118 protein-coding genes and 3 pseudogenes (1 of these 121 only partly in view) are annotated in these 113,068 nt (G+C 31.3%); 14 read left to right on the top strand and 107 right to left on the bottom strand.

Annotated elements, in window-relative coordinates; genetic code table 11:
* From OCU47_RS21295 to OCU47_RS21245, 11 genes and pseudogenes are all read right to left on the bottom strand, one after another.
* Positions 1 to 531, bottom strand: a 531-nt coding sequence (locus OCU47_RS21295) for a hypothetical protein (RefSeq protein WP_261830561.1), incomplete at its 3' end; no start/stop codon positions are given.
* 390 nt (positions 532 to 921) lie between these two features.
* Positions 922 to 1,695 (bottom strand): CBM21 domain-containing protein, encoded by a 774-nt coding sequence (locus OCU47_RS21290; RefSeq protein ID WP_261830560.1) that lies wholly within the window; start codon positions 1,693 to 1,695, stop codon positions 922 to 924.
* Positions 1,696 to 2,191: 496 nt separating this feature from the next.
* Complete coding sequence (locus tag OCU47_RS21285) at positions 2,192 to 4,144, bottom strand: ABC transporter permease (RefSeq protein ID WP_261830559.1); 1,953 nt, start codon at positions 4,142 to 4,144, stop codon at positions 2,192 to 2,194.
* Positions 4,137 to 4,820 (bottom strand): annotated as a pseudogene (locus OCU47_RS21280) (ABC transporter ATP-binding protein). The gene OCU47_RS21285 and the pseudogene OCU47_RS21280 overlap by 8 nt, the downstream one beginning before the upstream one ends.
* A 260-nt stretch (positions 4,821 to 5,080) precedes the next feature.
* The gene (locus OCU47_RS21275) at positions 5,081 to 5,533 is read right to left on the bottom strand and encodes a hypothetical protein (RefSeq protein ID WP_261830558.1); all 453 of its coding nucleotides are present in this window, start codon (positions 5,531 to 5,533) and stop codon (positions 5,081 to 5,083) included.
* A 38-nt stretch (positions 5,534 to 5,571) separates the two neighbouring features.
* On the bottom strand, positions 5,572 to 6,021 hold the full coding sequence (locus tag OCU47_RS21270; RefSeq protein ID WP_261830557.1) for a hypothetical protein: 450 nt from the start codon (positions 6,019 to 6,021) through the stop codon (positions 5,572 to 5,574).
* Positions 6,018 to 6,701 carry an ABC transporter ATP-binding protein gene (locus OCU47_RS21265; protein WP_261830556.1) on the bottom strand — a complete coding sequence of 228 codons (684 nt, stop codon included), beginning with the start codon at positions 6,699 to 6,701 and terminating at the stop codon, positions 6,018 to 6,020. Before OCU47_RS21265 ends, OCU47_RS21270 begins: the two co-directional genes overlap by 4 nt.
* The gene (locus OCU47_RS21260) at positions 6,701 to 7,960 is read right to left on the bottom strand and encodes an ABC transporter permease (RefSeq protein ID WP_261830555.1); all 1,260 of its coding nucleotides are present in this window, start codon (positions 7,958 to 7,960) and stop codon (positions 6,701 to 6,703) included. The genes OCU47_RS21265 and OCU47_RS21260 overlap by 1 nt, the downstream gene beginning before the upstream one ends.
* 4 nt (positions 7,961 to 7,964) lie before the next feature.
* Positions 7,965 to 8,996, bottom strand: a complete 1,032-nt coding sequence (locus OCU47_RS21255; RefSeq protein ID WP_261830554.1) for an ABC transporter permease — start codon at positions 8,994 to 8,996, stop codon at positions 7,965 to 7,967.
* Between the two features lie 407 nt (positions 8,997 to 9,403).
* Entirely contained in the window at positions 9,404 to 10,093 is a 690-nt protein-coding gene (ric, locus tag OCU47_RS21250; RefSeq protein ID WP_261830553.1) for an iron-sulfur cluster repair di-iron protein, read from the bottom strand.
* Positions 10,094 to 10,310: 217 nt separating this feature from the next.
* Positions 10,311 to 11,033, bottom strand: a complete 723-nt coding sequence (locus tag OCU47_RS21245; RefSeq protein WP_261830552.1) for an HAD family hydrolase — start codon at positions 11,031 to 11,033, stop codon at positions 10,311 to 10,313.
* A gap of 308 nt (positions 11,034 to 11,341) precedes the next feature.
* Between OCU47_RS21245 and OCU47_RS21240 the strand changes: the two genes are divergently transcribed.
* Entirely contained in the window at positions 11,342 to 11,602 is a 261-nt protein-coding gene (locus OCU47_RS21240; RefSeq protein WP_261830551.1) for a GNAT family N-acetyltransferase, read from the top strand.
* A 188-nt stretch (positions 11,603 to 11,790) separates the two neighbouring features.
* Here the strand turns inward: OCU47_RS21240 and OCU47_RS21235 are convergent, their stop codons facing one another.
* The 17 genes and pseudogenes from OCU47_RS21235 to OCU47_RS21160 all read right to left on the bottom strand — a co-directional run bounded on the left by OCU47_RS21235 (position 11,791) and on the right by OCU47_RS21160 (position 27,981).
* Positions 11,791 to 12,603, bottom strand: a complete 813-nt coding sequence (locus OCU47_RS21235) for an alpha/beta fold hydrolase (RefSeq protein WP_261830550.1) — start codon at positions 12,601 to 12,603, stop codon at positions 11,791 to 11,793.
* A gap of 579 nt (positions 12,604 to 13,182) precedes the next feature.
* On the bottom strand, positions 13,183 to 13,698 hold the full coding sequence (locus OCU47_RS21230) for a hypothetical protein (protein ID WP_261830549.1): 516 nt from the start codon (positions 13,696 to 13,698) through the stop codon (positions 13,183 to 13,185).
* Positions 13,699 to 13,871: 173 nt separating this feature from the next.
* Positions 13,872 to 14,516: an ABC transporter ATP-binding protein gene (locus OCU47_RS21225; protein ID WP_261830548.1), complete on the bottom strand. Its 645-nt coding sequence runs from the start codon at positions 14,514 to 14,516 to the stop codon at positions 13,872 to 13,874.
* Between the two features lie 10 nt (positions 14,517 to 14,526).
* Positions 14,527 to 15,411, bottom strand: coding sequence for a hypothetical protein (locus OCU47_RS21220; protein ID WP_261830547.1), 885 nt, complete (start codon positions 15,409 to 15,411; stop codon positions 14,527 to 14,529).
* Positions 15,412 to 15,423: 12 nt separating this feature from the next.
* Entirely contained in the window at positions 15,424 to 16,251 is an 828-nt protein-coding gene (locus OCU47_RS21215) for a hypothetical protein (protein ID WP_261830546.1), read from the bottom strand.
* Positions 16,252 to 16,335: 84 nt separating this feature from the next.
* The gene (locus tag OCU47_RS21210) at positions 16,336 to 18,078 is read right to left on the bottom strand and encodes an ABC transporter ATP-binding protein (RefSeq protein WP_261830545.1); all 1,743 of its coding nucleotides are present in this window, start codon (positions 18,076 to 18,078) and stop codon (positions 16,336 to 16,338) included.
* Positions 18,079 to 18,426: 348 nt separating this feature from the next.
* Positions 18,427 to 19,431, bottom strand: a complete 1,005-nt coding sequence (locus tag OCU47_RS21205) for a L,D-transpeptidase family protein (RefSeq protein WP_261830544.1) — start codon at positions 19,429 to 19,431, stop codon at positions 18,427 to 18,429.
* 129 nt (positions 19,432 to 19,560) lie between these two features.
* Entirely contained in the window at positions 19,561 to 20,184 is a 624-nt protein-coding gene (locus tag OCU47_RS21200) for an HAD family hydrolase (RefSeq protein WP_261830543.1), read from the bottom strand.
* A gap of 166 nt (positions 20,185 to 20,350) precedes the next feature.
* Entirely contained in the window at positions 20,351 to 22,177 is a 1,827-nt protein-coding gene (gene glmS, locus OCU47_RS21195; RefSeq protein ID WP_261830542.1) for a glutamine--fructose-6-phosphate transaminase (isomerizing), read from the bottom strand.
* A gap of 539 nt (positions 22,178 to 22,716) precedes the next feature.
* Positions 22,717 to 22,807 (bottom strand): annotated as a pseudogene (locus OCU47_RS21845) (D-alanyl-D-alanine carboxypeptidase family protein); the annotation flags it as partial.
* Positions 22,781 to 23,062, bottom strand: a pseudogene (locus OCU47_RS21840) (M15 family metallopeptidase); the annotation flags it as partial. The pseudogenes OCU47_RS21845 and OCU47_RS21840, both read right to left, overlap by 27 nt.
* Before the next feature lie 467 nt (positions 23,063 to 23,529).
* Positions 23,530 to 24,879 carry a phosphoglucosamine mutase gene (gene glmM / locus OCU47_RS21185; RefSeq protein WP_261830540.1) on the bottom strand — a complete coding sequence of 450 codons (1,350 nt, stop codon included), beginning with the start codon at positions 24,877 to 24,879 and terminating at the stop codon, positions 23,530 to 23,532.
* Positions 24,880 to 25,202: 323 nt separating this feature from the next.
* The gene (locus OCU47_RS21180) at positions 25,203 to 25,484 is read right to left on the bottom strand and encodes a hypothetical protein (RefSeq protein WP_261830539.1); all 282 of its coding nucleotides are present in this window, start codon (positions 25,482 to 25,484) and stop codon (positions 25,203 to 25,205) included.
* 11 nt (positions 25,485 to 25,495) lie between these two features.
* On the bottom strand, positions 25,496 to 25,924 hold the full coding sequence (locus tag OCU47_RS21175; protein ID WP_261830538.1) for an SHOCT-like domain-containing protein: 429 nt from the start codon (positions 25,922 to 25,924) through the stop codon (positions 25,496 to 25,498).
* 123 nt (positions 25,925 to 26,047) lie between these two features.
* Positions 26,048 to 26,428: a DUF2089 domain-containing protein gene (locus OCU47_RS21170; protein ID WP_376778067.1), complete on the bottom strand. Its 381-nt coding sequence runs from the start codon at positions 26,426 to 26,428 to the stop codon at positions 26,048 to 26,050.
* Between the two features lie 117 nt (positions 26,429 to 26,545).
* A complete protein-coding gene (locus OCU47_RS21165) occupies positions 26,546 to 27,343 on the bottom strand; it encodes a polymer-forming cytoskeletal protein (protein ID WP_261830536.1) in 798 nt (265 codons plus the stop codon).
* 14 nt (positions 27,344 to 27,357) lie between these two features.
* Complete coding sequence (locus tag OCU47_RS21160) at positions 27,358 to 27,981, bottom strand: YhbD family protein (protein ID WP_261830535.1); 624 nt, start codon at positions 27,979 to 27,981, stop codon at positions 27,358 to 27,360.
* A 152-nt stretch (positions 27,982 to 28,133) separates the two neighbouring features.
* Here OCU47_RS21160 and OCU47_RS21155 point away from each other — a divergent pair, with 152 nt between their 5' ends.
* The gene (locus OCU47_RS21155; RefSeq protein WP_261830534.1) at positions 28,134 to 28,577 is read left to right on the top strand and encodes a PBECR3 domain-containing polyvalent protein; all 444 of its coding nucleotides are present in this window, start codon (positions 28,134 to 28,136) and stop codon (positions 28,575 to 28,577) included.
* 234 nt (positions 28,578 to 28,811) lie between these two features.
* Here OCU47_RS21155 and OCU47_RS21150 read toward each other — a convergent pair whose 3' ends face one another.
* Together OCU47_RS21150 and OCU47_RS21145 are read right to left on the bottom strand one after the other, a co-directional pair.
* Positions 28,812 to 29,126 (bottom strand): YerC/YecD family TrpR-related protein, encoded by a 315-nt coding sequence (locus tag OCU47_RS21150; protein ID WP_376778050.1) that lies wholly within the window; start codon positions 29,124 to 29,126, stop codon positions 28,812 to 28,814.
* A 52-nt stretch (positions 29,127 to 29,178) separates the two neighbouring features.
* The gene (locus OCU47_RS21145) at positions 29,179 to 30,015 is read right to left on the bottom strand and encodes an AIM24 family protein (protein WP_261830533.1); all 837 of its coding nucleotides are present in this window, start codon (positions 30,013 to 30,015) and stop codon (positions 29,179 to 29,181) included.
* Positions 30,016 to 30,324: 309 nt separating this feature from the next.
* On the opposite strand from OCU47_RS21145, the gene OCU47_RS21140 reads away from it, so the two are divergent.
* Positions 30,325 to 30,645 (top strand): hypothetical protein, encoded by a 321-nt coding sequence (locus OCU47_RS21140; protein WP_261830532.1) that lies wholly within the window; start codon positions 30,325 to 30,327, stop codon positions 30,643 to 30,645.
* 172 nt (positions 30,646 to 30,817) lie between these two features.
* On the opposite strand, the gene buk is transcribed toward OCU47_RS21140, so the two are convergent.
* The 5 genes from buk to cdaA form a co-directional block, all read right to left on the bottom strand.
* Entirely contained in the window at positions 30,818 to 31,888 is a 1,071-nt protein-coding gene (buk, locus tag OCU47_RS21135) for a butyrate kinase (RefSeq protein WP_261830531.1), read from the bottom strand.
* Positions 31,889 to 31,939: 51 nt separating this feature from the next.
* Positions 31,940 to 32,851 (bottom strand): phosphate butyryltransferase, encoded by a 912-nt coding sequence (gene ptb, locus OCU47_RS21130; protein ID WP_261830530.1) that lies wholly within the window; start codon positions 32,849 to 32,851, stop codon positions 31,940 to 31,942.
* 159 nt (positions 32,852 to 33,010) lie between these two features.
* Complete coding sequence (locus OCU47_RS21125; protein WP_261830529.1) at positions 33,011 to 34,615, bottom strand: NAD(P)/FAD-dependent oxidoreductase; 1,605 nt, start codon at positions 34,613 to 34,615, stop codon at positions 33,011 to 33,013.
* A gap of 29 nt (positions 34,616 to 34,644) precedes the next feature.
* Positions 34,645 to 35,871 (bottom strand): CdaR family protein, encoded by a 1,227-nt coding sequence (locus tag OCU47_RS21120; protein WP_261830528.1) that lies wholly within the window; start codon positions 35,869 to 35,871, stop codon positions 34,645 to 34,647.
* Positions 35,841 to 36,698: a diadenylate cyclase CdaA gene (gene cdaA / locus OCU47_RS21115; protein ID WP_261830527.1), complete on the bottom strand. Its 858-nt coding sequence runs from the start codon at positions 36,696 to 36,698 to the stop codon at positions 35,841 to 35,843. The genes OCU47_RS21120 and cdaA overlap by 31 nt, the downstream gene beginning before the upstream one ends.
* A 146-nt stretch (positions 36,699 to 36,844) precedes the next feature.
* Here cdaA and OCU47_RS21110 point away from each other — a divergent pair, with 146 nt between their 5' ends.
* Positions 36,845 to 37,801 (top strand): hypothetical protein, encoded by a 957-nt coding sequence (locus tag OCU47_RS21110; RefSeq protein WP_261830526.1) that lies wholly within the window; start codon positions 36,845 to 36,847, stop codon positions 37,799 to 37,801.
* Between the two features lie 67 nt (positions 37,802 to 37,868).
* Complete coding sequence (locus OCU47_RS21105; protein WP_261830525.1) at positions 37,869 to 38,429, top strand: cell wall hydrolase; 561 nt, start codon at positions 37,869 to 37,871, stop codon at positions 38,427 to 38,429.
* A 25-nt stretch (positions 38,430 to 38,454) separates the two neighbouring features.
* Here OCU47_RS21105 and trxA read toward each other — a convergent pair whose 3' ends face one another.
* From trxA to OCU47_RS21090, 3 genes are all read right to left on the bottom strand, one after another.
* Positions 38,455 to 38,769, bottom strand: a complete 315-nt coding sequence (trxA, locus tag OCU47_RS21100) for a thioredoxin (RefSeq protein ID WP_261830524.1) — start codon at positions 38,767 to 38,769, stop codon at positions 38,455 to 38,457.
* A gap of 71 nt (positions 38,770 to 38,840) precedes the next feature.
* A complete protein-coding gene (gene iadA / locus OCU47_RS21095; protein ID WP_261830664.1) occupies positions 38,841 to 40,025 on the bottom strand; it encodes a beta-aspartyl-peptidase in 1,185 nt (394 codons plus the stop codon).
* Positions 40,026 to 40,097: 72 nt separating this feature from the next.
* Positions 40,098 to 41,372 carry a tetratricopeptide repeat protein gene (locus OCU47_RS21090; RefSeq protein WP_261830523.1) on the bottom strand — a complete coding sequence of 425 codons (1,275 nt, stop codon included), beginning with the start codon at positions 41,370 to 41,372 and terminating at the stop codon, positions 40,098 to 40,100.
* A 207-nt stretch (positions 41,373 to 41,579) separates the two neighbouring features.
* Here OCU47_RS21090 and OCU47_RS21085 point away from each other — a divergent pair, with 207 nt between their 5' ends.
* Entirely contained in the window at positions 41,580 to 43,643 is a 2,064-nt protein-coding gene (locus OCU47_RS21085; protein WP_261830522.1) for a methyl-accepting chemotaxis protein, read from the top strand.
* A 130-nt stretch (positions 43,644 to 43,773) separates the two neighbouring features.
* Here OCU47_RS21085 and OCU47_RS21080 read toward each other — a convergent pair whose 3' ends face one another.
* From OCU47_RS21080 to OCU47_RS21065, 4 genes are all read right to left on the bottom strand, one after another.
* The gene (locus tag OCU47_RS21080; protein WP_261830521.1) at positions 43,774 to 44,871 is read right to left on the bottom strand and encodes a DUF4652 domain-containing protein; all 1,098 of its coding nucleotides are present in this window, start codon (positions 44,869 to 44,871) and stop codon (positions 43,774 to 43,776) included.
* Positions 44,872 to 44,873: 2 nt separating this feature from the next.
* Complete coding sequence (locus OCU47_RS21075) at positions 44,874 to 45,425, bottom strand: RNA polymerase sigma factor (protein ID WP_261830520.1); 552 nt, start codon at positions 45,423 to 45,425, stop codon at positions 44,874 to 44,876.
* Positions 45,426 to 45,648: 223 nt separating this feature from the next.
* The gene (locus OCU47_RS21070) at positions 45,649 to 46,347 is read right to left on the bottom strand and encodes an ABC transporter ATP-binding protein (protein WP_261830519.1); all 699 of its coding nucleotides are present in this window, start codon (positions 46,345 to 46,347) and stop codon (positions 45,649 to 45,651) included.
* Positions 46,348 to 46,359: 12 nt separating this feature from the next.
* Positions 46,360 to 48,855, bottom strand: a complete 2,496-nt coding sequence (locus OCU47_RS21065; RefSeq protein WP_261830518.1) for an ABC transporter permease — start codon at positions 48,853 to 48,855, stop codon at positions 46,360 to 46,362.
* A gap of 262 nt (positions 48,856 to 49,117) precedes the next feature.
* Here OCU47_RS21065 and OCU47_RS21060 point away from each other — a divergent pair, with 262 nt between their 5' ends.
* From OCU47_RS21060 to OCU47_RS21050, 3 genes are all read left to right on the top strand, one after another.
* Positions 49,118 to 49,504, top strand: coding sequence for a hypothetical protein (locus tag OCU47_RS21060; protein ID WP_261830517.1), 387 nt, complete (start codon positions 49,118 to 49,120; stop codon positions 49,502 to 49,504).
* A gap of 142 nt (positions 49,505 to 49,646) precedes the next feature.
* Positions 49,647 to 49,901 carry an FmdB family zinc ribbon protein gene (locus OCU47_RS21055; RefSeq protein ID WP_261830516.1) on the top strand — a complete coding sequence of 85 codons (255 nt, stop codon included), beginning with the start codon at positions 49,647 to 49,649 and terminating at the stop codon, positions 49,899 to 49,901.
* A gap of 2 nt (positions 49,902 to 49,903) precedes the next feature.
* Entirely contained in the window at positions 49,904 to 50,449 is a 546-nt protein-coding gene (locus OCU47_RS21050) for a hypothetical protein (protein ID WP_261830515.1), read from the top strand.
* 185 nt (positions 50,450 to 50,634) lie between these two features.
* Here OCU47_RS21050 and OCU47_RS21045 read toward each other — a convergent pair whose 3' ends face one another.
* A complete protein-coding gene (locus tag OCU47_RS21045) occupies positions 50,635 to 51,438 on the bottom strand; it encodes a Cof-type HAD-IIB family hydrolase (RefSeq protein WP_261830514.1) in 804 nt (267 codons plus the stop codon).
* 308 nt (positions 51,439 to 51,746) lie between these two features.
* On the opposite strand from OCU47_RS21045, the gene OCU47_RS21040 reads away from it, so the two are divergent.
* Positions 51,747 to 52,508: a DeoR/GlpR family DNA-binding transcription regulator gene (locus tag OCU47_RS21040; RefSeq protein WP_261830513.1), complete on the top strand. Its 762-nt coding sequence runs from the start codon at positions 51,747 to 51,749 to the stop codon at positions 52,506 to 52,508.
* A gap of 152 nt (positions 52,509 to 52,660) precedes the next feature.
* Here the strand turns inward: OCU47_RS21040 and ptsP are convergent, their stop codons facing one another.
* The gene (gene ptsP, locus OCU47_RS21035; protein WP_261830663.1) at positions 52,661 to 54,277 is read right to left on the bottom strand and encodes a phosphoenolpyruvate--protein phosphotransferase; all 1,617 of its coding nucleotides are present in this window, start codon (positions 54,275 to 54,277) and stop codon (positions 52,661 to 52,663) included.
* A 384-nt stretch (positions 54,278 to 54,661) separates the two neighbouring features.
* Between ptsP and OCU47_RS21030 the strand changes: the two genes are divergently transcribed.
* Positions 54,662 to 56,689 carry a sigma 54-interacting transcriptional regulator gene (locus OCU47_RS21030; protein WP_261830512.1) on the top strand — a complete coding sequence of 676 codons (2,028 nt, stop codon included), beginning with the start codon at positions 54,662 to 54,664 and terminating at the stop codon, positions 56,687 to 56,689.
* Positions 56,690 to 56,793: 104 nt separating this feature from the next.
* Here OCU47_RS21030 and OCU47_RS21025 read toward each other — a convergent pair whose 3' ends face one another.
* From OCU47_RS21025 to OCU47_RS20995, 7 genes are all read right to left on the bottom strand, one after another.
* On the bottom strand, positions 56,794 to 57,828 hold the full coding sequence (locus tag OCU47_RS21025) for a ribonucleotide-diphosphate reductase subunit beta (protein ID WP_261830511.1): 1,035 nt from the start codon (positions 57,826 to 57,828) through the stop codon (positions 56,794 to 56,796).
* A gap of 99 nt (positions 57,829 to 57,927) precedes the next feature.
* A complete protein-coding gene (locus OCU47_RS21020) occupies positions 57,928 to 58,788 on the bottom strand; it encodes a Cof-type HAD-IIB family hydrolase (protein ID WP_261830662.1) in 861 nt (286 codons plus the stop codon).
* Between the two features lie 316 nt (positions 58,789 to 59,104).
* The gene (locus OCU47_RS21015; RefSeq protein WP_261830510.1) at positions 59,105 to 60,871 is read right to left on the bottom strand and encodes a methyl-accepting chemotaxis protein; all 1,767 of its coding nucleotides are present in this window, start codon (positions 60,869 to 60,871) and stop codon (positions 59,105 to 59,107) included.
* A gap of 133 nt (positions 60,872 to 61,004) precedes the next feature.
* The gene (locus OCU47_RS21010) at positions 61,005 to 63,236 is read right to left on the bottom strand and encodes a ribonucleoside-diphosphate reductase subunit alpha (RefSeq protein ID WP_261830509.1); all 2,232 of its coding nucleotides are present in this window, start codon (positions 63,234 to 63,236) and stop codon (positions 61,005 to 61,007) included.
* 163 nt (positions 63,237 to 63,399) lie between these two features.
* Positions 63,400 to 65,361, bottom strand: coding sequence for a sensor histidine kinase (locus tag OCU47_RS21005; RefSeq protein WP_261830508.1), 1,962 nt, complete (start codon positions 65,359 to 65,361; stop codon positions 63,400 to 63,402).
* Positions 65,339 to 66,025 (bottom strand): response regulator transcription factor, encoded by a 687-nt coding sequence (locus OCU47_RS21000; RefSeq protein WP_261830507.1) that lies wholly within the window; start codon positions 66,023 to 66,025, stop codon positions 65,339 to 65,341. The genes OCU47_RS21005 and OCU47_RS21000 overlap by 23 nt, the downstream gene beginning before the upstream one ends.
* Before the next feature lie 161 nt (positions 66,026 to 66,186).
* The gene (locus OCU47_RS20995; RefSeq protein WP_309297462.1) at positions 66,187 to 66,885 is read right to left on the bottom strand and encodes a tetratricopeptide repeat protein; all 699 of its coding nucleotides are present in this window, start codon (positions 66,883 to 66,885) and stop codon (positions 66,187 to 66,189) included.
* 421 nt (positions 66,886 to 67,306) lie between these two features.
* Between OCU47_RS20995 and OCU47_RS20990 the strand changes: the two genes are divergently transcribed.
* Positions 67,307 to 68,164 (top strand): YitT family protein, encoded by an 858-nt coding sequence (locus tag OCU47_RS20990; protein ID WP_261830506.1) that lies wholly within the window; start codon positions 67,307 to 67,309, stop codon positions 68,162 to 68,164.
* A 429-nt stretch (positions 68,165 to 68,593) separates the two neighbouring features.
* Here OCU47_RS20990 and OCU47_RS20985 read toward each other — a convergent pair whose 3' ends face one another.
* Positions 68,594 to 69,157, bottom strand: a complete 564-nt coding sequence (locus OCU47_RS20985) for a Fe-S-containing hydro-lyase (RefSeq protein ID WP_261830505.1) — start codon at positions 69,155 to 69,157, stop codon at positions 68,594 to 68,596.
* 15 nt (positions 69,158 to 69,172) lie between these two features.
* Positions 69,173 to 70,015 carry a fumarate hydratase gene (locus OCU47_RS20980; protein WP_261830504.1) on the bottom strand — a complete coding sequence of 281 codons (843 nt, stop codon included), beginning with the start codon at positions 70,013 to 70,015 and terminating at the stop codon, positions 69,173 to 69,175.
* 139 nt (positions 70,016 to 70,154) lie between these two features.
* Here OCU47_RS20980 and OCU47_RS20975 point away from each other — a divergent pair, with 139 nt between their 5' ends.
* The gene (locus tag OCU47_RS20975) at positions 70,155 to 70,937 is read left to right on the top strand and encodes a DUF3048 C-terminal domain-containing protein (RefSeq protein ID WP_261830503.1); all 783 of its coding nucleotides are present in this window, start codon (positions 70,155 to 70,157) and stop codon (positions 70,935 to 70,937) included.
* A gap of 156 nt (positions 70,938 to 71,093) precedes the next feature.
* Here OCU47_RS20975 and cwlD read toward each other — a convergent pair whose 3' ends face one another.
* Positions 71,094 to 71,801, bottom strand: coding sequence for an N-acetylmuramoyl-L-alanine amidase CwlD (cwlD, locus tag OCU47_RS20970; RefSeq protein ID WP_261830502.1), 708 nt, complete (start codon positions 71,799 to 71,801; stop codon positions 71,094 to 71,096).
* Positions 71,802 to 72,353: 552 nt separating this feature from the next.
* Here cwlD and OCU47_RS20965 point away from each other — a divergent pair.
* The gene (locus OCU47_RS20965) at positions 72,354 to 72,560 is read left to right on the top strand and encodes a hypothetical protein (RefSeq protein ID WP_261830501.1); all 207 of its coding nucleotides are present in this window, start codon (positions 72,354 to 72,356) and stop codon (positions 72,558 to 72,560) included.
* 95 nt (positions 72,561 to 72,655) lie between these two features.
* Here the strand turns inward: OCU47_RS20965 and OCU47_RS20960 are convergent, their stop codons facing one another.
* The 53 genes from OCU47_RS20960 to rpoB all read right to left on the bottom strand — a co-directional run.
* A complete protein-coding gene (locus OCU47_RS20960; protein ID WP_261830500.1) occupies positions 72,656 to 74,002 on the bottom strand; it encodes a helix-turn-helix domain-containing protein in 1,347 nt (448 codons plus the stop codon).
* Between the two features lie 121 nt (positions 74,003 to 74,123).
* Entirely contained in the window at positions 74,124 to 74,585 is a 462-nt protein-coding gene (locus OCU47_RS20955; RefSeq protein ID WP_261830499.1) for a GNAT family N-acetyltransferase, read from the bottom strand.
* A 14-nt stretch (positions 74,586 to 74,599) separates the two neighbouring features.
* Positions 74,600 to 75,619: a phosphotransferase gene (locus tag OCU47_RS20950; RefSeq protein WP_261830498.1), complete on the bottom strand. Its 1,020-nt coding sequence runs from the start codon at positions 75,617 to 75,619 to the stop codon at positions 74,600 to 74,602.
* A gap of 283 nt (positions 75,620 to 75,902) precedes the next feature.
* Complete coding sequence (locus tag OCU47_RS20945) at positions 75,903 to 77,672, bottom strand: oleate hydratase (RefSeq protein WP_261830497.1); 1,770 nt, start codon at positions 77,670 to 77,672, stop codon at positions 75,903 to 75,905.
* Positions 77,673 to 77,818: 146 nt separating this feature from the next.
* Complete coding sequence (locus OCU47_RS20940; protein ID WP_261830496.1) at positions 77,819 to 78,376, bottom strand: TetR-like C-terminal domain-containing protein; 558 nt, start codon at positions 78,374 to 78,376, stop codon at positions 77,819 to 77,821.
* Between the two features lie 423 nt (positions 78,377 to 78,799).
* On the bottom strand, positions 78,800 to 80,410 hold the full coding sequence (locus OCU47_RS20935) for a DUF975 family protein (protein ID WP_261830495.1): 1,611 nt from the start codon (positions 80,408 to 80,410) through the stop codon (positions 78,800 to 78,802).
* A gap of 310 nt (positions 80,411 to 80,720) precedes the next feature.
* A complete protein-coding gene (locus OCU47_RS20930) occupies positions 80,721 to 81,971 on the bottom strand; it encodes a C40 family peptidase (protein ID WP_261830494.1) in 1,251 nt (416 codons plus the stop codon).
* Between the two features lie 271 nt (positions 81,972 to 82,242).
* Complete coding sequence (locus OCU47_RS21805; RefSeq protein ID WP_309297461.1) at positions 82,243 to 83,220, bottom strand: Ig-like domain-containing protein; 978 nt, start codon at positions 83,218 to 83,220, stop codon at positions 82,243 to 82,245.
* 194 nt (positions 83,221 to 83,414) lie between these two features.
* Positions 83,415 to 83,807 (bottom strand): 30S ribosomal protein S9, encoded by a 393-nt coding sequence (gene rpsI / locus OCU47_RS20920; RefSeq protein WP_261830493.1) that lies wholly within the window; start codon positions 83,805 to 83,807, stop codon positions 83,415 to 83,417.
* A gap of 28 nt (positions 83,808 to 83,835) precedes the next feature.
* A complete protein-coding gene (gene rplM, locus OCU47_RS20915) occupies positions 83,836 to 84,270 on the bottom strand; it encodes a 50S ribosomal protein L13 (RefSeq protein WP_261830492.1) in 435 nt (144 codons plus the stop codon).
* A gap of 158 nt (positions 84,271 to 84,428) precedes the next feature.
* Positions 84,429 to 85,166, bottom strand: coding sequence for a tRNA pseudouridine(38-40) synthase TruA (gene truA, locus OCU47_RS20910; protein ID WP_261830491.1), 738 nt, complete (start codon positions 85,164 to 85,166; stop codon positions 84,429 to 84,431).
* A gap of 20 nt (positions 85,167 to 85,186) precedes the next feature.
* Entirely contained in the window at positions 85,187 to 85,996 is an 810-nt protein-coding gene (locus OCU47_RS20905; RefSeq protein ID WP_261830490.1) for an energy-coupling factor transporter transmembrane component T family protein, read from the bottom strand.
* 15 nt (positions 85,997 to 86,011) lie between these two features.
* Positions 86,012 to 86,866, bottom strand: coding sequence for an energy-coupling factor transporter ATPase (locus OCU47_RS20900; protein ID WP_261830489.1), 855 nt, complete (start codon positions 86,864 to 86,866; stop codon positions 86,012 to 86,014).
* On the bottom strand, positions 86,851 to 87,693 hold the full coding sequence (locus tag OCU47_RS20895; protein WP_261830488.1) for an energy-coupling factor transporter ATPase: 843 nt from the start codon (positions 87,691 to 87,693) through the stop codon (positions 86,851 to 86,853). The genes OCU47_RS20900 and OCU47_RS20895 overlap by 16 nt, the downstream gene beginning before the upstream one ends.
* A 188-nt stretch (positions 87,694 to 87,881) precedes the next feature.
* Positions 87,882 to 88,223 (bottom strand): 50S ribosomal protein L17, encoded by a 342-nt coding sequence (gene rplQ, locus OCU47_RS20890; protein ID WP_261830487.1) that lies wholly within the window; start codon positions 88,221 to 88,223, stop codon positions 87,882 to 87,884.
* Between the two features lie 12 nt (positions 88,224 to 88,235).
* Positions 88,236 to 89,183: a DNA-directed RNA polymerase subunit alpha gene (locus OCU47_RS20885; RefSeq protein ID WP_261830486.1), complete on the bottom strand. Its 948-nt coding sequence runs from the start codon at positions 89,181 to 89,183 to the stop codon at positions 88,236 to 88,238.
* Positions 89,184 to 89,283: 100 nt separating this feature from the next.
* On the bottom strand, positions 89,284 to 89,904 hold the full coding sequence (gene rpsD / locus OCU47_RS20880) for a 30S ribosomal protein S4 (RefSeq protein WP_261830485.1): 621 nt from the start codon (positions 89,902 to 89,904) through the stop codon (positions 89,284 to 89,286).
* Between the two features lie 27 nt (positions 89,905 to 89,931).
* Positions 89,932 to 90,324: a 30S ribosomal protein S11 gene (gene rpsK / locus OCU47_RS20875; protein ID WP_261830484.1), complete on the bottom strand. Its 393-nt coding sequence runs from the start codon at positions 90,322 to 90,324 to the stop codon at positions 89,932 to 89,934.
* Between the two features lie 15 nt (positions 90,325 to 90,339).
* Positions 90,340 to 90,708 (bottom strand): 30S ribosomal protein S13, encoded by a 369-nt coding sequence (gene rpsM / locus OCU47_RS20870; RefSeq protein ID WP_261830483.1) that lies wholly within the window; start codon positions 90,706 to 90,708, stop codon positions 90,340 to 90,342.
* Between the two features lie 191 nt (positions 90,709 to 90,899).
* Complete coding sequence (gene rpmJ, locus OCU47_RS20865; protein ID WP_039312872.1) at positions 90,900 to 91,013, bottom strand: 50S ribosomal protein L36; 114 nt, start codon at positions 91,011 to 91,013, stop codon at positions 90,900 to 90,902.
* Between the two features lie 42 nt (positions 91,014 to 91,055).
* Positions 91,056 to 91,274, bottom strand: coding sequence for a translation initiation factor IF-1 (gene infA / locus OCU47_RS20860; protein ID WP_261830482.1), 219 nt, complete (start codon positions 91,272 to 91,274; stop codon positions 91,056 to 91,058).
* 7 nt (positions 91,275 to 91,281) lie between these two features.
* The gene (locus OCU47_RS20855; protein ID WP_376778049.1) at positions 91,282 to 91,590 is read right to left on the bottom strand and encodes a hypothetical protein; all 309 of its coding nucleotides are present in this window, start codon (positions 91,588 to 91,590) and stop codon (positions 91,282 to 91,284) included.
* 49 nt (positions 91,591 to 91,639) lie between these two features.
* A complete protein-coding gene (gene map, locus OCU47_RS20850; protein ID WP_261830480.1) occupies positions 91,640 to 92,389 on the bottom strand; it encodes a type I methionyl aminopeptidase in 750 nt (249 codons plus the stop codon).
* Positions 92,390 to 93,040 (bottom strand): adenylate kinase, encoded by a 651-nt coding sequence (locus OCU47_RS20845; RefSeq protein WP_261830479.1) that lies wholly within the window; start codon positions 93,038 to 93,040, stop codon positions 92,390 to 92,392.
* 39 nt (positions 93,041 to 93,079) lie between these two features.
* Positions 93,080 to 94,351 (bottom strand): preprotein translocase subunit SecY, encoded by a 1,272-nt coding sequence (gene secY / locus OCU47_RS20840; RefSeq protein WP_261830478.1) that lies wholly within the window; start codon positions 94,349 to 94,351, stop codon positions 93,080 to 93,082.
* Positions 94,352 to 94,353: 2 nt separating this feature from the next.
* Entirely contained in the window at positions 94,354 to 94,794 is a 441-nt protein-coding gene (rplO, locus tag OCU47_RS20835) for a 50S ribosomal protein L15 (RefSeq protein WP_261830477.1), read from the bottom strand.
* Positions 94,795 to 94,814: 20 nt separating this feature from the next.
* On the bottom strand, positions 94,815 to 94,994 hold the full coding sequence (rpmD, locus tag OCU47_RS20830) for a 50S ribosomal protein L30 (RefSeq protein ID WP_261830476.1): 180 nt from the start codon (positions 94,992 to 94,994) through the stop codon (positions 94,815 to 94,817).
* Positions 94,995 to 95,006: 12 nt separating this feature from the next.
* A complete protein-coding gene (gene rpsE, locus OCU47_RS20825) occupies positions 95,007 to 95,504 on the bottom strand; it encodes a 30S ribosomal protein S5 (protein WP_261830475.1) in 498 nt (165 codons plus the stop codon).
* 18 nt (positions 95,505 to 95,522) lie between these two features.
* On the bottom strand, positions 95,523 to 95,885 hold the full coding sequence (rplR, locus tag OCU47_RS20820; RefSeq protein WP_261830474.1) for a 50S ribosomal protein L18: 363 nt from the start codon (positions 95,883 to 95,885) through the stop codon (positions 95,523 to 95,525).
* Between the two features lie 32 nt (positions 95,886 to 95,917).
* Positions 95,918 to 96,460: a 50S ribosomal protein L6 gene (rplF, locus tag OCU47_RS20815; protein ID WP_261830473.1), complete on the bottom strand. Its 543-nt coding sequence runs from the start codon at positions 96,458 to 96,460 to the stop codon at positions 95,918 to 95,920.
* Positions 96,461 to 96,551: 91 nt separating this feature from the next.
* Positions 96,552 to 96,950 (bottom strand): 30S ribosomal protein S8, encoded by a 399-nt coding sequence (gene rpsH, locus OCU47_RS20810; RefSeq protein WP_261830472.1) that lies wholly within the window; start codon positions 96,948 to 96,950, stop codon positions 96,552 to 96,554.
* A gap of 33 nt (positions 96,951 to 96,983) precedes the next feature.
* Complete coding sequence (locus tag OCU47_RS20805; RefSeq protein ID WP_261830471.1) at positions 96,984 to 97,169, bottom strand: type Z 30S ribosomal protein S14; 186 nt, start codon at positions 97,167 to 97,169, stop codon at positions 96,984 to 96,986.
* A 12-nt stretch (positions 97,170 to 97,181) separates the two neighbouring features.
* Positions 97,182 to 97,727 (bottom strand): 50S ribosomal protein L5, encoded by a 546-nt coding sequence (rplE, locus tag OCU47_RS20800; protein WP_261830470.1) that lies wholly within the window; start codon positions 97,725 to 97,727, stop codon positions 97,182 to 97,184.
* A gap of 25 nt (positions 97,728 to 97,752) precedes the next feature.
* Complete coding sequence (gene rplX, locus OCU47_RS20795; RefSeq protein WP_261830469.1) at positions 97,753 to 98,070, bottom strand: 50S ribosomal protein L24; 318 nt, start codon at positions 98,068 to 98,070, stop codon at positions 97,753 to 97,755.
* Positions 98,071 to 98,093: 23 nt separating this feature from the next.
* Entirely contained in the window at positions 98,094 to 98,462 is a 369-nt protein-coding gene (gene rplN / locus OCU47_RS20790; RefSeq protein ID WP_261830468.1) for a 50S ribosomal protein L14, read from the bottom strand.
* A 32-nt stretch (positions 98,463 to 98,494) separates the two neighbouring features.
* On the bottom strand, positions 98,495 to 98,749 hold the full coding sequence (rpsQ, locus tag OCU47_RS20785) for a 30S ribosomal protein S17 (RefSeq protein WP_261830467.1): 255 nt from the start codon (positions 98,747 to 98,749) through the stop codon (positions 98,495 to 98,497).
* A 19-nt stretch (positions 98,750 to 98,768) separates the two neighbouring features.
* Positions 98,769 to 98,981, bottom strand: coding sequence for a 50S ribosomal protein L29 (gene rpmC, locus OCU47_RS20780; protein WP_261830466.1), 213 nt, complete (start codon positions 98,979 to 98,981; stop codon positions 98,769 to 98,771).
* Positions 98,981 to 99,415, bottom strand: a complete 435-nt coding sequence (rplP, locus tag OCU47_RS20775; RefSeq protein WP_261830465.1) for a 50S ribosomal protein L16 — start codon at positions 99,413 to 99,415, stop codon at positions 98,981 to 98,983. Before rplP ends, rpmC begins: the two co-directional genes overlap by 1 nt.
* A gap of 29 nt (positions 99,416 to 99,444) precedes the next feature.
* A complete protein-coding gene (rpsC, locus tag OCU47_RS20770) occupies positions 99,445 to 100,110 on the bottom strand; it encodes a 30S ribosomal protein S3 (protein ID WP_261830464.1) in 666 nt (221 codons plus the stop codon).
* A gap of 18 nt (positions 100,111 to 100,128) precedes the next feature.
* Positions 100,129 to 100,464: a 50S ribosomal protein L22 gene (rplV, locus tag OCU47_RS20765; RefSeq protein WP_261830463.1), complete on the bottom strand. Its 336-nt coding sequence runs from the start codon at positions 100,462 to 100,464 to the stop codon at positions 100,129 to 100,131.
* Between the two features lie 22 nt (positions 100,465 to 100,486).
* Positions 100,487 to 100,768 carry a 30S ribosomal protein S19 gene (rpsS, locus tag OCU47_RS20760; RefSeq protein ID WP_261830462.1) on the bottom strand — a complete coding sequence of 94 codons (282 nt, stop codon included), beginning with the start codon at positions 100,766 to 100,768 and terminating at the stop codon, positions 100,487 to 100,489.
* A gap of 70 nt (positions 100,769 to 100,838) precedes the next feature.
* Complete coding sequence (rplB, locus tag OCU47_RS20755; protein ID WP_261830461.1) at positions 100,839 to 101,672, bottom strand: 50S ribosomal protein L2; 834 nt, start codon at positions 101,670 to 101,672, stop codon at positions 100,839 to 100,841.
* 61 nt (positions 101,673 to 101,733) lie between these two features.
* Entirely contained in the window at positions 101,734 to 102,030 is a 297-nt protein-coding gene (gene rplW / locus OCU47_RS20750; RefSeq protein WP_261830460.1) for a 50S ribosomal protein L23, read from the bottom strand.
* The gene (gene rplD / locus OCU47_RS20745) at positions 102,030 to 102,650 is read right to left on the bottom strand and encodes a 50S ribosomal protein L4 (protein ID WP_261830459.1); all 621 of its coding nucleotides are present in this window, start codon (positions 102,648 to 102,650) and stop codon (positions 102,030 to 102,032) included. The genes rplW and rplD overlap by 1 nt, the downstream gene beginning before the upstream one ends.
* A gap of 24 nt (positions 102,651 to 102,674) precedes the next feature.
* The gene (gene rplC, locus OCU47_RS20740) at positions 102,675 to 103,304 is read right to left on the bottom strand and encodes a 50S ribosomal protein L3 (protein ID WP_261830458.1); all 630 of its coding nucleotides are present in this window, start codon (positions 103,302 to 103,304) and stop codon (positions 102,675 to 102,677) included.
* Positions 103,305 to 103,387: 83 nt separating this feature from the next.
* Positions 103,388 to 103,696 (bottom strand): 30S ribosomal protein S10, encoded by a 309-nt coding sequence (gene rpsJ, locus OCU47_RS20735; RefSeq protein WP_261830457.1) that lies wholly within the window; start codon positions 103,694 to 103,696, stop codon positions 103,388 to 103,390.
* A 529-nt stretch (positions 103,697 to 104,225) separates the two neighbouring features.
* Positions 104,226 to 105,419 carry an elongation factor Tu gene (gene tuf, locus OCU47_RS20730; protein ID WP_261830443.1) on the bottom strand — a complete coding sequence of 398 codons (1,194 nt, stop codon included), beginning with the start codon at positions 105,417 to 105,419 and terminating at the stop codon, positions 104,226 to 104,228.
* Between the two features lie 43 nt (positions 105,420 to 105,462).
* Positions 105,463 to 107,529, bottom strand: coding sequence for an elongation factor G (fusA, locus tag OCU47_RS20725; RefSeq protein ID WP_261830456.1), 2,067 nt, complete (start codon positions 107,527 to 107,529; stop codon positions 105,463 to 105,465).
* A gap of 74 nt (positions 107,530 to 107,603) precedes the next feature.
* Entirely contained in the window at positions 107,604 to 108,074 is a 471-nt protein-coding gene (rpsG, locus tag OCU47_RS20720) for a 30S ribosomal protein S7 (protein WP_261830455.1), read from the bottom strand.
* Between the two features lie 143 nt (positions 108,075 to 108,217).
* Positions 108,218 to 108,595: a 30S ribosomal protein S12 gene (gene rpsL, locus OCU47_RS20715; RefSeq protein WP_261830454.1), complete on the bottom strand. Its 378-nt coding sequence runs from the start codon at positions 108,593 to 108,595 to the stop codon at positions 108,218 to 108,220.
* 52 nt (positions 108,596 to 108,647) lie between these two features.
* Positions 108,648 to 108,890 (bottom strand): ribosomal L7Ae/L30e/S12e/Gadd45 family protein, encoded by a 243-nt coding sequence (locus tag OCU47_RS20710; RefSeq protein ID WP_261830453.1) that lies wholly within the window; start codon positions 108,888 to 108,890, stop codon positions 108,648 to 108,650.
* Positions 108,891 to 109,037: 147 nt separating this feature from the next.
* Entirely contained in the window at positions 109,038 to 112,574 is a 3,537-nt protein-coding gene (gene rpoC / locus OCU47_RS20705) for a DNA-directed RNA polymerase subunit beta' (protein ID WP_261830452.1), read from the bottom strand.
* Between the two features lie 20 nt (positions 112,575 to 112,594).
* Positions 112,595 to 113,068: the end of a DNA-directed RNA polymerase subunit beta gene (gene rpoB / locus OCU47_RS20700; RefSeq protein WP_261830451.1), read on the bottom strand. 3,240 nt of this gene lie beyond the right edge of the window; the window shows 474 of its 3,714 coding nt (coding positions 3,241–3,714); its start codon lies beyond the right edge, outside the window; it ends in the stop codon at positions 112,595 to 112,597.

Below are 113,068 nucleotides of genomic sequence, written 5' to 3'. Positions count from 1 at the left end.
TGTCCACTGCACTTCATTACCTTCTCCAAGAATTAATCTATAATGATGTTGATCCTTATGGTACTTAACTATTTTTGTATCTACCTTTAACAATCTTCTCATAGAATCCTCTGAACCGTTAGAGATTTCTTTCTTATCACTAACATTATAAAATTTTACTAAACGGTTAGGTAACTGATCATTTCCTTCTTTTTCTGCTGGCTTATATAACCATTCATTTTTATCTAATTTATTTACATCAAGCCCAGCTTTAATTAATGGATCAGCTAAAACTACCATTGCAAAATCTGCTTTATTGGCAGACATATCCTTGCTCCACTCAAACTTTTCCTCAGTTGGAAGTTTAAAACCCCAATGCTGCATTGCATTATGGAACCCTTTGTTTTGTGGATAAGCCTTAACTATATTATTAAAAGCATTAAGTGCATCATCTGCTTCTTTACTTCCTGTTACTGCTCTGCTACAACCTACTAAAGATATAACTAGAACCGAGGAAAAAAGCATAGTAATTAACTTTTTCGTCTTTTTCATTTATATACAACTCCTTATAACCATTAATTATTATCTGCAAATACATAATAATTAATTCTTATGAAGAAGGTATGAAGATTGTAAAGTTAATAAAGATTACCATATTGCAAAAGACCAAAATCTAGCTTGCTAAGTAAATTATTTACTTCAACAAATAAAAGCAATAAGTAAATAAATGAAAAGCACCAAGGATATGTGTAATCCTTGATGCTTTTCATTTTATAAATTCATGAGAAGAAAAGAATACTTCACTATAGATGCTTTTCTTGCTACCATGAAATCATTATTTATTTTTGCATTTATATGCCAATATAAAAGCGTTTAACTTAAATCCATAAGTTTATGAATGTTATATAGAATGTGTATTATGGACCTACTCTATATAACTTCTTAGAAACTAAAATAGTAGTTATCTCCTAGGTTATTATCCCAGTGTTGAACTCCATTTACAACATAATAGGCAGCAAACTTTACTGGCTTTCCAGATAAAATTGGAATGTCTATAATCCATGAATCTGAATCAGCGTTAAAGTATACATTAGTTGATTTAGTTAAATCTACCTCTTTATAAGTAGCCCAATCATCTTGAGTATAACGTATTCTAACAGCTTCAGGATTTACTGATTTTTTAGTTGCAACATAACAAGATAAATATTCTGAACCATCGTTTCTTGCATATCCTGAAATGCTAGTTACATAAGGTCTACTTGCACCAAAATCACTTGATTTATAGTTTTTACCATCATTGTTATCATAGAAAGCTTGTCCATTTACATCGTATTCAATATAATATTGAATATCTCCCAAACCACCATAATTAGTATATACAGATGGTGTCTCAAATTTCCAAACTTCATTACCATCTGAAGTATTATTCTTTACATAACTTGCATCTGCAGTGTACCATATATTGCTTGCTTGAGAAAGAGAAGTATAGTTGTAATGAACTATAACCTTTTTATCATAAGAAAGATTTTTTACAGCAATATATCCAGCATAATGTGCTACTGCTGGAGCATCATCATGAACTACCTTTGTGTAATATAACTCAACAGGCTTATCAGTTGTAGCTGCTTTAGCAGACACCCCATTTGCAAAGGTAGCTGCACTAGTTAAAACTAAAACTGAAGTAATGAAACTAAGAACTTTTTTTGAAAATTTCATAAGATCACTCCTTTAAAATTATTTATTTTGAATAACATGTTATTGACTTAAGTGTTACATTCTTGTATATTTATTGTCAATTATAGTTCTTTTTGTAAATTTTGATAAAATCGTATACATAACTATTTTTCTCCATTTTTTTAAATATCTCGTATATCGACATAATATTAATATAAAAATCCTAAAAGCGACTTTTGAGTACCTAAAATATAATTTAGGACCTTAAAATTCACTTTTAATATAATTTATCAATACTCCTTCGCTGTAAATTTTAATTTTTTAAGCCCTTATAAGATTTTTTATAACTGATAAATTCCTTCGTATTGCTAGTCCTTTAAATAAGGAAATATCTTTGTTGTGCTTTTAAACTTTCTGTCTTTACATAATATATAAATTCAGTACTCAAAAGTCGTCTTCAATCATAAATGCATGTTTCTTTAATGATTGATGTTATTTTACGTATAAAAACAAGTCATTTACGATATACATTGGTTTGCTATTCTATTGCTTTTATAGACTCAACTATTGAATTGTTAATTGCTCTATTTGCAGCTGGCAAAGAAATAAGAGTTGTTATTATTATATTTAAGGTTACAATAGACAAAATTATAAACCATGGTATTTTGAAAGGTTCATTCTCCAAAAAATCGGCTTTCATTGTATTATAGATTACATAACTGGCTGCTAGACTTAATATGTTGCCTAAGATTGCACTTAATATTCCATATAAACTCCCTTCTTTTATTATCATTGTTCTTACTTCTGCTTGGCTCATTCCAACTGCTCGTAAAACTCCAAATTCTCTTTTTCTCATTACAACACTTATACTCATGGTGTTTAAAATATTAATCACTCCCACTACTACTAATAGCATTGAAAATCCAAGTAATACAGCTCTAATAACCATATTGCCTTGATTCATTTTACTGATTTCATCATTAATTATTGTGATATTTCCATAATTCTTGCTCTTTGCTATGGAAGAAAGACTTCTGCTTATTTCATATATGGTAGCTTTACTATCTACATCCACATTAACCATTTCATATTCCTTTATCCCAAAGTATATTTCTAAAGTTTTATTGCTACATATTAATATTATTGAAGTTTGTCCATCTATTGGCCTAATAGGGGTAGATTCCAAGATAGCTGCTACATTAAAGTTTGCCTTTTTGAATGGCTGAAAATTACCATCTGCATTATCTCTATATGTTCCACTTACTACTAGGTTATACCCTATACTAAGATTTGTGTATTCTTTATAGTGAAGATTCTGTACTGCTATAACTGTTGGTTTATCTGAAAAATTATTAAGCTGCAAACTTCCTTCTTTTAAATATGGTTTAAAAGATTCAATTTCTGAATCATCTACTCCATATATAGTTACTGGCATTTGATTTTTATCTTCTTCCTTAGAAGAAGTACTTATGCTTTCTAAAAACTTCTTTCCTCGTTCTGTAAGAAAAGTTTTGCTTTCTGTAATAGTCATATCTATTTTTTTATGTTTTCTTGTATTTTTTATCCCATTAATAGCTTGGATTTTCTTAATATCCTCATCATTATAAGCATAATCTTTTATCAATCCTCTAGAATCTGTAATATTAAGCAATATATCTCCACCTGTGGATTTTTCCGCTTCTTTTTGTGGATTAAACATAGATAACAAATATAAGCTGCTGGTTGTAATAACTATGCTAATTGTGAGAGATAACACTGTAACTATTAATCTTTTCTTTGATTTTTTTGTGTTTAAACATGCCATGGAATCAGTAAAATTTAAGAATTTAAAAACATTTCTTTGCTTCATTAAATTGAATTTATGTTTTTTGCCTTTGAGACTATTTATATAATTTTCTTTTATACCTTCTATTGGACTTATTTTTCCCATAGCTCTAGATGGGCTAAAGGCAGAGACAAAAATACTTATAACCACCATAATGGCTGCTTGAATGATATCCTTCTTAGTAATCAATTCCTTTAACATATCACTGTCTTTACTTATACAAAAATAAAACAATGCCTTTATGCCAAAACACCCCATTAGCAAACCTAAAGGAATGCACACAATTGATATTAAAAATGCCTCGCCTAATATCAACTCATTTATTTTTCCTCTTGAAGAACCTATGACTATTAACATGCTGAATTCCTTTATTCGCTCCAAGGTAGTTATATAAAATATATTGTATACAACAGCTATTGCAGCTATAGATACAATTATCATTAAGAACATTCCTAATTTTTCTGTGGCAAATTGTAGCTTTAATGCATAATCTCTCCCACTACCTGAATTGAATGCATTGATTCTATACCTATAATTCAAAGAATTTACTGTAACCTTAACCCCCACCAAAAGAACAACTGAAATCACTATAGATAATGCTACAAAGAAGTTTCGCTTTCTATTCTTTATAAGATATCTAGGAATAAGAGCAATAAATCTATTCATTGTTAACTCCTTCTCTCAAAATTCCATCTTCTATAGTTACGATTCTATCTGCATAAGCTGCTACCTTTGGATCATGAGTTATCATTATCAAGGTCTGTCCATATTTCTTTATAGACTGAAAAAGAAGCTATAACACTTCCTTACTGTTCTTAGTATCCAAATTACCTGTTGGTTCATCCGCAAAGATAATCAGAGGTTTAGTTATCAATGCTCTCGCAATAGCTACTCTTTGCTGCTGTCCTCCTGAAAGCTGAGAAGGAAAATAATATCGTCTCTCTTTCAATCCTAAACTTTCAAGTATCTCTTCTAGATACTTCTCATCAACCTTTTTATTGTCCATTATAAGAGGCAGCCTTATGTTTTCCTCTAAATTTAAAACTGGCACCAAATTAAAAGCTTGAAATATAAATCCTATATTCCTTCTTCTAAATAGAGCCAATTCTTTTTCTTTAAATTTATAAATATCCTTGCCATCTATAATTACCTGCCCCCCAGTAGGTAGGTCTAGTCCTGCTAACAAATGCAAAAGTGTACTCTTTCCAGAACCACTAGGCCCTATTATAGCTACGAACTCACCTTTCTCAACCTTAAAGTTTGTTGTACAAAGTGCTTCCGTTAATAACCTATTCTCATAATAGTATCTTTTGTACAAATCATTAGTCTCCAATATTACCATGCTAAGTCCCCCAATTATTTTTTCTTATTTAAAAATTACCAATGCAAAATTAAATATTGCATTGGTAATTTTATAAAATTCGCCCCTATTTTCTATTTATATTCACGTTTTATTTTTATTCACTTACTGGTTTAATATTGTATTGATGTATTTTTTATCTATTTGTTATAAACAATTTTATCACTTTGGATTTTATAACTCAAGAGATAAAATTAAAGGAAGCTCCATTTGGAGCCTCCTAAATAATATTTCTATTTATGTTATATTAGCTTCCATGCATACACGTTAGGTTCTATTTTGCCTTGAAATCCATCCCTTAATCCAATTTCTAAACTATAATTTCCTTTGCCAAGAAGTACAATTTTTGAAAGGCTTTCTCCACCTTTAATTGTAAAACTTTTAACTACATTACTTTCATCATCCTTAATCCTTATTATTACTGAACCCTTGTTAGGAATCTTCTTCATATTTTGCCCATAGCTACCATTATCACTCTTGATAAATTCCCCACACTCTGTATCTATATTTAAACTCACACACTTTACATTATCCTCAAGTTCAATATTTCCACGTGAAGTATCACTGTCTCCAGCAACAAGGATATTACTTTGTCCACCAGTAACAGTAACTTTATTTTGATAATTTGAGTATTCAAAAAAACAAGCTAAGACTAAAACTAACCCAATCACAAAAATTATTATTTTCTTTCTCATAACTTAACTCTTCCCCCTAAATATACTTTCTAATCTCCTTATATTAACTTCCATGCATACACTTTAGATTCTATTTTACCTTCAAATCCATCTCTTGCGCTAATCTTCAAATCATAACTTCCTTTACCAAGGAACACAGTTTTTGAAAGTTTTTCTCCACCTTTAATTGTAAAACTTTTAACTACATTACTTTCATCGTCTCTAATCTCTATTGTTACAGAGCCCTTGTTGGGAATATTTTTCATATCATTGCTGTCTTTACCATTTTCAAGCTTAATGAACTTCCCGCATTCTGTACCTATATCCAAATTCACACATTTTACATTGTCCTCAAATGGAAAACTTGTACTTGAAAGCTCACCGCCACCACCCTCCATCCAAGTTTGTCCATCATCAACAAGAACTTTATTTTGATAATTTGAGTATTCAAAAAAACAAGCTAAGACTAAAATTAATCCAATTGCAAAAATTATTATTTTCTTTCTCATAGTTTAACCTCTTGGGGAACAAGATTTCCATCTTCAATATATATAATCTTCTTGCACATCTTGGCTACCTTTTCATCATGAGTTATTACAACGATGGTCTTTCCTTCCTCATTTAACTTTATAAAAGTATTCATTATTTCTTCTCCTGTTTTCTTATCTAAGGCTCCTGTTGGCTCATCAGCTAAAATCAAATCCGGATCATTTACTAAAGCTCTAGCAATAGCTACTCTTTGACATTGTCCTCCAGATAACTCTCTTGGTAACTTGTCTTTTTTATCTATAATACCCATACTGGTTAATAAATCATTTATTCTTTGTTTTTTTTCTTTCTTTGTCATTTTAGTATAGTCTAAGGGAATTCTAATATTTTGATATACAGTGTAATCCTCCACTAATGCAAAATTCTGTACTACAAACCCTATAAATTTATTTCTTCGCTTAGCTAAAGCCTTATCACTTAATTTTTCTACTACTTGTCCCTCTAAGGCATAGCTTCCTTCTGTAGCCTTATCAATATACCCTAAAATGTTTAACAAAGTTGATTTACCAGAACCTGAAGCTCCCATTATTGCAAGCATATCTCCTTTTTCTATGGATAAGTCTATTCCTTTTAAAGCTTCAACTTTTCCATCCCCTTTTCCATAGGTCTTTTTTATATTTTTCAACTCAACAAAAGCCATTATTCCTTCCTCCTCATTATAGTTGAAATATCCATCTTTCTTATCTCCATTAATGGCATAATGGATGTTACGATTATCAATACAACCGCTATAGGAATTGCTAAGTATATTATCCTCACATCAAACCGCTCGTACGAAGATGAACTATTTTTAATGCTTAAATAATTAAAATATTCTGCTATACCAATTCCAGCAATTATATATGCACTAATTGAATAAACCAATCGCTTTGATATATCCTTTTTACAACCTCCTGAAAGAAGATGTATTCCAAGTTCTGACAACCTATCTCGTATAGAATTTATTTGAATTGTTATTATAGCAATACAAATAAATAAGAAAATTATTACGCTTACTATAATGGATGATTTTAAATCTTCTTTAAGACCAGCCAAAAGTTCTTGTACCCGTTGGTCACAACTTATTAAACTGAAGTTATATAACTTCAACTTATCACACTTATCTCTTATGCTGTTTAATGTAGACGTTTTATTACTTGTGCTTACCATACAATTCATAAACCAAGTAATGTAGCTATCTTTTTTAGCAGTTTTTGAATTTAAATTTTGAAGTGGCATTATTATCATATCGTCTAGTGCAAATGGAGAATCGATGTCTACAGCATAATTACTGTCATCTAAAATTCCAACAACTTTCAAACTTATCTCTTTTCTCAAATAGTAATCATAGCATTTAAACACTTGACCTACATCATAATATTTCTTATACCCTGAACCCAAAATTACTGGTCTTTCAAACTCAGAATCAAAATCTGCACTTGAAAAACTTCTTCCCTTTGATATCTTTAAAGGAAATTGCTTTATATAATTTTCATCCACATTATAACTAGTTACTACACTATAAAACTTTCCCGAAATATCTGTATATTTGTTTTTTTTACTATAAAAAAACTTATCATTATCTACTATACCCCCTACTACTGCATTGGTACGATCTCCATGTAAAATAGAAAAATCTTTGTTTTCCTTAAAAAAAGTATAAAGCTCATACGCTCTATTAAACCCATCAGGTTTATCTAACGACTCATCAATATATTTCATATCAGAATTGTCTTGCATTTTATACAATTCTTTGCCTTTAAAGGTATCAACTACTCTCTTATTTGTGTCATAAATGTTAAGTACACTAACTAAAGTTTTATTTAAAAGCATTGTTCCAATAATAACTTGCAAAAGTATTATTAAAAATAGAAGCGGTCTTCTCACTAAACCTTCTATAGCATATTTTATATTATTCATATCATCACCTCATTATCTCAGAAGGTTCCATTTTATTCGCTTTATATATTGGAACTATTGATGTTATTAATGCACTAATCATTGATATTGCAAATGACAACATTACAGAAGTAGCATAGTAATGTATATATCCTTCCTTTATATACGTTACAATAATATAAATCAAATATCCTAAAATAAATGATCCTATACTAACCAATATAAGTTCTTTAATTATACTTAATGATATCTTAAGTTTTGTACTCCCCACAGCTCTTCTTATCCCAATTTCATTCTTTCTACTCTTAATCCAATATTCTGTTACACATACTGTATTTAAAATGAATATAATCATTATTTTTATCAATGTATCTGTCCTAAAACTTTGATCTGATAATAATTTTGATAAAGGAGTCTGCAATGGCTGTTTTTCCTGAACATCTACATTCTTGCTACTATATAGTTGTTTTAGAGACGTAAATAACTTATCAGTATTCTCCTTAGCATCTATATAATAGTCTCCCTTTAAATAAAAACTATCCTTTTGCAAAAGAGAATCTAAATTTATATACGCTGAAGTATCATCTGATATCTCTTTCTTATCATCATCAATTATTCCTATAACTTCATAGTTAATATTATTCGTATAATAATATTTTTTTCCGTCTTTCTCAATTAAACGGTCTGCAAATTGTTTCTGTACAACTGCAACTTTTTTACCAGCATTAAAATCACTTTCATTAAAGAAACGTCCACTTAGAAGCTTGGGTTTATTTTTCAAAGCCCCTTTGAAATATATTCCTTTGCCACTAAAATCCCCAATATCCTTCTTTAGTAATACATAATCACCTTGTAAACTTAGCAAACTATTATCTTTTTTTACTTCATCTTCTTTATAATCAATAAAAAACTCTTTTGAAGACTTGGACAATAAAATATTTTTTGCCACCTGCTGCTTTACTCCGTACTCAATCATATACGTTTCATATGAAGTAAAAAAAGATATGCTAACAAAAACTATTATTAAAAATACCGACTTTTTAATTAATCTTTTCATACTCTCCCCCTCACAAACAATACATACTAAACAGTTAAGCATTTAAATTTTATTGTATTATTAGATAAAATTTTAAATTAGCACTCCTAGTAAATGTTTTCACAAGCTTCTTTACAAGCTTTATCTATAATACAAAAAACTATGCTAAATAATTTACCTTACATTAATCACCCCCGTCTAGTTTGAAATAATCTAAATATTCTCACAACAATATTTTCTCACTTTTGTACACATTTGTAAAATTATTCTTTCGACACTTCTACCCAATTAAGATGTTGTTTTCCTAATACAACTAAAGGCTGCAGACTCCTCACGAACCTGCAACCTTTAATTAAATTTATTTATTGATTTTTTCTTTCCAAATCACACAAATTAACTATCTAAATTTAAACTCTCATAATTTACATCTATATATTCTTGAACAAAATATTATTCTCTAAATGTATATGTTGGAATGTATCTAGCTCCAATTCCATTAACCTTTTATAAGTTAATTCATATGTTCTGCACGCTCCCGCTGGTACAATATAATGGTCTGTTACTTCTCTTAACTCCTTGATTATATCCCCAGCCCCTGTATGTTCATCTTCTAATTCATTTATTAATCTTACAACTTCATCCTTGTTTATTTTGTTTAATTCGTATTGTTTTATTATAGGGAAGATAAACTTCTCTTCTTTTACTAAATGAGATTCAAGCTCTGTTCTTAAAGTGTTAAAAAGTTTGTGCACTTTAAAAAGCTCTTCATGGTTTTTACCATGTACATCTAGTATCTTAAGTACCAATTCACTGATATTAGGTAGCTCTTCTTTTAAATAGGCATGATGCGTACCTACAACATAATCTATTAATTTGCTTGGACTTTCTTTTGCCCAATCTGTAAACTCTTCATTCTTTTCTTGGAATTCTTTGTACTTTTCATTCAATAAGTTTATTATAATATTTTCATCTAGATTTTGTTCTTTTATTGCTTCTATTAGAGGTCTATTTCCTCCACAACAAAAGTCTATTCTGTATTCTAAAAATAAATTGCTTGCCCCTGGAAAAACAGTAACTATATCTCCGATTCTATCGTTTATACTAAAATTCTTTATCATCTAAAATCACTCCTATTAATTTAATTCATCTTAAAAATAAATAACAAGTTCAAATAGACTTATATATGAAACTTACTTATTTTTAAGACGCTTAATGTTTATACTTTAATTATAAAGATATTAAACTAAAGGTATGTGATTTGAAACACATATAAAAATGTTGCAGAATAAACTTACTCTACAACTTTTCTATACTAAGTTATAATCAACTATATATCTATATTAAATTAATCAATTCCTCTAAAGAACCTATCTCAAAATCAGGTGCAATGCCAACATCATTAGTTTTGTTGTTTGTATTCAACCATACAGTTTTCATTCCTAAATCTGATGCTGGCTTTATGTCACTTTCTAAGTTATCTCCAACCATAATTATTTCTTCTGGTAAAACCTTCATTTCTTCCATAGCTGCTTTAAAAATTCTTGTATCTGGCTTCCCAATCCTCAAAGAATAACTAAAGGTATATTTATCCACTAGATCGTAAATTCCTGCTTTTTTGAAACATTCCTTCATTACTTCATCATAATAACAGGTATTAGATACTACTCCTATCTTGTAGCCCTTCTCTTTGATCCCTTTCAAAAGATTGTATAGATTATTTTCAAAATGAACCTGCTCTCTATATTCTTTATAAAACAAATTAATTGCTTCTATACATTGCTCCATAGTAAATTCCAAATTATATTTTGACAAAAACTCATTAAAGAAGTCTTCTATTGGATACTCTATATTCTTTATCCCTCTATCCTCTATAGCTTCAAACCACTTATCCAAAAAGCCTGTCTGTACTTCTTCTAAAGTAATGTTAGAATTAAACTTATTCAAATATTGAGTCAAGTATAATAAGCCTTTTTCATCTTTCTCATCATCAGAATCACCATAATGAAAATGTAGCAAGGTGTTCCCCATATCAAAAAATATTACCTTTATTCTATTCATCCAAATATCCCCCTCTAAATGAAATAAAGCCTACTTATAAATTGTCAAAACCTACGAATAGTAAGCTTTAAGCATAAACTATTATAGCTTATATTTATTGATTTTAAAAATAAAACATATATGCCATAATTTACTACATTCATGTAATCTATAATCGGATGCAGACAAAAAGGGGGAGACATTTTACCTATGCGTATTGAAAGAAATACTAAAATTGATGTAAATGAACTAAATAACCTATTGAAAACTATAGGTTGGGGATTAAGTTCAGCAAAAAAGCTTGAGGAATCCTTGAATTTATCTTAGGGTTGGATGATTCAGGCAGACTTATCGGCTTTGTACAGGTACTTTCAGATGGAATAAAGCATGCTTATATTTTAAGATTGCTTGTACATAGAGACTTTCAAGGTAAGGGAATTGGCACAAAAATAATGGAAAATCTGATGGATCTATTGGAAGAAAATAATCTAAGTCCAGTTTTATTAACAAAACCTTCTGAAGAAGCTTTTTATTCCAAGTTTGGACTATCAATAAGTAATAAAGGCTTTATTTCTATGTTTAAATGGTAAGCTTATTCTTACTAAGATGATATAAAAACTACTCCATATAGTTAAATTTATATTTCAAACAAAAAATCAGTATCAATTCACTTAATAAACCCTGTGAATTGATACTGATTATTCTTTATTATGCTTTGTTGCATTTAAATTAAATATTGTTTTTAATATTTTTATTAATACCCTATATTTAATCACCTCTACCCTTCAATAAACTTAACCAATTCTTCGTTAAATTGCTCTCGCTGATCATAGAAAGCTCCATGACCACTATATTTAAATGGTACAAGTTTTGAATTTGCAATGTTTTGTTCTTGTACTTTTCCCAATTCAAAAGGTACAATTTTATCATGAATTCCATGTATAATTAAAGTTGGAACATTTATTGCTGCTAAATCAGAAAATAACTCTTCTTTTATCCAAGTGTTTGCAATAGCTGCAGTTGCCCACCCTGATGCCTGTAATCCCAATTGGAAGAACCAATTTAGAAAAGGTTCACTTGTATGCTGATAGAAAAAAGTTTCTCCAAAATCTTGAAGCATTTTAGGACGGTCACTATAGGTTCCTTTAATGATTTGTAAAACAGTTTCTTTTTCTAAACCATAAGGAAAATTAGTACGTTTGATAAGACTTGGTGCTGCTGCTGCAAAAAGAGCAAGCTTTGATACCCCACGACTTTTATGCCGAGCCATATATCTAATTGCTATTGCTCCTCCAGTTGAATGTCCTGCCAGCGTAATATCACTTAATTTTAATGTATCAATTACATATCTAACATCATCCGCTAACGTATCATAATCGTAGCCACTATAAGGTTTGTCCGACTCACCAAATCCTCTTGTGTCTATCCCTATACACCTGTATCCAAGTTTTGAAAACTGATCAAATTGATATTCAAACAACTTATGGCTTCCAGGCCAACCGTGTAAAAACAAGATTGTTCTATCCCCCTCAGGATTAAGATCCTCTACATAAATTTTCACATTAGGTTCTACTCTAACATAGTAGCCCATCTGTACCTCCAACAAAAAATAACTATGTTACTAGTTTATTTATTGAGGTATAAACTTATGAGCGACTTTATTAGTAAATGAATACTATTTGGATCATTAAAGAAACCAAGAAAGTGCTGAGTTTAAACCTCATAACCTTCTTGGCTTTAGAAAATTCTATTTGTATATTGGACTAAAAAGTAATTCCACTCCAAAACTATATATGCTTATCTCAATTCTTCTTCCATCAAGATATACCACCTGAGTTTTAGGCAAATTAGGTTTATCTAATATCATATAAAGAGTATTTCCTGACTTCGGAAGTATTAAATTAAATATTGTCTTATATTTTTTATCTATTTCTGCATTACTCTGCATTAATAGCATAGTTATATCATATTGTCCATTAGATGCAACAAAGTGAGCTATATCAAAATCACTAGCACCCTTTTTTCCATACCAATTCCACTTAGCACATCCTGCTAAGTCAAGTTTAGAAAAACCTAAAGGATATAACTTTGGAAGAATTGAAGCTCCTGTAAAATATTCGTTTTTGCTTATCTTTACTGTCTTAGGTGCATATGGTGATACATATATATCCTATTTGTTATCTATAAGAATTACAGTAAAGGTTCTTCCTCCCATGCTAAACTTTTGTTCTTTTTGTTTTGTGCTCATTACTTTTTGATATAGCTTCTCCCCACTGTTAGGCAATATTAAACCACATAATTGTTTAAACTTACCTTTTATAGAATTATCAGGATTAGGCATGTATAGTTGCATATCATATTCTACGCAACTAACATCTAAATGTAATGCTTTAGTTTGTCCATTATCAGGTATTTCTCTTATTTCAAGACCTTCTCCATTATAATATTTGAAAGCTGAATTCAGATACCTTTTGAAACCTGATTTAACTGCCTTTTCTGCTACATCAACACCAGTATATTCATATCTGGTATTCAATTGTCCTTTCTTTTCCACGGTGGTTGCACTTGCATTGGCTTTAAGCATATCATGATATCCCTTTAGTGGATCACTAGTACTGGCTGCAAAACATGTTGTACTAGAAAGCAGCATAAAACCTGCAAGTAAAGCGCTAAAAAACTTTTTCATCCTGTGTTCCCCCTATTTTGTTATCTTAGACATTAAATAAGAATCACTGAGCTTGCTGAATTATTTAAGCATAATATAAACGCAACAAAATTAGTAATTCTTACTTAACTAACTATTCGACAAAATTCGTTATATTCCTCCATGGATGATAATTTAATAGTGGAAGTAAAGTTTTAACTTTTTTCGCTGCACTGCATCTCCCCAATTATCTTTCCAGCCTTCATTTCAAAAATAACATCACATAATATAGACAGGTCATCTTTAAGATGCGAAGCTATTAATATCATCTTCCCTTTCCTTTTTTCTTCTAGAATTATACTTCTTATATTATTTACTGAAGCTTCATCTAAAGAATTAAGAGGTTCATCTAAAATAAGTACAGATGGGTCTTCCATTATGGCAAGTGCTATTCCTAACTTTTGCTTCATTCCGAGAGAATAGTTTTTAACTTTTTTCTTTGCATATGCATCTAGTCCAACTTTTGTTATTGTTTCTCTTATTTGCTCATCATTGATTTTGTTATTATAGGAAGCAATCACTTTTAAATTTTGAAACCCATCGTAATATGGTATAAAATTAGGTCCTTCTATAATCACTCCACAATCTTGCAAAAAGCCATCTTTTATTTTATTATCAACATAAATTTCTCCTCCAGTTTGTTTCATCAATCCAACAATAACCTTAAATAGAACTGTCTTGCCACAACCATTGGCCCCCATAAAACCATAGGCATTTCCTGATTTTAATGTAATGTTAATATCCTTTAATAAATCAATATCATTAATTGTCTTTTTTATATCTTTTAATAAAATTTCCATATAACATACCTCAACATAAATCTCTTTTATTTATTTCTTTCTTAATTAATATAAGCAAAATAACAATTACAATGGTTCCAAGAATATATGAATGTATAATCCTTGGCATAAAATCTACTCCAACATTTTCGAATGTAAAAAATGTGCACATGGAATACTTATATGCCACCGTTCCAAGAGAGAACATTTTCTGTGGATCGTTAAATATATCCCAACGAGTATTTCCACAGCGAAATAACAAATCACTAATAACATAAAGTATTACAGCCAATCCAACTCCATAGCTTACATTTTTCTTTTTAAAAGATATATAAAATGATGCAAGAGCAATAATAAAAAAACCTAGAAATACTCTAAATAAGATTAGTAGAAAACTAATCATAAATGGATACTTTGTTGCACTATATGGCACACTTATTAATGCCATTGATTTACTCTCTACACTACTAAACACTGAATCCATTAATTCATTTGGCCATGTAAAATCAAAGATTTTTAATCTAAATAAAGAAAAGATAATTGTTAATACTATGAACCAGACTATGAAAAACAATAAGTATGTTACAATCAAAAATATTGTGTTCTTAAATAACTTACCTCTATCCTCATTCTTTAAGTAAATATGAGTAGTTAGATAAGGTTCGTCCAATATATCAGGAATCAATATAATTATTCCTATTAGAAAATATTTTGAATACAGTTCAAAATAAGAAAATATATGCATAATAAATAAGGTAACATTCACTTGATTCTCTCCAGTCAGTGAAATACTATAACCTTTTACTACACCCATTTCTATATTTATGGCAAGTAAAAACAAAACAGAAATTAAACCTAACTTTATCATAAAGGAAGGTGCCTTAATTTTACTCAATACAATGTTCCTATAATTCAATTTCAGTCCCTCCTAACTATTTAATAAGTTTCTTTCTATTTTTTTAATCTTTGAAGACATAACAGAAAGAATTATAATAAATAAAATTAAATTAATAATAATAACTTTTTCTGAATTATACCCACCTGAACCTGAAAAAATAGAAAATGTGTTACAAAAAGAATTTGCTCTACTCCCCATTAACTGAGATATCAAATATACTATTTCATCATACATACTTAAACTCAAGACTGAAATTGAATATACAAGCATTTTATTATCTGTATATAACCCAATAAAGAAACCTATTGCTGCATATATTGAACCAAGTATAAATAAAATAAAACTTATAAATATTAAATATATTATGGAATTTCCAAACACGATTTCATTTCCAAATAATGAAAAAGTATAGTGTCCACCATATAATATTGACTCTTTTCCTCCATAAATAATGCAAGACAAACCAAAACACAAAATTGAAGTAATAAAATATATACTTCCTCCTAGTATCATACAAACTAATAATTTCGTTTTATAATATACCTTAAAACTCACCTTAAGAAGGATATTGTTTATATATTTGTATTGCAAATCATCTACAATTGAATGTGAATATACTAATATAGGAAATAAGACTATAAAAGTAGTCATCAATCTGCTACGTCCTATAAAATCCATCCATACATCAACTGGATTTATTCCTAATTGTATATTTTTCGTATCATGCCAATATGCTATCTGCTTTTGCATAAAGCTTGGCATTGGTGATAATACTGACATAATCACTAAAAATATTATCAAGTACAAAATTCTCTTTTCTTTTAGTGCCCTTTTTAACTCCACTTTAAAGTAATTCATATAGAAACCGCTCCAATCATTATTTTAAAACTAATAATTTCATTACTAAGAATATCTCCGCTATAAATTTATCTTTAAGTTATCTTACTGAATTTCTTCCACTTCTACGTTTTCTATTTTATCAACATAGCCTTCCACAATCTCATTAGCCTTATCTTTTAATATCTCATCTATTCCTCCATTCTCAACCATGTAAATCTTATTACAAATTTCAATTGTACTCTTTTCATGGGTAGCTATAATGCATATTCTTTGATTTGAAATTTCTCTAATAGTTTCATGCAATAAATCAATTGACTCTTGACCAAGATTAGAAGTTGGTTCATCAAAAACAATAATAAGCGAATCATGATATAAGGCTCTGGCTATTGCAATCCTCTGTGCTTGTCCACTGGATAATAGGTTTCCACCCTCTCCAATTAGCTCATTGTACTTATTTTCAAATTTATCTATAAACTCATTGGCATTAGTTTTTCGAGCACACTCTATTACTCTATCCATATCAACCTTATCAGCCATACAAATATTCTCTATAACGCTTCCTGAAAAAATATAATTACTGCTTGGAACATAAGATATTATTTTTTGAGATTTTAATCTTGTTTCTATATCATCACTACAGAATCTAATATCTCCAGAAGTAGGACTATATAACCCTAACAATATCTTAAGAAATGTACTCTTTCCGCTGCCATTACGCCCAACAAAGGCCACTATTTCATTTTTTTCTAGATTAATATTCACATTATCTAGAACATTTTTATCCTCTTCATAAGCAAAACATACTTGTTTAACTTCAACGCTTTGATGATTTTTCTCACATACTTCATATAATGTATGCCTTGACTCAATTTTAGGTAAATTTTGAAGTTCCATTATTCTATCAGCAGATACTATTGCTTGATTAAACTCAGATATTGAACTTGCTATATTTGAAAATGGCCAAACTATATAGTTAAGCAAATTAATTATGGCTATCATACTACCCACAGTGAACTCACCTTTTGAAGTATAGTATGCTCCAACTCCCATTGTTACTAAAAACATAGTACTACCCATTAGATTATTAAAAAATGAAAAGATTCCTTCTATACTTCCTAATTTCACTGCACTTTTATATTTGTTGTTGTATGCAGCTTTTACTTTGTTAATAACAAGACTTCCAGAAGAAAAAACCTGCATTAATGATAGCGTATTTATAGCCTCATTCATCAAAATTCTGTTAACGTCTTCATTTTCCTTATCAAGCTTACTTCTTTTTTGAACTATTGGATTAAATAAGCTAATCATTGCAGCCATTACAGGTATTGTTATCAAAATAATAAGTGACATTTTCCAACTTAAGAAGAACATATACACCAATGCTACTATCGCCATCAAAGTTCCACCAAATAAATTTATGATTATTGTAGGTAAACAATTGGCAACTTGTTCAGTATCTTTAGTAAGACGCATAATTAATTCTCCTGAATGGAATTCACTATGTTTTAAAACATTACTTTTTTGAAAATGCTCAAGAGTGTTTACACGTATTTTTTTCTCCATTCTAGAATAAATGGATTTCTTACTTATTGATTCAACAACATATATTGCGCCTTCAATAACAAACAAGATAAGTGCAAATAAAGTTATCTGTATCAATGTATACTTGTGATTTCCAGTTGCATAATCTGTAAAGGCACTTAACACCATTGTCATTGCTAGATTTACTCCTGAAAAAATTATTCTCATAAAGAAGATCAACAATATTAAAATTCTTGCACCCTTGCTCTGCTCTATGATCCACTTCCGGGCACTATGTTTACTTTCTTTTATATTTTTACCCATTAATATCCCCTCACTTATACACAGTTACTATAAATCTTGTTTCATTTTTTTACTTAAATGTTTAAAAAGTTTTTTATATAATACAACTCCCTTCTAATCCATTTAATACCTAATAATTTTATGATACTCCAATTTTTTCTTAAAATAAATATCAAAATACATTTTTTTATTTTTAAACCATATAATTCAAAATCATTTCTATAAGAAAAAGTCACCAAATTGACTGAATTTGAATCCAACCAATTTGGTGACTTAATAAAAATATTATTTATATTATATTAAAATAGAATTTTAATCAATCTTAGATTTATACAATATTGTTTTAACATTCACACCTAACTTACTTCATTAATAGTAATATTGACTAAAATCTCCCCTAGGACATATTAAGACCTTAGGATTTTTACTTGGATCTACCCACCTCATAACCGATACAAGGTTTGATTCATCAAGTCCAACACAACCACCTGTATAATAATTAGGATTTAAATGCATAAATATGGCACCACCCTTTTTTGGTGTTTGTGACCAATTATAATCCAATACAATGGCATATTTATATAATCTTTCAGTTTTCAGTTTTTCATTATCCCCACCTGGATTTCCTTCAACCCATCTATTATAAGTTGCAGAACCATTATTAAGATTCCAATAAGAATTATCAGTTGGGGTTCTAAAGCTATATTTCGTGCCAGGATTCCCTCCCCATCCAAAAGTATAAACTATATTATATATCCCTGCTGGTGTTGTATTTGTATCCTGCTTTCTGTAAGCATCATACTGCATTCCATTCTCTCCAATTATAGAGGACATATCAGAATATACTAACTTCCACTCATTATTGCTTTTCTCATAACAATTAACTGTTGCATATTTACTATCTTTACTGCTATTAGTTACAGTTATAACTTGACTGCAATCAGAAAACGCTTGTCCTTTAAATCCCGGTTTTTCAGCCTTTTTTACAGCCGGATTTTGGACTTGATTAGAATATGTATTAGAATTTTCATATGAATCATTATTTTTTGCTGCTTGCTCTGTTGCTGCCTTTATGTCCTTTTGTTTCTGCTCTTCATCCTTTGCATCTTGCCTTTCTTTTTCCTCTTTCTTAGCTTGCTCTTCTTTCTTTTCTTTATCTACCTTTTTTATAGCAGTATCTATAGACTTTACAGTATCTTTTAATTTATCTAGATTTTTTTGTGAATATAAGTTTACAGATTCTTTTGGCATATCCACTTTTATATTTTCATCTGATTTACTACTACTATATGTACTAACTGTACCTATACTTATTACTAAAACTAGTAATATTATACCTATTGTCATTCGTTTTTTATTGAATTTTTCTATCATAATTCACCCCATTCTTATAATGTCGCTAATTAAAATGCATGGCTAGGAAAAAATCAGGCAGATTTACTCATATAAATAATATACCACAAAATGGCACACTTATGTAACCATCTTGTGGTAATAATTCCTTTAAAGTTTCAATAAATCTTCTATTTTCTCAAGTTTATAATCATAGCTGTCAACCTTACCAAAACCATAACTTGCAAAGAAGAATGGTATGTTTGCTAGCTTTGCTGCATTACAGTCTCCTTGGGTATCCCCTACATATATTGCATTTTCCATATGATTTCTTTCCATTATTCTTTTGATGTTTTCTCCCTTTGACAATCCTGTGTTACCAGCAGATTCAAAGTCAAGGAAATATGGCTTCAATTCATTATGATATTCTAAGAAAGATTCTATATAACCACATTCACAGTTGCTTACAATAAACAATCTATACTTCTGAGAAAGTGTTTTTAAAGTTTGCTCTAGATTATCAAATAGATGTCCACCTTCTCTTTTTATCCAAGCTTGTTCTTCAACGCAACATCTCTTCACAAGAGCAGTTGAAGCCTCTTCATCTAATTGAGGGAACAACACTCTGCCAATCTCTTTTACTTGCAATCCCATTATCCCTTGCATATCTTCTTTTGTAATTGAATTTTCCACTTCTTTAACATCCGATAAAGTATCATTCCAGCCTTTTAACACTACATCTGTTGAATCCCATAGTGTTCCATCTAAATCAAAAATTATTTCTTTTATATCCATTTTCTAATCTCCTCTAAATGCATATTTTCATTAGAATTGCTAATAATAGAAGTAAAGAGTATTAAACAATATTCTTTTACTAAAATTACTTATCCTTTATTTGAATACTTATCTTACAATTAAGGCTGTGCACTCAATAAGAATGCACAGCCTATTACTTTAATTTTTATTCTACTGTAACTGATTTTGCTAAATTTCTTGGCTTATCTACATCGCAGCCCTTTTGTTTTGCAACATAGTAAGAAATTAATTGATGAGGAATTACTGATAAGATTGGTGCAAGTAATTCCATTGTTCTTGGAATATAGATTGCATAATCACAAGTCTTTTCTATTTCTGTACTTCCTTCAAATGCTATTCCAAGTACCTTAGCTCCTCTTGTTACAACTTCTCTAATGTTACTTACCATTTTATCTAATAAAGTTTCTTGAGTTAAAGTTGCAATAACCACTGTGCCTGGTTCTATTAACGCTATTGGACCATGCTTTAATTCTCCACCAGCATAAGCTTCTGCGTGGATATAAGATATTTCCTTTAACTTTAATGAACCTTCTAGAGAAACTGCATAGTCTAAGCCTCTTCCTAAGAAGAATATATCCTTTTCCATATAAGACTTAGAAGCAAACTTTTGCATAGTTTCAAGGTTGTTTAATAGAGTTTCAGCCTTTTCTGGTAAAGTTAACATTTCTGTCTTTATTTTTTCTATCTCTTCCTTGCTTAAAGTTCCCTTTAAATCTGCAAGATATAAAGTTAAGATATAAAGTGCAACTAATTGAGTTACATAAGCTTTTGTAGATGCAACTGCTATTTCAGGACCAGCCCAAGTATAGAATACATCATCAGCTTCTCTTGAAACTGAACTTCCAACTACATTAGTTATAGCTACTACTCTAGCACCCTTCTTCTTTCCATCTCTAAGAACTGCAAGAGTATCTGCTGTTTCTCCTGATTGAGAAATAACTATAATTAAAGTTCTATCTGTTATTAGTGGATCTCTATATCTAAATTCTGAAGCTATATCAACTTCTACTGGTATTCTTGCTAACTTTTCTATAATATTCTTTCCTACTAAACCTGCATGATATGCTGTTCCACAACCAATTATATAAATCTTATCTACATTATCTAATTGCTCTTTAGTTAAGTGAATCTTATCTAAAACAATATCTTGACCTGCTACTAATCTTGAAGTCATTGTATCCTTTATTGCCTTTGGTTGTTCATGAATTTCTTTTATCATGAAGTCTTCGTATCCACCTTTTTCTGCTGCATGAGCATCCCAAGTTACATGATAAACATCCTTATTAACCATTTCTCCATCTTCATCATATAAAGTTACACCGTCTTTAGTCATTACAACGAATTCTTTATCTTCTAGAAGATAAACATCTCTTGTATAGTTTAAAACAGCTGGAATATCTGATGCTATAAAGAATTCATCTTTTCCAAGACCAACTATTAATGGGCTGTCCTTTCTAACTGCAACTAACTTACCTGGTTCGTTCTTGCTGATTACACCAATTGCATAGCTTCCTTCCATCTTAGTTGTTGCTTTCTTAACAGCTTCTAATAAATCGCCTTTGTAGTAGTAATCTATAAGGTTTGGAATTACTTCTGTATCTGTTTGAGAAAAGAATTTATATCCCTTTGCTTCTAGTTTTTCTCTAAGCTTAAGATAATTTTCAATAATACCATTGTGAACAACACTTATTGTTTCACTTGTATTTGAATGTGGGTGAGAATTTACATCTGATGGTTCTCCATGAGTTGCCCATCTTGTATGCCCAATACCCATTGTTCCATGAACTGGTTCATCTTTTAACTTAGATGACAAGTTTGCAAGTCTTCCTTTGCATTTTCTTATTTCTATTTCTCCATCTTCTATTACTGCAACTCCTGCTGAGTCATATCCTCTATATTCTAACTTTGATAATCCTTCTACTAATACATCTGCTGCTTGTCTCTGGCCTACAAAACCAACTATTCCGCACATAAAAAAATTCTCCTTTTTAATTAAACTTATTTAAATAAAACACCTGATTGATTTTGTTCTCAAAATTGCTTTTAAGGTTTGCCAATCTTTAACGATAGTGTTTTCATACCGTGAGGTATCCGCCGAAACTTTCGATACTCCTCATCCTCGTCAACTTAAGACTTTCATATTTCTTAAGCTCTGGCGCTAACATTTTTTTCATTCCTATACGTTGACAAAATAAAATCTTATAAATTTTCTTTAGCTATAGCACCGCCTCCTAAAAAAATAATAGTGAAACAATACTAAAGTTATCCTTTAATATTAATTCCACTATTATTCTATACCTATACTTTTAATTTGTCCACACTTATATCCGAAATTCACAGTTTTTTCACTATTTTTATCGATTATCTTTAATTATCTGTATATACCTCTATATATCTCGATATTTCATGTATATTGGTCTATACCACTAGATATTTATTTCTTTGTTAACTTAATTTGATTATAAACCTCGTCAAGAGTGAGCTTATTATCATTAAGATATTTAGCCAATTCAGTACCAACATACCTATAATGCCACGCTTCATAATTATAACCGGTAATTGATTCTTTATCCTTAGGGTATCTTAAAATGAATCCATATTTATAAGCATTGGCTAAGAGCCATTTTCCTTCTTTTGTATTACCAAAATTCTCATCCAACTTATAATTCGCACTTTTACTGCATATATCCACAGCTAACCCTGTTTGATGTTCACTTTCTCCTGGTCTTGCTATATAATCTCCAGTGGTTGTACTGTTCTGTTCTCCAGCTTGGTAAACTGCTTTTTGTGTCAAGTATGCTCTAAAAGCACTATTTAAATATAATTGTACATTATCTTTTTTAGCTGCATTAAACATTTCTTCTAAAGCAGAAGCGGCAGTTCTTCTCATTAGATTTCTATTATCCTTTCCTGATATTACACAGTTTACTTTAGGATATACCAAATCACTTGGAATATAGCTTGATTCAAGTATATTATCCTTATTCACCAGTTCAAATAATCTATTATCATCATTATTTATTAGACTACTTAATTTAGTCATTTGTTCATTTACCTTGCTTTTGGCTATTGTAGCTTTACTTTCCTCTTGAACCAATACAGCATTATTTATCTTTTTCAGATTATATTCTATACCTAATTTAAACCCTGCAAGTGCACCTACTAATATTCCTAATACAAATATTAAAACTACCTTTTTCTTGCTCATATGCTTCAACTCCCTTTATCTAAAATCTATATTAAAATTTTAGACAAGGATTTTACAATTTATTCAAATACACAAAAAATGACTGTAATTAAATTACAGTCATTTTCAATATATTTCTATGCATTAGCTTTTTGTTCTATAAGTTTTGCTAAATCATGAGCCATCTTATCTATTTCTTCTTGATTTTCTCCTTCTAGCATAACTCTAACTAGGGGTTCTGTACCTGAAGGTCTTATAAGAACTCTGCCCACTCCATGAAGAGACTCTTCTATTTTCTTAATTTCTGCAATTATTTCTTCGTCTTTTTCATGAATATTCTTTTTATCATTTGGTATCTTTGCATTTGCTAAAACTTGAGGTAATTCCTTCATTATTGAAGCTAATTCACTTAACTTTTCTCCGCTCTTTTTAACAGTGTAAGCTACTTGTAATGCAGTAACTAAACCATCACCAGTAGAATTGTAATCAAGGAAGATTACGTGTCCTGATTGTTCTCCACCAAGAACATATCCATTCTTCACCATTTCCTCTAAAACATATCTATCTCCAACAGTTGTGATTTTAAGATTAATTCCTTCTTTTTCACAAGCAAGCTTTAAACCTAAGTTACTCATTACTGTAACAACTAAAGTATTATCCTTAAGTCTTCCCATGTCCTTTAGATGCTTTGCACATAAAGTAAGTATATAATCTCCATTTATTAACTTTCCTTTATCATCTACAGCTAAACATCTATCAGCATCACCATCAAAGGCAAAACCCATATCGCACTTCTTCTTAACTACATATTCCATTAGCTCTTCTGGATGTGTTGATCCACAATTTTCATTTATGTTAGTTCCATCTGGATTATCATTTATAACGAAAACATCTGCACCTAAATCTCTGAATGCCTTTACTGCTGCTTCATAACAAGCACCATTTGCACAATCTAATGCAACTTTTAATCCTTTTAAATTTACTGGTATGGTTGATTTAGCAAAAGTTATATAATCATCCAATGCACCAATTTCTTTTCTCTTTCTTCCTAAGTTTTCTCCAACTGGACTTGGAACTCCTAGGAATCCACTATCTATTACACTTTGAATTTCATCTTCTAAATCATCTGGAAGCTTATATCCTTTTTCATCAAAAAACTTTATTCCGTTGTACTCAACTGGATTATGAGAAGCTGAAATCATTATTCCTGCATCTGCTCCATATTCTCTATTTAGATATGCGATAGCTGGTGTAGGCACTACCCCAACACATACTGCTTCTGCTCCTACTGAAAGTATTCCAGAAACCAAAGCTGATTCTAACATATCTCCAGATATTCTAGTGTCCTTACCAACTAAGATTTTAGGTTTGTGAGTACCTTCCGTTAAAACAAAGGCTCCTGCTCTTCCTAAATTATATGCTGTTTCTGCTGTTAACTCTGCATTAGCTATTCCTCTAACACCATCTGTACCAAACATTCTACTCATAGTCTTACTTACTCCTCTTTTAAATAATATAATAAAGTATATAATTTACGCTTTTATTACTATTATAGTTATTACTTCAATTAAAGTAACTCATCTTTACTCATTATATATAATTTTATCCATTATAACAACTGAAACCTTTGTTATTATAGAATTCATTCACTTTAAGCTATATATTATTAACTAAAGGAGTAAGTTTTATCCGATAGCTAGCATCCGTAACACTCCAACTTCTTTAAGTTGGAGATAACGGCTGCACGCTCCTGGATAAGTTCAACTAAGATTCAGATGGGGATCAAACCCCACCTGAATCAAGTTTCACTTTATATCACTATACTAACTTTTTCATCCTTTGATTCTACATTAACAATTTCTAACCCTTTGTATTTCTTTAACTCCTTAAGAGCTTGTTTAAAAATCTTTTTGTCTAGCCCTTGAAATTGATTAAGTCCAAAATATACTTTTTCTTTGCTTCTATTAGTGTTAGCTTCATTGATTTCAACCTTCATACATCTCATAGCAATTCTTAAGCCTACATTTATAATGAAATTAGGAAAAACTATCTTAATAGCCCGTTTATCTTTTTCTTTGATTAATATTCTCATAATCTTAACCCCTATATTATCTCTATGATTACATTATCCCCATCATTAGAATCAATATCTACAATTCTGCCTTTTAAATCATTATCTATGGCTGATTGAAGAACTTCCCTGTCTATATTCACTCCGTTAAGATTTATATTTTCCTTTCCAGCTGCCTTTATCATAAGCTTGACAAAACTCATTGGAAATTTAATTCTAACATTTTCTCCCTCTTTAGATGAAACAAAGATTAATAACATATTTGAATGTTTTTTCATAACTTCATCTCTAAATATGCTGTATTTTTCTTCAAAACCACCTTTAACGTTGCTTACTTCTATAGCTTGTGTATCATTTTCATCTCTCCCATTACTAAGTGCATCCAATAACTTTTCAGCTTGTTCTTCATCAATCTTTCCTTCAGCTAACATCTTTAATATTCTTTGTCTTTCTTCTTTCATAAATATTACACTCCCCTTAATCTTATATACTTATTGCTTTTTAATTTATTTTTTCATTCTTTGCTTAGATATCTAAAAGCAATTAGGTTGATATGCTAGGCTATTTTCATACACCTTCTTGCTTTATTTCCTCAACAATTCTAGTGCTTCATCTGGAGTTATTTCTCCTTTTTCAAGCTTATCTAGAATCTCATTATTATCATTCTTAATTGTTTCTTTTTCAGTTTTAATCTTTTCCCTTTGCAATCCTAGTTCACTTATAAGCTCATCTAATTTAGCTCTCACTGTTGGATATGAAATTTTCAATTCCTTTTCCACATCCTTGATATTTCCTCTACACATTAAAAATACTTCTAGAAAATTTAATTGTTCTTTAGATAGCTCAGTGAATTTATTGAAAGAAAATTCATTTTCTATAACTGTGTTACATTTACTACATTTTAATCTCATAACCTTAAGGCTACCATTACATACAGGACATCTCGAAATTACTTGCATATTAATTCCTCCTTTACCTATATATTATCACTATTTTTATATTTGTAAAGTAAAAATTGAATATATTAATTAAAATTATAATTTTAATTAATATATTCAACATTGAATTTAATATATTTATTTTTAATCAACTTTTATTGCTTCTACAACTTTTGCATTGCCTTCTGTTCTGTAGTTTCCACTATACTCTACTTTTTGTATATTGCAACCTTCTCTTATTACAATGTTATTGCCTCTTACTAAATCCGCTTCTACAAATGCTATATCTACCTCATCAGCTTCAATAGTATTACAAGTTAACTTTCCAGTATTAAATTTAAGTCCTAAAAAACCAAGAAGATTAAGTCCTGGATTTCTACTGTATATATTTACTTTATTGCCACCTATTTCTTGAACCTTACAATGAGATCCTAGATTAATGTCCATAGTTTCCGCATTTAGAAGTCCTTTTATATGAAAATGTCCTGAACTTTGAAATTCTTCTGCTTCACAATTTCCACCAAACTCAAATGAACCTGAAAATTTCATTCTATCTCCACTTACATTGTTTCCAACCTTTATGCTGCCTGAAGCACTTAACTCCTTTGCTTGCAAGTTTCCATCTATGTTAGATGAACCATTACATTGAAATTCCTCTGTTGTTACATCACCATGAACATTAGCAGAGCCACTTGTTCTTACTTCATTTGCTATTATATCTCCTTCAATTCTTGAAGAGCCACTAGTTTTAAATGTCTCAGTTTCTAGACTTCCATCAACTCTAGAAGATCCAGAAGTACTAAAGTCCACACATCTTATATTACCTGTTACTTTGCCTGAACCACTTATCCTTACGCAATTAAAATCTCCACCACCTGAACTTCCTGACCCTGAAATCTTTAAATCTCCCTTACTATTTAACTCATTTCTCAATTCAACCATTATTAATTCCTCCATTATCCCCTTAATTTTTTCTTTATCTGATCTGCTAAATCATGAAAATTTATATCTAAAATAACCTTATATTCCTTTAACGGAATCCAACTATCCTTTGCTACAAAAAAACTAAAAATAGTCTCTTTCTCTTTTACCATCACTAAATTATAATCTTTCTCTTCTGTTTTTTCATAATAGAAATCAATACTTTCAATAGTTTCTTCTATTTGCTCAAAAGAAAGTATATTATCCTTCAGCAGTTTATTAAAAATATATATGCACAATACATCTTTAAAAACAAACTCTTCTTTTTCCCCAAAACTTTTTGAATACAACTTCAAACAAGCTTCTGAACTTATTTCATTTTCAATAATATCTTCCCAAGTATAGCTTTTTGATTTTGGATTTATTGAAAACATATCTGCCAATTCATCCAAAGAAACTGTATCTTTCAGTTCAATTATTTTGTTTACTCTGTTTAAAATCTTTTCTTTAGGTAAATAGGTCTCTTGCCCAGTAAATGATGATTTCTTTATAAACCATTCATCTGGAATCAGAGCTTTTCTCTTCCATCTATACAGCTGTCCATAGGATATGCCAGTTAAGTCTAAAAGATCTTTTTTCGTAATTAATTCTTCTTCCATAACTCCACCTCATGTATAGCGTAACATAACAATGTTTCATTGTAAAGTCTTTTTATTAATTTATTCTATAGTTATCAATTTTATAGTATAATTATAATAATATATAATATAAATATTATTATTTTTATCCTCTGCTAAAGGTGGTATGTTTAATGAGCATGAAAGGTTATATTCGAGTTGGGAAAATACCATCAAAAGTTGCAAGATTAGCTGGTTTTACTTGTAATGGTGATGTATTTGCCTGTCCTGGAGTCTACAAGCATATTGTAAAAAAGCATGCAAAACAACTTGGTAGAAATATTATAGAAAATCTAACTCCTACTATTAAATCTATAATATCGTCACCAGACTTCATTGGGCAGGATCCTAAAAAAGGCTGCAATTCAATTGAACTTGTAAAATACGTGGGGGTGTTTATGCTTTTAGGCCTAGAGGTTGATCCTGATGAAGGATATATCTATGTTGCTTCCTTATATCCAATAACAGAAGGGAAAATTTGCAGTAGACTTTATAATGGTCGATTTATTGCCATTACATCTATAAGTAAATTTAAACAAGTAGAAAAGAAACTTGTTACTAAAGAATGTTTTCAATAAAATATTTTTTAGGAATATTGAACAAAATAAATATAAAGTGTATACTATATAAGTATCGGTATATAATTTGAGATTTCTAAGGTGAGAAATGGCTCCTCACGCGCTATGCTTTTAGTAGTAAACAGAGATGCAGGATACGCCGCCCTGCTAGAAAATCTTTTTTTGATAGTATACTTATGACTAGATTTTTAGCGTAAACAAAAAAGCTTGCAAACAGGCAAGCTTTTTTTATATCTATTTTTCATTATCTTCATTGTCTTCTTTTAATCTATCTAACACTATATTGTATCCTTCACTGCCATAATTTAGGCATTTATTTACTCTGCTTATAGTCGCTGTGGAGGCATGAGTTATCTCTACTATATCTGTATAAGTCTTCTTTTCTTCAAGCATTTTTGCTACATGCATTCTCTGAGCTAAAGCTTTGATTTCATTTATTGTTGCTACATCTTCAAAAAATCTATAACATTCTTCTATATTTTGTAGGCTCAATATGGCTTTAAAAAAATAGTCCATATCGTCACTCTGTAACCTTGATTTATACTCCATAATCTTCACCTCTTAGTGATTTTATCACAATTCATCACTTTGTTCTACTAAATTATTCTTCATCTTTTCCATAGCTTCCACTAGGATTGCTTATTTCTGACAACCCCTTTCTAAGTAGTTCATTATAAACGCTAACTGTTGGTACTAACCACACTTCACCTGTTCCTCTATATACATTTAAGAAGCCTTCTCCACTGGTAGCAGTTCCAACTATTGATTTTGAAGCCTTTTCCACAGTAAATTCTATATCTCCCGTTCTTAATATAGCAAAATTACCATCAACCTTTAAAACATCTTTATTCAATTTGCATTTGAATATCTCTGTTTCTGGAACTGGAAGTTCTAAAACTACAATTCCACTTCCAGTAAGTCTAGTTTGAAAAACACCCTCATTTCCTAAAAGCATGGATGATATACTTTTTTGCATTGCAGCTCCAACTTCAACACTTTCTTCACAGGCATAAAACAAACCATCATCTACTACTATCTCATCATCTTCTAATTCTATCAAAGCATAATGTCCAAATGATGGTTCTAAAAAGATTTCACCTGTACCACTATAAGTTGGCTTGAACATAGTCTCGCCAGTAACCTTACTTGTTAAAAACTTCTTACCAAGACCCAAAGGTCCTCCAATCTTATTGTGAATTTCTATATCACCTTTTAGATAACTTAAGGCTCCTGATTCTAATCTTACTGAGCTGTCATCTAATATTATTCTTACTTGCTTTAATTTAACTCCAGACTCTCTCATAAAATTTAACTGAACAGCTAAATCTACATTCTTACTTCCATTAAGTTGATCATACTCAAGAATTTGAAAAGCAGAATCCCCCTGCATCTGTGAAATCAAATTTAATTTGTTTGTTATATTCAGTGATGTTCTCATAATATTCCCCCATATTTTAGGCATGCTCAAAAATAAACAAGTTCATCTACTAGTCTATTTTAGCTTGTTATTCATTTTCAGATACCTCAATTCTCTATTTCATTCTAACCATCATTTTAATTATTAACATATTACTATGAATTATATACCATTTTATTATTCTAATACAGTATGCGTTGTTGATGAAAAACTATATATTTTATAATTGAAACATATAACTCTATTCTGGCACATTGCCGAAACTTTGTAAATTAATTATAATATACATATACAAATTCTGTATACAATTGAAATATTGGAGGAAACGCAATGAATTTTACAGCTACTATTCTTGGCATACTTTTTATTGGTATAGGATTAAGTGCTATCTTCTTTAAAAAGTACCCAAACCAAAATGTTTCTCTAGAAGCACTACAACGAAAAAATAACAATACTACCATCAATGTTAAGAAAATGTGCATAATTGACGGAACTTTCTACTCAATCTGTGGATTATTATTTTTATCCTTTGGCCTATTTTTTAAAGCAATAAAACAATCAACTCCTTTATTTGCTGGAAGTATTGTTTTGCTTGTAGTTCTTTTAGCTGCTTACTATCCAATCAAAAATAAATTTTCTATTGAAAAATAGCCTATAAGTTATAAAAATAATATTTCATAATTAATAACCATCACATTAAATCCAATTTTAGTTTATTTATTGGAACATATATAATAACAAGTGTATAATTTAAAATTATTAAAAAAATGCTGAATAAACCTTTGAGTTTATTCAGCATTTTTACAGTTATAATCAACTTATATTATTTATATACCTTAGCTGTTTCTTCCCCACTAAGCACTCTTATTGCTCCTTGAGTTAAAGCTAAAAGTTCATCTTCTCCTGGATATACTGTAACTGGTGCTATCCACTCGATGTTTGCCTTTAAGTCTGGTACTAGAGTTGGTGAATATGCAATTCCACCTGTAAGGATAATTTGATCAACCTTGCCATTTAATGCTGCTGACATTTCTCCAATTGTCTTTGTGATTTGATATACAAATGCTTTATATATCTTTTCACATTCCTTGTCTCCAGCTTCCATCTTATCTATAGTACCTTTTACATCGTTAGTATTTAGGTATCCAACAAATCCACCTTTACCTACTACCTTTGTATATACTTCTTGTTCATTATATTTTCCACTGAAGCACATTTTAATTAAATCTCCAACTGGAACTGAACCTGCTCTTTCTGGTGAGAATGGACCATCACCATCTAAAGCATTATTTACATCTATAACTCTACCTTGCTTATGAGCTCCAACAGAAACTCCTCCACCCATGTGAACAACAACAAGATTTAAGTTTTCATATCCTTTTCCTGTTTCTTTTCCATATCTCTTAGCAACAGCTTTTTGATTTAATGCATGGAACTTACTCTTTCTTGGAAGTTCTGGAACTCCAGATAATCTAGCTACATCATCTAATTCATCAGTAACAACTGGATCTACTATAAATGATGGAACTCCTAATTCATCTCCAATGGACTTAGCTATTATGCCACCAAGATTTGAAGCATGTGGACCTTGAACACCAATCTTTAAGTCTTCAACCATAGCATCATTAACAGCGTATGTTCCACCTTCTACTGGCTTTAACATTCCGCCTCTTCCAACTATAGCACTTAAAGTTTTGATATCAAAGTTCTTCTCCTTAAGCACATTTAAAATAACATCTTTTCTAAATTGAAATTGATCAAATATTGTATCATATCTCTTTATTTCTTCATTTGTGTGTCTTAATGTTTCTTCAAATAATTGTTTTTCGTCTTCATAAACCCCTATTTTAGTTGATGTCGAACCTGGATTGATTATTAATAACTTGTATGACATATTCCATCCTCCATTGATAACACATTAAAATAAAATTATTTACACTAATAATTATCTTTTATTTTTTTCTGCAACTAATGCTGCAAGAGCAATTGAGTTAACTTTTGTTTCGAAAGAGTCAGCTCTTGAAGTTAATATAACTGGTGCTGAAGTTCCTACTAGAAGACAACCATTCTTTGAGTTTGAGAAATATGTTAATGTCTTATACATAACGTTAGCAACTTCTATATCTGGTAATAATAATATATCTGCTTTACCAGCTACTGGTCCCTTTACTCCCTTATGATGTGCTGCTTCTTCTGATATTGCATTATCTAAAGCAAAAGGTCCATCAACTACACATCCCTTGAATTGTCCTCTGTCACTCATCTTTGCTAATAATGCTGCATCAACTGTTGATTGCATTGCTGGATTTACAACTTCTACTGGTCCTATAACTGCAACTTTTGGTGTTTCTATACCACAGCTATGAGCAACTGCAACTGCATTATTTATCATTCCAGCCTTATCCTTTAATTCTGGATATGTATTAAAAGCAGCGTCAGTTAAAAATAATAATCTGTCCCATCCTTCTGATTCAAAAACAGCTACATGTGACATTAAATTACCTGTTCTTAATCCAACTTCTTTGTTTAATACACTTCTTAAGAATGTAGCAGTATCTACTAATCCTTTCATTAGCATATCTGCATGTCCGCTTGATACTAATTTAACAGCTTCTAAAGCAGCTTTTTTAGGATCCTTAACGTCCATTATTTCGTAATCAGATAAATCTAAGTTTATCTTATCTGCTATTTCATGTATTTTTTGTTTGTCTCCAACTAATATAGCTTCAGCTACTCCTAGATTTGTAGCTTCTTTTATTGCTTCTAGTACTGGTTCATCTTGAGCCACCGCTACTGCAACCTTCTTTTTAGGAATTTCTTTTAATCTTGAAAATAGGTCATCAAAATTCTTACTCATTTACTGCACCTCTTCTATATTTTTTGCTTTATATTGTTAATTTTATCACAAATATCTGATAAAAAAAACTACTAATAGTTCTACAATCTATTTTATACCTTTAAAGAAGTTTTGGCAAAAAAAATCTGAAAACAATAGTTCTCAGATTTTAATTTTCTATTATATTATTGGAGAATATTCTTTAATTATGTTTTCTGCAACCTTAAGTCCATCTACTGCTGCTGATACTATGCCACCTGCAAAGCCTGCTCCTTCTCCTGTTGGGTATACCCCTCCTATTGAAATACTTTCTAAGTTTTCATTTCTAGTTATTCTCACTGGTGCTGAGGTTCTGGTTTCTATTCCTATCATAATTCCTTCTCCAGAAGCTCCAAAACCTTTTATTTTCCTATCAAAATTATCTAGTCCTTCTTTCAAACTTTGAACTACATAGCTTGGTAAGCACTCTCTTAAATCTTTGAATTCATATCCTGGCGTTACTGTTGGAATCACACTGTCTAATTTTTTAGTTATCCTATCTTCCATGAAATCACTTATTTTTTGTACTGGAGCCTTATAGTTTCCTCCACCTACTTTATAAGCAAGTTCCTCATAATGCCTTTGGAAATTCATTGCACTTAATGGAGAATTACCTTCAAAATCCTCCGGCCCTACTCCTACAACAAGTGCAGAATTTGCATTTTTATTATCTCTTGCATGATAACTCATTCCATTAACTACAAGTCTATTTTCTTCTGAAGCTGCACCTACTACAACTCCACCTGGACACATACAAAAAGAGTACACTGGTCTCTTAGTACTTTCTGCGGTGTGAGTTAATCTATATTCTGCCGCCTTAAGTCTAGGATGATTTGCATATTCACCATATTGATTTCTATTTATTAAATCCTGTGGATGCTCAACTCTTACTCCTATAGCAAAAGGTTTAGGTTCCATAAACATGCCTATTCCATTTAACATTTCATAGGTATCTCTTGAACTATGTCCTATAGCCAATATAAGTTGAGAACAAGGTATTTCATTACTATTAACTATGATAGAATTAACTTTCCCATTCTTCGCAATAACTTTTTCAAGTTTTGAAGAAAAATGTATTTCTCCACCTAAAGCCTTTATTTCTTCTCTTATATTCTTAACAACAGTTTTTAAAATATCTGTTCCTACATGCGGTTTTCCCATGTAGATTATTTCTTCAGGCGCGCCTGCTTTTACTAGAGCTTCAAGTACTAAATCACATCTTGTATCCTTAATTCTAGTTGTTAACTTACCGTCAGAGAAAGCTCCTGCTCCTCCTTCTCCAAATTGAACATTGGATTCTGTATTTAATTCACCGGTAGTCCAAAACTTTTCCACAGTTTTTGTTCTGTTATCAACATCTTCTCCTCTTTCAAACACTATAGGTCTATATCCATTTTTCGCTAACAATAATGCAGAGAATAGACCAGCAGGTCCAAGTCCAATAACAACTGGTCTGTGGGCAAGCTTTTTGCTACCAAACTGAATTTCCTCTTTATATCCTTCTTCTTCAAATCGTATATCTTTGTCTTTTAGTTTATACACAAGGTTCTTTTCATTTTCACAGCATATATCTATACAATAGTTAAATTTTATTGAGTTTTTCTTTCTAGCATCTATAGACTCTTTTATTATTTTTAAATCACTTATTGAAGCTTCTTTTATTCTTAATTTTTTTGCAGCCTTAGCCTTTAATAGTGAAATATCTTCATTTATATCTAATTGTACGTTGTTTATTCTAATAGCCATTCTTCGTCTCCGTTTATATTTATTTTTGTTTATTGAGCAGCTTTTTTAGCTGTAACCGTTAATTTATCAGGATTTTTAGCTTGTACAGTAATCTTAGAAGGTAAATTGGATATAGTATAATCTACCGTATTGCTTCCTTCTTTTATGTTAGTGAAATCTGCTTCCGCCGTGATATTGCCTAAATCCTCATCCTTTAGTGCTGAAATATCTTCTTGTAGCCCTCTCAATGTAATCTTAATACCTTTATCAAAGCTTGCAGTCAATCCTGTTGGAGTATTCTTCTCTTTTACCTGTACAGTAATATCTTTAGTAACATACTGAGTCGTTAATACATTTACTTTGACATACCTTTCATTATTTACTGCCCTCACTCCTAGTGGTATTTTTAATGCTACACTAACATCCTTAGTTCCGTCTATATTAGTTAAGTTTATTGGATCAGTACTTATTTCGTTAATTGAATTTAATACACTTTCATCTCCAATTATCTCAATACTTTTATTGACTGGAGTAACACTCTTCAATACCATGTTGTTAGATATACTTCCAGTTGTAGGAACCTTAACTGATACTAGCTTTCCTTTTCTAATTGGAACCTTAACCCTTGCAACATTAGGGAAAATCTTCACCTGAGTAACTTGATTATTGTCTGCATTAAATGCTTCTATTTTTAGTTCTGTACTTACATCTGAACTTAAATCAGTTAAATCAGTACTTACTCTAACTGTTTTAACTGAGTCAACATATTGAGCTGCTCCTGATATAGTAGCTGTACTAGGACTAACTTCTATATCACCTTTATAATACCCACTTTTAGTTTTTATATTTATATCATTTTGTATAGGTAAATTCTTTTCAGCATAAGTATCTAAATTAACTGCCACTCTTAAGAAGTCATTATTTTTTATACTTATTCCTGCTGGATAGCTTTGAATCTCTACAGGAATTTTATTTTCACCTTTTTTCAATGCATAACCACTTAAATTAACTGCAACTTTTATTTGATCACTGCTAACCTTATATACTTCTGTAGCTGGACCTTCAATTGTAACATTAATTTTAAGCGTTTGATTTGGCATAAGTGTTAAATTTGAATCCTTTAAAACATCTTCATTAATGATTTCTACAGGTACATTATTTATCTTATACTCTTTAATAGGATTTTCTATATTAGTTATATAAAGCCATAAACCCAAAGAGAAAAGTACACAGATAACCTTAATGGCTATATTTTTCTTCTTTTCTTCATTATCCATGCTTTCACCCTCTCCTCAATTGATTTTACTCTTTTCTTTCTTCTCTTTTTCATTATTTTTATTAAAATACTTTTTAATTTTTCCTTGTCAAAGTTTCTTGTAAGTCTTCCATTTACAGCTAAGGATATCACACCAGTCTCCTCTGAAACTACTATTACAAGTGCATCTGAATTCTCAGATAATCCCAAAGCAGCTCTATGTCTTGTTCCCAGCTTCTTATTTATAGTATTGTTTCCTGTTAGGGGTAGCACACAGCCAGAAGCTAAAATTCTATCATTTCTAATTATTGTGGCACCATCATGTAAAGGGGTGTTAACTACAAATATATTTTCTAATAATGCCGCACTAACTTTTGCATCTAATACAGTACCATTATTACCTATAACTTCACTAAGACCTGTTCCCTGTTCAATGGCAATTAATGCGCCAGTCTTACTTTCAGCTAAATTTTCTACCGCTGCAACTATCTCTGTTACAACACTGTTTAGAACTGCATCATCTTCAATTAAGTGCATGTCTTCAAAAGCACTTCTTCCTAAATGCTCCAAAGCTCTTCTTATTTCTGGTTGAAAAATAATTATAACAGCCAATACTCCTATTGTTATTGTCTTAGTCAAAATAAAATTTAACATATCTAGTTTCAAAACATAGCTTATTGGTATAAGTGCCAAAACCAATAATATTCCTTTAAACAATTGCTCTGCTCTAGTTTCCTTCATAAGCAGATATCCTCTATATAAAATGTATGAAACTACTATTATATCAACTATTGACCATACAGATATGTTTCTTAATGAATTTATTATCATATTAATTATATCTTGCACTAACCCGCACCTCCCTGACTATATAAAATTATACACCATTCACCCCTATCTTAATACGCTATTATGATTATTTATAATTTTTTTTACATTTACGAATATATCCGTAAATATTAAATATACATTTATACAAAAGGGGGAGATGTATTTTGAATTTAGACTTTGTAAAAACAATTAAAAAAAAATGGTTAATGATTCTATTCTTGCTTGCTATAATATGTATTTCATTTTCTCTATTTCTATACTTTAATAATCCATATAAAAGAGAGCTGAATAAGCTCTGTAGCAATGTTATAGCAATTAATAGCTCCTGTGCTAAAGGCATAAAAGACAGCATAATTGATTCAAAAATATCTTTATCAACTCTGTCTGATAATCAAAATAAATTATTAAGTGAAAAAAATAAATTAGATAAATTAACACTACCAGATAAATATAAAAATATTCAAAATAGCTTAAAACTTGCCTTATCAAATAATTTAAAACTTTATGAACAATTGATATGCATTTTAAAAAATACTTCATCAAAAGACTTAAGTAAGACTTTAAATAACCTTAATGCTTTATATGCTGAATGCAATAAGAGTTATGATAAATGCAATTCCCTTGGATATAAAGTTTCTCTCTCAAATAACTTTGTAATATTTTATAAAAACTTTGTTGTTTATACAAATGAAGTAATAAAGTTAAATAGAGATATTGATATGGAAGCCTCTCAAAAAAGAGATTTCTTAAATAATTTCGAACAATATGTTCAAACATTTAACGAATTAAAGGAAGATTTAAAACCTGCAATTGACAGAGCCAAGGCTGAAAAACGATCATTAAATTCTATAGTAAATGATGTATATATTAAAATGGAAAATTTCAATAAACTTAAGCAGGATATTTCCACAATTTCTATTCCTGCTAGCGCTTTGGATATATTCAACTCATTCTCCAATACTTTAAATAAATATAATGATTATATTTCGTGTTTATCGGATACACTAAATAGTGATGTTTCTGGAAAATCAGCTAAATATGATAATGTCTATGAGAAATATAATGACATGGTAGTAGAATTTAACCAATTTCAGCAACTCATAAATAATTATGGGCAATAATGTATTAAATTAATCAATTTGGTTATAATACCTTCAAGAAAGGGTTGGGGCCCTAAGGAGGTTTTTTATGCGAAAAATTAAACTTACTACATTCTTATTATTAACCTTTTTTATTCTTAATAACATTACGGTTTTAGCACATACAGCAGACAGTAATGAGGTTGTAATAAGAAATATTTCTTCTTCAACAACGGATTTATACCATGAGAAGGACTCAGTAGTAGAAGTATTCAATTATTCAAATAAAACAATTTATCTCACGGAATCTGACATCTACTTAATGTCACAGATAGTTTATGCAGAAAGTAAAGGGGAACCTTATGAAGGTAAAGTTGCTGTGGCGTCAGTTATATTAAATAGGCTAATTGATCCTACTTTTCCTGATACAATCGAAGGCGTTGTAAAACAGGCTAATGCCTTTTCTTGTGTATGTAATGGTTCTATTAATGTAGTACCAGATGAAATCTCAAGAAAAGCTGTCATAGATGCAATAAAGGGATCAGATCCAACTGCAAGGGCTGTATTTTTCTATAACCCTGAAATTTCAACTTGCACTTGGATGAAAAACGTTGAAAAGAAGAATGTAAAAACTATAGGACATCATGTGTTTTTTCAAATAAAAAGATAGAACCCTTTCGGGTTCTATCTTTTTTCTATTTATGTGCATCGATTACTTGTTTTATTCCATCCTTCGGTCTAAAACCAACTAATCTATCTACAACTTCACCATTCTTAAAGAATAATAATGTAGGGATTGAAGCAACTTGATATTTTTCTGCTATGTCTCCATTGTTATCTACATCTAATTTAAAAAACTTAACATCTGTCATTTCTTTAGAAAGTTCATCTATTATAGGCGCAACCATTTTACATGGTCCACACCAAGTTGCAAAAAGATCTAACACCACTAAATTATTTGCATCTAAAACTTGACTCTTAAAATCCTTTGATTCGATAATTGTTGCCATATTAACTCCTCCTTCATACCCTTGTAGGGTATATTTGTTTAATTATATATCTAACTAACTATATAGTCAATTTATTCTTTTTGTTTTTCAAAAGTGCCATATTTCAATATTTTATTATTTTGCATAAACATCTTACCTTTGCATAACAAACTTTTTATTTCTAGGTTATCCTTAGTTACTAACACTATATCTGCGTCCTTACCTTCTTCTATACTTCCCTTATTATTAAGTTTTAGAAGTTTTGAAACATTTGATGTTATAACTGCAACGGCTTCTTCTATTGGAACTTTTTGCTCTAATATAGCCTTTCTAACTTCTTTATAAAGAGATTGTACTGAACCGATTCCAAGACCTACATACTCACCTGATTCATTAAATATTGGCAAGCTCCCATTGCCATCTGATGTAAAAGTTATATGTTCCATATTAACTCCCATTTTATATGCCTTACCTAAGGCTTGAGAGGCTGTAAGTTCACTACTTTCTAGGTGTTTCTCATCACTACTAGTTGTAAAATCCACATATCCGTTACGCTTTACATATTCCATGCCCATGTTAAAAAGTTCTTCAGTTCTGTTTATATGAGTAGGCAGTAATTGGGTTGCTGGAATCTCTGTTTCATTTATTATCTTAAATAAAAACTCCATTTTTCTAATTCCATTACCTAAATGAACATTTACTATTCCTGGTTTTCCAGAAAGCAAGCCACCAACCCTTGCAGATGCCACTAACTTAACAAAATCATCATAGGAAGGCTGAGAACTTCTATGGTCTGACAAAGCCACTTCACCAACTCCTATTATTTTGTCTATAAGAATGATGTCACTTTTAGGTGTTTCAGTAACAGTTTTAATTGGAATCTCATAAGAACCTGTATAACAATAAGTACTTATACCCTCCTCTTCTAAGCCTCTAGCTTTTGCCAAAAGACTGTTCATATCTCTGCAAACTCCATCTGTTCCTATGCATCCAACTACAGTACTAATACCTGCCTTTATAAATTCACTTAACAAGATTTCAGGTGTTCTTGTACTAAATCCGCCTTCTCCACCTCCACCAATTATGTGAACATGAGAATCAATAAACCCTGGGAAAGCATACAAACCTTCTCCATCTAAATATTCTATCTGCATGGACTCCGAATCTATACTGCACTTATCAAAAATCCCGCCAATTTTTGAATCTACAATTAAAATATCCTTTTTGCCCAAACATTTAGGTGCAAAAATTTCTACATTTTTTATAACCTTTAACATACTATCCACTTATCATTCACTTCCTCATAATATAAAACTTTAGAATATCTCTAAAACTATCAATTGCTTCAGCTATTTTAAAATTTCTTTTATGGCACTGTTATTGTATATAGAATTAGGATATTGTTTTACAAGTTCTTTAGCATATTTAATTGACTTTTCTTTTTCAGTAGACTTAAGTAATATTGCTAACTTATATAGAGATTCCTCCATATAATCTTTTTGAGCATTTTCCCTATTTTCATTTACATACTCTTCATAGTATTTACATCCATTTTCTATATCATTAAGTTTTTCAAAACTATTTGCCAGCATATATTGTACATGTTGCCTTAAGTAAGTTTGACTACTGTACTTATATGCTTTAAGAAATTCACTGTTAGCCTTCTCAAAATCCTTAGATTTGTAGTAAGTTGTGCCTTGCTTGTAAAAACTCTCCACCCCATCATTTTGCATTAAGCTATAAGCTTTATCATATGCATTTCTATGGTTAATATCTAGACTATCCTTATTAATATTTTCTATAGTATTGTTTATCTGATTATAGTCTTTACTATCTATGAACGAAAGTAACTTTTTAGTATCAAAAACATTAGAATTTAATGGATTTTCTTCACTCTTATTTTCATTGTTCTTTGATTTGGCATCATCTTGCTTGATTTTATTATTAGGTTCTTCTTTTTTATCTTTTTTACTTACAGCTTCTTGTTTATTATTTATTTTTACTGTTTCATTTATGTATTTCATTATCGGTTCATATGACCTCCAAATAACGGTAACCAATAATAATGTTGCCACCAATATAACTAAAATCTTTTTTGCTTTCCCACTACTTTTTTCAACGTTAAATTCTGAAAGTAATTTTTTATTATCCATAGCAGCTTGATTATCTTTGCTTACTGATAAAACTTTATTTATGCACTGTTCAGCCTTAACAAAATCCCCTGTTTTAATATAACAGTATGCCAAAGCGTTATATACATTTATTAAATTAAAATCACTTTCTGTACAGAAATATAGCTTATCTAAAGCTTCCCTAATCTTTAATTCTTTAATTAACTCTAATGCTTGCTTATAGGCAATTAATCTATTTTCATCCTGCTTACTATCTCTTAAGTATCCTTTAGAGATACTATTATCATTAAAATCTCTATTAACTTTCCAAGTATCTGTTGCAGCCTTAAGTTCACCCTTCATATACAGTAATAATCCTTTTAAATTAATAGCTGCACTATTTTTCATATTATAAGAAATTGCTTTTTCACATATCTGTAATGCCTTATCTATATTACCATCTCCATAAAGCTTCATAGCCCTTTCATACAATTTTTTATCTTCATTTTTCATTTTAGTGCTCCTTATGTATGTATTATTTATTAATTATAACATTAAACTCTTTAGCTAAGCCTCATATTTTTATCAATATTAATTAAAATTCCACTCAATTTTATATTAAGTTTACAAAAAACGATTAGTTACTACAAAAAACGCTTTTTCCGTGTATAATATTATATGGTACGATTACAAAATATTTTCTATACAGGGGAGTAACATATGAAAAAGAGATTTAAATCCAAAAAAGAATCTAAAACTAAACAAACTAAGAGTTTTAAATTCAAATCAATTAACTTACATAGCTTAAAGTTTAAAATGTGCTTAGTATTCAGTATATTGAGCATATTAACAACTGTTTCTTTATCAGCAATATCTTATAACAAAGCTAAAACAGTATCCATAAATACTACAAAGTCCATGCTTGAAGGTTTAGTTGAACAATGCTCCAACATGATAAGAGCAAAACTTGATGCTAATATCAATATGGGACAAGGTCTGCAACAAAACAAAATGCTTATAAACTTCAAAAAAGATCCTAAAATGACGGAAACGCTTCTTAAAGAAAATTTGATTACTTATGGGCATGTAGATATTGGTATCACAGATACTAGTGGCAATATTCAATACTTATCTGGAAAGAAAGAAAGTCTAGGGGATAAAGACTTTTTTACAAAAGCCTTAGATGGAACTATAGACATATCTGACCCAGTTAAAAGCGATTTATTTGGTATGAATGTAATCTACTATGCTATCCCATTAAAAGATAATAATAAAGTTATAGGTTCTGTAATTTATGTAAGAACTGCTTCTGAAATAAGTGATATGGTAAAATATATTTCTGCTTTAAATACAGGAGTTGGTTTTGTTACAGATAAAAATGGTACTGTAATAGCAGATAAAATTCAATCTACCGTTAATAGCAACTTTATTGAGAAGGCAAAAAATGATTCAGATTATGCTGAAATATCTAATGTATTTAAGAAAATGGTTAACAGAGAATCTGGCTCTGGTGAATACACTTATAAGGGAGAAAAAAAAGCTGTAGCTTACACTCCTATTCAACTTACAACTTGGTCCTTAGGTATATCCGTAGAATATTCTGATGTTCTTAAACCAGTTGATACCCTAAGAACTGCTGGGATAGTTGTAACGCTAATTGCTATGATTATAAACTTTATTATCACTATACTAATCTCAAGCTTCATCACAAAAAAAATAACTATAGTTTCAAACAATATAGAAACAATTGCTTCAGGGGATTTTAGTAATGAAATTGATAAATCATTAATTAAAGATAAGAGTGAATTAGGAATTATAGCGAAAAACCTAGACTTGTTAAAAAGATCAATTAGCACTATGCTATCTGAAATACATACAATTGGATCAAGAATTGAAACTAAATCTAACCATTTATCTAGTTTTTCAGAAGAATTATCATCTTCTACAACTGAAATAACAGCTTCAATTAGTGAAGTAGCCAACGGAAATACTCATCAATCTATGGAAATAAACTCAATCACTTCACAAGTGGATGATTTTTCAGAAAAGATTGCTGTAGTTTCTAAATACATTAATAATGTACATGCTAACACTCTAGAAATTGAGAAGAAAGCAAGTGAATCAAAGCAAGTTGCTATGAAAATTGAAAATACTGCAAATGAATTTAACAAGGATTTTGAGGCATTCAATTCAAGCATAAAAGTTCTAGAAAATGATATGAACACTATAAGTTCTATAACAAACCTTATAAATGATATTTCAGATCAAACAAACTTATTAGCACTAAATGCTGCTATTGAAGCTGCAAGAGCTGGAGAAATGGGGAAAGGTTTTGCTGTAGTTGCTGAGGAAATAAGAACGCTTGCTGAACAAAGTAAGACAAATGCAGAAGATATCTCTAAGATAATCTCTGAATCTACTCAAAATACTACTGATATTGTAGAAAAGACTGATAATATGAATAGAGACTTGCAAATACAAAAAGAAGGAATAAATAATGTATTAACAGTGTTTAATGAAATTGGACATGCAGTAAGTAATGTTATTCCTGAAATAAATAATACTTACAAAAAATTTAATGATTTAAGCAGTAATAAAGAAATCATCGCCAAAAGTATAGAGGAAGTTTCTGCTATATCAGAAGAAGTCTCTGCTTCCTCTGAAGAAATAGCTGCTTCTACTCAAGAATTGGATAATGCAAGTAAGGATGTAGAAATACAAGCTCAAGAATTATCAGAAGATGTTAAAACCATAATGGCAGAACTTAATAAATTTAAATTGTAATAAAGCTCAAATATTATTTAAGGGGTGTAGATATTTTTATATAGTAATATCTATCCCCCTTAATTCTCCAAATTTCATACACAATTATTAACATAATGCTATTTTGCAATAATAAATTATACTTTCCATATTATTTTTCTACTACTTTACTAAATGGTATATCTTTAACAAAAGATTTATATTCATTCAATGAATCATCAGTATATTCTACCATATCTATTTTTATCACATTATTAGTATTGCTATCTACTCTAATGCCTTTTATTCTCTGTCTTGCTGAGTCAGGTGAAAATATAAAATGGGAAGATTCGTCTTTTACATCTAATAAATAGAGTGCTGAACCTGATATTATTGTTCCATGAGCATTAGCTACAACTATCAATATACTCTTGTCATCTAACCATGCTATAGATTTTATGGTTTGCTGTGATTTTTCTTCATTAATAAAGGTAAACTTATATGCTAAATCATTATTTTTCTTTATATAAAGTTTAGAGTATCCTTCTTCTTGAGCTTCATTTCCCTTACCCACTATACTTGCTGAATAACTAGAACCTTTAAAAGATATCCAAGGAGTCATATTGTCTGGCTTTACCAAACTCATATCTTCCTTATTGATTTCAGCCTTAGAAAACACATTAACCTCATCATTCTGTGATTTTGAACTTTTAACCTCAGAATCATCACTTGTAATATTTCTTGAACTACGAATGCTAGGCTCTTGCTTTTCTCCATTTTGTATTTTATCTTCCCTTGAACTAGCTGAACTTTTAGTATTGCTTGAACTAATAATACTAGACTCTTGTTTCTCAGCAGTCTGTCGTTTATTTGCCATAGAACCAGTTGCCTCTTGATTTGTGCTATTATTAGGATTGAAATTTATGGTTTTAGCCACAACAGGTGCCAGTGGAATTAATATTAAAATAATAGCAATTTTATATACTCTTTTAATGTTTCTCTTAATGGTAAAACTAACATTTTGTAAAGAAGATTTTCCGTATCTATCTTTATCAATACTATTCATTATATTTCTTCTAGAACTTTTAAACTGCATATCATTAGTTGAGAATATCTTTGTAAACTCATCTTCAATTTGCAACTCTTGTTTATATTCATCATTACATTCACTGCAACTTTCTAAATGCTTTAGTATCTCTTCTTCTTCTTCAGAATTAAGTTCATGGTTTATTAGTCTTTGAATATTCTTTTTCACTAACTTACAATCCATACTTAGCCCTCCTTAACTCTTGAGCTTTTTCTGTAGCTCATAAATCTTTCTCTTAGGTTATAATATTTTCTCTTTACCATAGATTCATTCAAATTAAGAATCTGACTTATATCACCAAAACTTCTTTCACCTGAATATCTTAAAATCAAAATATCTTTTTCTGTTTCATCTAGGGTATTTATAAAATTACCAATAACTGTCCTTGTCTCATTAAATTCTGCTATGCTGTCTGGTCCTTCTTCTTTTGATGCCATGTCATAAAAATCATCTATATTTGCTTCATATACCTTTTTATATTTTCTTATATAATCAATAGTTTTATTCTTTGCTATTTGTATTAACCAATTTGATAACTTATATTTATCTATATACATATATAACTTATTATAAGCAGTTATAAATACTTCTTGAGTTATATCCTCTGCAGCTTCTTTATTTCTGATCATATTATATACAATTTTCAATATAGTTATTTCATACTTATTTACTATTATATTAAAACTGTCTGTATTACCGTTTAGCACTTGCCTTACTAATTCCTTATCATCATCCAACTTCATTTCCCCTTTTATGCTCTAATATATATACGAATACTATATAGCTAAGTTCACGAAAATATCAAGTATTTTTTTACATAAAAAGAAAAACCTTGAGTTTAATGATTAAACTAACATATTTCCTATGTTATTCAAACCATTTCTCAAGGATTTCTTATAATCGTAAATTGAAAAAGTAACTTCGTTTTTTAATATAAACTGAATTTAGTTTTACAAAGCACTAAACTACTTGTTCTTCAATATCTTCTCTTCCTATAATTTGTCCATCTATTAATCTGATTATTGATGTTCCATATCTAGCTGACTTTTCTGAATGTGTCACTTGAATTAATGTTTTGCCATACTCTACGTTTATCTTTCTAAATAACTCCATAATCTCAGTACCAGTTTTAGAATCTAGATTTCCTATAGGTTCATCTAAGAATATTATCTCTGGATCGAAAATTAGAGCTCTTGCAATAGCAACTCTTTGTTGCTGACCACCTGACAATTCTCTTGGCGTCAATTTTCTCTTTTCAGTCATTCCTATTATCTCTAGAATCTCATTTAACTTTCCTTCATAATCCTTTAGTTTCTTTCCATCTAACATTAGTGGCAGCATAATATTATCTTCCACGCTTAAATTAGGAACTAGATTATAAAATTGAAAAACAAATCCCAACTTAGTTCTTCTCATCTTGCTCATTTCTTTTTGTTTTATCTTACTTAAGTCCTTCCCATCAATAAGAACTTCTCCAGAAGTTGGTTTATCAAGTCCACCCAATAAATATAATAAAGTTGATTTTCCACCACCTGATGGTCCCATTATTGAAATAAATTCACCCTTTTCAACACTAAAATTTATATCCTTTAGTACCTCTACTGTTTCTTTTCCTACTTTAAAAAATTTATCTAAATTTTTTACTTCAATACTCTTCATAACTCCGCACCCCTATTCATATTTCAATTCTTGTATAATTGAAAGTTTTCTACTCTTAAATAAAACTGGTATTGTTGCTAGAAGTATCAAGGCTAAAGATATACAAAAATATCCTGGCACTGACTTCAAATCTAAAACTATTTCTAATGGCATACTTATTACCTTCAAACATCTACTAATTAATGATAGTCCAAGATAACTGTATGGTACTGCTATCGCCATTGCCCATACTACTGAGAGAACAGATTCTATTAACAACATAAGTGATCTGTTTCCTTGTGGCATACCAACTGAACTTAATACTGCAAGTTCTCTTTTTCTTTGTAGGAATCCTATAATAATGTTATTTAATACTCCTAAAGCTGCAATAAAAATAGCCATATATGAGAATATACTAAGAATATTTATAACCATTTGATTTGATTCTGCATTTTGCTTTTCCATCTCTGCTTTAGTTATTGCTGTTGCACCAAATTGTTTTATTGTTGGCAATAATTCTTTTTTAACCTCAGCTGCATCCTTATTAGTTTTAAACATAATTTGATCTGCTTCTTTAAAGTTAAAATCCTTCTTCAAGACCTCATTTTTCATAAAGATTACGAAACCATCTTGATATAACTTTCCATCAATAGATCCTGCAATTTTAAAATCTTTCTTTATATCATTAATATTTAAGGTAATTGTATCTCCAACATTTTTACCTAATTTATCTTTAAGTTTATCAGTTATGATAAGTTCTCTTTCTGATGATTTTGCAAATCTATCAAACATATCTTTGTTTTTATCACTATTAAAATCTAAATATTGATTATAATCTCTATACTTAGAAGCATCTATCCCTTCAATTCCAGCAAACGTATTTCCTATCTTTGTAGATGCTTGCATTGAAATTTGTATACTATCCTTATTTACATCCTTATTTTCTTTTATCTTTGCAAGTAATTTATCTGTAGTATTTTGACCTTCTACTCCTTCTATGGTTTGAATTCCACTTACAGTTATATCTGAATTCATCTTTGTATAAGCTTCAGTAACTACATTCTTCAAACTTGTCCCTGCAGATGTTATCATCATTATAGACAATACAGACACTATTATAAGAGTTATGTTACCTAACAATACTTTTGAAGTCCTTAAGTTGTTTAAAGCAAATACTACTGTCTTGCTTCTTCCTCTGAATAATTTATATAAAACATTAGTTAATATATCAACAAGCTTTGGATACATAAGAACCAAGCCAATCACGGATACTATTACAAACACTCCACTAAGAGCATATGCCCACTTAGCATCAATGAAGTTCACTCCTAATGATATACCCAATAAAATTACTCCTATTATAAATTTTCCCCAACCTATTGTCATAGATATATTTACATTGTTTAAAATAACTTCTTTAACCTGCAATTTTTTAATCTTTCTAACAGGAATTAATGCTGATACTAATGATAATAGTATTGCAAATACTGCTCCAATCACTAAGTAATATGGATTTATTTCTACTTTATCATATATTCCATATGCTTTAAGAGGTGATACTAAATAGTTAATTAAGTACAATCCACCTACTCCAAGAGCATTTCCAAAGATTGCCCCAACAATTCCATATCCTATACTCTCTAAATATAATATCTTCTTTATAGTTCCTGTTGTAGCTCCTTGGCTTAAGAAAGTTCCTATTACTGATAATCTTTCTGTAATGGTCAATTTAAATGACCCATATATTATGATTCCACTCATAAATACAACTATAATTAGCATCACATAAAGTACTGATGTAAATGAACCTAATTGGCTGTTTACCGCTTCCTCATCAAATAACTGTTCTGCTATAAACTTCGTATTTTTATCATTAAATTCCTTTATACTATCTTTAACATTGTCCTTAGCTTTGTTTGCTAATACTAAGTTATATTTTCCTTCAACCTTTAGCTCCTTAGAAATATACTCATAAGGTACTAATACTCCGAAGGACTTACTTTTATCTGAATAGAAGATTCCTTCATTTGAACTGATACCAACTATCTTATACTGTTTCTTCACGCCTGCCATATAAAATTCTAAAGTATCATTAACCTTTAAATTTCTATCCTTACTTACTCTTTTAGAAATTATACAGGTTTCCCCTTTTAAGTCACTTATATTTCCTTCTAATATTTTAGTTTTGTCAATATATTTATCTTCCCTAGCATGTAAAGCTAAGTTAATTCTTTCATCATCATTAATTACACCACTTAATCTTATTTCACCTTGTACATTTTTCACCCCAGCTTCAGTCAAATCTGATGTGGAAATAAATACTTGCTTCTTATCTTTTGGAGTTATATATATTTCCTTTCCATCAAAAGATGCTAGCATTGGTTTAACAAAACTATTCATTGCTACCTTTATGGCACCTGTACTAGTCACTAATAATCCAGTACTTAAAGCTATTGCTAAAATTAATAAACAAAATCTACCTTTTTTCTCTGTCATACATTTTACTACATATTTAAAAAATATCTTCACTTTTTAACCCCCTTTGCATTTCTAATTCTATCCAAAACTCATTTATTTTATATTAATAAAACCTTAATTATTTCTTAAGATTATATCATTAATTTCTTAACTTTACCCTCTAAAATTCAGTAAACGTAAACATAATATTTCCCAATGTATATACGCTTCATTGAAAATATGGTAATATTTATATTATGAATTCGTCTATTTTTTACGGAAGGATTATTCTTATAAAATCATTAATATATAACGAACTTTAAGGGGATTCAATATGAAAGAATTTTTTTCAATGACAATTTTATCTTATCTATTGTATATTCTTAACATCCTATATTGCTTAGTACCAATGGCTGTTCAAGTTATTGTTGCATTTCTTATTGAGAAAAAGAAAATATTTAAAATTGCTATTATGGTTTTTCTTACTGAAGGTTTTGTAGTACCAATAGCACTAATGATCTACGATATATTTAATAGTCTTCATAATTATTCAGCCACTCTAGGAATTTCACACGTTGTTATCTCCCAAAGTTTTAAGTTTAATATCTTGTATAGTCTAGTAATGTTTATCGTACTAATAGTAATCGGATTTTTTTCATACAAGAATATATATGGGAAAATGAACTTATCCAGGAGCGTGCAGCCGTTATCTCCAACTTAAAGAAGTTGGAGTGTTACGGATGCTAGCTATCGGATAAATTGGGTGCTTTGATATTGGGTTATTTAAGTAATATTACAGTTATGGTGTTCATGATTTTCAAATTTAGTATAATTGTAAATTCTCTTTAAAGAAGGAGTGTAGAATGAATATTATAATAATACTTCCCATTGCTATTATCATAGGTATTGTTGTTCTAATCTTAGGATTATGGAATATAAAATTTACTGAAGAACATAATTATCAATGTAACAAGTGTTCTCATGTATTTGAAATCTTCGGAAATAACCTTGATTGCTTTAGTATTCTCACTAAACTATATGTAAGATGTCGAAAATGCGGCAAATACTCTGCTGTAAAGATTATAAAGAAAGAACACAGAGATTTAAAAGGAGATTAAAAATGGGGATTGAGAGAAAATTTAAAAGAAGTAGATGGTATAAAGGAACAACTTTTATAGATAAGCAGATTTATTATTCTAGTGGACACAAAGTATTTTTAGCTTTCTATGGCACACTATGTGCCTTGTTACTAACTGGGATTATCACTCTTTTGTTCTCACTTATAACAGATAATAAACTTAAAAATCCAGATGGCTACATAATTACAAGTATATTGATATCATGCTTTTCTTTAATGCCTTTATATGGCTTTACACTAATCTTCAAATTGTTGACTAAGAGAATAACTTTATCTGTAATTGATGGAAAGGTAATTCTTCATGGAGCAATAACAACTAAGATTATACGAATCACAGATATTGATGTGATAAAAAAAGCTAACACCAGACAAGATGCTATTTTGATAAAAGCAATGAAAAATAAAAGTGTTAATAGCCATTCAAAAATGACTATCCCTGAATTTTGGTTTGCTAAGGAAGACTTATTAAAGTTTATTGAAAGTCTAGAAATTCAAAAGATAAATAGAAAAATTAAGATTGATTTATAGTGATATTTTGATAGAAGTTGTCTTCAACTTCTATCTTATATATATATCATATCTATTACTTGTATAGTACTATTCCATAATAATGTTGGTGGACAAGTTACAAAAATCAGACATTTTTCTACCAACATTTATGTGGAACAGTTCTATATACAACCTTATAAATTTACACAATACTGACTTAGATACTACAATATAAATTTTTCAATAACCTCTGCTACTCCATCATTATCATTATCTGATGTTACATATTGAGCTATATCCTTAAGTTCCTGAATAGCATTTCCCATTGCAACTCCAAGACCTGCATAAGTTATCATTTCAACATCATTAGCTTGATCCCCTATACATATTATCTCTTCTTTTTTTATTCCTAGCTTGTCCGCTAAAATTTTTACACCATACCCCTTATTACAATCTTTATCCATGACTTCTAAAACTGTTGGCATAGTTTTTACCAAATTATATTCACCGCAAAATTCTTTTGGAAATTCACTCATCTTTTTTGAAAGTATTTCTTCAGTCTGTGAAAATAATATCTTTGTAATCTCATCCCCTGCCTGAATATCAGAATCAAAATCAATAATTTCAACAGGATTTCCAACATATTCTCTTTCGAATATTGTAAATTCATTTTCTTCTTCAGCAATAGTTCCTTCATGAGTGTATGCTATCATATTAAGTCCAAGTTTTCTGCTTAAATCACGTGCTTTTATTAAATCTTTCCCACTTAATCCTTTATAAAAGATACATTTAAAGTCACTGGTTCTGTATATAGTTCCTCCATTATTTGCAATAAGGTACTGATTTTTTCCTACTAAATTAACTTCTTTTAAAAAAGCATCTACTCCTTTAAGTGCCCTTCCAGATGTTATAACAACATTAACACCCTTTTCTATAGCCCTTTTTATTGCCTCTTTATTTACCTCTGAAATAACTCTATTGCTATTTAATAATGTCCCATCCATATCAACTGCTAACAACTTGTACATATTACCCCTCCTGAAATTTTTACTTTAGTAGTTATTAATTAGGTATCCTCAATCATAGCTAGAATTATAACTAATTTTGAAGATACCTAAACATATAAAGTATTACGCTAGGCATTCTCCCTATAACGCTACATTATACCATTTGAAAATAGTTCTTATATTTATATCACTTGTTATCATTTGTTATTGTTTAATATTATTTTATATTATTTGATGTTATTATTCAAGACATTTTATAAATTTCAATAAAAATGCTATAATACTATGAAAGATTAACACTAAATGATAATGATTGATGAGGTGGATGGATGTTTACTGAAGAAAGATTAGAACAAATTCTACATATGCTTAACAAAAATGGCAGAGTGAAAGTAAAAGAACTAAGCGAACACTTTAATGTTTCAGAAGGTATGATTAGAAAAGATTTGCAAAGATTAGAAGGCGATGGAGTTCTCAAAAGGACTTATGGGGGTGCCATTCTAAATAGAACCCTTTCTAAAAACAGTTCTATAACTACTAGAATGAGTGAGCACTTAGATAGTAAGGATTTAATCTCTAAAAAAGCTTTTGACCTTATAATAGATGGAGATGTGATTTTTTTAGAAACTTCAAGTATAAACTTTCTATTAGCTAAATTAATAGCTAATAGCAATAAACACATAACCCTAATTACTAACATGGCAATAATCCCCCCCCTATTTAGTGACAATGAAACTGCTGAGTTAATATGCATTGGTGGTATATATAATAAAAAACATGGTGGAGTTTTTGGCTCAGAAGTAATTAAGAATATCTCTAAATATATGTTTAGCAAATGTTTTCTAGGAAGCTGCAGTGTAAATTTAACTGCAAATTGTGTAGGTACTATGGAGTTAGAAGACGGCAATCTAAAGGAAACTATAATTGCTAATAGCAAAGAGGTGTATTTACTTGTTGAAAATGAAAAATTCACTCTAGACAGCACTTATAGATTTGCAACCCTACAAGAATTTGATGCTATAGTAAGTGACTCAGAAATTTCAGATGAAATTAAACATGAGTTAAAAAGATTAGATGTTAAACTGATATAATCTTAAAAAATAATTATTAACTCTTCTATTAATAAATTAATTACAGATTGCAATAAAAAAAACGGAGCTAAATTTCTTTAGCTCCAAATCTGGGATTACACTAATAAAAAGTGTCTTATATATTTATATTAATAATATAGTTAACGTATTAATTATTGTTCCATTATGATTTTCTTAGCATTTAAGATTGATGTAGCACTCATTGAGAACTCATCTAAACCATATTCCACAAGTGTTGGTATAGCTGTTTCATCTCCAGCCATTTCTCCACACATTCCTACCCACTTACCTTGAGAGTGAGCTCCATCTATTGTCATCTTAATTAATCTTAATACTGCTGGGTGCATTGGGTTGTATAGGTATGATACCTTTTCACTCATTCTGTCTGCAGCCAATGTATATTGAATTAAGTCATTTGTTCCTATTGAGAAGAAGTCAACATGTTTAGCTAATTCATCAGCGTAAACTGCTGCTGCTGGGATTTCAACCATGATACCCCATTGAATTTTTTCTGAGTATTCTTTTCCTTCAGCCTTTAATTCAGCTTTACATTCTTCTACTACTTCTTTAGCTTGTAAAAATTCTTCTAATCCTGATATCATTGGGAACATTACGCATAAGTTTCCGTATACAGAAGCTCTTAATAATGCTCTTAATTGAACCTTGAATATTTCTTTTCTGTCTAAGCAAAGTCTTATTGCTCTGTATCCAAGGAATGGATTCATTTCTTCTGGTAATGGTAAGTAAGGAAGAGTCTTATCTCCACCGATATCAAGTGTTCTTATAACAACTTGTTTTCCTTCCATTTTTTCAAGAACATATTTGTATGAATCATATTGTTCATCTTCTGTAGGTGCTTGATCTCTATCCATATATAAGAATTCTGTTCTGAATAGACCAACTCCGTCTCCACCATTAGCAAGAACTTGATCTACGTCAGCTGCCTTACCTATGTTTCCACAAACTTCAACTCTCTTACCAGCCTTAGTTACTGTCTTAACATCTATAAGTTTCTTTAATTCTTCTTGTTCTGCTCTGAATTTTTCTTTCTTAGCTTCATATTCTGCTAAAACTTCTGCTGAAGGATTGATGATTACATCTCCTGTTATACCATCAACTATAACCTTATCTCCTGTTTTAACTGCTTTAGTTATATCTCCTAAACCAAGTACAGCTGGAATTTCTAAAGTTCTAGCCATGATAGCTGCATGAGAAGTTCTTCCACCTATGTTAGTTATAAATCCTACAACCTTGCTTCTATCTAATTGAGCTGTATCTGATGGTGTTAAATCATGAGCTACAACTACTGTATTTTCTTCTGTTATTGCAAAACCTTCTCCGCCTTTTCCAGCTAAGTTTGCGATAATTCTCTTTGAAACATCCTTAATGTCAGCTGCTCTTTCTCTCATATAAGCATCTTCCATTGATTCAAAAATCATAACAAAAGTATTTGTTACATTTTCAACTGCTTTCATAGCATTTATTGAGTTGCTATCTACTTCTAATTCCATAGCTCCAGTAAATTCTGGATCATCAAGTAGTGTAATATGGGCTTCAAAAACTTCTGCCTTTTCTGCTCCCATTGATTCTACTGCTTTAGCTTTTATAGCTTCTAATTGAACTCTTGATGCTTCTAAAGCTTTCTTTAAATTTTCTTTTTCTGCTGCTATATCTTCAACTTTTTTATCTGTTATAACTATTTCTTCGTGTTCTTGTATGAATACTGTTCCAATTGCATAACCCTTAGATGCTGCAATACCTTTTTTTATCATAATTCATATTCCTCCTTAGACATATCTATAAAAATAAACTGTAAAATATTTTTCTCACAATTGCTCATTAATATTATAAGCAAATACCGTGCCAACTTTTTTAGATTTAGATAAATTTATTTTTATATAGCACTCTCACTTGAATTTTCCTTGTGAATTTTTAATATTTATCAATGATTTTATTATCTCAAAGTGCATTATCTATTATTCATATTCAATAACTTAATAATTTCTTGATACTTTTTATCAACACATTCTATTTTCCCAATATATTTTTTTATGTATATTCTATAATATGTGTTATAATCAACATATATTTAACATTGATATTTTTTATCATACAATAATTAAATTGATATTTTTTATCATAGAGAGGTATTTATGCTTACAAAAGAAATTGAAATTTTAGACTCTAATGGTTTGCACACTCGTGTAGCTGCCATGATTGTAAATAAGGCATCACAAATATCTAGTAAATATGGAGCTAAATTATACATAAAAAAAGAAGACTTTACTGATTGGCTCGGTATAAGTATGCTAGCTCTAATTTCATTGAAGATTGGAACTTCTGAAAAACTTCTACTAGGTGCAAAAGAAGAAAATGAAAATAACGAAATGGCTTTAAATGAGCTTATTTCTTACATTGATGAGAATATTAATAATAGCCCAAATAATTCTATCAGTATGAATAAGATTGATAAATTTATAGAAGAAAGTAAAATCGTTACTGACCAAATAATAAGTGAATCACCAATAGGCATTATAGTTATCGATTTATATTCAAATATTATAAATATAAATAAGTATGCTTTGAATATTTTAAATCTTAAAGAAGAAGAAACTTTAGGAAAACCTGTTAATAAAATAGTTCCTAACAGCTCCCTTCCTAAAATTCTGGACTTGAAATGTGAAGAACTAGGAAAAATTCTTTATATAAACAACAAAACTTGTACAATTAATAGAAGTCCTTTATTTATGGACAACGAAGTTATTGGAGCCATGGCTGTATTTCAAGATGTATCTGAATTGGTAGGAATAAAAGAAGTTAATGAAAAATTTCAAAAAATATTATCGTCTTCCCATGACTTAATATGCTTTGTAAATCCTGATGGAACAATTAACTATGTTAATCCTGCATATAAAAAGCAATTTTCTATTAATGATATGCTTATTGGTAAATCTGTGTATGATATCTCCCCCAATGGACTTAGAGCTTCAGCTCTGCGAACAAAGGAAAAAGTTGAAAATATTCTTCACACTAAAGATGGAACTGATATTTTAACCACTGTTGAACCAATTTTCATAGATGGAGTATTTAACGGAATTATTTCTACATCCAAACCTGTTAATGAAATAAAAGAACTTATGAGCAAACTTAAAAAATCTCAAGAGGAGCTCGATTTCTACAAAGATGAACTTTTAAAACATACATCTTTAAAGGGTTCATTCAAAAATATTATATCTTCCAGTAAATCCATGGCAGATGTACTATTCATTTGTGAAAAAGCTGCTAAAACCACCTCAACTGTACTGGTTCACGGTGAAAGTGGGACAGGTAAAGAACTCATTGCCAGTGCAATTCATAACAATAGCTCTAGAAAAGACAAACCGTTTATAAGAGTAAACTGCGCTGCCATTCCAGAAAATCTGTTAGAAAGTGAACTCTTTGGATATGAAAAAGGAGCTTTTACTGGAGCAGTAAAAAGTAAACCAGGTAAGTTTCAACTTGCTGACGGAGGTACAATCTTCTTAGATGAAATTGGGGATATGCCTCTTGCCATGCAGGCAAAACTTCTAAGAGTTCTACAAGAAAAAGAAGTAGATAGCCTAGGCGGCTTAAAACCTCAAAAAATAGATATAAGAGTTATTGCTGCAACAAATAAAGTATTATCAGAAATGATAAAAGAGGGCACTTTTAGAGAAGACTTGTACTACAGATTAAATGTTGTTTCAATTAACATTCCTCCATTAAGAGACAGGAAAGAAGATATCCCTTTATTAGTTGAACATTTTATAAGTAAAATAAATGGACATCTTTCAACTTCTGTGCAAGGAATAAATAATGATATTCTAAATCAGCTCCAAGCTTATTCTTGGCCAGGCAATATAAGAGAACTTGAAAATATAATTGAGAGGGCCATAAATTTATGTGAAGGAAGTACCTTAACATTTAGAGATTTTCCTTCATATATTTGCACCGCTTTAGATGAATCCATAACTTCTGCTCCTGTTAACCTAATAGATCTATCTAATGGAGATTTACTAACATTTGAAGAATATGAGAAACAAATTATTCAGTTAGCAATGAAAAAATATAAAAGTTATAATAAGGCTGGAAAAGTACTTGGCTTAACTCATAGAACAATATCTTTAAAGTGCCAAAAATATGGTATAGAAAAAGATTTGTAAGCATACAAAAAATATTTTTATTTCTTTAAAAATCATCATCAAATCTTAAATAAAAAATGTCATTGGACTGCTACTGCCCAATGACATTTTTTCACAAATTATTTTTATAAATCATCTACCAAAACAGCAGCCTTTGCATAAGCTGTTGATCTTGCTTCAAAGAAATCAGTTTTTACTGAGTTTGCATCTGAATGAATGTTAACCCACTCTGCTGGGTTCTTATCAAAGCCTTCATAAAGAGGTTCTAACCCAATATCCTTAAGCCTCATATTTCCAAGATATTTGATATAGCTTTCAATTAAGTTCTTATTTAGCCCTTGTATTTTATCCCCTATTACATAATGTCCCCAAGCAATTTCATGCTCTACTCCAACTCTTATAATTTCTCTAAATTCACTCTTAAGTTCATCTGTAAACATCTGTTGTTCTTCTTTTTGAATCTCTTTAATAATATTTCTAAATAGCCATAAATGAGTGTTTTCATCCCTATTGATATATCTTATTTCTTGAGCTGAACCTGACATCTTGCCATTTCTCTCTAAGTTATAGAAAAACATAAAGCCAGAGTAAAAATAAATACCCTCAAGCACATAGTTTGCCAGTATAGCTCTAAGCAAGTTTTCACCATTAGGCTCATCAATAAACTTATTATATTGCTCACCTATAAATTTATTTCTTTCTAACAAGTGCTTATCATCTTTCCATTGAAATAAAATTTCATTTCTCTTTTCAGGAGAGCAAATTGAATCAAGCATATAGCTGTAACTTTGTGAATGTACTGCTTCTTGAAAAGCCTGAATAGTTAAACATAGGTTTATCTCACTTGCTGTTATATAATTATTTATATTTCCTAAATTAGCTGTTTGAATTGAATCTAGGAAAATTAAAAATGATAATATCTTATCATAAGCAGTTCTTTCTTCTTCATTTAGCTTAGGATAATCTTTTAAATCTTGAGACAAATTCACTTCTTCAGGAATCCAAAAGTTATTCATAGCCTGCCTATACCAATCTGCTGCCCATGTATATTTCATGTTATTAAAATCATTTAAATTTGTAGTATTTCCATTTACAACTCGCTTTTTTGATGTCTCCGTGTCTCCAAACTCATTAAACAAGGGTTTTTTATTAACCTTCATTTTGCCTCTCCTTATTCCTTACTAATTTTTATTTCTAAGGCATCTGCTAATAAATAAGTTTATATACTAACAGATAGCCTTGTTTATTTTTTAATATGCCTAAAATTCTAGAGCTTTATAAATTCCTTTTGCAACACCTGCATTATCATTTGTATCAGTTATGTATTTTGCTATTTCTTTAATTTCTGGCATAGCATTACCCATGGCAAAAGATACAGGGAATTCTGTAAATAGTGAATAATCATTAAAACTATCCCCAAAAACAATAACTTCCTCTTTTTTTATCCCCATTTTCTCCACAACTTCGGATAAAATTATCCCCTTTTGTGCTTTTACATTGTTTACTTCAATGTTAGTTGCAAAGGTAGACGCTACTGCTAAACCATCTATAGTCTTTAAATTATTTCTAAGTTTAGTAACTAACTCTACATCTTGATGAAATGCTAAAATCTTTCCTATCTCTACTTCTGACTTAAGGAAATCATCTATATCAGTAATATATTGAAGTCTGTTAAAGTAAGGAAGTTCTTTTGCTTGCTTCGTAGCTTCCTCAAAAGAAATACCTGGTTCAAAAGACATGATTCTGTATGTAGCTCCTTCTAAAGCTTTTTCTTTTGTTTCTGTAGTAAATGAGCCCTTATTAGTATATATTTCAACAGCTATACCAGCCTGCTGCATCATATTTATAATTTGTTTTGCCTTATTTTTATCTACATTAATTTGCTCTAATATGTTTCCTTTTTCATCACGATATTCAGCACCATTCATAAGTATACATTGGCACTGTAAATCCCAAGCTTTAATTAGCGGTTGCACATCATCATATTTTCTTCCTGTGGCTATAACGAAGGTTACCCCTGCTGCCTCTGCTTTTCTTATAGCCTCTATGTTTTCTTTTGATATTACATGTTTATTGTTAAGTAGTGTTCCATCCATATCTGATGCAATAAGTTTTATCATCATGTTCTCCTCCTGTAATCCATTCTCTATTCTATTTAAAATATAATTATTTTTACAAATTAATTCATATATAAACTTTCATTTTCTTTAAGTATACTATAATTTAAACTCTATTTGTTATTAAGAACTAAAAAGATGCCTCACTCCTATGTTAGTTTGGTGTGAGACATCTTTTTAACTTTAACTCATCTTTAAAAACAAGTAAGTCCATATGCTATCCTGTTTGACTTTATACTGACTTCGCCAACAGAACCCTTAGATAGCTCGCTACCTAAAAATATTAACCATTTGAACTTGCTGCTTGTTTTCACATACCTTATACTCTAAAACCAGAAGTTATAGCTTTTAGCTTTTGAGCCATCTCAGATAATTGCTCTGAGGTACTTTCAATTTCACTCATAGTGCTAAGTTGCTCTTGTATGCTTGCACTCATATTTTCAGTACCCTCTGCTATATCATTTGAAGTTGCAGCTATATTACCTATTGCTGTTTCCATTTCCTTTGTGCTTGCTGCTTGTTGTTGATTTGCTTCATCAATACGCTCAATATCATTTACGATATTTTGTATATTCTTAATGATATTATTTATGCTTTCGCCTACCTCTGAAGCTTTATGTACTCCAACTAATACCTTCTGTTCAACAGTTTCTACTGAGTCTACAGCAGAAGCTGATTTAATCTGATTTTCATTGACAAGCTGAGCTATTTCTGAAGCTGCACTGCTACTTTCATCTGCAAGCTTTCTAATCTCTTCTGCAACTACACTAAAGCCTTTACCTGCTTCACCTGCACGAGCAGCTTCTATAGCAGCATTTAAAGCTAATAAGTTTGTTTGTTCTGATATTGAAGTTATTATCTTGATTATATCACCTATCTTTTTAGATGATACATCTAGGTCTTTGATTATAGATGAAACTTCTTTTGATGAAGAAGCTATATCTGTTATTGAAGAAACTACTTCTGATATCTTCTCTGCCCCATCTTGTGCTGATTCCTTAGCTTTTTTACTATTAATTGTAGTATTTTTACTAGCACTTGAAGTTGATTCTGAGAACATTGCTATTTCTGCTAAACTTGCATTAGTTTCTTCTGAAACTGCAGCAGCATCTGAAGTACTTGAAGATATTTCTACTATTGTACTTGATATTCCCTCTAGTGTTTTTGTTGTTTCTCCTGTTGCCGTACTTAATTCTTCACTTGAAGAAGCTATAGTTTCAGCCGATTCAGCAACATCTTTTATGATTACTTGAAGTTTATCTACAAATAAATCAAAGCTATTACTTAATTGACCTATTTCATCCTTGCTATCATAACCTATTCTTTGAGTTAAATCTCCACCGTTACTAGATATCTCTTTTAATTTTGTTGTAATTCTCTTTACTGGTAAAGTTACTGATCTTATTATTATTACAGATAGAACTAATGATATAACTGCACACACAACAACTACAGCACCGATTATACATATTGTCCTAGCATAAACTGCCTTACTCTCATTGTATGTCTTTGTTGCATTAGCAACTTGCTTGTTAATAATTACATCAAAAGAATCTACCACTGCTTTTCTTGCAGAATCATAAGTTTCCATATCACTTTTAACCTTAGTCATTGTTTTACTTGATGTTCCTGATGGTTGTGCCCCAGCAGCTGGTCTTTCTTCTGTAGTTCCAGCACCATGCTTCTTAATAAATGAATCCTTTGCTGTTATAAAAGCTTCATAATTCTTAAGCAATGTTGCATATTCCGAATTTCCTTTATACTGCTGCAATTCTTTTGTGGTTGCTGTTGCACGAGCCTCAAGATCTTCTTGTATGGTCTTTTTATCTGCATCAGTATCTGCATTCATGATTGAACTTGATTGTGATTTTATATATTCAATATTAGCCTTTAAATTCTCTAGTTTTACAATTGGAGTAAGCCTCGAATCATTTAATTCTATAAGCTTAGAATTAACTACAGATACTTGGCTGACTGCACCGATACCTACTGCCACTAAAAAAATTAAAAAGCTTAATGAAAGCACTCCTATCTTTAATGAAAGTTTCATGTTCTTAAATAAATTCATGTTTTTAACTAATTTCATGCAAAATTCCCCCATGTTCCTCATTTTTATAAGCTAATAATTTCTTACTTCGTAATAATATTAATATAACTTAGAAATGTGATGGATTTGTGATTATCGATAAAACTTTGCATGAAATATAAGCAATCTGATTTTAAGCTGAGCAACTTTCACAGTCACTTACTGTTAGCGACTTAGATCTAACATAATAAATACTCTTAACTCCATTCTCACAGGCAGCAATATATAACTCCATTATCTGCCTCATTGTATAATTTGTAGTTATATATAAATTAAAGGATTGTGCTTGGTCTATATGTCTTTGTCTTATACCATTAATCTTAACACACCATTTTTGATCAATGTTGTACGCTGAATTATAGTACCAATAATTATCCATAGATAGATTTGGGGCTATCTTAGGAGTTATACTGCCTTTCTTCTCCTCCATCCAGAACCTAGCCATAATTGGATCTACACCTTCTGAGGTTCCAGCAATAGTAGCTGTGGAGCCATTAGGAGCTACGGCAAATAAATAGCCATTTCTCATACCATATTTCTTAACATGCTGCTGTAATTCTGTCCATTGGGAAGAGTTATAATCCCTAAGCTTAAAGTAATCTCCATTATCCCAATCCGAATCTTGAAAATATTCATAACTTCCTTTTTCTTTAGCAATATTCATGGATGCTTTGACCGCAAAATAATTAATTTTCTCATATACTTTATCTGCAAACTCCAAGTGTTCCTCTGCTGTCCAATGAACCTTATTATTTACAAGCATATGATGGTAACCACTTGTACCAAGACCTATTGATCTATATCTCTTATTAGTAACTTCTGCAAACTTAACTGCATAATAATTTAGATCAATAACATTGTCCATGGCTCTTATCTGAGTTTCTACTACATATTCAAGTTCCTGATCACTATTTACATCTACATTACCTAAAACTATAGAAGATAGATTGCATACTACAAAATCACCTGGCTTAGTTTTTTCCACAATGATTTTATCTCCATTCTCATCCACAATCGTAGAACTCTCTATATCCATAGCACTCATATTTTGCATGATTTCTGTACATAAATTTGAAGAGTATATCATACCTTTATGCTTATTAGGATTCATTTTATTAGCTGCATCTCTATAAAAGGCAAAAGGTGTTCCAGTTTCTGCTGCACTCTTTATTATAAGTCTAACCATATCTTTAACAGATATTATTCTTTTTTCTATCCTGTCATCTTTTACACAATCCCAGTACTTTTCTTCCCACTGCTCTCCATAATAATCCTCTAAGGCATATCCTTTAATAGTTTTAATTTCATGAGGACACATCATGTACCAATTTGCATCTATATCTTCCTTTGCAAGCTTCCAAAACAAATCTGGATAACATAAACCCGGAAAAACATCATGAGCTTTTTTTCTATCATCACCATTATTAGTTCTAAGTTGTAAAAATTCTGGAGTATCCTTGTGCCAAACATCAAGCCATACTGCAACACTACCATTTCTAACCCCTAATTGGTCTACTGCTATAGCTGTATCATTATATAGCTTTATCCAAGGAATTACCCCTGCTGATGCATTCTTAAACCCTCGTATACTAGATCCTAATGCTCTTACCTTTCCAAAATATACTCCCATTCCACCACCAAACTTTGATACCTTGGCAAAATTGTCTAAAGACTTGTATATTCCATTCAAACTGTCATCTACTGTATCAATAAAGCAAGAGCTTAATTGATAAAATGGTTTTCTAGCATTAGACATAGTTGGAGTTGCCATAGTTGCCTTCAAGGAACTTAACACATCATAAAATCTTTTTGCCCAATAAACTCTTTGTTCCTTTTTCTCTGGAATTGCTAAGTGCATCGCTATGCCCATAAACATTTGCTGTGGCAATTCTAGAACTCTTCTATCAAAATCCTGAACTAGATATCTTTTATGAAGCAGACTTATACCACTATAAGTGAATAAATAATCTCTATCAGGCTTTATAGATTTCTCAAGCTCATCTATATCTTCCTTGCTGTAGTTCTCCAATATGTACTTACCATACAAACCTTCATCTGTAAGCTTTTTAACAAAATCATATAACCCTAAATATAGATTCTCACCTTCAGCAAGTTTTCTGTTTGTTTTTACCTCTTTATATAATTTGAAAATATATAGCTTTGCGGCTACTTCAAGCCATCTTGGCTCCATTTCAGTTGTTAGTTCAAGCACTACTTGAATTAATGAATTTAATATTTCATCAATGTGTGCATCCTTCCTTTTGATGCTTTCAAAAGCTTCCATAAATCTCTGAAAAGTATATATTCCCTCTTCATCTTTAATTTCTGATATATATTTTTCACATAAGCTAAATAACTCTTTCATTTTGCTCCTCCACACCATATATTGCGATATTGGTTTATTTTATCACAACATATTGTAGTATTCAAATGTAAAAAAGCAGAGTTAAACCCTGCTTTTCTTATCATATTATAAATTATCTAACTTTTTCTATCGTTTTGGAATAATTGTCGACAAATAATTATTATCAATCATTTATCTGTTGTTCCTTATTAAGGTAAATATATACCTTAAACATATCTCCATCTATTTCTACCTTCATTTTTCCACCATGAAGCTCAACTATAGATTTCACTATTGACATTCCAAGACCGGACCCTTCAATCTTTGAACTTCTAGCCTTATCTCCTCTTGCAAATCTTTCAAATATATCTTCAGAACTAAAATTCATCTCATAACAAGAAATATTCTTAAAGGATATAAGCCAGCATTTATCGTGTTCTTCCACATCTACATATATTCTAGTTTTCTCCAAAGAGTATTTATAAGCATTTACTATTACATTTTCAAATACCCTAGCCATCTTCTCTCCATCTACGTTCATGAACAGCTTAGATATCTTTGAATTAAATCTTATTTCCAAATCCTTATCTTTGTAAAGCGTAGAACATTCTCCTAAGCATTGATTTAATAATTCTATTATATCAATTTCACTCTTATTCAATTCTATTTTTCCTGAAGACAGCTTTGAAACCTCAAATAAATCAAATATTAAATTTTTCAATCTATTTGTTTTTTTATCTAAAATCTCTAAATATTCTTTTCTTTCTTCCTCTGTAATTTCAGGTCTTTTTAATATATCTACATAATTTATTATGCTTGTTAAAGGAGTCTTTAAATCATGAGAAACATTGGTTATAAGCTCTGTCTTTAATCTTTCATTTTTTAAACTTTCATTAAGTGCTTTGTCATAACCTTCATTTATATTAGCTAATTTTAGATATATTCCCTTATATCCAAAACCACTTCTTCTCTTTAACCTATCAAAATGCCCCTGCTCAATATCATCAATAGCTGTTTCAATATTTAAACCTATTAATTTCCCTACAAAGAAAACAACCAATGCAATCATTACAACGACTCCTGATAAAAACACTTGTCCTGAATCAACTATAAATGCTAAATATATATAGAACACATCCAATATAATTAATAGTAAATTAATGCTTAAAATATATTTATACTTTCTTGAGTATTTACATAATGCTCTGTATTTAGTAACTGCATTTCGAATTATAGACACAACATAATCCTGTCTTATCTGATCTATAACACCTTTAAACTTATATCTTACACTGTTATAAATTATCTTAATAAGTATAATCAACAACACTATACCTAAAAACACAATTGACTTAGTTTCTCTTAATATTACTTGCTTTCTACCTTCCAAATTATGATTTTCATAGTTTTTTTGCCTAAACATAATGATATAATAATCAGAATTAGATGTCTTAACGCTTAAGTTTTGGTCAACAAAGTTATCACCAACTCCAGTTAAATTAGTAAGAATTTTATCCATCTTATTCTTATCAATTTGTCTAGAATAACTAAGTAATAAATCTTTATCCATGTACTGATTATTTTTACTACTTTTTTGAGAATTTTCGTTGTTCATTCCATCTGTAGATTCTGTTTCCTTAATACTCTGTCTATTACTTTCTATATTTTTCTGATTTTCCGATTCAGATATAGGGAAATAATTTCTTATAATATCACTAAGCACATTTCCTTCATTAGTAAAAATAATATTATTGGTTTTATCAAAAATAAGAAGTCCTGGCATCTCTCCATAGGATTCCTGCAAGCCTTTGATTAATTTGAGCTTACTTTCCTCCTTTTGCATTGACCCGATATCATCTAATATAGATTTAATCTTTGTTTCTCCCCTCTTAAAACTATTGGGAAAACTACTGCAATTAAAATTTCTTTCTTTTTGTTTTAATTCTTCTATTGGTGAAAAAGTAATTTCTTTATATACTTCGAATTGTGTTTTAACATTTAACATCGGGCTTAAATCAAATACAAGTCCTCTAATTTGGTTTAGATTTTTTGAAATTGTAAGAGCAATAATAATGATCAAGACAAAATCAATAAGATTTATCTTTGTAAGCAGATGCTTTTTCTTACTTATCGATTTTATATCCAATCCCCCACACCACCTTTATATATTCAGGTTCCTTTGTATTTATCTCTATCTTTTCTCTTATCCTTCTTATATGAACTGTTACTGTATTATCACTCTTATATAGTGGTTCTCCCCATATCCTCTCATATATATCATCTATAGAAAAAACTCTGCCAGGATTTTTTGCAAGTAACTCTATAATTTTAAATTCTGTAGCCGTTAGTCTGATTTCCTCACCTCTAACTTCTACCTTCTTTAAATCAGTAAATATTCTTAGATCTCTTATGTTAATAACATTCCCATTATTGTTTTCAACTAATGGCTTATTATATCTTCTCAATTGCGATTTAACCCTTGCAACTAATTCTAAGTAATTAAAAGGCTTGGTCATATAATCATCAGCACCAATATTTAATCCCAATATTTTATCTCCATCTTCACCTTTTGCTGATAACATTATTATAGGTATATTGTTATTTTCTCTAATTTTCAAACATGTTCTTATTCCATCTAGCTTTGGCATCATTACATCTAGAATCATTACATGAATCTCATTCTCTTCTAGAATTTCTAATGCTTCTAGGCCATCTCCAGCTTTAAATATTTTATAGCCTTCGCCTCTTAAATATATCTCTATAGCATCTCTAATTTCTTTCTCATCATCTACAACTAATATTGAATACATACTTTATGCCCCCCCATAGTTAAATCATATCTTATAAAAATAACAAAAGATGAATTTAAAAATTAAGTTTTTATTAAAATATTCTTTATGTTTTATTTTACTACGACATCTAAACGCAAATAGGTTCATATGCAACGCATATTTGTACTTGTTATTTATTTTTAGATTCCTAAATTCTTAAATGCATCACTATTCCTAACAGGATTAAAATCTTCTTCATCTCTAGCAGCTTTTTTTACATCTGAATCCTTGTCTATAGCCATCTTAAGATACTTCACTGTATTATCAACATCTCCTCTTCGTCCATATATGCTGGCCATTCCATAATATGTCCACACATATTCTTCAACTTCTAAATCTTTGTTGTACCAAGTTAATGCCTCATCATATTTTCCAAGAAGTTCATATGTTAGCCCTTTATTAAACCTTGCATATCCATAATCATTTTTTATCTCTAAAGACTTATCTATATCTGCAAGTGCTTCATCCAAATTTCTATTTTTATAAGCTTTTGCAATTCCTCTTATATTATAAGCCTTATAATTTTTAGAGTCTTCTTTTATTATCTCATTTGCAATATTTATAGCATCATCATATTTTTTAGAATGAAATAATTCAAAAGCTTTGCTATATTCTTCATCAAGTTTTTTAGTTTTTTCATCTATAGAAACCTCTGTTTTGTTTGCACTTATTTCTGAATTCTTTGTTTGTTGCTCTATTTTCACTTTAGATTGCTCTACAACATTAGTATCCTTATTATTTTTTATTGCCTCATTTATAATTATTCCAACAGCAATAATTGTACAAATAACCAATAATATAGTCTTATTTCTTTGTGTCCCTGGTAACTTTATTCCCATGATTTATTCTCCTTGCTTCTTACTTATTTATCCGATAACTAGCAGTCGTAATACTCCAACTTCTTTATGTTGGAGATAACGGCTGCACGCTCCTAGACGAGGTACCCCTTGATGGTGTAAGTTCAACTAAGATTCAGATGGTGAACACCCCACACCTGAATCAAGTTTCACTTGATCTTAATATTAATTCTAATGCATTCTGAATTTAGTGTCCACATAACTATATTATTGACCAAATTTCAAATTCTACATAAAATAACGAAAAACATAGCAAACTATATTAGAAAGTGAATAAAAACTTGTAAAATGAGATTACGGCATATAGCTTGATTTTAATTTCTTTTCAATTTGTATATAATTGTTTAGGGAAGAAAAAATCAATGTTTTTTAATTAAAATTATTTTTCTTAGGAGAAAAAATTATGCATTATTTAAAATCAAAAAAAGACGTTTTTATCGACATCCTTATGATTATACTAGGCACTTTTATTGCTTCCATCGGAGTTAACTCATTCTTAAGTCATGCTAAACTTCTTAGTGGTGGAGCTACAGGTGTGGCACTTATTTTACAATACAAAATTGGTTTTAAGGCTGGATTCACTGTTTTCTTAATAAACCTGCCTTTATTTATAGTCAGCTATCTTAAATTAAATAAGAAGTTTACACTATATTCTGCAATTGGCATGGTAGCCTTATCTTTATCCTTATTAATCACAGAACCTTTTTCACATGTAATAAATATTAATGATAATCTTCTTTATTGTATTTATGGTGGTGTTGCCTGTGGACTAGGATATGGACTTGTTTTTTCAAGAAATGGTTCCACTGGTGGAACAGATATAATAACTATGTTGATTAGAAAAAAATATTCTAATTTTAATATAGGAAAGCTTGGGTTTATTCTTAACCTAATTATAGTTGCTGTTGGTGCAGTACTTTTTGGACTTCCAAGAGCATTATACACCTTGATTTCAATGTTCGTTCAAAGTGCTGTTATAGATAGAGTAATTAAAGGCCTTAGCAATAAAAACCTATTGTTTATAATCACTGAAAAGGAAGGCGAAGTTATTGATTATGTAATAAATCATCTTCATCGTGGTATTACTTCCTTAGCAGCAGAAGGTGAATACACTCATTGTCAGAAGAAGATGCTTTATTGTATACTCACTCCTAGACAAATGATTGAACTTAAAAGAACAATTTATTTAATAGATCCAAAGGCTTTTGTTACTGTAGTAGATGTATCAGAAGTTAGGGGAAAGGGCTTTAAAAATTTATAAAACTAGCATCTACATAAAACTAAGTTGCAGTATGCTATAGTAAAACATATATTTATTTAATACAACATAAATAAAACCATGCATAATAGACGAATCTCTCTGTATGCATGGTTTTTGTATTATTCAAAGTTTTTATATACTACACAACATATCCTAATCCTTTAACTTACCATATCTAGACACAAATAAATTGTTTTCATAACTGGTAATTGAGTTGGTTACTCTATATGTATAACCATACATTATATATGAATTGTTTTCACAGTCATTTAAACCACTTCAACTACAAAACTCATATCCTCTCATTAACATATATTTAAATTTATGTAAATATAATATTAAAGATGTACCCACTGTTTTACGCATGAAAAAAAACGTCCAATCCACTAAGGATTGACGCTTCTTTTCTTATCTACAATAATTGGATAACTATCCATCAACAAAGCTTTCTAAATATGTCTTCTTTCCAATTTCATATAGGTTATTACCTTCGCTATCTATTATCACAACCAAAGGCATATCCTCTACATATAATTTTCTTACAGCTTCTGTCCCTAAATCATCATAAGCTATCACCTGTGATTCTTTAATGCAAGATGCAATTAGTGCTGCTGCTCCACCTATTGCTCCAAAGTACACACCTTTATTTCTTATGATAGCTTGTATAACTTCATCATTTCTCTTTCCCTTGCCTATCATTCCCTTTAATCCCTTATCAATTAAGGCTGGTGCATAGGCATCCATTCTATAACTGGTTGTAGGCCCTGCAGAACCTATAACATTACCTTCTTTAGCTGGAGTTGGCCCTACATAATAAATTGTAGCATCCTGCACATCAAAAGGGAGCCTTTCCCCTTTATCCAATAGCTCTTTTAATCTTTTATGAGCTGCATCTCTACCTGTATATATATATCCACTTAATAAAACCTTATCGCCAGCTTTTAATGTTTGAGTTTTAGCTTCAGTTAGTGGTGTTTGTAACTTCTTAACCATCTCTAAATCCTCCAATTATAATATAATTTCATGATGTCTTAATGAGTGACAGCTTATATTTACAGCCACAGGTAAACCTGCAATATGAGTAGGATAATTTTCTATATTAACCTTTAATGCAGTATGTCTTCCCCCAAAGCCTTGTGGACCTATACCAAGAGAATTTATTTTCTCTAAAAGTTCCTCTTCTAAAGTTTTATAATATTCATTACTATTGCTTTCATTTAAGTTTCTAAGCAAAGCTTTTTTAGACAATAAAGCAGCTCTTTCAAAAGTTCCGCCAATGCCAACTCCCACTATAATTGGTGGACAAGGATTAGGTCCTGCTTCCTTAACTGTATTAATGATAAATTCCTTAACACCTTCTACTCCATCAGAAGGTTTAAGCATCTTTATTGCACTCATATTTTCTGATCCAAAGCCCTTTGGAGCTATAAGGATTCTAAGCTTATCTCCTTCCTTAATCTCATAATTAATTATAGCTGGTGTATTGTCACCAGTATTGTTTCTAAATAAAGGATCAGCAACTACTGATTTTCTAAGATATCCTTCAGCATATCCCTGTCTAACGCCTTCATTAATTGCTGCTTCTAAGCTGCCACCTTCAATATGTACATCTTGACCAATTTCTATAAATACACAAGTCATCCCTGTATCTTGGCATAAAGGCAGTACTCCTTTTTCTGCTATTTTAAAGTTTTCCTCTATGTCCCCTAAAACTTCTTTAGCTAATGGATATTTTTCTTGTTCTTTCGCAGAAATTATTTTTTGCTTTACATCCTCTGTTAGATAGTAATTAGCCTTAATACAACAATCCTTTACGCTCTCTATTATCTTCGAAACATGAATATTTTTCATCCTACTCCCCCCAATTTTTTATTCTAATATCATTATATACTTTTTTAATTTTTCAGTCTTTACTTAATTCAAAAGTTAATCATAATTTATTTTAAACAACATAATAATTTAATAAGTAATATTTTTCAAGGAGAGTGTAATGAATAAAACCTCAATCAAGTTCATCAAAATAGTCACCTACATTCTTATAGTTATCCTACTTGGACTAATATTTTATGATATATATATAATTCATCAAAATAAAAATTCCCATAGAATTCCTAACAATGCTATTAATGTTTCTCCAATCACTGGAGAACCTTTTAATGTTTCTAACGCTAATCCAATACTATCTAAAATAGACTATGACTGCCATGAATTTAATAAGTTGCCTTATGTAGAATCTGCAGATATAATCATGGAACAATACAACTCACAAACAACTGCAATTGATTATAGTGCTTATGTTTTTAATAAAACCATTAAAGTAAAAGATGGTATTTCTAGCTTAAGCAAAATAAATACTACTGCCTTTCCTAAAATTAACTTTATAGATGATCTAAGTTTCAAGGAAACTAGCATGACTTTAGATAATGGTACAATATATATATACTATAATGATGATAATGTAACTAGTTTTACTTATGATAATGGCTACTATAAAAAGTTTGCTGGTACTACATTAGATAAGTTCTCTCTATCAAATGATGATGTGAAATATTCCAATGTAGTCGTTCAATATTTAGATAATGATTCAACTCTCGACTGCTTCTATAAGAATAGTTTTAAAGCAACCTTATTTAGCAATGGGAAACGCCAAAATTTCCTTTGGGATGGTAAAAACTTTATTTTTGAAAATAACTCTCCAGCTACATTCCTAAAAGGAAAAACTTACTGGATACTTCTCCCTAAAAATATTAGTTATACATTTGCAAATAAATAAGAGCTAGTTTATATAAACTAGCCACATATTATAGATGAAATTTAATAGAAATTTCACACAAGGTATTCCAAACAAACTCAAGCTTCTCCTTATAAAAAATTAGCAGCTATAATAGCTACTAACTTGACAAGAAAAATTGATATTCCCCAGGAAATATCAATTTTTCTTTAAATTTTTGGTTTCTGCATACTTATCTACAGCCTTTACTATAGCATCTACAATTTTCTGTTGATAAGCATCATTTTTTAAAAGCTGCTCTTCTTCATAATTTGACATAAATCCACATTCCACTATTATAGAAGAACATTTATCATCATTTCTTAGTATTTTATACATATTTCCTGCTGGCTTGCACTGTCTTTTGTTGGTTTGATCAACATTTGTCTGTAAACTTTCTTGAGTTATTTCTGCTAACAACTTGCTATCCTCATTAGAAGCATACCATACTTGTGATCCTTTATACTTAGCTTGTGGAAACATATTTTGATGTATGCTGATAAAGATATTACATCCTGTTTCCTCTTTCATTTTAACTCTCTTATTTAAATCTTGAACCTTTTTCTCTCTTACAGTTCTCCCTTTATCATATAATCCTTCATCAGCTTCTCTTGTCATAAATATCTTATACTTTTGATTTTGTAATTTTTCTTTAAGCTTTAAGGAGATTTGCAAGTTTATATCCTTCTCCAAAGTTCCAGTTTTACTTACAGCTCCGCCATCTATCCCACCATGGCCAGGATCTATAAGTATAATGTACTGACCTGAGGTTACATCTTCTGTTGCAAAAACCTCAGTGCCCATAATATTGGTTGCTAAAAAAAACAAACTAAAAAAAGCTATTGCTATTCTTTTTATCTTATTCATATAAAATTCCTCCAAGCAAATATCTTTTTCTAGCATGTGCGTTTTTATTTTTTTTATGCATGTTAAAGTTCTATTCTCCATTACTTTAGTCTCTTTTCCTTCTAGAGCCCCTTAACTTTATTCACCATTCTCTCATAACCTATAAATTTATTTCTTAATCACACTATTCTTTTCTATTTATCCTTTTTAAAGCTACTTGTATTATTTATCGTAGGTAATACACAAATAAGTGCAATGATATTTGGTTTATATTTAAGTTCCAAATAGTATTTCTCATCAATCGAAAGTACAGTAAACAGACTATGTAATTTATTCACACATATACTTAATCTTACTTTATCAATTAATTATAACATATTTTAAATAGAACCTTTCTTCATGAATTTTAAAGATATAGCTCAAATATCATGTATTAATGTTAAATACTTGAATTAAATTTCATAAATTTATATAATGGAGTAAATAAGCTTTTATAATATAACACAACTTAAAAATATTTAGTTACTTATTAAACATTGATGCTTTCACTATAAAATTTAAAGGAGATTTATTATGGATGAATTAAAAGTAATTTTAAAAAAATTCGCTGAATCTGGTTGGGATTTAATTGCTATTCCTTCAAAGGCATACCTTGATGGTAACGGATCAAAAGAAGATTTAATCAAAGCTGTGGAACAGGCTGACAGAGAGTGTGGCAATTGTGGTTGTGAATTTGATCCTATGTATAAAAAATGTCTTGAATTAAAAGAGTTGCTATAATAGATTAATTATAACCTCGTATCTATAACATTACACTGTTTAAAAAGGGAGTTTCTTATATGAACTCCCTTTAAAATTAAGTAGAATTACTTTATCTACTTTTGTTTTACTGGCATATGCAAAATCATATCTGTATCTAAATCAATACCTGGCTCATCAATTAAATATTCTTCAAAGAACCAGTAGTCTCCAAATGTATACTCTTCATTCTTTGCTACCCAGTCCATAAACTCTCCCCATGCTTGTATGTTGTATTTATATTTAGATTTTATTGTGGCATAATAACCACCTTGAAATTGATCTAATTTTACATTCTCATCCTTTGTTATAAATTCCTTATCTACTGTTACATTAATTGTATAGAAGAAATCCTTATGCCCTATTTTCTCAAAATTATAATAAGCAAAAAATCTATGCTTAACTCCATCATCAAATAAATTCTGTTTCTTTGACCAGTCAAAAAAATATTTTCTTGCTCTCTCCTCTGCATTCCTGCCTGTAACTGTATAAGAAGCTACATACATTGAATCTACATTTTCAAATTCTTTGGCAGTATTAAATTCTTTCTTTTCAGCAATTGGCATATATAAATCCACGCCACCTATATGCTCACCATCTTCAGAAAAGCCAAGATGTTCTTCTAACCATTGATGTCCACCATAAACATATTTGCTGCCCTTCATCCATTTATTAAACCTTTGCCAGCCCTTCATGATTTCCAAACCAATATCTTCACTTCTTTTTATTCCTATAACAGCATATAAACCACCATCCAAATTTTTTGTTTTTACCTTCTCATCCTCTACAACAAGACTATCATCAATTGTTATACAAACCTCATAACCATATTCCTTCTGCCCTGGTGATGAAGGATTTGGATTATTGTAACCAAATATACGGCACCCAGATTTATTCACATCTATTTTATTCTTATTAAGCCATTCTTTTATAACTCCAAAAGCATGATCCTCTGGATTTTCTCCATAATAACAATAATATGCAACCTTCATAGGGTCTAAGTTTTTTAATACCTTAATATCTGGATACTCCTCCATATGCTTTGAGTTTTGAGTTTCAAAATTCTTTTCCATAATATCTATCCTTTCAAAATTAAATTCATGTTTTGAATTATGAAAGGAACTTGGCAAAAAACCAGTTGCACTCTTGAAAGCTCGTGAAAAAGCATCCACACTATCATAGGCGTATTTCACAGCAACATCAATAACTCTCATTTCCTCACACCTTAAATCATGTGTTGCTTCATCAATCCTACGTAATCTAATATATTCTTTAACTGAATAACCAACCATAGCTAAAAACATACGATAGAAATTTGATTCAGACATAAATGCTTCTCTTGCCACTTCCTTTATTGTAATCTTTTCTTCTAAATTTTCTTCAATGTAGTTTATTGCCTTTTGTATCCGTTCATAATAATTCATACGAAGTACTCCTTTAATCTTAAGATAACTATATTATAGATTTATATATTTTTAACAACCCGACTTTTTCTCTAAATCTGTTATATGTTAGTAGCATATATATCATTATCATCATATAAACTTACATTTTCTTCTCATATAAATACAAATAAAATCCACCCTTGTCTTTTCTAGGTTCTGTTTCTCCAATTTTTACATATCCCATTTTTTCATAGAAATGATGATTACGATAATTTTTATAAGGAGTGTCTAATCTCCATACTTTTGCTTCATGAAATTCCTGCTCTAAAAATCTAATTGCCTTTGCTCCTATTCCCATATTCTGATGAGCTGAATCGATATATATTCCTCCTAACCAAAATTCCCCATTGCCTTGATTAAAACAAGACATGCCACCTACAATTTTCCCATCTAAAACCATTTTATATATTGGGAACTTTTTAATTGCTTCTCTCAATTTATCCATTTCATCATATCCTGTTGGTCCAAATCCATATACTCGCACATCCTCTGAAAAAGCATCTATCTTTACTTTCATGTATTCCTCTAAATCTTCAACATTAACTTTTAAAAATTCTAACATTTTCCCCTCCATAATCAATTAATATTCTTTAAATCAAGCCATTCTTCAATCATTGGTAACAATCTAGAATAATTAATTAAACTATCAACTGTTCCAAAAACTTGATTTGTCCCTAATTGTTGCTCTTCTTTATCTGTGCATTCAATACCTAATGAACGTTTTAAACTATACTGAAGCCATTCTAATTTTCCAAGGTATCCGCTGTTCAACACAACTTTCCACTCAACATCCTTAATATCTTTAACCTTCTTGTATCCATTAAGTAATGCTATAAATCTTTCTTTATCTAAACACCCTTTTGAATCCTCTGACCAATACATTAATACTTCTATAAGTTCCTGCATAGGATTTACATACCCAGCAGACTCCCAATCAATAATAATTGGTTTACCACTATTCCACAATACATTTTTGGAATCTAAATCTCTATGACTAAGGAGTCTATACATGCTAAGAACTTTATCAGACTCTAGAGCTTGTTTATTCCATAAGCATAAATTTTCTATATTATCATTAATACAATTAACCCAACTTAAATTCTTTTTTTGCCCTTGTTGTAAATAATAGTTCCAATTAATAAGCTCTTCATCTACAACTTCATCCTTGTTGATGTTCAATTTAGATAAATCCATGGTATGTATCTTGCCCAAGATGTCTCCAATAATATTGCAGTGCTCTTTATTAATTTCATCTGCTCCTAAGGATACGCCTTCAACCCAAGGAAAAATCATATAATATTGGGCATCAACACATTGCACAACACACCCATCTATTTTTATTGCAGATAGAGCTGGAATTCTCTCTGCTAAAAGATTAGCTATTTTTTCTGAATTAATTTTATTTTTCATCACATTCTTTCTACTCATAATTTGTGGATTAAGTGCTTTTACTGCAAACCTACCTTTTGTAGTCTCTATAGCATACATTTTATGCAATAATCCACCTGTAATAATTTTAGGCTCAGAAGATAACTCTCCTAGTTCCATAGCTTCACATAACTTTTCTAATTGAATATTATACTTTAATTGTGCCATAATACTTCTTCAATTCCCCTTTTGTATATAAATATAATTCCGAATATTTCTAATCCTATATTTGCCCTATATTCCATTATAATCTAATAGCTAACTTTACTACAATAAAAATAACGCTTCTCCTTAATATAGAAAATATCTTTCTACTATAAAATATTTCACAAAAAAATCGCCAAACCCTAATAAGAGTTTGACGATCAATTAAATCTAAATAACATATGTTCTAATAAATATACTGCATTGATTATCAATGTAGAATCTTATTTAGAACTTATATATATTACTAAATAAGATTATATCTCTTTAATAAGTCTTCAATAACAGTGCCAGAAACCTTCTTCATAACCTTCTTTTTAGCTAAGTTAGCTTCCAAAGGTAATTTAACATCAGCTAGCTTCTTACCATCCATCATTTTTGAAGTAGAATCAAGTAATACACGGACATCATAGCAAGAACCAAATACTTCTGGTACACCACGGTCAACATTAAGTAAAGTGTATACAGCTTCCATTGCAGTTCTTACAGAATACTCTGTTGTAAATACTGTATCACGAGCAGTATCAGCAAATTGTCCTAAAAATGCAAAGTTTACGCAACCTTCTGGTACAACCTTAGGTCTGTCCCCTTCTGTTCTTGGCATAAAGAATGCAGTAACATAAGGCATCATACAAGGGATGCAACGTGCAGAGTTAACAGCCATGTCATGAATTTCTGCTTCAGGAACTCCTAAATGATATAACCATTCTTCTGTAATTTCAGTACCTGTACATTCCTTCATTGGCTTTTTAATATAATCTCCAGGAACATCTGTAAATAAACCATAAACCCAAACTACAAGTTGATCCTTTGGTTGTTCTTTAAAATGAGGTTGTCTATTTAATGTATAACTCATTAACCATTTAGAATCTTTTACTGTTATGATTCCTCCTGTAACAACCTTTCCACTGAATGGATCTCTCTTACAAATCTTTTCGATGTATGGAGGTATTCTGTTATCCAAAGTTGTAACTGTTGCTGATTCCCAGTTTGTAGCCTTTGTATCTCCACAGAACTTTTCTGGATGTCCAAATGAAGGATCTTGAGCCGCAATGTTCTTCCAAAGTTGCCAGCAACCACCCACAGAATTATTGAATATAGCTGGGTGATCATTATCACCAACTGTAGAATTTTCAGTACAGCTACCATTTGTAACAAATACTAAATCATCTTCAATTAAATCTATATTTTCTTCTTTTCCCTCATGAATACATTGAATTTGCTTTGCAACCTTCTTGTCTTTAGTAATATCAAAAACAACGTTAGTTACAACTGTATTATAATGAAATTTAACACCATGAGCCTCTAAGTATTTTACCATAGGAAGAATTAATGATTCATATTGGTTATATTTTGTGAACTTCAATGCTGTAAAGTCAGGTAGTCCTCCAATATGATGTATAAATCTTTGAATGTATAACTTCATTTCTAATGCACTATGCCAATCTTCAAAGGCAAACATTGTACGCCAGTAAAGCCAGAAGTTTGATTTATAGAAATCTTCTGAGAATACATCTGAAATCTTTTTATCATATAAATCCTCATCCTTAGTAAAGAATAGGTGAATGATTTCTAAAGATGCTTTATCGCTTAATGTAAACTTCTTGTCAGTGTGAGCATCTTCACCACGATTTACTGTTGCTCTCATTAAAGAATAGTTTGGATCTTTTTTGTTAAGCCAATAATATTCATCTAACACTGAAGCATCTTCTACCTCAAGTGATGGAATTGATCTAAATAAATCCCAAAGGCACTCGAAATGATTCTCCATTTCACGTCCACCACGGATAATAAATCCTCTTTGACTATCATTTATACCATCACAGGCTCCCCCTGGAAGGCCTAACTCTTCAAGAATATGAATTCTTTCACCTTTCATTTGACCATCACGTACTAAAAAGCACGCTGCTGCAAGAGATCCAAGACCTGCTCCTACTAAATATGCTGATTTCTTGTCCACATTTTCAGGCTTTAAAGGGCGTGCAAATGCTTCATAATTACCATTACTATAATACATAATTCCACCTCCAAATTTACTTTGTAACCTCATTATATATCCCTTATTCTCACCTAAAAATAGACAATAAAAGTGGAGTGTCTGATTTTTCAACACTCCACCATATCTGTATAAAATTTATACAAATCCACTAATATGTATAAATTTTAATCTGTTCTAAATTTTTCAATAGCACTATTAATCTGTCCATGAATAAGTGTATCCAACTTGCTGATGATATCTTCAGGATTTACTTTCATGCCTGTTCGTATCCAATCAACCATCAAACCAACAAACGCATACTTATAAAAATCTGCAATAAATTTTTTATCCTCTTCACGAACTGGTATGCCAGCTGCCTGCTCTTCAACTACATCTATTAATAGATTATAACTCTCATTATATAAATATCTCTCCAAATGTTCTCTGCTAACTGAATGATATGTATTATTTACAAAAGCTTTGTTATTAAGAACATATTCAAATAGCTGAAGAAATCCTTGCTGCCAAGTATCATAGGTCTTTTTATCTCCCAAAGCCTTAGTTGCCTCACTAAGATAAACCCATTCAACAAGATCATAAATATCATTAAAGTGATAATAAAATGTCTGTCTATTCACTTCACAATCTTCTACAATATCAACAACTGTAATCTTATCAAGCGGTCTATCCATGGATAATTTTTTTAGTGATGTTGCTAATGCTTTTTTTGTTGTTTGTGACATAATTACCTCTCCTCATAACTTCTATACATCTTTTATTTAAAATTAATACAATTATTTGTCTATAATAAGATTAATTTGTATTAATTCCACCCACATCTTATATTATAAATAATTTAAATATTTTTGTCCAAGCTAGATTTCCTACTTAAATATAAGCTTAAAGTAACCTTGCAATAATAACCTAGAATTAGACCCGCTGAAATAAACAAAAATTTTTATATGTGACGAATATTTTGGTTCCTATGAAAATAGTTTCTACTGATATAAAATTCTGTTGACCTAGTGTAACAGTAAATAGCTCAATATATGGATTGAACATCACTAAACAACAATTACCAAACAAAATCTCCACAAACTCTATGGTTGCAGAGATTTGATTTTATGATTAAATTAATAAAATATATAGACTTCTATCAAAAATGATTAGATTTGCTTGCCCATTTGTAAACTGAGCACAGTTAATGTGGAAGTTGTAATCCCCTCACCTGTATTAGGATGACTTTGAGAGTATACCCAGTCTATAGTTGATATAATAAGCAATATGATGGCAATTATCACTCTTACCTTATAATTAATCCTCTTCAATAAATCATCCAAATGAGGTGCAATATAATAAATAATAAGCATACAGCCTACTGAAAACAAAAGTAATCCCTCTAAGCAAATACGTCCATTTAAATTCATGAACTCGTTTGTATAATCCCACCACTTCATTTTCTTCGTCTCCCAAAGATACCAAGCTGTACTATATTCTATAATTCCCGATAAAACGAAAGAACAAAAAAATACAAACCATGGCTTCTTTACAAACCTGTGCAAACATATTAAAGCAATTATTCCCCCAAATCCATAAATGGGCAGCCATGGACCAAACATAGTTCCTCTTTTAACAAATTTCCCATCCATAAATAAGAAAAATGATACCTCCCATATCCAACCTCCAAATGCAAAAACATAAAACATTAATACATACGAAAGTACAGTATACTTTCTGACTGCCCCCATATAAGTCATTCTTTTAAAGTAAACAGGAATAGTAAAATACTCATCTACATAATCAGCACCTATACCTGTTGCAACCTCAGAATCGCTCTCTGGTTCTAAATATTTATCATTCAATACACTGCTATCCTCTATTCCTGCTGTCAATGCTTCTTTTCTAAGTTCAAAATAAAGTTCAACATTAGTACTTGATTTATAAGGATTGCCTATAAAAATATCTAATAAGCCCCCAGATAAATATCCTCCAACCCTCCATCCTAAAAAACTAAGATCAAGTAAAAATGCATTCCACTTTTGTCCCTTCATCATTCTTGAAGATAAATTAATTGCTGTTTTATAATCCACATCAGGATTTTCTGCTACGATATAGGGAACTAGCCGATAACTATACATCTTAATAAATCCACCAACTATAGTAAACCACCATAAAAATTGATATATTGACCTCATCAACATAGTTACAACTTGTTTTCTTATTTTCTTAACACGGAAAGGCATGAAAATTCTTACAAGGTCAGTACTGTAATATGCATGGTTTTCCATATAGAATCTACATCCACCAACTACTATTAAATTTTTCACAAAAATTATTGCAAGAATAGATAGGATAACACCAAGTAAAATTATCACTCCTGCACTTAAAGAATCATCAAAAGCAAACTGATTAAAAGTATTTAAAATGCCAAATAGTACTGAATCTGATGCGTTGATATTATTTATAAAAGAACCTAAAACACCCTCATATCTTTTTTGCATCTTAGGTTCTTCCCCTGTTATACCATGAATAAAATTATTAATAATTTCGGTATTGGATTTTCCTTTAAACTGCAATCCAACAAAACCCTGCTTATAACTCCAATTATCCTTATTAATTGTTTTGGCAACTTCTATGGTAGAAGATACAATATTAAACTTAGTAAACGTAAAATCAGCTATACAAAATAATAAAATAGCTGCAATAATCACGCAACGCCAATAATTATACCTCATGCTCACTCGTGCATGTGATTTAAGTTCTTTTCTATCCCACATATATTTCAAACTCCCTCTTCATAAGGCATTTAGATACAATACAGAACAAGATTTACTCTTTCAACTATAAAAATATACTAAAACATATCTATTATGAATTTCATAATCAATATGTACAATTTACACTAACTAAATGTCCTAAATCCCAAAGCATGTTCTTATATATATGCGTGAGTAAAATATTAAATGCTTTCCATAACGTAATTCTATTTTTAATTATAAAACCTCCACAAACACTAGGTTTGTGAAGGTCTTTACTTATTCATATCTCTTTAGGAATGATTCCTTAAAAATATTTAGCATGAAGCAATTAATGAATTACTCTTTTTGCACCAACATATCCGGTTGAATACATTGGAACTTCTTGAACCTTCAAATTTGGACGAGGAGCCTCTATTATATATCCATTACCTGAATATATAGCTACATGTCCTGGACCATTTTTATTACCTTCTCCCCAATTATAGAAAACTAAATCTCCAGGTTGAAGATTGGATCGATCTACAGATATTGCATTACTATCGAAATATTGGTCTTGACTTGTTCTAAGTACTGAAATGCCTAATTTATTATAAACATATTGTACAAGTCCAGAACAATCAAAACCACTTGGGTTTGTTCCTCCACTTACATATGGAACTCCTATATATTTTCTAGCTTCATCTACTATGGCTTGTCCTTTAGATTTAGTTGGTGTTTGTTCTTGTTCACTAAACAATGCAATTTGACTAACTCCAGAAGCTTGTGAAGACCATCCTGCCCCAAAAGACCCTTCTTTAACATATGCAGTTGTATATTCTAAAACTCCAACACGATTACCACTTAAAACAATTTGTTTTACACCGCTACCTAATTGATGCCAGTCTGCACTAAGATCTCCCTCTTTAGCATAAGCAGTTCCACTTTCTATAACTCCAACACGATTACCACTTAATGAAATTTGTTGAACTCCGCTAGCTAATTGATGCCATTCAGCTCCAAAAGAACCTTCTTTAACATATGCAACACCATTTTCTACTACTCCAACACGATTTCCTTCTAATACAAGTTGTTGAACTCCACTAGCCAATTGATGCCAGTCTGCACTAAGATCTCCTTCTTTAGCATATGCCGTTCCACCTTCTATAACTCCAACACGATTACCACTTAGAGAAATTTGTTGAACTCCACTAGCTAATTGATGCCAGTCTCCAGCAAGTGAACCTTCTTTAACATATGCAGTGCCATTTTCTATAACTCCAATACGGTTGCCTTCTAGTACTAGCTGTTGAACTCCACTAGCTAATTGATGCCATTCTGCACCAATGTCTCCTTCTTTAACATAAGCAACTCCATTTTCTACTACTCCAATACGGTTGCCACTTAGAGATATCTGTTGAACTCCACTAGCTACTTGATGCCATTGTGCACCAAGATCTCCTTCTTTAACATATGCAACTCCATTCTCTATTACTGCAACTCTGTTAATATTATTAACATCAGCTTTAGCTGAAACCTGCGGAACAGCAGCAATAATACCAGCAACAATTGTGCTTAAAATAAGTGTCTTGATTTTTTTCATTATTGACCATCTCCAGTTCCTATTTTATGTTTTCAATAGTAATTTCTACATTTCACTCCAAATTCCTTCTACATTCTTTAAAAAAATATATTATTTGTATAAATATAGGTTTTTACCTATATATTAGAACTAATTTAATTAGTATATTTGTGATAGAAAATACTCATAGAAATGAAATTTTAAATACTATTTTCATAAATTTTTATATAAAAAGAAATCCTACAAACACTGGGTTTGTGGGATTTGTATTAAAGAACCAAACATCTATATTCTAATATTGTCTTACCTCATAAGATTCTATCTTATCATGTACTATAGACTCTTTAACTGACTTATATGGATTTATGTTTTTATCAAATGTATATGTTGGAGAATTAGTGCTCTTATCCTTATCTCTGGCATTATACCATTTTATAAAATCATTAACCTTGTCCATTGTCACATCATATTCTTTAGTATTTCCATTGTCTAAGGATATGCTTAAAATAGCATGTCCTGTATCTGTTTCTTTCTTTTTAACATTAACTACACATGTAGTTTTAATATCTGTTCCTTTTATCTTTGCTGTTACAGTTGCTGTTCCGTCATTTACTGCTGTTACATTACCTTCTTGATCGACAGTTGCTATTGCACCATTATCTACTGACCATTCAACAGGTAATCCTTCTGGAGTTGTTGTTGCTTTTAGTTTTTGTGAATCTCCTGGTAATAGCTCTATAGATGAATTATCTAACACTATTGATGCATTGTCTGGTACTAATTGGCCGTCTTTATCTATATCTATTGCGTCTACATCTACTGTACAATATGGTGTTCCATTAAGAGCACCACTTGATAATTTAACAGTATGCTCACCAAGAGATAAATTTGCCTTTTCATACAACAAGACTTGAGTCGTATATGATGATACTCTGCTATATTCTTCTACAATACTATTATCTATAGACACTTTTACATTAGCCCCTCTAGCTTCTTCAGAATTTTTATGAGCAATTATTCTAAACTTGGTCCCATAAAACTTGAATGAGACTTCACAATTATCTCCACCTACATAGCTTCTTGTATTATTATAATAACCATCTGCCGGTGATACATGTTGCATTATAGATCCTGTATACTTTATATTTGTATTAGTATCATCATACCTTCTCCATCCATCTTCTGGTTGTAGCAGCCTCTGCCCAATTGTAGTTGTACTAGCTGCTCTTACATTCTGAGTTCCTCCAAAACATGTAATTATTAATAACATTGCTACTACCGAAAAAATTTACACTCATAAAGATATAGAAGAGCTTAGAAAAGCTATAGAATTGATTTAAAATTTGTTAGTTGTGTGCTAGTTATGTGCTAGTTATAAATAAAAAATCCACTGTTTTCATAAGTTTTTATACAAAAAGAAATCCCACAAACACTGAGTTTGTGGGATTTGTATTGAAGAACAAACTATCTCTTTGAGAATTGTGGTGCTCTTCTTGCCTTCTTAAGACCGTATTTCTTTCTTTCCTTCATTCTTGGATCTCTAGTTAAGAATCCAGCCTTCTTTAATTCTGGCTTTAATGTTTCATCTGATTTAACAAGTGCTCTTGTTATACCATGTCTGATAGCTCCAGCTTGACCTGTAAGTCCACCACCATGAACATTTACTAATACATCATATTTTTCCTTAGTTCCTGTAAGAACTAATGGTTGGTTTAATATAACTCTTAAAGTTTCTAAACCAAAATATGTTTCTGAATCTCTCTTATTTATTACAACTTTACCTTCACCAGGTACTAGTCTTACTCTTGCAACAGATTTCTTTCTTCTTCCAGTTGCCATGTATTGAACCTTTGCCATTTCAATTCCTCCTCCCGCGTACGGTTTATTAGTACTTTAATTCAAGTACTTCTGGATTTTGAGCTGCGTGATTGTGTTCTGCACCTCTGTTAACTTTTAGCTTTGTAAGCATTTGTCTTCCTAAAACTCCCTTTGGAAGCATTCTTCTTACTGCTTCTTCAAAAGCGAATTCTGGCTTCTTATCAAGAACTTCTCTATATGGAGTTTCCTTTAATCCGCCTGGATATAAACTGTGCTTTCTCATGAACTTTTGATCTAATTTCTTTCCAGTTAAAAGTACCTTTTCAGCATTAATAACTATAACGAAATCTCCACAGTCAACATTTGGTGTAAATGTTGGTTTGTTCTTTCCTCTTAATATTGAAGCAACTTGACTAGCAACTCTTCCTAGTGGCTTACCAGCTGCATCTACAACATACCATTTTCTTTCAACTTCTTGTGGTTTTGCAATGTATGATTTCATCTGTTTCCCTCCCTAAATTTCTTAAAGATTCAAATCTTTATATTTTACTTTCGCTCTTTATGTCAAGATTCTAATATGTGAACCTTATACACATAATTCAACAACATTTATTATTATAATACACGCTTACGGGCGTGTCAACATATTTACAAACTTTTTTAATAAAAAACTTTTTCTAAGCAAAGACCTGATGCTGGCACGCATTTACCAGATTTAGTTCTATCTTTTAATTCAATTATTTGTTGAATTTGCTCGGGATTCAGTTTACCATTTCCAACTAATATAAGTGTGCCTACTATTATTCTTACCATATTATAGAGAAAACCATCAGCAGAAATAAATATTTTTATATGATTTCCCTCTTGCTCCTCTATTCGAAGTTCAGTAATAGTCCTTACTGAGGTTTTTACTGAACTCCCAGGGCTTTTAAATGCAGCAAAATCATGAGTACCTATAAAATACTTACAGGCTTCCCTCATTCTTTGTACGTTAAGCTCATACTTCACATGATACACTGTATTTCTCTCTATAGCTGAAGGCATATATCTATTTAATATAGTATAAGAATAAGTTTTTCCCTTTGAACAGTATCTCGCATGAAATTCCTCATCAACCTCTTCTGCTGTCAATACTACTATATCCTCTGGAAGCTTGCTGTTCAGTGCCCCTCTTATCTTATGTAGTGGAACCCTATCCCCTATATAGAAGTTTGCTACAAACTCTCTTGCATGTACTCCTGAGTCTGTTCTAGAACTGCCAATTACATCAACAGTTTCACCTGTAATGAGTTTAATTGCTTCTTCTATTTTCTGCTGTATAGTGACTTCTTTAACTTGTTTCTGCCACCCACAATAATTTGTTCCATCGTACTCTATTGTAATTTTTATATTTCTCAACTGCATCACCTATTATTTTATTACAAAGCAAATCTTACAAAAAGTCCAACTGCTAATAACATGAAGATTGATAAGTACGCTATGTAATCTATAGTATCATACTTTAATACCTTCATTCTTGTTCTACCTGCTCCACCTCTGTAGCATCTTGCTTCCATAGCCATAGCAAGTTCATCAGCACGTCTAAAAGAACTAATAAATAGTGGAACAAGTAACGGTATCAGATTCTTAGCCTTTTGAATTACATTACCTGATTCAAAATCAGCCCCTCTTGCTTGCTGAGCCTTCATAATTTTATCTGTTTCATCCATCAATGTTGGGATAAATCTAAGAGCTATTGTCATCATCATCGCCAATTCATGTGCAGGAACACCTATCTTTTTAAATGGATTTAATAAACTTTCTATACCATCTGTTAATTCTATTGGTGATGTTGTTAAGGTCAACAAGGATGTTCCAAGTATCAGTAAAATCAATCTTAGAGTCATAAATACAGCTGTATCTACACCAGATTTGTATATGCTGAAATATCCCCAGTCAACAAGTCTTTCATTAGGTGTTCCTTTGATCATAAATACATTAAGTGCTGCTGTTAATACAATTAATATAAACACAGGTTTTAATCCATTATATAAAAATCTAGGATGAACTTTTGAGTTAAATATAGCCAAAAATAAATAAATTAATACAGCTATGTATCCAACATACTTATTTATAATAAACAAAGAGACTATAAACAGTAGGGAACTTAATATCTTAGTTCTCGGATCTAGCCTATGGACAAATGAATTACCTGGTATATATTGTCCTAATGTAATCTCCTTTAACATACTATCTTCTCCTTTTTACTGAGGTTTTAAAGCCTTCATTATTGCTTCTTTTGCCTCTTCTACAGTAATTATATCTTCCTTAATATCAAAACCTCTTTTTCTAAGTTCTTCCCCTAGATAAGTAACCTGAGGAACTGCAAGACCTATATTCTCTAAAGTTTCAATTTCTTTAAATACTTGCTTTGGTGCTCCATCCAATGCAACCTTACCTTTATTCATAACAATTACTCTATCAGCAAGCTTTGCTACATCCTCCATGCTATGACTTACCAATATAGTTGTCATATTGTATTCTTTATGAAGTTTCTTAATTTGAAGTAAAATTTCATCCCTACCTTTAGGATCTAACCCTGCTGTAGGCTCATCTAGAATTAATATTTTAGGCTCCATTGCTACAACACCAGCTATAGCTACTCTTCTCTTTTGCCCACCACTTAACTCAAATGGTGATTTATCTTTATATAAGTCATACTCTAGTCCAACCATCTCCATGGCTCTCTTAGTTCTTATGCTGATTTCTTCATCATTTAACCCTAAGTTTCTAGGTCCATATTGTATATCTTTTTCTATTGTTTCTTCAAATAATTGATACTCTGGATATTGAAAAACTAACCCTACTTTTTTTCTAATATCAGTTAACTTCACACCTTTTTCAGTGATATCCTTGCCGTCTACAATTATAGAGCCTGAACTTGGTTTCAGTAATCCATTAAAATGCTGAATCAATGTGGATTTTCCAGACCCTGTATGACCAATAAGTGCTACAAATTGGCCATCTTCTATTTCTAAATTTATGTTATCTAAAGCTACCTTTTCAAAAGGAGACTTTGGCATATAAACATGAACTAAATTTTCTACTTTAATTGACATAGCGCATCCACCATCTCCTCTATACTTAATATATCTGTATTTATGTTTATACCTTCTTTATTTAACTCATAAGCAAGTTCTGTAACTTGAGGCACATCTAAACCTATTTCTTTCATCATTTTAACCTTTGGAAAAACTTCTCTAGGAGTACCCTCAAGCGCAATCTTACCTTGATCCATAACTACTACCCTATCTCCTTGAACAGCTTCATCCATATAATGAGTTATCAACACAATAGTAATTCCATTTTCTTTGTTAATTTGTTTAATAGTTTTTAGTACTTCTCTCCTACCTGAAGGATCTAACATAGCTGTAGGTTCATCTAAAACTATACATTTAGGACTCATTGCTAAAATACCTGCTATAGCAATTCTTTGTTTCTGTCCACCAGATAATAGATGTGGTGCATGTTTTCTATATTCATACATGCCAACCTTCTTTAGACTTTCATCAACTCTTTTTCTTATTTCTACTGGAGGTATACCTATATTTTCAGGGCCAAAAGCTACATCCTCTTCAACTATTGTTGCAACTAATTGATTATCTGGATTTTGAAATACCATTCCTACATTCTTACGTATTTCCCACATGTTCTCTTCTACTTCGGTGTCCATTCCTGAAACATACACTTTTCCACCAGAAGGTAACAGTAGCACATTCATATGTTTTGCTATGGTAGATTTTCCTGATCCATTATGACCTAAAACTACAAGAAATTCTCCTTTTTTAACGGATAAACTTACTCCATTAACCGCTAATTTTTCATTACCTTCGTTATCTACATATTTATGCATCAAATCAACACAGTTAATCATTTCATTATCCATTCAGTTATCCTCCAAAATAATATTATTATTTTTATTATATATTTTCTTATACAATAATCAATTCTTTTATTATATAAGAAAATATCCCCATATACTTATCAATTATAATACTCATATGTCTGCTTATCAAAATTAAGTATATTAAAATAGGGATTAAGCAACACTTAATCCCTCTTAAAAAACTTAAATTATACTAATTCTAATATAACTACTTCTGCTGCGTCGCCTCTTCTTTGGCCAACTTTAAGCATTCTAGTGTATCCACCGTTTCTTTCAGCATACTTTGGAGCTATGTTATCGAATAAGTTTTTAACAACTTCTTCTTCTGTAACAAAAGATAATACTTGTCTTCTAGCGTGAAGATCTCCTCTTTTTCCAAGAGTAATCATCTTTTCAGCAAGACATCTTGCTTCTTTAGCTCTAGTCTCTGTTGTTTCTATTTTACCATGCTTTAATAAACTTGTTACAAGATTTCTTAGCATAGCCTTTCTTTGGTCTGTTGGACGACCTAACTTACGAGTTCCTGCCATGACACTGCCTCCTTACTCATCGTTTAATCTTAAGCCTAAGCTTAATTCTTTTAACTTTCTCTCTACTTCTTCAAGAGATTTCTTTCCAAGATTTCTGACTTTCATCATATCATCCATGGATCTTTGTGCTAACTCTTGAACAGTGTTAATTCCGGCTCTCTTTAAGCAGTTATAAGATCTAACTGAAAGGTCTAACTCTTCAATTGTCATCTCGAGTGCCTTTTCCTTCTTATCTTCTTCCTTCTCAACCATTATTTCAACATCATTAGTGCTGTCAGTTAATGTTAAGAACAGCTTAAAGTGCTCTATTAATATTTTAGCTGATAGGCTTATAGCCTCTTCTATCTTTACAGTTCCATTAGTCCAAACTTCTATTGTTAACTTATCGTAGTCAGTAATCTGACCTACTCTAGTGTTTTCAACTGTGAAGTTTACTCTCTTTACTGGAGTATATATTGAGTCAACAGCTATTGCCATTATAGGAAGATCTTCTGTTTTATTCTTGTTTTGAGTAACATATCCTCTTCCTCTGTTAACAGTGATTTCCATATAAAGTCTTCCATCATCATCTAATGTAGCAATATGAACATCCTTATTAACAACCTCTACATCTCCATCAGTTTTTATATCTGCACCTGTAACAACTCCAGGTCCTTTTGCATCAATATAAATTGTTTTTGGTCCTTCTCCGTTCATCTTAAGAGCTAAAGTCTTAATATTAAGTATTAATTCAGTTACATCTTCCTTAACACCTTGAACAGTTGAAAATTCATGTACAACTCCATCTATTTTTATAGATGTTGCAGCAACTCCAGGTAAAGAAGATAATAATATTCTTCTTAATGCATTTCCAAGAGTTATTCCATATCCTCTTTCAAGAGGCTCAACAACAAATTTACCATATGTTCCATCTTCATTTGATTCAACACATTCTATTATTGGTTTTTCAATTTCTAACATCCAACGAACCCTCCTTGTATTAAAATGGCAACTTATCTTTGAGGGCAACTGATTCTATATTTGCAAAAAGGAATCGAATTCCTTTTGCAAACATCATCTATTACTTGCTGTATAACTCAACGATTAGAGTTTCATTTACTGGTACGTCTATGTCTTCTCTTGCTGGTAATGCTACTACTGTTCCTGAGAAACTTTCAGCATTAACTGTTAACCACTTTGGTAGTGGCTTTGGATTTTCAGCAAAAGTCTTGAATTTTTCAGTTGACTTGCTGTTATCACAAACTGTTATAACATCATTAACAGAAACTTTGTATGATGGAATATCTACTCTGTGTCCATTTACTAAGAAATGTCCGTGAGTAACTAATTGTCTAGCTTCGTTTCTTGAAGCACCATATCCTAATCTGTAAACAACGTTATCTAATCTTAATTCAAGAAGCATTAATAAGTTTTCACCTGTTATACCTCTTGTTCTTTCAGCTCTTTCATAATACTTTCTGAATTGGCCTTCAAGAATTCCATATATTCTCTTAGCTTTTTGCTTTTCTCTTAATTGTTGTCCGTAGTTAGAAATCTTCTTCTTGCTTGCTCCGTGTTGACCTGGCGCATAACTTCTTCTAGCGAACGCACATTTATCTGTATAACATCTATCCCCTTTAAGGAATAACTTCATACCTTCTCTTCTACATAATCTACATGTAGCTTCAGTATATCTTGCCATTAATTTTACACCTCCTGTATTGTATTACTAAACTCTTCTTCTCTTAGGTGGTCTACAACCGTTATGTGGAATTGGGGTAACATCTTTAATTAAAGTTACTTCTAATCCAGCAGCTTGTAGTGATCTTATAGCCGCTTCTCTACCAGCTCCTGGTCCCTTTACGTAAACTTCAACACTCTTTAAACCGTGTTCCATAGCACTTTTAGCTGCTGTTTCAGCCGCCATTTGTGCAGCAAATGGAGTACTCTTTCTTGATCCTCTGAAACCTAATGCTCCAGCACTTGACCATGATAATGCATTTCCATTAACATCAGTTAAAGTTACTATTGAATTGTTAAAAGTTGACTTTATATGTGCAGCACCATGCTCTATATTCTTTCTTTCTTTTCTTCTTCTAGTCTTCTTAACTTTTTGAGCCATTACCTTACCTCCTTACTACTTCTTCTTATTAGCCATAGTTTTCTTAGGGCCTTTTCTTGTTCTTGCATTTGTCTTAGTCTTTTGACCTCTAACTGGAAGTCCTTTTCTATGTCTTATTCCTCTGTAACATCCGATTTCTACTAATCTCTTAATGTTAAGAGCAACACCTCTTCTTAAGTCACCTTCAACTATTAAATGTTTGTTGATGTATTCTCTTATTGAGTTTACTTCTTCTTCTGATAAGTCCTTAACTCTTTCATCTGGATTTATACCAGTTTCAGCTAAGATCTTTTGAGAAGTAGGTAGTCCTATTCCATATATATAAGTTAGACCTATTTCAACTCTTTTTTCTCTTGGTAGGTCAACGCCTGATATTCTTGCCATTAAACTTTACACCTCCTGGTATTTGAAACTAATGAATTTATTAATAAAAATATTAGATTTTGTATGAAAATTCACACAATCAGCCGCCTCTAATATTTGAATTGGTTAATTTAATGCCTATATAATTTTATTTGACTTTTGACAAAAAGTCAATAAAAATCCTGTGACAATTATTAAATGTTTATTGCCTATTAGCCTTGTTTTTGTTTGTGCTTAGGATTTTCACAGATTACCATTACTCTTCCTTTTCTTCTTATAACTTTGCACTTTTCGCAAATAGGCTTAACTGATGGTCTTACTTTCATCGGTAACCCTCCTCATTAATGGTAAGCCTAATTCTTAGGCTCCTATTTTGCTCTCCAAGTAATTCTACCCCTTGTAAGATCGTATGGAGAAAGTTCAACTGTTACTTTATCTCCAGGTAGAATTCTTATAAAATTCATTCTTAACTTTCCTGAAATATGAGCTAAAATTGTATGCCCACTCTCAAGTTGTACTTGAAACATTGCATTAGGTAGTGATTCTAAAACCACGCCTTGCATTTCTATTACATCATTTTTTGACATAAGGTAATCAACCCTCCTTGACATTACCATTGAGCTTCAAAAACCTCTTAATTTTCAAATTTAAATTTTTATCTTTTGAAAGAATGGCTTCTTGAATATCTAGATCCATTACATTCGTAAACAATAAATGCTTAAATTTTTTCAATTTAGGTTTTTTTGTGGTTTTCGTGCTTCCGTTAGCTAATAACAAATTATTTTCTAATTCATCTATTATTACATAACAGTCACCCTTGTCGTGCCCTGCTTGTGAAAGCACCATTCTGCCAATAAGTTCTTTTTTAACCAAAGCATCCACCTCGATGATTACCTTAGTCATAAATCAACATTATATAATAATGTGAATTATAACTAAGCAAAAGGTTATGTTATTTTACTAATGTAAGTATTTCTGGGCCGTCAACTAAAATAGCTACTGTATTTTCATAGTGTGCTGATAATTTCTTATCAGCTGTAACTACAGTCCATTGATCAGCAAGAGTTCTTACTTTATGAGTTCCTAGGTTAACCATAGGTTCTATGGCCAATACCATTCCATGCTGTAACTTGCAACCTTTATTTGGTTTTCCAAAGTTAGGTACGTCTGGATCCTCATGAACTTCTTCGCCAATCCCATGACCTACATAGTCTCTGACAACTGATAATCCATGTGATTCAACATACTGTTGAATAGCATGAGATATATCTGTAAGTCTATTGCCCACTTTTGCATTTTCAATTCCCTGAAAGAAACTCTCTTGAGTAATTCTAATAAGCTTACTAGCATCTTCTGATACATTACCTACAGGAAAGGTTCTAGCTGCATCACTATGGTATCCATTAAGAAGAACACCACAATCTATACTAACTATATCCCCTTCTTTTAGTTTATAGTTACCAGGAAACCCATGCACGACGCTTTCATTAACAGATATGCAGGTTGCAGCTGGAAAACCATACAATCCCTTAAATGATGGGATTCCACCATGTTCTCTAATAAAAGTTTCTGCAACAGCATCTACTTCGGCTGTAGTTATTCCCGGTTTTATATACTTTTCAACCAATAATAAAGTTTCTGCTAAAAGTCTACCCGATTTTCTCATTAGATCAATTTGCAAATCATTTTTAATAATTATCATCTAATTTGCACTACCTAATATCGCACAGATGCTTTCAAAAACTTTATTAATAGCTTTTGTACCATCAACTGCTGAAAGCATATTTCTTTCCTTATAGAAGTCGATTAAAGGTTGAGTTTGTGCCTCATATACATTTAATCTTTCCATAACAGTTTCTTCAGTATCATCTTTTCTTTGGATTACATTATCTCCACATAAATCACATTTACCTGAATTTGTAGGAGGATTGAATTTTATATGATAACTTGCTCCACATCCTGGACAAACTCTTCTTCCAGTCATTCTTTCTAATATAAAGTCCCTAGGAACTTCAATTAGTAGTGCTGTATCTAACTTTTCTCCTCTTTCAGAAAGAAAAGTCTGAAGAGCTTCTGCTTGTTGAACTGTTCTTGGAAATCCATCTAATAGATATCCTTGTTTACAGTCTTCTTGAGACAGTCTATCCTTAACCATATTAATAGTTACTTCATCTGGAACCAATTGTCCATTATCTATATATTTTCTTGCCTCTAAACCAAGTGGAGTATTCTCAGAAATGTTCTTTCTGAAGATATCTCCAGTTGATATATGTGGTATAGAATATTTATTACTTATTGATTTTGCCTGTGTTCCCTTACCTGCTCCAGGAGGACCCAATAATACTATCTTCATATGGGCATCATCTCCCTATCTATATTACTTAAATACTACTTACTTTAGGAATCCGTCATAGTGTCTCATTATAAGTTGTGATTGTAGTTGTCTCATTACTTCCATTCCAACACTTACTAAAATCAATATTGAAGTTCCACTTAAACCTATTTGTGAAAAATTGGTGTGGTTTTGTAAGTAAACTGGAATTACGGCTACTAATGCTGCAAACAATCCACCAAATACTGATACTCTATTTAAAATCTTTTCAAGATATATTGTTGTTGCTTCTCCTGGTCTTACACCTGGTATAAAACCTGCAGATTTATGCATGTTTTCAGACATTTCTTCTGGTTTAAATGTAATTTGTGTGTAGAACCAAGTAAAGAATATTGTAAGCAATGCATATATTACAAGGTACCACCATTTTTGTTGATTAAATGGACTATAATCTCCATTCATTATCCATATAGCCCAATCCTTTGTTGGAGCAAATTGTGCTATTACTCTTGGGAACTCCATTACTGACATAGCAAAAATAATTGCTATAACAGCTGTTCCTATGATACTAAATGGTATATGAGTTGATTGACCTTTATATACTTTGTTACCTACAGCTTTACCAGCGTATTGAACTGGTACTCTTCTTTCTGCTAATGATAATAGAACTATTACGTATAATAAAGCTATTACACCAACAACAAGTAGTGCTGATTTTACAATATCTCCGCCTTCACCTTCAGTTGCTTGACTTAAAGATCTTGCCATGAATGGTAATCTAGAAATAATGTTAACCATGATTAGTAATGATACTCCATTACCAAGTCCTCTAACAGTAATTCTATCACCTAACCACATACTGAACATAGCACCTATAGTTAAAACACCTAAAATTACAACTATACCGAATTTTGACGTATCTACTAGGTTACCAGAATTGCTCATTGTTACATAAGCCCCCCAAGCTAATACAAAACTTAAAGGAATTGAAAGGTATCTAGTAAGATTTTGTATCTTCTTTCTACCGTCATCTCCTTCTTTTTGAAGCTGTTCTAGCTTTGGAATAGCTACTGTTAACAATTGAACTATAATCGATGCATTAATATATGGTGATACCCCTACAGCAAAAATACTCATTTTGCTTAGTGATCCACCAGCTATTAAATCATAAAATTGAAGTAGACCTCCGGATTTTGCAGTAAGACCAGTAGTCATTACTCCAGGAACACGAATATTACTTCCTATTCTGAAGATTGCTACTAAAAACACAGTCCATAATATTTTCTTTCTTAAATCCGGAACCTTCCAGGCATTACGTAGGGTTGATAGCATGATTAAATCACCTCAACTTTTCCTCCAGCTGCTTCTATTTTGTCTACTGCTGATTTGGAGAATTTGCAGCCCTTAACTGTTAAACTCTTTTCAATGTTTCCATTTCCTAATATCTTAACTCCGTCTAGTAATTTACTTACTACTCTTCTGTCAAGTAAAACTTCTGGAGTAACTTCTGTACCATTTTCAAAAATGTTAAGTCTGTCAACATTAATTGTTACATACTCTTTTGTAAATGGATTCTTGAATCCTCTCTTAGGAAGTCTTCTGAATAAAGGCATTTGGCCTCCTTCAAATCCTGGTCTTACGCCACCGCCAGATCTAGAGTTTTGACCCTTTTCACCTTTACCAGCGTTTCTTCCTAATCCTGAACCTGTTCCTCTACCAACTCTCTTTGGAGCTTTTTTACTGCCTGTTGCAGGTTTTAACTCATGAAGTTTCATTAAAATACACCTCCTCGTTCTTAAACTTCTTCAACTTTTAATAAATAATTTATTTTATTAACCATGCCTCTTATTTGAGGAGTTTCATCATGTTCTACTGTTTTACCTATCTTATTTAGTCCAAGGGCACTTGCAGTAGCAATATGATCTTTCTTTCTTCCAATTAAGCTCTTTACTAAAGTAACTTTAATCTTAGCCATTGCATATACCTCCTATCCTAAAATTTCTTCAACAGATTTTCCTCTTAATTTTGCTATATCTTCTGCTGTTCTTAAGCTTGCTAATCCGTTAATTGTTGCATTAACCATGTTTCTTGGGTTATTAGAACCTAATGACTTAGCTCTAACATCCTTAACTCCCGCTAATTCAAGTACTGCTCTTGCAGGACCTCCAGCGATAACTCCTGTACCTTCTGTAGCTGGCATTAATAATACATTACCAGTACCGAATTTACCATATATTTGATGAGGAATTGTTGTTCCAACTAATGAAACTTCTACAAGATTTTTCTTTGCATCTTCAATTCCTTTTCTGATTGCTTCTGGTATTTCTATAGACTTTCCAATTCCTACTCCAACGTGTCCGTTTTCGTCACCAACAACTACTAGAGCACTGAATCTGAAATTTCTACCACCTTTAACAACCTTAGTAACTCTGTTTATATAAACTACTTTTTCTTTAAGGTCTAGTGTGCTAGGATCGATTCTCATGTATTTCCCTCCTCTTTTTTAGAATTTTAAACCTGCTTCTCTTGCACCTTCTGCTAATTCTTGAACTCTTCCGTGATATATGTATCCACCTCTGTCGAATACTACATCTTCAATTCCTTTGGCAAGCGCTCTTTTAGCAACTAATTCTCCAACAGCTTTTGCTGCTTCTTTATTACTTCCGCTTTTTCCAGCGAAGTCTTTATCTAATGATGAAGCTGCAACTATTGTTACTCTATTTACATCATCTATAATTTGTGCATAGATATTCTTATCACTTCTGTAAACTGAAAGTCTTGGTCTTTCAACTGTTCCTAAAACTTTCTTTCTTACTCTAAGGTGACGTCTTTCTCTTGATATCTTTCTGTCTACCTTTTTGAACATTAAGGTTCACTCCTTTCTGTTATTCCTAACTATTACTTCTTACCAGTCTTACCTTCTTTACGTCTGATAACTTCATCTGAATACTTAATTCCCTTACCCTTATATGGTTCTGGAACTCTCCAAGATCTTATATCAGCTGCTACGGCTCCAACTTTTTCTTTATCTATTCCTTCAACTATAACTTTAGTTGTTCCATCTAATTTAAAAGATACACCTTCAATTGCTGCAACTTCAACTGGATGAGAATAACCTAAGTTCATCACAAGGTTCTTTCCTTGTAATTGTGCTCTATAACCAACACCGATTAGTTCTAGAGTTTTTGCATAACCAGTAGTTACTCCTGTAACCATGTTATTTATTAAGGCTCTTGTTAATCCATGAAGAGCTCTATGATTTTTATCTTCGCTTGGTCTAGTAACAACTATTTCATTGTTTTCAACTGCTATATTAATGTCTTTATGCATAGCTTTTACAAGCTCCCCTTTAGGTCCTTTTACTGTAACAACGTTATCTGGTGTTACACTAAAAGTTACGCCTGCAGGGATTGCTATTGGTAGTCTACCAACTCTTGACATGTTCGCACCTCCTGTAATTTGGCATAAGAAAATCTATCTTATTTTCTAATATCTTATTTTCAATCTCAATCTAAAAACTAACGATTAGGGATTACCATACGTAGCAAAGTACTTCTCCGCCTAATCCTGACTTTCTTGCTTCTCTATCAACTAATAATCCTTGAGAAGTTGATATTACAGCTATTCCTAAACCATTAAGAACTTTAGGAACTTCATCTTTTTTGCAATAAACTCTTAATCCTGGCTTAGATATTCTCTTTAATCCAGTGATAACTCTTTCATTGCTTGCTCCGTACTTAAGAGTTAATCTTAGCATTGGTACAACGCCATCATTGTATTCCTCTACTTCTTTTATATAACCTTCTTGAACTAATATATTTACAATAGCCTTCTTAACGTTTGAAGAAGGTACTTCAACAACCTCATGTTTAACAGCATTTGCATTTCTTATACGAGTTAGCAAATCTGCGATTGGATCTGTTATAGCCATTCTATTGTGCCTCCTTTCATATATCGAATAATCTTACCAACTTGCTTTCTTACAACCAGGAATCTCACCTTTGTAAGCAAGTTCTCTAAAACAGATACGGCATATTCCGAATTTCTTTATAACTGCATGTGGTCTTCCACAAATTCTACATCTTGTGTAGGCTCTAGTCTTGTACTTAGGCTCTTTATTCCACTTTTCGATAATTGCCTTACGTGCCACGATATCCCCTCCTTATTTATGAGCAAATGGCATTCCAAGGAATCTTAATAATTCTCTTGCTTCTTCGTCAGTGTTAGCACTTGTAACGAAGATAATGTCCATACCTCTAACCTTGTCTATCTTATCATATTCTATTTCTGGGAATATTAATTGTTCCTTAATTCCTAGTGAGTAGTTACCTCTTCCATCAAATGATTTATCAGAAACTCCTCTAAAATCTCTAACTCTTGGTAAAGCTATTGATACTAGTTTATCGCAGAATTCATACATTTTAGCCTTTCTTAATGTTACTTTACATCCTAAAGGCATATTTTCTCTTATTTTGAAGTTAGCAACAGATTTCTTAGCTCTAGTTAATATTGGCTTTTGACCTGTTATTAAAGTTAAATCAGCAACAGCTGATTCTAGAACCTTAGAATTATCTTTAGCTTCTCCTACTCCCATGTTTATAACTATCTTTTCAAGCTTTGGAACTTCCATAATGTTCTTATATCCGAACTTATCCATCATAGCTTGTTTTACTTCATTTTCATACTTTTCTTGAAGTCTTGGAATCATTTAAAGTACCTCCTTTCAGAATCTATTAGAATGTTTCTCCGCATTTTTTGCATACTCTAACTTTTGATCCGTCTTCTAATATTTTATTAGCTATTCTTGTAGCGCTTTTGCATTTTGTGCAATATAGCATAACTTTTGAACTGTATATAGCAGCTTCTGACTTAACAATTCCACCTTGCATATTTTCTCTGCTTGGTTTCTTGTGTCTGCTTACTTCATTAACTCCTTTAACAAGAACTTTTCCTGTCTTAGGATATACTTTTAAAACTTCGCCAGTCTTACCTTTGTCTTTACCAGAGATTACGACTACTGTGTCATTCTTTCTTACGTGTACCTTCTTCAACTTAGCCACCTCCTATTTTTTTATTATAGAACTTCAGGTGCTAATGATAATATTTTGTTAAATTCCTTATCTCTTAGCTCCCTAGCAACTGGTCCGAAGATACGAGTTCCTCTTGGTTGCTTATCATCTTTTATAATTACAGCAGCATTTTCATCAAATTTGATGTATGAACCATCTGCTCTTCTTAATCCTCTTTTAGATCTTACTATAACTGCCTTTACAACGTCACCTTTTTTAACAACTCCACCTGGTGTTGCACTTTTAACGCTAGCAACGATCACATCTCCAATATTACCAAACTTTCTTTTTGAACCACCTAATACTCTGATGCACATTATTTCTTTTGCTCCAGAATTATCTCCAACTTTTAGTAAGGTTTGTTGTTGTATCATTGTGAATTACCCTCCTTTCAGTTTTAAAGCTACTATTTAGCCTTTTCAACTATCTCAACTAATCTCCATCTCTTATCTTTAGATAATGGTCTTGTTTCCATTATTGTTACTCTATCACCAATATGAGCTTCATTATTTTCATCATGAGCTTTAAACTTTGTTGTTCTGTTAACAGTTTTACCATATAGTGGATGTCTAACCTTAGTTTCAACAGCTACTACTATTGTTTTATCCATTTTATCTGAAACAACTTTGCCTATTCTCTTCTTTCTTAATCCTCTTTCCATCGGCTTACCTCCTTCCAGACTACTGTTCAAAAGCCTTAAGTTCTTCTTCTCTTATTATAGTCTTAATTTGTGCAATTGACTTCTTAACTTCTCTAATTCTCATAGGATTTTCTAATTGTCCAGTAGCCAATTGGAATCTTAGGTTGAATAACTCAGCCTTTAAGTCACTTAGCTTAATCTTTAAATCTTGAGGATTGCTTGTTTTTAATTCTTTTAATTCATTAGCTTTCATTATTCTTCACCACCCATTTCCTCAAAATCTTTCTTTGTAACGAACTTAGTTCTTACAGGTAGTTTATGTGAAGCAAGTCTCATAGCTTCTCTAGCTGTTTCTTCTTGAACTCCTGATAATTCAAATAGAACTCTACCTGGTTTAACTACAGCCACCCAATATTCTACTGATCCTTTACCTGAACCCATTCTTGTTTCAGCTGGCTTTTCAGTTACTGGTTTGTCTGGGAATATCTTTATCCAAAGCTTACCGCCTCTTTTGATATATCTGTTTATAGCAATTCTCGCAGATTCTATTTGATTACTTGTAATCCATCCACAAGTTGTTGCTTGAATTCCATAGTCTCCGTATGCAAGGAAGTTACCTCTAGTAGCCTTTCCTTTCATTCTACCACGTTGTACCTTACGATGCTTTACTCTTTTTGGCATTAACATGATATAATTCCTCCTTTCTTATGCGCTAATTATGCGTTAATTTGTTCTTTCTCAACTTTTTTTGTTGGAAGAACTTCTCCTCTATATAGCCAAACCTTAACTCCGATCTTTCCGTAAGTTGTGTTAGCTTCAGCAAATCCATAATCTATGTCTGCTCTTAATGTTTGTAGTGGAATAGTTCCTTCATGATAGAATTCATCTCTAGCCATTTCAGCTCCACCTAATCTACCTGAACAAGCAGTTTTAACACCCTTTGCTCCAGCTTTCATAGCTCTTTGGATTGTTTGCTTCATAGCTCTTCTGAATGAAATTCTCTTTTCTAATTGTGCTGCTATGTTTTCTGCCATTAATTGTGCATCAACTTCAGCATTCTTAACTTCTACTATGTTGATTAATAAATTCTTAGAATCAACAACGTTCTTTAACTTGTTCTTTAAAGCTTCGATTCCTGCTCCACCTTTTCCAATAATTACGCCAGGTTTTGCAGTGTGTATGTTTAATTTAACCTTTTTAGCTGATCTTTCGATTTCTATCTTAGAGATACCAGCTGAATAAAGATCCTTCTTTACAAATTCTCTTATCTTGTGGTCTTCTATAAGATTATCAGCAAAGTTTCTTTTATCAGCATACCACTTTGCATTCCAATCTTTAATAATTCCAACTCTTAATCCATGTGGATTTACTTTTTGACCCAATCTATTTCCCTCCTTCTGCTAAGCTCTTTCTTTTACAACTATTGTAATATGACTTGTTCTCTTATGAATTGGAAATGCCTTTCCGTGATCCATTGGTCTGAATCTCTTAAGTGTTGGTCCTGGACCAGCATAAGCTTCAGCAACGATTAGGTTATCTGCATCTAATTCATTGTTGTTTTCTGCATTAGCCACTGCTGATTTTAATACTTTGTATATTATATCTGCAGCATCTCTTCTAGTATATTGTAAAATGGCAAAAGCTTCTTTTACAGCCTTTCCTCTTATTAAATCAAGAACAACTCCCACTTTTAAAGGAGACATTCTAACATATTTAGCTATTGCTCTAGCTTCCATTCTTTTATCCTCCTTTCCAGGCTTACTTTTTCTTTGATGTCTTTTCAGTGTCTATGTGTCCTTTGAATGTTCTAGTTAACACAAATTCACCTAATTTATGACCAACCATATCTTCACTTACATACACTGGAACGTGCTTTCTTCCGTCATGAACAGCTATAGTATGGCCGATCATTTCTGGGAATATAGTTGATGTTCTTGACCAAGTTTTGATTACTTTCTTTTCACCATTTTGGTTCATTTCTTCAATTTTCTTCATAAGTCCCGCATGGACAAATGGTCCTTTTTTAATTGATCTACTCACTTAGAATATCCTCCCTTCATTTAACTCTACAGTAACTAAGTACCGAAGAGAACTACATATTCTCTTCAGATTACTTACCGTTTCTTCTCTTAATGATGAATCTATCTGAGTACTTCTTATTCTTTCTAGTCTTATATCCAAGAGCTGGTTTACCCCATGGAGTTACTGGAGATGGTCTACCGATTGGTGACTTACCTTCACCACCACCGTGTGGATGGTCATTAGGGTTCATTACAGATCCTCTTACAGTTGGTCTCCAACCCATATGTCTCTTTCTACCTGCTTTACCTATCTTAACTATATCATTTGTTAAGTTTGATACTGTTCCGATAGTTGCTCTACATTCTATTCTAACATATCTCATTTCACCTGAAGGTAATCTTAAAGTAGCATAGTTTCCTTCTTTAGCCATTAATTGTGCTGATAAACCAGCAGCTCTAACTAATTGGCCACCTTTTCCTACTTGTAGTTCTATATTATGAACTAATGTACCAACTGGTATATTCTTTAATGGTAACGCATTACCTGCTTTGATATCTGCTTCTTCACCTGATACTATAACATCTCCAACTTTTAACCCTACTGGAGCAATTATGTATCTCTTTTCTCCATCTTTATAAACAACTAAAGCAATGTAAGCTGTTCTGTTTGGATCGTATTCGATACTAGCAACTGTTGCTGGTATACCATCCTTATTTCTCTTGAAATCCACTAATCTGTACTTTCTTTTTACACCGCCACCACGATGTCTTACAGTTATTTTACCCTGTGCATTTCTACCTGCCTTACTGTTTAAAGAAACTAGAAGTGACTTCTCTGGTTCGTTTGTAGTTATTTCTTCAAACGTACTAACTGTCATGTTTCTTCTTGAAGGGGTAGTAGGGTTAAACTTTTTAACTGCCATTTAAATTCCCTCCTTACTTTCGCTTATCTGGTTCCTATGAACCAATACCTGCTTTTATATATTATTGCATTCCTTCAAAGAATTCAATAGAATTGCTATCTTCAGTTAATGTAATGATAGCTTTCTTTAAGTCAGCTCTCTTACCTATGTGAACGCCAACTCTCTTTGTTTTTCCCATAGTTCTTATTGTCTTAACATCTTCAACTTTAACATTGAAAACTTCTTCTACAGCTCTCTTTATTTGAGATTTGTTTGCTGACACATGAACTATGAAGGTGTATTTCTTTTCTGCCATTGCTGCCATTGACTTTTCAGTTATAACAGGCTTTCTTATTATATCATGGCTTGTTAAATTCATTATGCGTACACCTCCTCAATCTTTCTTACAGCTGCTTCTGTAATTAAAACTTTCTCAAATTTTAATAAATCATAAACATTGATGTTGTTAACTGGTATAACAGCTACACCTTGAATGTTTCTTGCTGATTTATATACATTTTCGTTTGTTTCAGCTGTAACTATTAGTGTTTTCTTAGCTTCAAATGCTTTTAACATGTCAACTACTTGCTTAGTCTTTGGTGCTTCAAAGTCTAGGCTTTCTAATACTACTAATTCATTGTCATTAACTTTGCTTGTTAAAGCTGATGTTAATGCTACTCTTCTCATAGTCTTAGGAACTGATACTCTATAATCTCTTGGCTTTGGTGCAAATACAATACCACCGTGTATCCATTGTGGTGATCTTATAGAACCTTGTCTTGCTCTACCTGTTCCCTTTTGTCTCCATGGCTTAATTCCGCCTCCGCGAACTTCAGCTCTTGTCTTTGCTGATTGTGTTCCTTGTCTCTTGTTAGCTAATAAAGCTACAACTACTTGGTGAATTGCATCTTGATTAACTTCAACTGCGAACACACTGTCGTTTAATTCAACATCTTTAACTTTTTGTGCTTGTTTATTAAATAATCCTACTTTAGGCATCTCTATTCCTCCTTTCTACCAGAACTAAGCTCTAACAGTATTTCTGATAACAACTATACCCTTGTTTGGTCCTGGGATTCCACCCTTTATCAAGATTAGGTTCTTATCAGCCATAACCTTAACAACTTCTAAATTAAGAACTGTTGTGTTTTCAGCTCCCATGTGACCTGGCATTCTCTTGTTTTTGAATGTTCTTGATGGATCTGATGAAGCTCCCATTGAACCAACTGCTCTATGGAACTTAGAACCATGTGACATAGGTCCTCTTTGAGCATTCCATCTCTTAATTGTTCCTTGGAATCCCTTTCCTTTAGAAACTCCTGATACATCAATCTTGTCTCCTGCTGTGAATACATCAGCCTTTATTTCTTGACCTACTTCGTATTCTGCTGCATTGTCTAATCTAAATTCTTTTAAGTGTCTTCTTAAAGAAACTCCTGCTTTTGCAAAATGTCCTTTTCTTGGTTTGTTAACAAGTTTTTCTCTTACGTCTCCAAAACCAACTTGTATTGCAGAGTATCCATCTTTTTCAGTTGTTTTCTTTTGAACAACAACACATGGACCTGCTTCTACTACTGTTACTGGAACAACTTTACCATTTTCATTGAATATTTGAGTCATTCCTATCTTTTTTCCTAATATAGCCTTATTCATGCTATACACCTCCTAAACTTATTAGCGGACTGCTTTTGACAATCATAATAGTCCAAAATCTACTTAATTGTATAATTTTGAAATTATAGTTTTATTTCGATATCTACACCAGCTGGTAGATTTAATCTCATTAATGCATCAACAGTTTTTGATGATGGATTAAGTATGTCGATTAATCTCTTATGTGTTCTGATTTCGAATTGTTCTCTGGAATCTTTGTACTTGTGAACTGCTCTTAAAACTGTCACTACGTCTTTTTCAGTTGGTAGTGGAACTGGACCTGCAACCTTTGCTCCAGTTGACTTTGCAGTTTCAACTATTTTTTCAGCTGATTGATCTAATATTGTATGATCAAAAGCCTTTAGTCTGATTCTTATTTTTTGTTTTGACATATTGGTTTCCCTCCTTTTCATGTACGCTTTACTTCTAACGCACAACAGCAGACGTTCTGTAAACTGCTCCTGGTGTTTCCTATTTAAAAAAGTACAACACAAATCAGCAGAATAACTTCCCTGTCGTCAAATTCTAGATTTGACATGCTCATCAAGAATTCCCCGGAAGTCCGGCAACCTCTTGATTCATAGCTGTATGCTTCGCAACTACTTTATTATACTATTATTATATAGTATTTTCAAGCATTTTTTTGCATATTATTTAATAATTATTTAACAATATGAAATTTGCAATTTCACTCTTTTTCTATTATAAAAAATTTTTATTCCTCTTTCAACAACTTTTTTCATAAAATTTTTTCCCAAAAAAATCATATCGATTACAATACCATTTTCATCAATCTCTCTTAAAAGTTATTAATCTTTTTCAAAAAAAAAAACAAATAGGAGGGGACGTCTCCTCTCCTATTTTAAATAAAGCTTTATTTTTAGTTTTAAATTTATATATTGATTTATATTATTTTACAAATTAAGCGTTAATTGATGTAACAACTCCAGAACCTACTGTTCTTCCGCCTTCTCTGATTGCGAATCTTAATCCTTCATCCATTGCTATTTGTGTTATTAATTCAACATTCATGTCAATGTGATCTCCTGGCATTACCATTTCCATTCCTTCTGGTAATTTGATTGATCCTGTAACATCTGTTGTTCTGAAATAGAATTGTGGTCTGTATCCATCGAAGAATGGTGTATGTCTTCCGCCTTCTTCTTTCTTTAATACATATACTTGACCTACGAAGCTCTTATGTGGGTGTACTGAATTTGGCTTTGATAATACTTGACCTCTTTCGATGTCTGTTCTTTGAACTCCTCTTAAAAGTACTCCTACGTTATCTCCAGCTTGTGCTTCGTCTAGTAACTTTCTGAACATTTCTATTCCTGTTACTACAACTTTCTTCTTTTCTTCCATTAATCCAACGATTTCTACTTCGTCTCCTACATGTAGAACTCCACTTTCAACTCTTCCTGTTGCAACTGTTCCTCTTCCTGTTATAGTGAAGACATCTTCTACTGGTAATAAGAATGGCTTATCTGTTGCTCTTTCTGGTGTTGGGATGTAGCTATCTACTGCTGCCATTAATTCCATTATTGGTGCTATCTTAGCTTCATCTGTTGGGTTTTCTAATGCTTGTAATGCTGATCCCTTTATTACTGGAATATCATCGCCTGGGAAGTCATATTCACTTAATAATTCTCTTACTTCCATTTCAACTAATTCTAATAATTCTTCATCATCTACCATATCTGCTTTGTTTAAGAATACTACGATGTAGTTTACTCCAACTCTTGATGCTAGTAGTATATGTTCTCTTGTTTGTGGCATTGGACCATCTGCTGCTGATACAACTAGTATAGCTCCATCCATTTGTGCTGCTCCTGTTATCATGTTCTTTACGTAGTCAGCATGTCCTGGACAGTCAACGTGTGCATAATGTCTGTTTTCTGTTTCATATTCAACGTGTGCTGTATTGATTGTGATTCCTCTTTCTTTTTCTTCTGGAGCCTTATCTATATCAGCATAGTTAAATGCTTCTGCAAATCCCTTGTTTGCTAATACTGTTGTGATTGCAGCTGTTAATGTTGTCTTACCGTGGTCTACGTGTCCGATTGTTCCGATGTTAACGTGTGGTTTATTTCTTTCAAATTTTGACTTAGCCATTGTTAAATTCCTCCCTAATATGCGTATTTATTTTTTATTTAAATTATTTTTGTCTTCCTTTAGCAACTTGCTCTTGGATGCTCTTTGGAACTTCTTCATAGTGATCAAATTCCATTGAATAAGTACCTCTACCTTGAGTTCTTGATCTCAATGTAGTTGCATATCCAAACATTTCTGATAATGGAACGAAAGCTCTTATAACTTGAGCACCATTTCTTAATTCCATTCCTTCTATTCTACCTCTTCTTGAGTTAACGTCTCCCATTACATCTCCCATGTATTCTTCTGGAACTGTAACTTCAACTTTCATAGAAGGTTCAAGTAATACTGGATCAGCCTTAGCCATAGCATTCTTAAACGCCATAGATCCTGCTATCTTGAAGGCCATTTCTGATGAATCGACATCATGGTATGAACCATCAAATAATTTAACTTTGAAGTTTATAACTGGGTATCCAGCTATAATACCGCTTTGTGAAGCTTCTTGAATACCATTATCTACTGCTGGAATATATTCTCTTGGAATAGATCCTCCAACTATAGCATTTTCAAATACGTATTCTCCTTCAGTTGGTATAAGTTCAATCCAACAATCTCCGTATTGACCCTTACCACCTGATTGTTTGATATACTTTCCTTGAGCCTTAACGCCAGCTCTAATTGTTTCTTTATAAGCAACTTGAGGAGCACCAACATTACACTCAACTTTAAATTCTCTTTGAAGTCTATCAACTATGATATCAAGGTGTAACTCACCCATACCAGCGATTATTGTTTGACCAGTTTCAGTATCAGTCCAAGTTTTGAAAGTTGGATCTTCTTCAGCAAGTTTAGCTAAAGCTATACCCATCTTTTCTTGAGCTGCTTTTGTTTTTGGTTCTATAGCAACATTGATTACTGGTTCTGGGAATTCCATTGATTCAAGAACTATTGGTTGATTCTCATCACATAAAGTATCTCCAGTTGTTGTGTTCTTTAATCCTATAATTGCTCCGATTTCTCCAGCTTCTAATGCTTCTACTTCTTCTCTATGGTTAGCATGCATCTTAACAAGTCTACCAATTCTTTCTTTCTTACCCTTTGTTGAGTTAAGAACATAAGAACCACTATTTACTACACCTGAGTAAACTCTAGCAAATGCTAATTTTCCAACGAATGGATCTGTAGCTATCTTAAACGCTAGTGTTGCCATTGGTGCTTGATCTGAAGATTCTCTATGATCTTCTTCTCCATCTAAAGATGTACCTTTTATAGCTGGAACATCTAATGGTGATGGTAAGAAATCTACAACTCCATCAATCATTTGTTGAACACCTTTGTTTTTGTATGATGATCCACAAATTACAGGGATAAGTTGATTAGTAATTGTTCCTTTTCTTAATCCAGCCATTATTTCTTCTTCAGTGATTTCTTCACCGTCAAGATATTTTAGCATTAATTCTTCATCAACTTCAGCAACTGATTCTATCATTGCTGCTCTGAATTCTTCAGCTTGATCTTTTAACTCAGCTGGAACTTCACATTCTACAACATCTGTTCCTAAATCATCATTGAATATTATTGCAACATTTCTTATTAAGTCTACCATACCCTTAAAGTTTTCTTCTGCACCTACAGGGATTTGTATTGGAACTGCATTAGCCTTTAATCTATCTCTAACTGTATTAACACACTTAAAGAAGTCAGCACCTGTTGCATCCATTTTATTTACATATACCATTCTTGGTACTTGGTATTTATCCGCCTGTCTCCAAACAGTTTCTGTTTGAGGCTCAACACCACTCTTCGCATCAAGAACTGTAACAGCACCATCAAGTACTCTTAGAGATCTTTCAACTTCAACTGTAAAGTCTACGTGTCCTGGTGTATCGATTATGTTTAACTCATGACCTTTCCATACACATGTTGTTGCAGCAGAAGTAATTGTTATACCTCTCTCTTGTTCTTGAACCATCCAGTCCATTGTTGCTTGGCCTTCGTGAACTTCACCTATTTTGTGACTCTTACCTGTGTAAAACAATATACGTTCAGTAGTTGTTGTCTTACCAGCATCGATATGAGCCATGATTCCAAAGTTACGGAATTTTTCTAATGGGAATTTTCTAGACATAAATCCTGCCTCCTCTCAAAAATATAAATAAATTAAACAAAACTGTCTTGGCCTTCGCCAAAACAGTTTTGAAATTAGTATCTGTAATGAGCAAATGCTTTATTAGCTTCAGCCATTTTATGAGTATCTTCTCTCTTCTTAACTGCTGCTCCAGTATTGTTTGAAGCATCTATTAATTCATTAGCTAATCTTTCTCTCATATACTTTTCACTTCTCTTATCTGAAGCTAATAGTATCCATCTGATTCCTAATGTTTGTCTTCTCTCTGGTCTAACTTCTATCGGAACTTGGTAGTTAGAACCACCTATTCTTCTAGCTTTTACTTCTAGTAAAGGCATTACATTATTCATTGCTGTTTCAAACACTTCTAATGCATCCTTACCAGTTTTCTCTGCCATTATTTCAAAAGCTCCGTAGCAAATCTTTTGTGCTACTCCCTTTTTACCATCTTCCATTATGCTGTTAATTAATTTAGTAACAACCTTTGAATTGTACACTGGATCTGGTAATACATCTCTTTTTGCAATATGTCCTTTTCTTGGCACTTTTCTTCCCTCCTTAACATTATAAGTTTAAGTCCAATCGGTACTCGACTTCTCGCCGCAAAGTGCTCGCTTCAACAATTCTATAGGTGAAATCTATGTAAATGCCGAAACATAGCACTAATTAAGCTATATAAGCTGTAACATTATTTTTGCTTTGGTTTCTTTGCACCGTATTTTGATCTAGATTGTAGTCTGTTAGCTACTCCAGCACAGTCAAGAGCTCCTCTAACGATGTGGTATCTTACACCGGGAACGTCTTTGATTCTTCCACCTCTTATAAGAACAACACTATGTTCTTGTAAGTTGTGACCTACACCTGGAATATAACCTGTAACTTCAATTCCGTTAGTTAATCTAACTCTGGCAATCTTTCTTAACGCTGAGTTAGGTTTCTTTGGAGTTGTAGTTTTAACTACTGTACATACCCCTCTTTTTTGTGGGCACTCCTTAAGTGCAGGAGAATTTGACTTTGTTACTAATGTTTTTCTGCCCTTTCTAACTAATTGGCTTATAGTTGGCATACTTTCACCTCCTGAAAATTTAATAATATCTATAATTAATTTAAGATATTAGCTATTTATTTAGAATAATAGTTGCTGATGCACCAACATCTATGCCGCACATCTTTCCTAAAATTCTCATACTGTCAATGAATCTCACTTCAATATTATTTTGCTTAGCAAGTTCTAATAAGCTCTCTAACAATTTCATATCAGCATCTTGCGCTACATATAAAACTTTTCCTTCTCCATTATTCATTGCTTTTTTGCATTGTTTTATTCCAATTACTTTTACACCTTGAAGTCTGTCTATCATGAAGTTACCTCCTTATTAAAAGCAACACCGAGGCAAGCATAAAACTCACCTCAATGTTCATGTAGACATCTAAAATTCATCAGTCACGTGCTAAGCACACAACCTGTATTTTATCATTTTAATTTTTTAAAGTCAATATTTTAATTCTTATTCTTCAATTTGATTTTCTACTTCTTTTTCTGCCAAATTGTTATCTGTACTTAGTCTTAATGCTCTATATCTCATCATTCCTGTTCCAGCCGGAATCAATTTACCAATAATTACATTTTCCTTTAATCCAATTAGTGGATCAATTTTTCCTTTGATAGCTGCATCAGTAAGAACTCTAGTTGTTTCTTGGAATGAAGCTGCTGATAAGAAACTATCTGTTGCTAAAGCTGCTTTTGTAATACCAAGAAGAACTTTTTCCCCTTGAGCTTTTACTCCACCAAACTCTTCAACTTTTTCGTTTGCTGCATCAAAATCAAACATATCAATCATAGTTCCTGGAAGTAATTCAGTATCACCAGAATCTGTTACTTTAACCTTTCTAGTCATTTGTCTTACAACAACCTCTAAGTGCTTATCATTAATATCAACACCTTGAAGTCTATATACCTTTTGAACTTCTGATAAAAGATATTTTCTTACTCCATCTACACCTTTAATTGCCATTATATCATGTGGATTTACTGAACCTTCAGTAATTTCATCTCCAGCTTCAACTACATCCCCATCATTAACTTTAATTCTAGATCCGAATGGAATATCATAATCTCTTTCTTCGCCGTCTTCTCCAACTACTATAACTATTCTCTTCTTCTTAGTTTCTTCTCTTCTTACAGTTCCAGCTATTTCAGTAATTATAGCTAATCCCTTTGGCTTTCTAGCTTCAAAAAGTTCTTCAACTCTAGGAAGACCTTGTGTAATATCGGCTCCAGCAACTCCACCTGTATGGAATGTTCTCATTGTAAGCTGTGTTCCTGGTTCACCAATTGATTGTGCTGCCACTATACCAACAGCTTCACCGATATTAATCTTGCTTGCTGTTGCCATATCCATACCATAACACTTAGCACAAACACCAACTTTTGACTTACATGTAAATACTGATCTTATCTTAACCCTTTTAACGCCAGCCTTTACAACTTTCTCAGCTAACATTGGTTCAACATAAGAATCTTTTCCAACTAACACTTCTCCTGTTTCAGGATGAATCACATCTTCTGCAACATATCTACCTGTTATTCTTTCTTGTAGCCCTTCAATTGATTCGCTACCTTCTTTAATTTCTTCAACATAAATACCTTGTGATGTACCACAGTCATCTTCTCTTACAATAACATCTTGGCTAACATCAACAAGTCTTCTTGTTAAATATCCAGAATCGGCTGTCTTAAGAGCTGTATCGGCATTACCCTTTCTAGCTCCATGTGTTGAAATAAAGTATTCCAATACGTCTAGCCCTTCTATAAATGATGCTTTGATTGGTAACTCAAGAATTTTACCAGATGGACTTGCCATAAGTCCTCTCATACCAGCAAGCTGCTTAATTTGAGACTTAGATCCTCTGGCTCCTGAGTCAGCCATCATAAATATTGGATTAAATCTATTCATACTGTCCATAAGTGCATCTGCAACTTCTTCAGTTGTCTTAGTCCACTTATCTATAACTCTTTGATATCTTTCGTCTTCTGATATTAATCCTCTTCTATATAATTTTTCTATTTTATCAACTGTTTTATCTGCATCTTCTAGTAATTCATATTTTCTCTTAGGAACTGTGATATCTGATGCTGCAACAGTTACTGCTCCAATTGATGAATAATGATATCCCTTAGCCTTGATTTGATCTAGCATTGTAGATGTATTGATTGGTCCATGAACCATATAACACTTATCGATAATCTTACCTAAACTCTTCTTTGTTACAAGGAAATCAACTTCCATGTCAAATTTATGTTCAGGATCATTTCTATCTACAAATCCAAGATCTTGAGGAATTGATTCATTAAATAATATTTTACCTGGAGTAGTGTTAATTATTCCAGACTCAATTTTTCCATCAAATTCTCTTGTAACTTTAACTTTTATCTTAGCATGTATAGATATCTCATTTAATTGATATGCCATAATTGCTTCTTCTGAAGAAGAGAATACCATTCCTTCTCCCTTGACACCATCTTTATCAATTGTTAAGTAGTATGAACCAAGTACCATATCTTGTGTAGGAACACATACTGGTTTACCATCTGAAGGCTTCATTATGTTTCCTGCTGCAAGCATCAAGAATCTAGCTTCTGCTTGTGCTTCTACAGATAATGGAACGTGAATAGCCATTTGGTCACCATCAAAGTCCGCATTATATGCAGTACATGCTAATGGATGGAGTTTAATAGCTCTTCCTTCTACTAAAACTGGTTGGAATGCTTGAATTCCTAATCTATGAAGAGTAGGTGCTCTGTTTAACAATACTGGATGATCTGCTATAACATCTTCTAGTACATCCCAAACTTGAGGCATAACTCTTTCAACCATTCTCTTAGCTGATTTAATGTTGTGAGCAACACCATCTTCAACTAATTTTTTCATTACAAATGGCTTAAATAATTCTATTGCCATTTCTTTAGGAAGACCACATTGGTACATCTTAAGTTCTGGTCCAACAACGATAACTGATCTACCAGAGTAGTCAACTCTTTTTCCAAGAAGATTTTGTCTAAATCTACCTTGCTTACCTTTAAGCATATCTGATAAAGACTTTAACGGTCTGTTTCCTGGTCCAGTTACAGCCCTACCTCTTCTACCATTATCAATAAGTGCATCCACTGCTTCTTGAAGCATTCTCTTTTCATTTCTTACAATGATGTCTGGCGCACCTAAATCTATTAACTTTTTAAGTCTGTTATTTCTATTAATAACTCTTCTGTATAAGTCATTTAAATCTGAAGTAGCAAATCTTCCACCGTCTAATTGAACCATCGGTCTTAAATCTGGTGGTATTACAGGAATAACATCAATTATCATCCAATCTGGATGGTTACCTGATTTTCTAAAAGACTCAACAACTTCTAATCTTCTTATGACTCTTACCTTCTTTTGACCTGTACTAGTCTTTAACTCCTCTTTTAATTCAACAGAAGTTCTTTCCAAATCAATTTCAGCAAGTAATTCTTTTACTGCTTCAGCTCCCATAGCAGCAACGAAGCTTTCTTCACCATACTTATCACAAGCTTCTCTATATTCTTTTTCATTTAATAGTTGTTTTTTAAGTAATGGTGTTTCTTTAGGATCTATTACTATATAAGAAGCAAAATATAGTACTTTTTCTAAAGCTCTTGGTGACATATCAATTAATAATCCCATTCTTGATGGAATTCCTTTGAAGTACCAAATGTGAGATACAGGGGCAGCTAATTCTATATGCCCCATTCTCTCTCTTCTTACTTTTGACTTTGTTACTTCAACACCACATCTGTCACAAACTATTCCTTTGTATCTAACTCTTTTGTATTTTCCACAATGACATTCCCAGTCTTTTATAGGTCCAAATATTCTTTCACAGAACAACCCATCTTTCTCTGGCTTTAATGTTCTATAGTTTATAGTTTCTGGTTTTTTAACTTCACCTCTAGACCATGCTCTTATCTGTTCTGGAGATGCTAACCCTATTTGTAATGCATCAAAATTATTCAACTCAAACAAGGGTAATCCTCCCTTCATATTTAGTGTTCATCATTGAAATCATCAAGTTCTAATTCACTGTCAAAATCATCAAACTCTAAGTTGTCGTAATCTACGTCTTCAATTTCTTCAATTTCTTCTGATTCCTCGGCAACATAATTATCATCTATATCTGGGTTTGTTGGTACAATAGAATCTTCTGTTCCTTCTATATTAACCTCTAACTCAGCTGCTTCATCTTCTGTAATATCTCTTAATTTAACTTCTTCATTATTTTCATTTAATACCTTAACATCTAAACATAGTGCTTGAAGCTCTTTTATAAGAACCTTAAATGATTCTGGAACTCCTGGTTCTGGTATATTTTCACCCTTAACTATTGACTCATAAGTCTTAACTCTACCTACAACATCATCTGATTTAACTGTAAGTATTTCTTGTAACATGTGAGCAGCACCATATGCTTCTAAAGCCCAAACTTCCATTTCACCGAATCTTTGACCACCAAATTGAGC

It is taken from the genome of Clostridium sp. TW13, from assembly GCF_024345225.1.
GTDB classification, from domain to species: domain Bacteria; phylum Bacillota; class Clostridia; order Clostridiales; family Clostridiaceae; genus Inconstantimicrobium; species Inconstantimicrobium mannanitabidum.
This window is presented reverse-complemented; position numbering and strand designations above follow the sequence as displayed.

What these genes read in the sequence shown, in the direction of transcription:
- OCU47_RS21290 (WP_261830560.1), bottom strand. Translation starts at nt 1,695, where the DNA reads ATGAAATTTTCAAAAAAAGTTCTTAGTTTCATTACTTCAGTTTTAGTT.
- OCU47_RS21285 (WP_261830559.1), bottom strand. Translation starts at nt 4,144, where the DNA reads ATGAATAGATTTATTGCTCTTATTCCTAGATATCTTATAAAGAATAGA.
- OCU47_RS21275 (WP_261830558.1), bottom strand. Translation starts at nt 5,533, where the DNA reads ATGAGAAAGAAAATAATAATTTTTGTGATTGGGTTAGTTTTAGTCTTA.
- OCU47_RS21270 (WP_261830557.1), bottom strand. Translation starts at nt 6,021, where the DNA reads ATGAGAAAGAAAATAATAATTTTTGCAATTGGATTAATTTTAGTCTTA.
- OCU47_RS21265 (WP_261830556.1), bottom strand. Translation starts at nt 6,701, where the DNA reads ATGGCTTTTGTTGAGTTGAAAAATATAAAAAAGACCTATGGAAAAGGG.
- OCU47_RS21260 (WP_261830555.1), bottom strand. Translation starts at nt 7,960, where the DNA reads ATGAATAATATAAAATATGCTATAGAAGGTTTAGTGAGAAGACCGCTT.
- OCU47_RS21255 (WP_261830554.1), bottom strand. Translation starts at nt 8,996, where the DNA reads ATGAAAAGATTAATTAAAAAGTCGGTATTTTTAATAATAGTTTTTGTT.
- ric (WP_261830553.1), bottom strand. Translation starts at nt 10,093, where the DNA reads ATGATAAAGAATTTTAGTATAAACGATAGAATCGGAGATATAGTTACT.
- OCU47_RS21245 (WP_261830552.1), bottom strand. Translation starts at nt 11,033, where the DNA reads ATGAATAGAATAAAGGTAATATTTTTTGATATGGGGAACACCTTGCTA.
- OCU47_RS21235 (WP_261830550.1), bottom strand. Translation starts at nt 12,603, where the DNA reads ATGGGCTACTATGTTAGAGTAGAACCTAATGTGAAAATTTATGTAGAG.
- OCU47_RS21230 (WP_261830549.1), bottom strand. Translation starts at nt 13,698, where the DNA reads ATGAAAAAGTTTTTTAGCGCTTTACTTGCAGGTTTTATGCTGCTTTCT.
- OCU47_RS21225 (WP_261830548.1), bottom strand. Translation starts at nt 14,516, where the DNA reads ATGGAAATTTTATTAAAAGATATAAAAAAGACAATTAATGATATTGAT.
- OCU47_RS21215 (WP_261830546.1), bottom strand. Translation starts at nt 16,251, where the DNA reads ATGAATTACTTTAAAGTGGAGTTAAAAAGGGCACTAAAAGAAAAGAGA.
- OCU47_RS21210 (WP_261830545.1), bottom strand. Translation starts at nt 18,078, where the DNA reads ATGGGTAAAAATATAAAAGAAAGTAAACATAGTGCCCGGAAGTGGATC.
- OCU47_RS21205 (WP_261830544.1), bottom strand. Translation starts at nt 19,431, where the DNA reads ATGATAGAAAAATTCAATAAAAAACGAATGACAATAGGTATAATATTA.
- OCU47_RS21200 (WP_261830543.1), bottom strand. Translation starts at nt 20,184, where the DNA reads ATGGATATAAAAGAAATAATTTTTGATTTAGATGGAACACTATGGGAT.
- glmS (WP_261830542.1), bottom strand. Translation starts at nt 22,177, where the DNA reads ATGTGCGGAATAGTTGGTTTTGTAGGCCAGAGACAAGCAGCAGATGTA.
- glmM (WP_261830540.1), bottom strand. Translation starts at nt 24,879, where the DNA reads ATGAGTAGAATGTTTGGTACAGATGGTGTTAGAGGAATAGCTAATGCA.
- OCU47_RS21180 (WP_261830539.1), bottom strand. Translation starts at nt 25,484, where the DNA reads ATGAGAATATTAATCAAAGAAAAAGATAAACGGGCTATTAAGATAGTT.
- OCU47_RS21175 (WP_261830538.1), bottom strand. Translation starts at nt 25,924, where the DNA reads ATGAAAGAAGAAAGACAAAGAATATTAAAGATGTTAGCTGAAGGAAAG.
- OCU47_RS21165 (WP_261830536.1), bottom strand. Translation starts at nt 27,343, where the DNA reads ATGGTTGAATTGAGAAATGAGTTAAATAGTAAGGGAGATTTAAAGATT.
- OCU47_RS21160 (WP_261830535.1), bottom strand. Translation starts at nt 27,981, where the DNA reads ATGGAAGAAGAATTAATTACGAAAAAAGATCTTTTAGACTTAACTGGC.
- OCU47_RS21155 (WP_261830534.1), top strand. Translation starts at nt 28,134, where the DNA reads ATGAGCATGAAAGGTTATATTCGAGTTGGGAAAATACCATCAAAAGTT.
- OCU47_RS21150 (WP_376778050.1), bottom strand. Translation starts at nt 29,126, where the DNA reads ATGGAGTATAAATCAAGGTTACAGAGTGACGATATGGACTATTTTTTT.
- OCU47_RS21145 (WP_261830533.1), bottom strand. Translation starts at nt 30,015, where the DNA reads ATGAGAACATCACTGAATATAACAAACAAATTAAATTTGATTTCACAG.
- OCU47_RS21140 (WP_261830532.1), top strand. Translation starts at nt 30,325, where the DNA reads ATGAATTTTACAGCTACTATTCTTGGCATACTTTTTATTGGTATAGGA.
- buk (WP_261830531.1), bottom strand. Translation starts at nt 31,888, where the DNA reads ATGTCATACAAGTTATTAATAATCAATCCAGGTTCGACATCAACTAAA.
- ptb (WP_261830530.1), bottom strand. Translation starts at nt 32,851, where the DNA reads ATGAGTAAGAATTTTGATGACCTATTTTCAAGATTAAAAGAAATTCCT.
- OCU47_RS21125 (WP_261830529.1), bottom strand. Translation starts at nt 34,615, where the DNA reads ATGGCTATTAGAATAAACAACGTACAATTAGATATAAATGAAGATATT.
- OCU47_RS21120 (WP_261830528.1), bottom strand. Translation starts at nt 35,871, where the DNA reads ATGGATAATGAAGAAAAGAAGAAAAATATAGCCATTAAGGTTATCTGT.
- OCU47_RS21105 (WP_261830525.1), top strand. Translation starts at nt 37,869, where the DNA reads ATGCGAAAAATTAAACTTACTACATTCTTATTATTAACCTTTTTTATT.
- trxA (WP_261830524.1), bottom strand. Translation starts at nt 38,769, where the DNA reads ATGGCAACAATTATCGAATCAAAGGATTTTAAGAGTCAAGTTTTAGAT.
- iadA (WP_261830664.1), bottom strand. Translation starts at nt 40,025, where the DNA reads ATGTTAAAGGTTATAAAAAATGTAGAAATTTTTGCACCTAAATGTTTG.
- OCU47_RS21090 (WP_261830523.1), bottom strand. Translation starts at nt 41,372, where the DNA reads ATGAAAAATGAAGATAAAAAATTGTATGAAAGGGCTATGAAGCTTTAT.
- OCU47_RS21085 (WP_261830522.1), top strand. Translation starts at nt 41,580, where the DNA reads ATGAAAAAGAGATTTAAATCCAAAAAAGAATCTAAAACTAAACAAACT.
- OCU47_RS21080 (WP_261830521.1), bottom strand. Translation starts at nt 44,871, where the DNA reads ATGGATTGTAAGTTAGTGAAAAAGAATATTCAAAGACTAATAAACCAT.
- OCU47_RS21070 (WP_261830519.1), bottom strand. Translation starts at nt 46,347, where the DNA reads ATGAAGAGTATTGAAGTAAAAAATTTAGATAAATTTTTTAAAGTAGGA.
- OCU47_RS21060 (WP_261830517.1), top strand. Translation starts at nt 49,118, where the DNA reads ATGAAAGAATTTTTTTCAATGACAATTTTATCTTATCTATTGTATATT.
- OCU47_RS21055 (WP_261830516.1), top strand. Translation starts at nt 49,647, where the DNA reads ATGAATATTATAATAATACTTCCCATTGCTATTATCATAGGTATTGTT.
- OCU47_RS21050 (WP_261830515.1), top strand. Translation starts at nt 49,904, where the DNA reads ATGGGGATTGAGAGAAAATTTAAAAGAAGTAGATGGTATAAAGGAACA.
- OCU47_RS21045 (WP_261830514.1), bottom strand. Translation starts at nt 51,438, where the DNA reads ATGTACAAGTTGTTAGCAGTTGATATGGATGGGACATTATTAAATAGC.
- OCU47_RS21040 (WP_261830513.1), top strand. Translation starts at nt 51,747, where the DNA reads ATGTTTACTGAAGAAAGATTAGAACAAATTCTACATATGCTTAACAAA.
- OCU47_RS21030 (WP_261830512.1), top strand. Translation starts at nt 54,662, where the DNA reads ATGCTTACAAAAGAAATTGAAATTTTAGACTCTAATGGTTTGCACACT.
- OCU47_RS21025 (WP_261830511.1), bottom strand. Translation starts at nt 57,828, where the DNA reads ATGAAGGTTAATAAAAAACCCTTGTTTAATGAGTTTGGAGACACGGAG.
- OCU47_RS21020 (WP_261830662.1), bottom strand. Translation starts at nt 58,788, where the DNA reads ATGATAAAACTTATTGCATCAGATATGGATGGAACACTACTTAACAAT.
- OCU47_RS21015 (WP_261830510.1), bottom strand. Translation starts at nt 60,871, where the DNA reads ATGAAATTAGTTAAAAACATGAATTTATTTAAGAACATGAAACTTTCA.
- OCU47_RS21010 (WP_261830509.1), bottom strand. Translation starts at nt 63,236, where the DNA reads ATGAAAGAGTTATTTAGCTTATGTGAAAAATATATATCAGAAATTAAA.
- OCU47_RS21000 (WP_261830507.1), bottom strand. Translation starts at nt 66,025, where the DNA reads ATGTATTCAATATTAGTTGTAGATGATGAGAAAGAAATTAGAGATGCT.
- OCU47_RS20995 (WP_309297462.1), bottom strand. Translation starts at nt 66,885, where the DNA reads ATGGGAATAAAGTTACCAGGGACACAAAGAAATAAGACTATATTATTG.
- OCU47_RS20990 (WP_261830506.1), top strand. Translation starts at nt 67,307, where the DNA reads ATGCATTATTTAAAATCAAAAAAAGACGTTTTTATCGACATCCTTATG.
- OCU47_RS20985 (WP_261830505.1), bottom strand. Translation starts at nt 69,157, where the DNA reads ATGGTTAAGAAGTTACAAACACCACTAACTGAAGCTAAAACTCAAACA.
- OCU47_RS20980 (WP_261830504.1), bottom strand. Translation starts at nt 70,015, where the DNA reads ATGAAAAATATTCATGTTTCGAAGATAATAGAGAGCGTAAAGGATTGT.
- OCU47_RS20975 (WP_261830503.1), top strand. Translation starts at nt 70,155, where the DNA reads ATGAATAAAACCTCAATCAAGTTCATCAAAATAGTCACCTACATTCTT.
- cwlD (WP_261830502.1), bottom strand. Translation starts at nt 71,801, where the DNA reads ATGAATAAGATAAAAAGAATAGCAATAGCTTTTTTTAGTTTGTTTTTT.
- OCU47_RS20965 (WP_261830501.1), top strand. Translation starts at nt 72,354, where the DNA reads ATGGATGAATTAAAAGTAATTTTAAAAAAATTCGCTGAATCTGGTTGG.
- OCU47_RS20960 (WP_261830500.1), bottom strand. Translation starts at nt 74,002, where the DNA reads ATGAATTATTATGAACGGATACAAAAGGCAATAAACTACATTGAAGAA.
- OCU47_RS20955 (WP_261830499.1), bottom strand. Translation starts at nt 74,585, where the DNA reads ATGTTAGAATTTTTAAAAGTTAATGTTGAAGATTTAGAGGAATACATG.
- OCU47_RS20950 (WP_261830498.1), bottom strand. Translation starts at nt 75,619, where the DNA reads ATGGCACAATTAAAGTATAATATTCAATTAGAAAAGTTATGTGAAGCT.
- OCU47_RS20945 (WP_261830497.1), bottom strand. Translation starts at nt 77,672, where the DNA reads ATGTATTATAGTAATGGTAATTATGAAGCATTTGCACGCCCTTTAAAG.
- OCU47_RS20940 (WP_261830496.1), bottom strand. Translation starts at nt 78,376, where the DNA reads ATGTCACAAACAACAAAAAAAGCATTAGCAACATCACTAAAAAAATTA.
- OCU47_RS20935 (WP_261830495.1), bottom strand. Translation starts at nt 80,410, where the DNA reads ATGTGGGATAGAAAAGAACTTAAATCACATGCACGAGTGAGCATGAGG.
- OCU47_RS20930 (WP_261830494.1), bottom strand. Translation starts at nt 81,971, where the DNA reads ATGAAAAAAATCAAGACACTTATTTTAAGCACAATTGTTGCTGGTATT.
- OCU47_RS21805 (WP_309297461.1), bottom strand. Translation starts at nt 83,220, where the DNA reads ATGTTATTAATAATTACATGTTTTGGAGGAACTCAGAATGTAAGAGCA.
- rpsI (WP_261830493.1), bottom strand. Translation starts at nt 83,807, where the DNA reads ATGGCAAAGGTTCAATACATGGCAACTGGAAGAAGAAAGAAATCTGTT.
- rplM (WP_261830492.1), bottom strand. Translation starts at nt 84,270, where the DNA reads ATGAAATCATACATTGCAAAACCACAAGAAGTTGAAAGAAAATGGTAT.
- OCU47_RS20905 (WP_261830490.1), bottom strand. Translation starts at nt 85,996, where the DNA reads ATGTTAAAGGAGATTACATTAGGACAATATATACCAGGTAATTCATTT.
- OCU47_RS20900 (WP_261830489.1), bottom strand. Translation starts at nt 86,866, where the DNA reads ATGTCAATTAAAGTAGAAAATTTAGTTCATGTTTATATGCCAAAGTCT.
- OCU47_RS20895 (WP_261830488.1), bottom strand. Translation starts at nt 87,693, where the DNA reads ATGGATAATGAAATGATTAACTGTGTTGATTTGATGCATAAATATGTA.
- rplQ (WP_261830487.1), bottom strand. Translation starts at nt 88,223, where the DNA reads ATGGCAGGAACTCGTAAGTTAGGTCGTCCAACAGACCAAAGAAAGGCT.
- OCU47_RS20885 (WP_261830486.1), bottom strand. Translation starts at nt 89,183, where the DNA reads ATGTTAGAAATTGAAAAACCAATAATAGAATGTGTTGAATCAAATGAA.
- rpsD (WP_261830485.1), bottom strand. Translation starts at nt 89,904, where the DNA reads ATGGCAAGATATACTGAAGCTACATGTAGATTATGTAGAAGAGAAGGT.
- rpsK (WP_261830484.1), bottom strand. Translation starts at nt 90,324, where the DNA reads ATGGCTCAAAAAGTTAAGAAGACTAGAAGAAGAAAAGAAAGAAAGAAT.
- rpsM (WP_261830483.1), bottom strand. Translation starts at nt 90,708, where the DNA reads ATGGCAAGAATATCAGGCGTTGACCTACCAAGAGAAAAAAGAGTTGAA.
- rpmJ (WP_039312872.1), bottom strand. Translation starts at nt 91,013, where the DNA reads ATGAAAGTAAGACCATCAGTTAAGCCTATTTGCGAAAAGTGCAAAGTT.
- infA (WP_261830482.1), bottom strand. Translation starts at nt 91,274, where the DNA reads ATGTCAAAAAATGATGTAATAGAAATGCAAGGCGTGGTTTTAGAATCA.
- OCU47_RS20855 (WP_376778049.1), bottom strand. Translation starts at nt 91,590, where the DNA reads ATGACTAAGGTAATCATCGAGGTGGATGCTTTGGTTAAAAAAGAACTT.
- map (WP_261830480.1), bottom strand. Translation starts at nt 92,389, where the DNA reads ATGATAATTATTAAAAATGATTTGCAAATTGATCTAATGAGAAAATCG.
- OCU47_RS20845 (WP_261830479.1), bottom strand. Translation starts at nt 93,040, where the DNA reads ATGAAGATAGTATTATTGGGTCCTCCTGGAGCAGGTAAGGGAACACAG.
- secY (WP_261830478.1), bottom strand. Translation starts at nt 94,351, where the DNA reads ATGCTATCAACCCTACGTAATGCCTGGAAGGTTCCGGATTTAAGAAAG.
- rplO (WP_261830477.1), bottom strand. Translation starts at nt 94,794, where the DNA reads ATGAAACTTCATGAGTTAAAACCTGCAACAGGCAGTAAAAAAGCTCCA.
- rpmD (WP_261830476.1), bottom strand. Translation starts at nt 94,994, where the DNA reads ATGGCTAAGATTAAAGTTACTTTAGTAAAGAGCTTAATTGGAAGAAAG.
- rpsE (WP_261830475.1), bottom strand. Translation starts at nt 95,504, where the DNA reads ATGAGAATCGATCCTAGCACACTAGACCTTAAAGAAAAAGTAGTTTAT.
- rplR (WP_261830474.1), bottom strand. Translation starts at nt 95,885, where the DNA reads ATGTTCAAAAAGGTAGACAGAAAGATATCAAGAGAAAGACGTCACCTT.
- rplF (WP_261830473.1), bottom strand. Translation starts at nt 96,460, where the DNA reads ATGTCAAGAGTTGGTAGACTACCAATAGCAATCCCTGCAGGCGTAACT.
- rpsH (WP_261830472.1), bottom strand. Translation starts at nt 96,950, where the DNA reads ATGGCTATAACAGATCCAATCGCAGATTTGCTAACTCGTATAAGAAAT.
- rplE (WP_261830470.1), bottom strand. Translation starts at nt 97,727, where the DNA reads ATGATTCCAAGACTTCAAGAAAAGTATGAAAATGAAGTAAAACAAGCT.
- rplN (WP_261830468.1), bottom strand. Translation starts at nt 98,462, where the DNA reads ATGATACAACAACAAACCTTACTAAAAGTTGGAGATAATTCTGGAGCA.
- rpsQ (WP_261830467.1), bottom strand. Translation starts at nt 98,749, where the DNA reads ATGGAAAGAGGATTAAGAAAGAAGAGAATAGGCAAAGTTGTTTCAGAT.
- rpmC (WP_261830466.1), bottom strand. Translation starts at nt 98,981, where the DNA reads ATGAAAGCTAATGAATTAAAAGAATTAAAAACAAGCAATCCTCAAGAT.
- rplP (WP_261830465.1), bottom strand. Translation starts at nt 99,415, where the DNA reads ATGTTAATGCCAAAAAGAGTAAAGCATCGTAAGGTACAACGTGGTAGA.
- rplV (WP_261830463.1), bottom strand. Translation starts at nt 100,464, where the DNA reads ATGGAAGCTAGAGCAATAGCTAAATATGTTAGAATGTCTCCTTTAAAA.
- rplB (WP_261830461.1), bottom strand. Translation starts at nt 101,672, where the DNA reads ATGGCAGTTAAAAAGTTTAACCCTACTACCCCTTCAAGAAGAAACATG.
- rplW (WP_261830460.1), bottom strand. Translation starts at nt 102,030, where the DNA reads ATGAATTTAACAAGCCATGATATAATAAGAAAGCCTGTTATAACTGAA.
- rplD (WP_261830459.1), bottom strand. Translation starts at nt 102,650, where the DNA reads ATGCCTAAAGTAGGATTATTTAATAAACAAGCACAAAAAGTTAAAGAT.
- rplC (WP_261830458.1), bottom strand. Translation starts at nt 103,304, where the DNA reads ATGAATAAGGCTATATTAGGAAAAAAGATAGGAATGACTCAAATATTC.
- rpsJ (WP_261830457.1), bottom strand. Translation starts at nt 103,696, where the DNA reads ATGTCAAAACAAAAAATAAGAATCAGACTAAAGGCTTTTGATCATACA.
- tuf (WP_261830443.1), bottom strand. Translation starts at nt 105,419, where the DNA reads ATGGCTAAGTCAAAATTTGAAAGAAATAAACCACACGTTAACATCGGA.
- fusA (WP_261830456.1), bottom strand. Translation starts at nt 107,529, where the DNA reads ATGTCTAGAAAATTCCCATTAGAAAAATTCCGTAACTTTGGAATCATG.
- rpsL (WP_261830454.1), bottom strand. Translation starts at nt 108,595, where the DNA reads ATGCCAACTATAAGCCAATTAGTTAGAAAGGGCAGAAAAACATTAGTA.
- OCU47_RS20710 (WP_261830453.1), bottom strand. Translation starts at nt 108,890, where the DNA reads ATGATAGACAGACTTCAAGGTGTAAAAGTAATTGGAATAAAACAATGC.